Here is a 115,343-nt window from a genome sequence, read left to right on the forward strand (position 1 = left end):
AGGCATTAGTGCTCATGCCGCCGCGGCTCCTCATCTGGGACGAAGTGCTCTTGATGCTGTGGAACTGATGAACATTGGTTCAAATTATATGCGGGAGCACATGATTGATCAGGCGAGAATCCATTACGCGATTACCAATTCAGGCGGTTTTGCCCCTAATGTCGTTCAGGCTGAAGCGGAGGTCACCTATCTTGTTCGTGCTCCCAAAACTGCACAGGTCCGCAGTTTGTTTGAACGTCTGGTGAAAGTGGCCGAAGGGGCCGCCCTAATGACAGAAACAGCAATGGACTTTAAATATGAAGGGGCATGCGCCAATCTGATTCCGAATAGTACGCTTGAGAAAGTAATGCATCGGCATCTCGTTGCCTGCGGCGCACCCGAATATGAAGAGAAAGAATACAGCTATGCCAAAGCCATCTATGACACGCTGCCCCTGCAAAATCAGCAGGAAGCCGGAGCAATGGTGGGACCTGAGCTTGCCCCTCTTCTGGCTGAGCGGCCACTGCCTAACTTTATCGCTCCCTATTCAGATGAAAAGGAGACATTCATGGGTGGCTCAACAGATGTAGCGGATGTAAGCTGGAATGTACCGACTGCGCAGTGCATCACGTCCACGATGGCCTTTGGCACGCCGCTACACGCCTGGCAGACCGTAGCTCAAGGTAAGAGCACTTATGCACATAAAGGTATGCTTCTAGCGGCGAAAGCAATGGCAGCTACGGCCATCGAATCCATTCTTCACCCGGAGATCGTGAAAGAGGCGAAACAGGAGTTGCAGGACAGACTCGGTGGTGAAGTCTACGACTGTCTTGTTCCGGCAGATGTACATCCTCCGCAGCGAGGAGAATGAGCAGGTGAGGTTCAAAGACGTTTTTTCCATTATCGGTCCAGCCATGGTTGGACCTTCAAGCTCCCACACCGCAGGAGCAGCTCGCATCGGACGCACGGCGCGACAATTATTCGGAGAATGTCCCTCCCATGCGGAGATTATCATGTTCGGTTCCTTTGCCGCTACCTATAAAGGACATGGAACAGACACCGCGATTGTTGGCGGCCTTCTCGATATGGACACCGATGATCCCGGATTGCCTGAAGCATTCGCTCACGCAGAAACCGCTGGGATGGAAATCATCATTCGTCCGGGTAAAGGTCTGTATCCACATCCGAACACAGCCGAGCTTGTTCTGACTAATGCCGCAGGAGAACGCACATTGGATATCGTGGGTACCTCCATTGGTGGAGGAAATATTGAGATTGTGCGCATCAACGGGTACAACCTGAAGCTGACTGCCCTCTATCCCACACTCATCATTCGTCACAGCGACGAGCCGGGTGTAATTGCAGTCGTCACAAGATTACTGGTGGACAATCACATCAATATTGGTCATATGTCGGTTGATCGAAAAAACCGGCGCGGCGAAGCGATGATGGTAATGGAGTGTGATGGCAGAATAGATCCTGCCGTGATCAAGGGGATTGAGTCCATCCCTGAAGTACAGGAGGTTAACCTGCTCTGTCTGTAGCTTCAGTTACAGATAACCAAGTACGAATTCGTCTGTACTGAATTTTAATAAAAGGAGCACACATCGATGAACTTCCGAACGTTAAAACAACTTGCCGAATTGGCAGAGAGCCGCGAGCTTTCCCTCGGCCAGCTTATGCTGGAGGAACAGTGTCAGGAGTCGGGCGAAGATATGGGCGTCGTGTTCGAGCAGATGCAGGAATACTATACTATTATGAAAAGCGCCGTCCATCAGGGGCTGCACACCGATACGACATCCAAAAGTGGACTCACCGGAGGCGATGCCCGGAAGTTGATGACATACCGTTCGGATGGACAGTCCTTGCTTGGTGATCATGCCAGCCTATCCATGAATTACGCGCTGGCGGTGTCGGAGGTAAATGCTTCGATGGGACGGATCATAGCTACACCGACAGCGGGCTCCTGCGGTATTATCCCCGGCGTATTCATCAGCAGTCAGGAACGCTTCGGCTGGACGGATGAGCAGATGGTCTATGGTTTGTTTGCAGCCGGAGCGATCGGTTACGTCATAGCCAACAATTCGTTTATTTCCGGTGCGGAAGGGGGTTGTCAGGCCGAAGTGGGATCTGCGATAGGCATGGCAGCCGGGGCCTTGGTGGATATTCGGGGTGGCTCCCCTTCCCAAGCGATCCATGCCGTGGGGCTAGCCCTGAAAAATACGCTTGGCCTGATCTGTGACCCGGTAGCGGGACTTGTCGAGATTCCATGTATCGTTCGCAACGGCTTCGGCGCAATTACCGCTCTGGGAGCAGCAGATATGGCTCTAGCCGGAGTCCGCAGTATTATTCCTTCGGATGAAGTCGTTCAAGTCATGCTGGAAGTTGGATCGGCGATGCCGGAATCCTTACGAGAAACGGCAGGTGGCGGTCTCGCCCAAACCCCGACAGGACGCAAAATTACTAGAGATTTGCAGCATAAATAAAAAACAGGCATGTGGTTTACATGGAGGTAGAAGGAAGGCCCTCAAGGTAAATGCATGCCTGTTTATGTTTATAATTTCTCATTTTAATGTATAGCCCCCGAGATAGGTTTCCATCAGTTCATTAGAGAGCTGAATAGCTTCGGAACGATTCGTTGCGGGCATGGAGAGCATAAGCCCATCTTCGGAGCTCCAGCTTCTACTGCGCTGCTCTCCGCTTGAATCCTCCTCCGAAATGGCGATGGTGAGTTTGGTGAATGCACGATCTACGAATAGTGTTCCGTACACGAAGATATCCGTTTTCTCATTTTCATCAATGATGTATTCCATCAATCCGTATCCTTTATGAAAACGAATTTCGAGCCCCTTTTGATCTTCGGGTACAGGGAAAGACTCACCTTCAATATCAATAGTTCCTCTGAATATGTAATCACCCGAGGTCGTTAGATAACGCTTGCCATCCATGTTGATATGAACCTTTTGCTCCGGTTCCCTGTTGTCTTCTCCCAGCCGATATTTTACAGCCACACCATCAAGATGGATCGTTCTGGGCAGAAACAGAAGAACCACACTGATCACAATCATCAATACCCAGATGGCAAGCACGATCGAAATGATTTTTTTCTTCATGGCCCATCTCCTCAATTTATCGGTCTACAACTCTTGAAGATATACAGTCTCTTCCTGAACTTCATTCCAATGAATATGGACAGGGATGGGAAAGTCTTCATTTTCTCCCCTCCCTATCAAAGATGGCACATGAATTAATTACAAATTATAACATATAAACTACTCGCATAACTTTTTCAAAGTATTCCGTTTGTTCTTTATTCCGGCACTGAATCAGGCCTATGCTTACAGATGTTTCAAAACTCTCGACTGGAATTTGTACTACATATTGCCTAACAAAAAAAACCGGCCACCTCGTGACCGATTCAATTCGCTCCTGGGGGAGCGTTGGATATATGTGCGAATGAAAGAAATTATGATTGCTACTCCTTAATGATAGTCCAGAAGGCTCCTTCGGCTGTAACTGCTGATCGAACACAAAAAGCCAGCTTTTGCTTCATGTACCTATGAAATTGTCCGGTTACAACTTGTCCACCTGTAATAATGTTACTGGCTTCACCGTACAAGCTGGACTAATCTGCTCCTCAGTCAGTATGTTCAGTTTGATCAGGCTTTTCAGCTTATGACTGTCCACCTTGGACAGCAGTCGCCAGATGTCCGGATCGGGAAGGGATGCGTACAGCTTCTGATCATCATATTCCTTGCGGTGCTGAAGCACCGCTTTCACAGCGTATCCGCCAACTTGCGTCTCATAGACGCCCTGCTCTTCACAATATCCGACAATCTCATCTCGTAACACAGATAGTCTTTGTTCAATTTCTTTTTGCTGCTGCTTTAATTCAAAATAGGTTTGCACCTTCTGTTCCATACCCATCACGCTCCTCTATACCATAGGTATGCAGTGAAGGACAGTTTAGGACAATACTACAGCAGTTCATCATTTAAATATGAATTATTGCCAATAATCTTTTTGATCCGCTGCATCACACCCGGGCCCATTGGAACATTAGACACTCGCTTTAATAGAATCCAGCGCAAACAAGCCATCGCTTCAAAAATCTCCGCATCGTCTGGTGTGTATTCCGTCAGACCCTTGAATAGAGCACTGTACATCTTACCGTTTCGTTCCCCTGTATAGACCGTCATCAAAAAAATGGACCACGCCATATCGTACCTCGGATCACCGCGCTGCCCATTTGTCCAATCGATGATCGTATATTGATCACCTGCCTCCAGAACATTTCCCAGGTTATAATCACCATGGATCAAATGATCCTGCCTAAACTCAGTCCGTTGAAGAAGACTCGTCAGAATCTGATGCATATCCTCATGCAGTTCAATGGAGGGAAAAAAATATCCAACGAAATCATATTGGTGTATGAAATTTGCATCCGCGTTACCCGTATCATTTACATCATAACCATGGACTTGAATTAACTTTTGAGCCAATTGCTCCAGCTTGGTTTTGCTTAACTTGGCTATAGGCTCCCCGTCATAACTCGTTAACAGGACTTGATTAGAATCCACATCCATGCCCCAACCGTACGGTTTGGAGACTTGTATTCCCCTCTGGTATAGTTCAGATAATAGTCCATACTGGTTGCAAATATTGGGTTTGGAGTCCTTGTTCCATATCTTTAACACATAAGAGTGATCAACGCATTCTATCTTCACAACGTCCGCTTCCAAGCCTGGTGAGAGGGGAAGCATCTTGTATGGTTTTTCAAGCAGGCAGCGAATTTCTTCGCTCAACTCGACCCAGCGGATACTTTCCAGCGTTAACCTCATTTTGCCCAACCCTTCTCTGTGAAATTAGAATTTGGATCTTTCTGTCTCCTTTTCACTCTAGTTGTCAGGTGTAATAAGTCCTTTACCAATGAAATTCGCAGACACGGGCTTCTTGTCCAGTTCTCTGGACCATACCGATAATTGCCCCATATGGTGAATCTCATGAGCAATCACGTGACGCATCACTTCTCCCCACGATTCCTCGGCGACGGAGCTATCCAATTCGGGATCGATGTAAGGTCTCTTTTCCATGCTAGGATCCCAGGATAGAACAAATGCCTCCACATCAGGTCGCAGCTTGCGGTCGAATTGTCGTACGGCTTCCAGTGTTTTATAGTTATCAAAATTCTCCATACCATCCGGTTTGCCCTGCAATAATTGAAGCCAGCTCCACTCTACATCAATAATATGAAAAAACGTTTGCAATATATTGCCTACCCCGCCTGTTCGAGGCCGAAGCAGCTCTTCCAGCGGTACATCCTCACACCACTGAAACCATTGCTCACGCACGATCCAGTTATAACGAAAGAAAGATTCCATTTAACCATTCTCCTTTTCTATATAAATTGAACTAAAGATATTTACACTTGCCACTTCGTTGACAGAACAACCTTCCAATCGCTGTTATCCCCAGATTTTTTGAAATTCCTTTTTCAAAGGGTAAAATCCGGGGATAAAGGCGAACGCTCCGCTTTTTCAGGTTATTTCTGTCCTCTACGTTCTCGTGTAAATGTTTAGTTCAATTTATACATCATGCTTTTTAAGTGTTTTGATCAGTTCCATATTGGCAAAAGTTTTGTCTGTATGTTCACGGTCTCCGTAAATCCCGCTAATCTGATCAAATCCCGATTTGGTCCAAAATCGTAATGCAGGCCAATTTTTGAGCGCCACATTGATTCTGATTTCCTTATAACCAAGTTCGGAAAACAATCGGGTTAACGCATGCATCATTTCTTGTCCATAACCCTGCTTCTGGATTTCACTATGGATATACAAAAATTCGAGATAAACCGAATCCTCCATGGGGTAGCCATGGTACAGGCTCAACACACCTATACTTTTGTTTTCCTCATTCGTACGAATAGTCTGAATTCGGTAGTTCTCCAGCTTTCCCCCAGGAGGCAGATTGCCTTCTTCAAAGCACGTTCTCACATAATCCGGCTCATGATCTCGTCCGTCCCATTCCTGTACATAGTTACTCGTATCAACAATGGATTGGATATCGAAAATCTCAGCTTCTTTCAAATCGGAAATGAAAAGTCGCTCTGAATTCCATGCCGTTGGAATCTGTTTCATATCATCATCCCCAATCTCTTCGTGCCTTCTATCATAACCCATGATATGGTAAAAATAAAAGAGCCGCGATTGTCGCAGCTCCCTACTCTTTTGGCTTCGTCATCCTCTTCTTTACATAGAGTAAAACGTGAATTCCAGCGTATATAAACAGGACATTAAACAGATAAAGAAGAGCATTCACATTTATAGTGGAAAGAAACCAGATTGTATCATCCGGTTTCTTATAATGATAATCAGTAAAGAACCGCAAAGGAAAACCATACTCTGTTCGTAAAGTCCCCTCCGTATAGGCTGTTCCTGGAATACAGATCACAGCTAACACGGCAATCCAAGCCGAAAGATTAAATATTCTTTTATTAAACGTCAATTCATCTCATCCATTCAGTATATTTTCGGTATCCACCACATTCGCAAACATGCTCAGAACCGAATTGTGATGTTCTATAATCTGTTCAGCCTGAAGAATGTTGGAATTCCATGTGCTGTGAGCATCACGAACCAAGGTTAGTGCATAGCCAAGGCTACTTGCTCTACGACAAGTCGTATCCACGCATATCTCCGTCTGCATGCCAGTCAGAATAAGATCCGTCACTCCGTTTTCTTGCAATTTCAGATTAAGATCTGTTTCGTGAAACGAATCCGGTGTTTGCTTTTCAATAACAAGGTCACCCGTGATCGGCGCAATGGACGGATGAATCGCCCAACCTGCCGTTCCACGCTCAAGGGGACTGCCTGCTCCTTCACTATGCTGAATGTAGATAACGGAGTGACCTTTTCCCCGAGCCTTGGAAATGACGTGTTGTATTTTCTGAAGCAATACGTCCCCCTGATATACGGGATCTGATTCATCGAACATGGCTACCTGAACATCGATAACAAGAATTGCACAGTGGGTTGGCATCTTATATTCCTCCTGAAAAATAATATTAAATCAGCAATTGTATGACTACGTCTTGCGTTTTCGCACCGTTAACAAACCTTCCAATCCCAGATCGATCAACACAAATAGTATAGCAGCTAGAACGCCAAATAAGGTCAATACTATCGACTCTTTAAAATTTATAATTTCTTCTCCCGCGCCCATGAGCAAATAATAGATATACATACCTAAGACTCCAGCACATGCGTAACCCAGTATTCTCAAACTTAGATAAATGACATAATTTCCGAAACGAGATCTGCTCAACAGATAATCCACCAATAAGGATAACGGTAGCCCGATCAATGTGATCAGGGGAGTCGCATATACAAGATAAACAAGAATATAAAAATCAAAGCTGTAAGATTGATTCATGGATATTATACTTGCAATTAAAGTAAAACTAATGATGGTTAGAACGGTCGTCAGCAGCTTTCTTCCAATGTTCATCTCACCACTCCCGTAAGGTTATCCATATACAATGAATGTTCCTATGCGTCAGATTCTCCCGGTTGCCACCCGATTTCTTGGGACCATAGATGAGCTTTCTCTAATATGCTCCACACCATCGGTCCTTTGCCTTCCACGTATTTTGGCCGCTGGTCCTTGTATAATGCCATAAGCCTGTGCTTCTCTTCCGCATATTTCAATCGATCCGCTGGATGTTCCCTCAAATAATCTCTAAAAAGCAAGTTCATCTGCTCAGAGAAACTCCCAGCTTTCCTTACGTGTATATGTGTTCTCCTGCTTCCGGGTACTTCACGAAAATATCGCTTGGTTTTATCCGAATTTTCTTCTCTGAATATGAAACCGACCGCTTCAATTTCGTTTTTGTAGTTAAGCAAACCATCATAATCAGATACGGAAATTTGTATATCTATGATTGGCTTGGCATCCATGCCGAAGACGGAAGTTGATCCAACATGGTCAATCCGCACAACCTTTTCACCCAACGCCTCTCTTAATTTTATCCCGGTATCAAGGAACATGTGCCTCCAAGAAGGATCATACGTTGCAATTCTCCATTGATCTTCCATGCAGTCCTCCCTTAATTATCTAATCCAGCTATATAAGGAACAACAAGTCTTTCAATACTTTTGTCGCAATTTAAATTATTAAATCCACTAGACTACACCTGTCATCCGAAAACTAAAAATCATCATCATATATTTCTAGTTTTATTTGTTTCTTTAACTCAGTAATGTATTCGTATACATCATCAATATTTACTATACCTTTGACATTCCTCCTTAATAGATCATTGATAAAATTACTATCATTCTCTCTCAACCTTATATCTTTTAAGTAGTTATCATTATAGTCATTAATAAAATCTAATTTGTTCTTATAAAATCGAAATCGTTCCAAAACATAAATTTCCTTGAGATTAATGAATACAGCTAAAAAATCCTTGAGATTTCTGGCTACTAAAGTTACTTGATTACCCGATGCCATTGGCTGAATAAAAATAATAGGAGCTTTTTCCAGATCGCTAATTGATCCGTTAAACGTTAAAAAAGCAAAGTGATCACCATCTACCCCTGTTTTTCCAAATACGATGGCATCATCTGGGGTACAGTAGTACCTATCATCATCATTATTAAAACAAATATAAAAACCCACATAATCCTGTAAGGTTCTATCATGTCGTTCACGTAGTTCCTTATCTATTCGGACGATGTCTACTAATGATTCAGGCATTTCATATTTTATTTTCACGTTTAAACACCTCTTCCTGATATCATAACGATGTGCGAGTCTATCGAAGATTCTTTGATTATATTTAGGCAAGACCCACATCGCTATCATTACGCTTCTCTTTTTACAACTAATACCTTTCCTATTCTATATATTAACGCAAGTAAAAAAAGAGAAGGAACAAAAGTCCCTCCCCTTACCTTTTCAAAGATAATCACACTTAAATTTAGAAAACTCAGCCACAGAACCTTCGCCACTCGCGTATAGACCAATTAGCACCCCTGTAAATCCCCCGGCAACTTCTGAGGAAAGGTATTTCGTCTGCGCTGTCCCTAGGAGGTTGTCCTTGCCATCCGCATGAATCAGGAAGCTGTAGCGCTCATGGCTTGCCTGTATCATTAATGTGGCGTGGTGATCATTTCCCAATTCCACTTCATTTTCGACTGATTTGATATCCCCAATATTCAGACGCTCAATTACCTTATACACGCCCTGTTCTTTGCGAATGGCCAAGTCATAATGGTGCTGTTCATCCATGTAGATGGTGATGCCTGCCTCGCCATTCGTAAGCCTAACGTCAACAGAGATAGTCGCGTCAAAGTCTTTTTGACGTAGCCCAATGAATGTCGGGGATGCTGGAACATCCAATGTCACTTCGGTTCCTTTTAACTTTATGTTGCCTTGCTCTAACAAATAATTTTCTGTATTGGGATGACGAAGAAAACACCAGTCCAGATTCCAATCCGTGTTCTCAAACGTATAGCTTTTCTTCTCTTGTTGAATGACTATGTCGGAAATACGATCAGTGTCAAAACTCATAAGCGTTGTACCTTTATGTCCTGCCGTAAACCAGCCTTCCTCGTCAAAGGTAACTGGCGTAAGGAATACTTCCCGGCCCAGATGATGATAGGTTAGCCACTGTCCACTCTGACGGAATCCCAAATGGAAAATCCACCAGTTGCCTGCCTCGTCCTGAATCAGGTCGCCATGGCCAACCCCCTGCAGTTCATAACCACCTAGATTACGGTTGGTCAGAACAGGATTCTTGGCATAAGGCTCGAAAGGACCGGAAGGAGAATCTCCCCGCGCATATGTGACCATATGACCGTATTCGGTTCCGCCTTCAGATGCCATGAGGTAATAGTAACCATTCATTTTATACAAATGTGGGCTTTCCAGATAACGTCCGCCTGATCCTTGCCATACTGAGCGACTTGGGGTCTTTTTGTGACCTGTTTCAATGTCAATTTCACACTGAATGATTCCCCCAATTCCTTCATCGTCGGTTCCGTTGCTCATAAAGAAGGCCTTACCGTCTTCAAAATACAAATCCGGATCGATTCCCCCTTGATCCACCATAATCGGTTCTGACCACTCCCCGTATATATCATCAGTCCATATATAGAAATTCTGACGCGTGGTGTCGTTCGTCGTGGTCATATAGAATCGCCCGTTGTTGTATCGAATTGTAGGGGCGAAGACACCTCCCGAGCTGCTCACCGTTTCCAGATGAATCTGGCTTTTTCGGGTTAAACAGTGACCGATTTGCGTCCAGTTCAATAAATCTTTGCTTTCAAAAAGCGGGACACCCGGAAAATACTGAAAAGAACTGCACACCAGATAATAAGTGTCATTCACCTTGCAGATGCTTGGATCTGGATAAAACCCTTTAATGACCGGATTATTGTATTTCATTTGAGGCACCTCTTTTTCTCTAATTCACATATTTAAGAATCCAACTTCATAAGCAGATAAAAAAATTAAACACTATCGCAATCATTCTTTCAATGCGTTAGAGTTGAAGGGTCAAGTTAATTTCGTTAAATTAATATATATATGATTTCAATAGATCGGGTTAGGAGATGGTTAAGGATGATCAAAGCGAACGGAGATCCAAAATTCATACCGTTATACGAAGCGCTGGCAAGCGAGGTTAGATGGAGAATCATGGATATGATTGCAGATAGCGAAATGAATGTGAAGGATATTGCGGCTGCGTTAGAACTTAGCCCCTCCATCGTCACGATGCACATACGAAAGCTTGAGCAAGCTGGACTGATCGATAGCCGTAGGATACGCCTGAATGGAGGCACGCACAAATTATGTTTCCTCAAACAAAATAACATCGAGATCGAACTGCCCTCCGCCAGTCGGACAGCAAGAATTAGAGAACAGACCATTTCAGTGGGGCACTATACTGCATTTGAAGTTCATCCTACCTGTGGTCTTGGGACGCACGAGAAAGAAATTGGAGTCTGGGACGACCCACGCTACTTTCTTGATCCTGAGCGGGTTCACGCTGCCATCCTCTGGTTCGGAAGAGGTTATGTCGAATACAAAACGCCTAACTATATGCTTCCTGATGAGACTGCTAGCGCCATTGAGATTTCAGTGGAACTGGCTTCTGAAGCCCCGGGTTTAAGAGATCATTGGCCATCCGATATCCGATTTACGTTTAACGGTATTTCGCTAGGAACGTGGACAAGCCCAGCTGACTTCGGAAGAGCTGCTCGAGGCAAATATACGCCAACATGGTGGCATCGTAATGTGAATCAATATGGATTATTAAAGACAATTCGTGTTGATAGCTCGGGTACGTATATGGATGGAGAGTGGATGTCAGACGTGAAGATTGAGGATACCCAACTGGAGCAACCCTGCTGGACACTTCGTTTCACGGTTGACGAGGAGGGGACTAACGTCGGGGGATTAACACTCTATGGTTCCGGGTTCGGCAATCATGACCAAGATATTGTCATACGCGTACAACGCTAATCTTTCTTTATGTAGTAAAGATTAATCCCGTTCTTCTCTTCAAACGCATTCCCTTGAATGAACGGGATACTGCTGTACGCAGTTAAAGAAGCTTTCTATATTCAACACCATGAACATGAATCAACACGTTCTGGGCTGCCAACCTTTCAAAAAAATCCAACATATCCCCAAAGGGATTTTCGAAATAGGCAATCAGGTGTTCATAATTTGCAGTGGATTTCAAATAGTTATAAAAAAAATAAGGGTCCATGTTACCCACATCATCTATACTGCCGAGGGAAACCTCCAACGTTTGCCCTGTTTCTGCATTCTCGAACATGCAATGCTCTCCATGAACATCGAAATGCCATTTTCCACTCAAATATTCTTCACCGTTTACTACTTCTTCATTGGATAGCAAGTAGTACGCTCCATTGATGATCTCTTCCTTTTCAGCCTGGCTGGTTTCCGAGATCAATTTGTCGATCAGTTCTTGTGCAATTCTTTTGTACGTGTCCATCGCTTCCAATAATGCATCTGTTATTTCTTTGGTTAAAGCGTGCATCTCTTGCCTCCTGCCTTCTTCTCACCCTTACTTGGTTCTTATATGCCTTACCATAGACCCATTTTCCAGTTCTTTTTCCAATAACAAATCCAGCAATCCATCAGGTACCAGCTTTACATCATCCATTGTTGTTGAAAAATAAGTGATCGGTTTCCAACATGCCTTATAGCGAATAGAACCTTCTAATCCAACAAATTCTTCCTGATTATATTGAGATTTATCTATAAATGATGCTTCATAGATAAAATCAATTTCATGACCTAATTCATCTTCTATTCCAAAAATATTTTCAATAACGGAAATTAATCGAGGCTCTTCGATCTCTTGATCCAACTCTTCTTTGAGCTCCCTGATCAGAGTTTTCTTACTGTTCTCACCGAACTCTATCGTTCCACCAATAGGCCTGTAGAAAGTAGTTGAAATATCCGGGAAGTTAATTTCCTGAACCAAAATGCGGTCTTCTTTCCTCAAAATAGCTAGTGAGACAGAACGAATATTCATTTTTTTCTCCTTAACCTATGTTTGTTTTTATTCCTTCGTACTAAATGTCTGAATATACTTTCTGGCATCGTCTCTGAATGTTTCCGTATAATGATCATTTGTATAATCTTTTAACACCTTTTGCCAGAACGCTATTGCAGGAGTATTACTCTCCATCTGAGCAAGTGCCCAATTGGCTTTGTATAACTCAAATATCTGCATCGCAGCAGCATATCCAACCCCACTTCTTCTAAACTTCTTCAGGATCATAAAGTCATAGATTACATGTGTAGGATCTGGATCGGTATCTAAATTTTCAAGTAGTACAATCACAAAGCCGGCTATAGTGCCAGAAATCATAATGAAATATGGCCTCCACCTTTTATCCCCTTCCCAAATGAAGTCAATATTCACATCGTATTTACCTTCTTGATTGATATCCTCGCTTGTATATTCGCTGAAATCATAATGGTACAGTTGATACAGATTCGATAACATACTTTTCTCTGCCAATGTTACTGGAGTGAGGTCTACTATCATACTGCCTCCCTATAGTTCTCTTTTAAATTCTGACTGCTTAGCATTGGTGCTCCAACAAATAGAGCTATTGACGGCTCGAACGCATCGCCTTTACATGTTTTAAACTACTATCGTTTAAGAACTCTTTATATGCTTCGGATTCAACGGCGTAGATCGCCACTTTTCCTTGTGAATTATGATGAATGCCCCAACCGTAACGTTTACCCAACGAAGAAGTACGAAGACAGGGTTGTCCCTTAGAGAAAAACTTGGTTCTCTCTATGGATCTTTTTTCGTCGGGTATATCATTGCGCTGTGCGAACACTTCAAACATGACATCCTCTTGCGTATATTGATAAGGGTGGTTTGCTATCATTTCATATTGTATAACTGGAACGGTTTTACTGCCGTTTTTGGCTTTGGGGATCTCTGCCACTTTAACAGGGCAATCTTCTGCTACTGCAATAAAAGTTTCATAGTAGTTCATGTCTTTCATCTATATATCCTCCCATCAATTCAGAAAATTAAAGGATACGAATATACGATCAAGCTTGAGCTGTTTTATAAATATTTCTTAAAAGCCTTGCTGGATTCCCCATCATATCCTAACTTCGTGTAAAAGCCATGTGCCTCGTATCTGGATGAACCGCTGGTTAGAAACACTTTTATACAATTTTTCTGTATGCATACATCCTCTATATACTTCATAAGTTCAGATCCATATCCCTTGCTCTGCACATGCTCCGTAATGATAACCCGCTCAACCACGCCAAACGGTCTATTCTCCACCAATGCATCCAGACAAATATGTAAATGCGCAGTCCCAATAACCTGATCACCAACTTCGTAAACGAATAAGAAACTGTTGGGATTATTCCTTACTTCTTCTATCCGCTCTGCCAGTACCTTCGTATTCAGGTTGTTCGGTAATAATTCTTTGTACAACCTTTCAATAACCTCGACATCCCTTGCTTCGGCCTCTCTGATCATCAGGTTCCACTCCTCAACTTATATAATAACTTAATATGATGTCACCATTTTCCTCGAATTCACCCGTCTCCTGAAACCCGGATTTCTTATATAAAGCGTTTGCCACCTTGTTGTGCGGCACATGAGATACCCTGATTTGCTTGCAATCGGTTCTCTCTTTTAACTTATGAATGACTTCCTTGATCGCCAGTTTGGCGTATCCTTTCCCCTGGTATTTCTCATCAATCATGAATCGAAGTATCCAATAATATCCATCATTATATATCTCATTATCAAATAAAATAAAGCCTACCATACGGTCCTCTGCAAAAATTCCATATGGCTTCGAGGTGATCTCCTTCGTCGCATGTATTAAGGAATCTGCATTGCTTGCTACCAAATTTAGTTGGTCTTCGCGCGGTTGAAGCTGAATGCACGCTAATTTGTTTTCCTTGGTTATACGTTGTAGTGTTACTTGCTTTTCATTCATATTCACATATTTCCCCTTGAATTAAATGACTAGATTTTTTTGATCAAAATAATCTCCAAAGGCTGCGTTTCCAGCAATAGAGAGCCTGCATCAGCATACCCCAATTTTCTATAAAAGTGTTGTGCATGTTCATCTGACTGTGTAGAAGTCATTACCGTATCAAACCCTTTTTGCTTCATCAGGTGCTCCCAGTGCTGTACGACGGCTCTGCCAATCCCTCCACTCCGATAGGGCTCGTCGATCCAGATCATATTCATGAAAGGAATGTTATCCCAAAAATACCCGTACCTCATCCATCCAATTCTTGATTCTTGCTCCCATATCATCAGGATTTCGTTCTCTTTGATCTTTGTCTCCACAAGCGAAGGATGGATATGTCGATCTCGTTCAAGAATATAACTGTAATCGGTTTCATCAGCATGTATAATTTTCATTGTCATTGCTCCTCCCATTAAACTACGTCCATCATAACCCAAAATGTGGAATACGCAACACAAAAAACCACGAATATTCGTGGTTTCATATGTCGGTACCATTTCCCTATGACCTACAAAGATCCGCTCACCAACTGCCCTCTGTACCATACCGCCTGTCGTGCAGATCTTCTGGCAACAGCTTCCGCAGAACAACTTGCGTGAACTAATATAAAGCTAGCCGTGTCCCCTACCTTCGGCCACACCTGTTGTCCCTTAGAATCTAACGTTGTCATCCCACCTGTGACAAATGCAAGCGACTGAGACAAGGACAGCTCATCGTTAAACCCGTACAGTTCGGCGAAACGTCCCGCTTTCTCCAGTTGATCTCCATTGCCAAACGGAGACCAATGATCCGTCAAGCTATCTGTCGCCAGCTTCACGTTCACCCCATGTCGATGGAGCATCGGAAGGGGCATCATCATTTTACCGATAGGCACGGTCGAAGCAACGCTCATACCAAGGGAGGCCATTCGTTTGGCCATATCTTCCGTTTCCTGCTGTTCCGCGCGGGCGAACCAGAACGCATGGCTTACGGTAACTTTGCCCTGAAGTCCCGCTTCTTCAGTCAAATCAGCCAACCGCAGCAATGTTTGTTTACCCGGTTCTCCGGATTCATGCAAATGAATATCGATGCCTGCCTGATACTGAACAGCCAGTTCGACCATTGCATTTAGCGATTTCTCGATATGCTCGTCCACAGTGTGAGGATCAAGTCCACCTACATGAGTGGCCCCTTCCGCCATGGCTTGACGCATGAGTTCAACCGATTTAGAGCGGAGAAGTCCATGCTGCGGGAAAGCGACGATTTCAGCGGATATTTTGCCCGAAAATGTCTCCAATGCCTGCTTCGTCGCTTCCAGCCGTTTCAACCCGCTAACCGGTTCAATATTGCAATGACTGCGCACATGAGTCGACCCATACCCTTGAATCAGGCTCAGAATGCTCTCCGCCTGACGTTTGGCATGGGGTAACAGCTTGGGCAGCAATACTTCCTCTTCTTCGATCCGTTCGAAAATGCTGGAGATGCGTCGCACCGCTTTCCATGGTCCGTCGTAATACGTTTTATCCAAATGAATATGTCCTTCCTCGAACGAAGGCAACAGCAGCAGTCCTTTACCATCAACCTGTGGCAACTCGCTTGTTAATTCCATATCCCCATCCACAATAGCTGCAATGACTCCATCTTCAATCCGCAGATGACCAAGGCTTGTCCGGGTGCCCGTTACCTGCCCGTCTTCCATTACATAACTTTGCTCCAATAATACGTTGGTTAACCAGTATTCCTGCTTCAACATGGTCACTCCCTCTTTCCACTCGGTCTATCGTGCATCGAGTACCGATTCATCTGTGGTCAATGGTACCATAGGACTTCATTCAGCAAAAATAGTTAAAACGTTGGTGTTCCATACGATTATCGTTTAGATATTATTGGACCTCCCCGTTAGTATATGAAGTGTGATATATCCCAAAGCTTGAATCACAAATACCAAAGCCACAAACTCAACCAGAATGCTGTTGCCTGCACTTAAATCATTCATGATATCCTTCAAAATGAGTCCAGGCTGCTTCAAGACATCCCAACTATTCCACCGATTAAATCTCCCGATGTATACTCCTAGACTGCTCAGGAGTAAAATAACGCCTACAACTACCATGCTGCTAAATGGGTTTAAACGTTTATTTAACAATCTGTGGATTTGATGTATCGAGCAAATGGACAGAATTAAACCCAGTATAGCTACGACAAACGTTAGGCTGAGGCTATACCAAAAATCAATATTAACCCAGAATTTAGTTTCCTCTTGAGAATCAAAGTATCTGAATGCATGCAGAATTTCTGTGAAAAGATATGCCGAATTCGGTAGCAAGAACAACCAGCCTGCACACATCACCCCGACCAATGCGATACTCGTTTTTGTAAGTTTCAGATGGTATACATAACTAATTGTTGATGAAATGATGAATGGAACCCATGCTAAGAAAATGTCCCACGTCAAAAATTGATACATGTTTGTGTCTGATTTGGTACGCAAGTAGACAGCAACAAGCAGGCAGCCTATGGTAGCAATGATTAAAACACTACTCAATTTTAAATAAAATGTATTTTTATGATTGTTCATTTCTTCGCTTCCATTTTCCTTTCCTTGGTGGTATGCGTGTGTAATCCCGATCACCTGATCATCGATTCATAAACGAATCGTGACTACGTCTCCTAGTAATCCACGTCCATCATAACCCAAAATGTGGTATATACGAAAATCTTAGGATCGTTTAAGCCATTTACAGTGACAGCTCTCAGACAATCATTATTATTTTAACGAATCCAGAACACCCTATTTAGCGAAATTCCACGGATCAATCATCGTAATGAACCATAGACAGCTTATTCCCTTGCTTTGTGAGTCTTACCACATCAATATGCTGGTTTTTAATGGAATAAGGCGCCTGACGTTCGTTAGCTTTTGCATATCACGCTATTGCTCACAATAAGGTGTAGGAGATTCGGTAGCGTCGTGACTCAGGTTGTGACCCAGAAGGAAAAGAAAACTTCCGCGATAGTTCCGTTCAGCATCCTTTCTTCTAACCGTTAACCGTAGAGAATGCAAAAAAACAGGCACTAGGGAGTGCCTGTACATATGAGAACCGAGCGAAGCACTTAGCGATAGTTCACTGCTTCTTTTTTATATGAAAATATGATGATCAGAAATTAAACCGCGCATGCCCGCCATTGGTCACGCCTTCGATCTGTTCAATGTCCAGCAGTCTTCGCTTCATCTCCAGTCCTCCGCGAAAACCGGTCAGCTTGCGGTTGGCACCGATTATGCGATGACACGGCAGCAGTACCGGAACGGGGTTGGCTCCATTGGCTGCCCCAACAGCTCGCACCGCTGAAGGTCTTCCCACCGCAGCCGCAATGTCGCCATAGGTTCTTGTCTCACCATAAGGAACATTCCCCAACTCCGTCCATACCTGCTGTTGGAATGCCGTTCCAATCAGATCGAGCGGGATTGTATCTGTAAAAGCCACTTTGTCTCCGGCAAAATAGGATTGCAGCCAATCCATCATGCCTGTCTGCTTCAACGCTGATTCGTTCTCTTCGAGCTCCACTCCAGGAGCAATTCGTCCAATCCAGCTGCTCCAATCTTCCAGCGTTTCATTGGGCATAATGACCCGGCATAACCCTTTTTCGGTGGCAAGCAATACCCACGGACGACCGTCTAATTCCATTTTGGTCCACATGATGCTCTTTCTCATACGTTTATCGTCCTTTCCCCTGCAGGTTTATATCTGGTTTCTTTTTTTCGTTATGCACACATACTACACACGAACCGTTTTTTTCACTTTTCGCTTCATGCTGCGGATGATCTGCTTCGTCTCCGGATCAACACGATAGGACTCCGTTATTTTCTGAAGAGCCTTATTATACGTAAAATCGTCCAAGGTGTTGTCCTGCAAATAACGCATCGTGGCTGCTGGCTGTTTCACATAAGCGATGGAAATTGCCCAGGCCACTGCCATTTTCACATAGTACCCTTCGTGATGAATGGTATCTAATGAAGCAAGCACTCTGCTGATATATTTTTCTTCCATATAAAAGTTCAACAGCATCACAACCCCGAAGCGAATGTCATACTCCTGGTTGGATACCAGATAGGGCTGCAAGAAATGCCATACCTCATCCAGATGTGTCTTTGTATATTTCAAACCACCGCAGAAGCTGTCACATACCGACCAGTTATCTATTTTGGGAACAAACCAGGCAATATGCTGCAGAAGTTCCTCAATATCCGCTTGGGCATGACCGATAACCATCGCTTGCAGCATCACTTCTTCAAAATAATCATCATCAGCTGTTTTCAGATAGGCACGCCAGTCCTCTTTGACGATTTGTTTCGCCATCTTGCGTATTTCAGGCAGTCTCACACCTAGCAGATTCGTGATATTCGGAATGAGCGCAGCCGAGAATTTCTGATATTCCGGTTCGACCAGAGATAATAATTGTGTTCTTACAACCGATTCCACATGTCTCCTCCTCATCGGGTTTTCTAGATCAAGTATATCCCGGCAGCATCCATTTGTAAGCCCATATCGAATGTTTTAGCAAGATTACAATATCCTTTTCCGGTGGTCGTTGTTTAACTGCCATTCCTTTTCGTTTAAGAATACGGAGTTGAATCCATTTGAAATATGTTCAACCAAACATTTACACAATAACGGAGAGGACAGAAATAACCTGAAGAAGCGAAGCGTTCGCCTTTATCCCCGGATTTTCCCTTTTCAGAAAGGAATCAAAGAAATCTGGGGATAACAGCGATCGGAAGGTTGTTCTGTCATCGGAGTGCCAGTGTAAATATTCATTTGTTGAACCCATCTAGAAAGGAGACTACATATGAATCGATCCCATCCCAAAAAAGATTTTTCGGTTGAAGAGATTACGGAGCTCCTTGTGCAATTCGTGCAAACCCAAAACTTGACCGAGTTTTACAAATGGGCCAAAGAACTGCATCCCTACGACCTTTCTCTCGTATATAAAAAGTTCCCTGAACAAGAGACAAAACGATTCTTACTCTTATTCAAACCGGACGTTCTCGCCGACATGGCAGAAGCGCTCACGCTTCACGAACAGGTACATCTATTCGAACAGTTAGGCCCGGAACGCACCCTTGAAGTCATGCAGCAAATGGACAAAAGTGATCTGATTCGCTTCATGCATGATCTGCCTCTCAAACGCAGAGAAGAACTGCTATCTACGATGAATCTGGATCACTCTTCAATTATCCGCTCCGTGCTGAACTATCCACCGGAGACGGCAGGACGAATTATGACCGATCGTTATCGTACCCTGTTATCGCATGAAACTGCAAAGGAAGCGCTGAGAGAACCACAGGCTACGCTGATTCCTGCAACCAGTTATCTGTATGTCACCGACGATGAAGGTAAACTGGTTGGAGTCGTGAGCTATCAAACCCTTGCCCAGGCAGATGACAAGACCAAAGTAGAAGAGCTGATGACCCGGCGTGTCATCCATGCAACAGTTGATATGGACCAGGAAGAAGCTGCACAGCTGCTGCAGCGTTATGAGTTTATGGCTCTACCTGTCGTGGATGAGAACCGTAGACTATGCGGTGTTATCCAAATGGATGATGTCATTGATATTATTATGGACGAAGCCAGTGAAGACATCGCCAAGATGGGTGGCGGCAGTAAAGACATTGATTTTGATACCAAACCGTTAGTTGCCGTCAGACGTCGCCTTCCATGGCTGATTTTATTGTTATTTATCGGACTGATCTCGGGCAGTATCGTGGATTTTTTTGAGGACACGCTGAATCAGGTTGTGGCACTGGCGTTCTTCATGCCCATGATAGCCGGTATGACGGGGAATACGGGTACACAATCCCTTGCAGTGGTTGTACGTGGCTTGATTGGACGCAAGCTGGACAAGGCCACAGTGCTCGCGCTTATTGGCCGGGAGATTAAAGTAGGCACAATGATTGGACTTGTATGCGGTTTGCTGATCACGGTCATCGCCTATTTCTGGCAAGGTGACTGGCTGCTCGGAGCCATTATTGGCGTATCCCTTTTCTTCACTCTCGTAATTGGAACACTGACCGGTACTTGCATTCCTCTTCTGCTCAGTCGTTTCAAAGTAGACCCTGCGGTTGCCTCCGGCCCATTAATCACAACGCTGAATGATATTTTGTCGTTGTTTATCTATTTCGGTATCGCCACTCGTTTTCTGGATGCCTTAATGTAAATATTCTGTTTCATACACGAAGAAGTGCACAGAGAAAACAGACCACGATCCAGCGGATCACGGTCTGTTTCTGTATTTCGATATACCTTTCCATCTATCCTAGAGGCTAGAGGCGTCCGCTTCAAAACAGCATTTCAACACAGAACTACGCAGATCGTTTGTTTTTATTATAAATATCGAAGGCTACCGCCAGCAACAGTACCAAACCCTTGATGCCCTGCTGCCAGTCTATACCCAACCCGATCAGGGACATCCCGTTGTTCAGAACCCCCATGACCAAACCACCGATGATCGCACCGAATACGGTCCCAATACCTCCGGAAGCGGAAGCTCCGCCGATAAAGCAGGCTGCAATGGCATCCAGCTCAAAGTTGGTACCGGCTCTTGGCGTAGCCGCATTCAGCCGCGCCGCGAAGATCAGGCCGGAAATGGCGGCCATTACACCCATGTTGACAAATACCCAGAAGGTCACTTTTTTCGTTTTGACCCCGGACAGACCGGCAGCCTTTTCATTGCCTCCCAGTGCATATACATGGCGCCCCATCACGGTGCGGTTCATGATGAAGGAGTAGACTACAATTAATACAAACAGCAGAATCAGAATATTCGGAATGCCTGCATAGCTCGCAAGCATGAAAGTGAACAAATTCGTCACTACAGCCACGACCAGCAGCTTGAGCAGGAAGAGCCCCTGAGATACAACCTCGAAACCGTATTTTCGCTGGGAACGGCGCTCCCGCAGTTCATTTACGATATACCAGACCGTGAGAACAAGACCAACAATGATCGACACCAGACCGAGGCCAGATATTTGAATATCAGGCAGGAAGCCTGAGCTTATTTTCTGAAACCCTGCTGGAAAAGGAGAGATTGACTGGCCCTCCAGCACAATCATCGTCAAACCACGGAAGAGCAGCATGCCGGCCAGGGTAACGATAAATGCCGGAATCCGTACATATGCAATCCAGAAGCCCTGCCACGCTCCAATTAATGCACCGACCACCAAAGCAGCAATGACCGCCAGCCAGGCCGGAAGCTGCCAATCGACCATCATAATGGCGGCAACCGCCCCTACAAAAGCAGCAATCGAACCTACCGAGAGATCAATATGTCCGGTAATGATGACAAGCACCATACCGATGGCAAGTACAAGAATGTAACTGTTTTGCAAGATCAGATTCGTAATGTTGATCGGCTTGAGCAGCAGCCCCCCGGTCAGTACCTCAAACAGCAGCATAATGACAACCAGCGCGATAATCATGCCGTATTGCCGTATATTGTTTTTGAACAGTCTAGTTAACATTTCCATGCTTCCCGCCTCCTGACTTGGTCATATATCTCATCAACGTTTCCTGCGATGCTTCTTCCCGGCTGACTTCTCCCGTGATTCGTCCGGCATTCATCACATAGATTCGGTCACACAGGCCCAGTACCTCCGGAAGCTCGGATGAGATCACCAGCACACCCTTGCCCTCAGCGGCCAGCCGATGAATAATGGTATAGATTTCGAATTTGGCTCCGACATCGATGCCGCGTGTCGGTTCATCCAGAATGAGAATATCCGGTCCGGCAAAAATCCATTTGCTCAGCACCACCTTCTGCTGGTTCCCGCCGCTCAGATTGCCGGTTTTCTGCAAAATGCTAGGTGCCTTGATATTCATGCTTTTTTTCATATCCTCGGCTACCAGCACTTCCTCCCGTTCATTCACCACCGCATTTTTGGTCAGCTTGCCAAGACCCGTCAGGGAAATGTTCCGCTTGATATCGTCCATCAGAATCAGACCATATTCCTTGCGGTCCTCTGTCACGTAAGCGAAACCGTTCTGAATCGCCTCCGTGACGCTGTTGTTCTGAATGGGCTTGCCCTCTTTGATGAGCTGGCCCGATATGCTGCGACCATAGGATTTGCCAAATATGCTCATCGCAAGCTCCGTGCGCCCTGCTCCCATCAGACCAGCAATGCCTACAATCTCGCCTCGTCTGATGTTCATATTGATCTGATCCAGCACCTTCCTGTCGGCATGATGCTCGTGATATACGGTCCAATCCTTTACTTCCAGGATGACTTCACCGATGCTCGCATGACGCTCTGGATAACGGCTGGTCAGGTCACGCCCTACCATCCCGCTAATAATCCGGTCTTCAGTCACTTTGTCCTTCTTCATATCCAGTGTCTCGATTGTCTTGCCGTCCCGCAGTATGGTCACCGAATCCGACACCTTCGACACCTCGTTCAGCTTGTGCGAAATGAGAATACAGGCGATGCCCTGCTTCTTGAATTCCAGCATCAGCTGAAGCAGATTTTCACTGTCATCCTCGTTCAACGCCGCGGTAGGCTCATCCAGAATGAGCAGTCGCACTTTTTTAGAGAGCGCTTTCGCAATTTCAACCAGCTGCTGCTTACCCACACCGATGCTGGAAACCAGGGTGTTCGGATTTTCATTCAGGCCCACCTTGCCGAGCAATTCCCTTGTACCTACAAACGTTTCTTTCCAGTTGATAATGCCTTTGCTAGTACGCTCGTTGCCCAGATAGATATTTTCCGCAATTGAAAGGTAGGGAATGAGCGCCAGCTCCTGATGGATGATGACAATCCCCAGATCCTCGCTTTGCTTGATGTCCTTGAACTCACACGTTTTGCCCTGAAATAAAATATCCCCTTCATACGTTCCGTGCGGATATACACCGCTAAGCACCTTCATCAGCGTGGATTTGCCTGCGCCATTCTCACCGCATAACGCATGAATCTCGCCTTCTCTGACCTTGAGATTGACATTTTCCAGCGCTTTTACACCGGGAAATGTTTTGGTGATGCCCTTCATTTCCAGAATTATTCCGGCCATGGGATGTGCTCCTTTCACTTTTTATTTCAGTCCGATTTCTTCTTTCGTGTAATATTGACTGCCCACAATATCCTTCTCCACGTTGGTGCGATCCACAGAAATGGGGTCAAGCAAAAAGGCAGGAATCACCTTTATCCCGTTGTTATATGACTTTTCATCATTCACTTCTGCCGTTTTTCCTTGTAATATGCTGTTGGCCATCTCTACCGTCTTCTCCGCCAGCTTGCGGGTGTCCTTGAATATGGTCTGAGTCTGTTCCCCGGCCACAATGGACTTGATCGAAGCCAGTTCGGCATCCTGACCGGTAATCACCGGCAGAGGCTTGTTCGCTTTCCCGTAGCCAACCCCTTTTAACGATGAAATGATCCCGATACTGATCCCGTCATACGGGGATAACACCGCATCCAGGTTATCTGCCGAATAATAGGCACTGAGCAAATTATCCATTCGCGATTGGGCCAAGGCGCCATCCCAGCGCAGCGTCGCAATCTGGGCCATCGTGGTCTGCTTGCTTCGTACAATCAGCTTGCCGGAATCCATGTATGGCTTCAGGACCGACATCGCGCCGTCGAAAAAGAAGTAGGCGTTGTTGTCATCTGGAGAACCGCCAAACAGCTCAATGTTATAAGGACCTTTACCCTCTTTAAGCCCCAGCTTTTGTTCAATGTAGGATGCCTGGAGCACGCCGACCTTGAAATTGTCAAAGGTCGCGTAATACGTCAAATAGGGAGTGTTGCGTATCAGGCGGTCATACGAAATGACCTGTATGCCCTGGTCATGCGCCTTCTTGATGACATCCGTCAGCGTATTGCCGTCAACAGACGCAATCACCATCACGTCCACACCCTTGGTGATCATGTTCTCAATCTGTGAGATTTGATTCTCCACCACGTCCTCTGCGTACTGCAAATCGGTTTTATACCCCTGCTCCTGGAAAAGACGAACCATGTTCTCCCCGTCGCCAACCCAGCGTTCGGAGGATTTCGTTGGCATCGAGATGCCGACATACCCTTTTTCCTTGCTGCCAGTTTCACTCTCAGCCAGGTTGCAGGCAGAGAGCATCAAGGTCATCACCAGCAGCCAGATGATCAGTGCTCCTTTTTTCATATGAACTTCCCCTTTCCTCAAATCATACGGACTTGAATGAATGATAAGATAACGCTTACAATGCATCCGATACATACAAGCTGTTGTTCCTGTCTGAGACCCATCTTATCATCACGGAACAGGAAGGTCTTTGCTGCATTTGAACCTTTTTTATAAATTTTTAACTTTTGTAACCAACGGGTTCAAGGATCAGGTGAAGAACAGGCCTGTTGTACGGAATAAATCATTCAGACATCGGCTAACAACAAAAAAGGACCCGCTCCGCTTGATACAAGCAGAACAAATCCCTTGATGAGAAACCCTTTTTAAACCAGCCTATTCACACTCCGATGAGACGCCCTCTCTTGTACCACCGCCTTTGCGATACTGTACAGGCGAGATGCCCATCGTTTTTTTGAACGCGGTACTAAAATAATGCTGCGTATCGTACCCTACATGCTCTGCAATCCGGTGGACAGGCAATGACGTAGAGTCCAGCAGCTGCACAGCCTTACGGATGCGGGCATGCGTGACAAGTGTCACGAAGGAGTCGTTCAGCTCTTTCTTGAGCACCCGGCTCAAATACACAGCAGATACTTGCAGGCGGGAAGCGAGCGACTCCAGCGTCAGATTCCGATCCGTATAGTCCTCTTGAATAAGCTGGCGTGCCCGGCGAACCAGCGGGGACAAACGGGCTTGTCCATATATAACTTCACGACACTCGCGATAGGTATCCGGCGCTTCCTTCAACGTACCCATGTGCGTCTCCATATGGACGTGAACGGCAATGTTCAGAGCGGAACTGACGGACTGTTCAATCGTGGACTCCATATCTGCCGAAGCCGCCTGCCACAGACATATGCCAATTAACCCGTTCGGTTCCCTGAACAGTACATGAGACAGGTCCGTCAGCAGCTCACTGATAATATTTTCCACAGCGAAAAGGAACAATTGACGATCATTTTCCCGCATTATGGTCTGTCTTGCTTCTGCCGCAGGCCAACGCACGATTCCGATCTGCACTGGCGGCGCAGAGGGCAGACGCAAAAACGAGAGCTGCTCGGTCAGCTTCTTTTCCTCCGCCTGTCCTTCCAGCCACTCCAGACAAAAGCGTTGGCGCAGCAGTGGGATATTGCGTTCAATCTGATCCGCAGCCTGTCTCACATACGCCGTACGCTTCCGTTCTTCATCCAACCGCTGACGCAGACGTGCAAGCGCCGAATACAGCTGTTCTGCCTGTACAGGCTTCAAAATATAATCCTCTACCCCTAGCCGAACCGCCTCCTGGGCATAAGCAAATTCATCATGTCCGGACACGATCACACAGCGGCAATTCGGACAGTCGACCTGAAGGCGGCGAATCAGATCGATCCCGTTCAGAAAGGGCATGTTCATATCAACCAAGATGATATCCACACCCAGACCTGTAGCCAGTTCCAGCGCTTCCTCGCCATCCTCTGCTTCTCCGGCAACCTCCATGCCCAGTGCTGTCCAGTCGGTTGAATCCCGAATCCCCTCCCGAATAATGGGCTCATCATCGGCAATCAGCACTCGGTAACGCTTCTCCAAATTCCCTGTCTCTGTCGTAGCCAAAGCTGTCATCTCATCCGCTGACGTCCATGTTGTCTGTGTATTGAACTTTTTCATTCGATCTCCTCCCCCTCTTCCCTGTCCAGTGAACCCGCTGGCGGAAGCTGCCGCAGCAGCGGGTGAATGATCGTCACACTGGTGCCTTCTCCTTCTCTACTGCCCAGCATAATGCCATATTCTTCACCAAAGGAAAGCCGCAGACGGGCCTGTACGTTCAACATGCCATAGCTCTTGCCAGCCTTCCCGGACGACGACGCGGTTTCCATACTTTCCAAAGGCGCTGCTAGCAGCTGCTCCATCTCCGCAAGCCGTTCACCGGACATGCCCGCTCCATCGTCCTGAACCAATAGCACCAGTTTTCCGTTTTCTGTTTTGGCCTCCACCCGGATTTTGCCTGGCCCTCGTCTGCCTTTGATTCCATGATAGATGGCATTTTCCACGAGGGGTTGGAGCAGCAGCTTGAGCACAAACAACTCACGCATATCCTCCGGTACGATCAATTCGTACTGTAGACGATCACGGTATCGGGTCTGTTGAATTTGCAAGTAACTGGTTATATGCTCAAGCTCGGCATGCAAAGGGATGAAGTCATTGCCTTTGCTAAGGCCGATGCGAAACAGTCTGGAGAGAGCGCCAACCATCTCGGATACATCGTCCGCGCCTTCTTTGCGAGCCATCCAATGGATCGTATCCAATGTATTGTATAAAAAATGAGGTTTGATATGCTCCTGCAGGCTGCGCATTTCGGCCTCCCTTTTCTGCCGTTCCTTCAGTTCATTCAGGGATATAAGCTGCCGGATCTGAACCAGCATTCGGTTAAAGCTTCTGCCCAGCATACCGATCTCATCGGCGCGGTCGCTCCAGCGGCCCGCCATGAGATTGCCCGTCTCCGCTCTGCGCATGTAAGACATAAGCCGGAAAATGGGCTGCGCAATGGAACGCGAGAACCACAAGGAGGCGCTCAGACCGAATAAACACACCACAAACACAAAGCTGACCACATAAAACTGAATCTGACGCACCTCCGTGGTCGATTCCCGTGCAGGAAATACGCCTACCGTTCTCCACCCCGTAAACGCGGAGGACTGATAGAGGAATAACAGCTCCCTCCCGTCCGCTTCAGCATTAAACGTCCCGCTGTCACCGGATGGAAACCATTCTGCGGGAATCTGTTCCACCAACGGATGCTCCGGCATATAGACGCTCCGTCCTTCTGCATCCGTCACCATCACATAACCGGATTTCCCCAAAGTGACATTCCTTGCAGCCTGAGAGACGGTTCTCAGCTTGAGGTCAATCATAATGACGCCCAGTACACGTCCCGAGGCTTCATCCGTTATGGAACGGGCAACGGATACGATCTCATTATCCTTATACTGTACGTGTGTTGTAATATTGCGATCCAGCGGCTGACCCAGCACTGTAAAAATGCCCGGATTCGCCGCAGCCCTCCTGTACCAGTCCTCCCGGGTCAGGCTTTGCCTCCCACGGGGGTACATCTCATTACTGATATAGTCACCGCGTCCATTAGCAAGAACGATTCCGGCAATCTCAGGATACAACGTCGTGAAGCCCTGCAAGGTTTGCTTAATTCCATACAGCTGATCCTGATCCGACACATTTCGTTCCTTCTTGGAAGCAATTGTGTCGGTGCCGGTGCCGGTACCTGGATCGTTATCCGATGTTGTTTTTCCTTGCATAAAAGCGATAATATCCGGATCAAAGGCAATCAGATACGTCATGTTTTGCAGGTTCTCCATCTTGCTGTCGAGTGCTTCATTCACTTTGCCAATGAGCTGCATTGTATGACCCTCCACCTGTCGCTCAACAATCCGTTCCACCGTCCAGTTCACTAACAATCCCAGACCTACGGAAGGTACGATGGCAAATAACAAAAAGAGCAGCATCAGCTGATAACGCAGCTGCATATTGCGTAAGCGCAAACGGTACAGGCTCCTCTTCATCCAGAGGCGAATGGGTGCCCGTATCAAGGAACTATTCTGTTGATTCTGTTTATTTGGCATAATAATCATCCACATTCACGCTTGTCACCACGGAAATTCCGGTGTCCACCGTCACTGGCAGCGGTGCATTCTCACCGGAGGAGGATGGCGCAGGTACGGTTAGCTGATGATGCAGATGGAACAAATATTGAAGCGACCAGTATCCCATGTTCCAGGTTCCCTGCGCAATTGTAGCCGAAATCGTGCCGCTCTTAATCATATCCAGTGTAGCCTTGTTGGTATCAAAGGATATAATTTTGAGCGAACGGCCTTCGCTTGAATTTTGGACAGCTTCACCTGCACCTGCCCCTCCGGTCGCCTCGGTCACAAAAATCCCTGCCAGCTTCGGATGAGCCTTCATCATTCTAAGCGTCTCGTCTCTCGATACGATCGTATCTCCGTGTCCATCCGCGACTTCAACCACCTTCATTGAGGGATACCGCTGCTCAATCGTATCGCGGAACCCCTTGGTCCGTTCCTCATGATTCTGCTGCCCCGGCAGGGTCAGCACGGCGACTTCACCTTCACGGGCCATCAGCTCGGCCATTTTATCAGCAGCCGTCACACCCGCCCTGTAATTGTCCGTCCCGAGAAAAGAATACGCCCGGCTTCCCGGTGCATCGGCATCAAACAGCACCACCGGTATATCCGCGTCCAGTGCTTTATTAATGGCCGGGATCAGCGATTGCGGGTCGATGGCAGATATGGCGATTCCCGCGGGCTTGCGTGCAATAGCCTGCTCAATCACCGTTGTCTGCTCCTTCGCATCATACCGGGTCGCTCCACGGTATTCTACGGTTACGCCAAGCGCATCCCCGGCATCCTCGAAACCTTTCAAGGGACTCTTCCAATATTCCAGGCCGGACTGGAATGTAATCATGATGTACGTTTCGCCGATATCCCCGCGCAGCCCCCGGTCTTCCCAGGAGCCATTCACCTGACTGGAATATTCGAACCGAAGTACATACAATACAAACGCCGAGATTAGCAAAATATAAACCAGCAGCATTTTTTTCATTCCATTCACTTCCTCAAGTGGTGTCGCAGTCAACATTCTGCTTAAATTGTAAACGCAATCATGTAAAAAGGAAACAGCCCTCCCTATTCGGAATTCATCTTTCTTTTCCTGCTCATGTGCACTCTGCTGCAATAATGTACTATAAGCCAATGCCTCCCCGCAGTATGATCATGTAACTACAACTTGGGGAGGCCCTATGAATCTTACATCTTTTTTCATCTATTGTATTGTCGTTACGTTTACACCTGGCCCCAGCAATATTGTGATTCTCACTTCCGTCGGGCAGGTGGGTCCCCGGAAAACGATGGAGTATGTGTGGGGAGCCACCGTTGCATTTGGCGGGTTACTTGCTGCTTCTGCTCTTCTCAATCACCTTCTCGCTGAGATATTGCCTGGCATTCTCCAAGTGATGCAGATCGTGGGTAGTGTTTATATGATATATCTGGCTTATCAAGTCTATAAAATGGGTTCCACCGAGACGGCATCGAAGCAAGTTACGGGGTTTCTGAACGGTTTAATCATGCAGTTTGTGAATCCAAAAGTAGTTCTGTTCACGTTCACAGTTATTCCCAGCTATGTGCTGCCGTACTACGACAGCACCATGTCCACGTTTTTGTTCGTAATCATCATTACCATCATCGGCTTCTTCGCCTATTCCAGTTGGGTCGTATTTGGCTCCGTCTTCAGAACGTTACTCAATCGTCATCAAAAAGCAGTGAGTATCCTTATGGCTCTTTTTTTGATATACTCAGCCATTATGGTCTCGGGAATCATCTAACGCGCGGGAGGTGTGTACAGCATGGAATTGTTTAACTATAAGAAATCACAGGACGTCTTGGCTCTATCCGCCAGCTTTACGGATTTCACCTATAAAAAACATTGTCACGAGGAATATGCGGTTGGAGTAACGCTTCGCGGTATTCAGCAATACCATCTGGACGGACACTATCAGGCCTCCCACAAAAACGGCGTGATGTTATTCAACCGGGAACAGTCCCATGATGGAAGCTCCTATGACAAGGCTGGCATAGACTATGTCATGCTTTATCTGAAGCCCGATTTGGTCGAAGAGGTTCTAGGGAAAAAGGAATTGCGTTTTAATAGCCCGATTGTCTATGACCCTGTGCTTGCACGAAGCATCCTGATGCTGAATGATGCCGTTCAAAACGGACAGGATGAAGCCAAGTGCAGTGAACTGCTCTTTGACCTGTTGCAACTGCTGTCCCAGTCGGAAATGGACACCAAGCTATGGCGGCCTCAGGACAATCTGGTGCGAAAAGCGAAAGAAATGATGTTTTGCAGTATAGAAGATGTGCTGAAGCTGGACGACCTGTGTTCAGAATTCAACATGTCCAAGTTTCAATTTATCCGCGAGTTCAAGTCCCATGCCGGCATTTCGCCTTACCAGTTTTTTCTGAATTGCAAAGTGGAGCGTGCCAGACAGTCCATTGAAACGCACAAGGATGTTTACTCCGCTGTAGCCGAATGTGGTTTTGTTGATCTGACTCATCTGAACAGACACTTTAAACGAGTATTCGGGATCACGGCTTATGAATATATGCTGCAGTTAAACTAATTGAATCGGTACGATTATCCGACCAAATGTATAAAATCCCCGCATGGAACGCGAGCTTATCTCAAACGTTCCACACGGGGATTTATTTTTTCGTTCGTTCCCGTTATACCATTTCCCCTTGAATCAGATCTTAACATCAGGCGCGCTTCTTCCTTCTCCAGATCCAGCCACTTACCAATATAAGCAATAGAATAACCCCACCATATATTATGAAATAAAATGACCAACTTCTTCCATGATCCGCTTCTCCAAAATCATCCTGACTCACTGCTTTTCCTGCTCCCAGCAGCTTCAACGCGTCTCCAGCTTGATCAACGGAAACATTGCCACTGCAAAGATTCGTATGCAGTTTATTGTCCATTTTATTCTGATAAGCAAAGATCAGATAGGACTGGTCTTTCTCCAATTGAATCCCACAAGATTCCGAACCGGCATCATTTCCCATGACGGTCATTCGTTTAGAAGAAACACCCTTCCATGCAGTGTCCACGTCAAAGGTATATGCTCTCAACCTGTCAGGGCTGAATATTTGTGTTCCGCCCTTCTTTACCACTTTACCTGTAAAAACCGCCGTGGACGTCTTCAGTTTCTCTTGGGCATTCGCTTCTACACAGCTGCAGGCATAAGCTCGGCCATCCGGTACCAACGCCAATCCGGCTGTAATAAACAGCAGAACGAACGCTACGATCATTATACGCTTCATTACTTTTCCCCTTCTGTTTTTGAATTGAACGCCACTCGCTATCATTATGGAATAGTATAACACACCAAAAAATCCCCTTTATGGGGATTTTTTCGATCTATCGCTTGGTTGGTGATCCACCAGCCTTTTCATTATTTCAGAAATGACTGAGAAATCTGTTTTGCCGTTTCTGTCATAACCGAGTCACCGGACATCACGGTTAAAATACTCGCTCGCGTATTTACATCCATTTTCTTCAAAATATCTATCGTTTTGACGGTATCGGTCTGGAATAATTTTTGAATCAGCTTGGCAGCACGTGGGGAAGGCATTTTTGAGAAGGTATGTACTAGTTCCTGGACTGATTGACTGGCGATGTCGCTGTTTTGCTTATTGATTTTACGCTGAATGAGCGCAAGCTCATGATCCGTAACCACCGAACGAGGTTTCATTTGCACCGAAAGGATGCCAACTCGATCCGGGTCCATTTTACTCCATATTTTAGCTCGCTGTTCTGTGGACATCTCGGTCATGGCATACACAATCTCCAGATCGGTCAATGGTGCAAGTGCCGCTGCAGCCTTGCTTGGAGGCATATCGGCATAAGTTCTGGCGATGTCCTTAGCTGCCGCAATATGATCTGTTGAAGGTACAGTTGGCAGCGTCGAGGTTATGGAAGCTGTAGCCTGTGACTGAACGGATTGCTGTGCTTTCGACGAAGCTCCGGGTAGCGTTTTCTGAGCTTGACTGACTGGTTTGGCAGATACAGCAGGCAATGTGGCATGGACTCCAGCTGCATTCTCTACGGTATGCAGCACAGTGTCCTTGACCGAAGGAATCAGGAAAAATGCCGCTGCTCCTGCAGCGCCAATGCAGATCAGGGCAATAAGCCACCCCATCCCGGATGATTTTTTCTTTCTTGAAGTTTTGGATGCACTCTTAGCTTGTTCAGGCTTGATATTGGACTGGCTCATTATGACCACTTCTCTCTCGTACTGGGGTTAAGTCCAGTCTAGACATTTTTCATTAAAATTTGATAAGAAAACTACATTACTTTTTTTAATGTTTTCCAATTTGAATGTTGTACACTGGACTTGGTAAGCTTAACCTGTAAGCTCGATCTGATGCTTCCAAATTTAAGGAAGGACCGATTCTGATGAGAAATATATTGCTGATTGAAGATGAGAAAAATCTGGCTCGTTTTATAGAACTGGAATTGCAACATGAAGCCTACACGGTCAGTGTAGCCTACGATGGAAGAAGCGGACTTGAACTGGCACTGGAACAGGAGTGGGATCTGATCCTGCTCGATCTGATGCTGCCCGGCCTTAACGGCGTAGAGGTGTGCAGAAGAATACGCAATATCAAACAAACACCCATTATTATGATTACGGCTCGGGATGGTGTCATGGATCGGGTCATGGGACTCGACAGCGGAGCCGATGATTATATTCCTAAGCCCTTTGCCATTGAAGAGCTTCTGGCACGGATGAGGTCCTTGTTTCGCCGTTCCAACAGCGGCAGCGAGCATTCCGTACTGATTCATCATGGATTGCATCTGGACCTGGAGGCGCGCATGTTCAAGAAAGACGGAGAGGCTGTTGAATTAACCCGGCGTGAATTCGACCTGCTCGTCATCCTCATGCAAAATATAGGCCGAGTCATGACCCGGGAGATGCTTCTGGATCTGGTGTGGGGATACGATGCTGACGTGGAGACCAATGTGGTAGATGTCTATATCAGTTATTTGCGCAGTAAAATCGATGGTGTGGGCTCCAACAGCTTTGTGCAAACGATACGAGGCTTGGGTTATGGAATTCAGAAATGATGCGCTGGATTCGAACATTCCTTCCCCGCTCCCATTGGTCTATCCGCTGGAAATTGACGATCTGGATTTCACTGCTGCTGATCACGCTGTTTATTGTGTATAACATCGTTCAATACTTTGTAATTAATAAATGGCTCATTGATCAGGAACAGAAAAGTATGGAAAAAAGCATGAATGAGATGGAAATCTACCTGCTAGAAAAAGATGTGTCAGCAGCAGAAATTGCAGATTACCGTTCTTTTATGACAAAGTTCAATCAAGAGAATCAGATGATCCGCATTCTGGATCAGGAAGGAACGGTGCTTCTTAAAGTAACCGATCGTCTTCCTGAACAGTGGGTGGAGCCGCAAGCAGTGCAAAAACGCGTTCTGATTAATGCCTGGCATTACGAAGATCATCTGCTCATTATGAGATCACCACTCATCACCACGAATTTTAGCGGAACGATTGAGATGGTAACCAATCTGGAAAATACCGATAAACTAAGCGATATGCTGCTGCTGGTCATGTTTGGCGGGGGAATTGCTGCTGTCGGTTTAAGCATTCTGGGCGCAAGTGTCCTTTCACGACAGTTCGTGAAGCCTATTACGACCATGAATGCAACGATGATCCAGATTCAGCAGAAGGGACTTCATAAACGCGTGGATGTGCCGGATCAGCATGATGAGTTGACCAACCTCGCTCGAATGTTTAACCGCCTAATGGATGAGCTGGAGCTTTCGTTTCAGCAACAAAAGCAGTTTGTGGAAGATGCCTCGCACGAGTTGCGTACACCAGTGGCCATCATTGAAGGACATATTAACCTGTTGAAACGTTGGGGCAAGCATGACCCGGATATTTTGAATGAATCCCTGGATGTTTCGGCTCAGGAGCTTACCCGGTTAAAAACGATAGTGAATGAACTGTTATTACTTAGTCAGGCCGAGTCTGGACACATTGCAATGGAAGCTGCTGTCGATCTTCGCCAGACGGTACAGCATGCGCTTGCCAATGTTGTGCAGCTGCACCCGGATGCTGCCTTTGACATTCATATGGAATTCATATCCGGTATTGAAGTGAAGATACTTCCTCAGCACATGGAGCAGATTCTAAGGATTTTGGTTGATAATGCCGTTAAATATTCACCGGTTACCAAAGAGATTCGGGTTCAAGGAATACGACGTGACAACGATGTATGTATTCAGGTTACTGATAAAGGCATGGGCATTCCGGCAGAGGATTTGCCGTATGTTTTTGACCGCTTCTACCGTGTTGATAAGGCACGTATTCGCGAACAAGGGGGGACCGGCTTGGGACTCGCCATTGCAGAACGCCTCGTTAAACGATACAACGGGCTAATATTCATCGATAGCCGTGTGGATGAAGGAACGACCGTAACTGTCCTGCTTCCCACATCTGCATTCTGAAAGTCGGACACCAACACCAGACAATAATAAAGAGGGTAGCACTACAGCCCTCTTTATTCACCAGTGTGGCGTCCTTACTTCCGGCAGAATAGCGGATTCACAGCTTCGGGTGAACAACCGCTCACTTGCTGTCTTCAGAATGAAGTGTTCTGGCCTGATGAGGGATGAACAGGGCTGGAAGTTTCATACGGATGAAAATACGCCCGATTCCCCAGGCGCTTGCCATACCAATGAGAGCCCCGGCAGCTACATCGGAGGGATAGTGTACGCCAGACCATACACGGCCAATCATAATGAAGGTGGCGATGAGAACCCAACCCCACCGATACCTGACGCGACCCAGCCAAAATGCAGCGGCACATGCAAAGGCAACCGTCGCATGGTCACTTGGAAAGGATGCATCAGCGCTATGGCTGATTAATTGAATCACCGAATGGGTCACAAAGGGCCGGTCTCTGTGCAGCAAGTGACCTATAACAAAGCTGATAGCAGTCCCCGCACATGCTGCCAATATGGCTTGCAGCACAATCATGCGTTTTTTTTGACTCTTCGATATCCAATACACAAACATTCCCGCAGGATACATAAAAAGGGCATATTTCGCAAAAAATATCATGATGCCATCCAAATACGAGAGGTGCATCGCCTGTTGATTAATCCAATGAAAAAGCTGGTAATCCAATCGTATAAAAGACATAAGTAATCCCCTTTTCCCAATTTAATGAACCTAGATCTAATCATAGCCCATTATTCTGGGAGCAGCTTTAAGGGTAAATTAGAAAACGATAAGAAAAAAGACACCCTGGAGGAACATAACCATTGAAACAAAATTTAAAAAAAAATATTTCCATTCCGCTGCTCACCGCAGCGCTAAGCCTTGCTATATTTGCAATCATCGCTCTGTCCATCAGTGATAATCAGATTCACCGATTTGACGACACCCTAATAACCTGGATTCAGGGCATGGAATCCCCTAGCATGACCCGGTGGATGGAGCTGTTCACCTGGATTGGCAGCGGCTTGCCCGTCGTCGCTATTACCCTTATTTCGATGATCGTTTTGTATGTCTTTTTAGGACACCGACGGGAGCTTCTTTTTTTTGGCTGTGTCATCGCAGGCTCTGCAATACTAAACACCCTGCTGAAGCTCGTGTTTCAGCGTGCGCGCCCCACCATACACCGGATCATTGAAGCGACCGGGTACAGCTTCCCCAGCGGACACTCCATGGCAGCGTTCAGCCTGTACGGCGGACTGGCCTTCCTGATCTGGAAGCATGTACCTACAACAGTCGGACGAATAGCGATAATAGTTGTAAGCGCAGCCTTCATCCTTACCATTGGCATGAGCCGCATCTATCTGGGCGTGCATTATCCCAGTGATGTAGTTGGAGGTTACTTTTTGAGCGGATGCTGGCTGGCAACATGCATATGGTTCTACCAACGCTATCTGGAGCGAATCTCCCTTCTACAGTCTAAACCTCTGACTTGAGCAAGCTGTAAGATTTACCAGAATGTGCATTCACAACTTCACATCATGCGCATAGCACATTGCGATGACCAGCCGTACGAACAAGCCTGCTTAGTCCTGCCGGAGCCATCGCTGAATACATGAAAGAACCTCACGTGCGCCATCCTGCGCCAGTGAGGTTCTTTTACGTCATTAGGAATCTATTTTACAGTGGAAACTTAGAGATCTTCACCATTGGATTCAATGACTTTTTTGTACCAGTGGAAGCTCTTCTTCGGTGTTCTGCTCAGATCACCATTGCCATCATTGTCCTTGTTCACATGAATGAAGCCATAACGTTTCTTCATCTCGCCCGTGGATGCGCTGACCAAGTCGATACATCCCCACATCGTGTAAGCGATAAGATCTACACCGTCGGCGACGGCTTCTTTCATTTGTTCAATGTGACCTCTCAAATAATCAATCCGATAGTCATCCTGAATGGAGCCATCTTCCTCCACAACATCCACTGCACCCAATCCGTTCTCCACAACCATCAATGGAATCTGGTAACGATCATACAGGTGGTTCAGGGTGTAACGCAATCCTTTCGGATCGATCTGCCAGCCCCAGTCGGAAGCTTCCAGATACGGATTTTTGATGCCGCCCAGCAGATTTCCCTCTGCTCTATCCAACGACTCATCCGCACTCTCGACCAAGGACATGTAATAGCTGAAGGAATAGAAGTCTACGCAGCCTTCACGCAAAGTCTGTGCATCTTCCGGCTGCATCTCGATCTGGATGCCTTCTTCGGCGAAGAAACGTTTGGCGAATCCAGGGTATGCTCCACGTACCTGTACGTCTCCACAGATCATGTTGGACAGCTGGTCCTTCTTCTGCGCGAGCAGAATATCGTCCGGGTTGCATGTATTCGGATATGTTGTCATGAATGCGACCATACAGCCGATTTGGAAATCAGGATTGATTTCATGTCCCAGCTTCACCGCTTTTGCGCTTGCAACAAATTGGTGATGCAGCGCCTGGAAGCGGGTCTGTGGATCATCAACGCCATCGATCAGTGTCTCTTTACCTTCAAACAGGATACCTGCAGCCATATAAGCCCCCATTGGCATCGTCAAACAGTTAATCTCATTGAAGGTCAGCCAGTATTTCACCTGATCTTTGTATCGGGTAAAGAGGGTTGTACAATATCGGATATAACAATCAATCACTTCGCGGGAAGCCCAGCCGTTATATTTCTGGGTCAGACCAAATGGCGTCTCGTAGTGAGAAATGGTCACGAGCGGTTCAATGTTGTACTTTTTCAACTCGGCAAAGACGTTGTCATAGAACTGCAATCCCTCTTCGTTTGGCTCCAGATCATACCCGTTCGGGTAGATTCGGGACCAGTTGATGGACATGCGGAACATTTTGAAGCCCATTTCGGCCATCAGGGCAATATCCTCTTTGTAATGACCATAAAAATCAACCGCTTCATGGCTCGGATAATACGTGCCCTCTTCCAGTACAGGCGTAATCCGCCGCGGTGTCGTGTGCGTTCCACCTGTCATCATATCGGAAGTACTTGGGCCTTTCCCTCCCTTGTCCCATCCACCTTCAAACTGATTGGCAGCCGTTGCGCCACCCCAGAAAAATCCTTCTTTCATCGCCATCATTAATTCCTCCTTCATGCTCTTCGTAACACTGTACATCCAGTGTACCACCCATACCCTGACACCTATTGTCATGGTATAATACAGGCATGGAAAATAACCGATTATTCAGAATGCTATTGCTGTTATTGGAGAAAAAGAAAGCTACCGCCCCCGAGCTTGCGCGTTTGTTCGAGATATCCGTACGCACCGTGTATCGTGATATCGACAGACTGAGTGCGGCAGGTATTCCTGTGTACACGACAACCGGAAAGCATGGCGGAATCCATCTCATGGACAACTTTGTCATGGACAAATCCCTGTTGTCCGAAGATGATCAGAATGAAATTTTGCTTGGATTATATAGCGTCAGCGCCATCCCTCACCTTAACACTGCCCATATGCTCAAACGTTTAACCGCTCTGTTTGATCATAAGCTGGATTGGATCGAGTTCGACTTTTCACCATGGGGCAGCATTCCACAGCAGGAGAGGGAACTGTTCAACCAGGTCAAACAAGCGATCTTCACCAATCAATGGATTACGTTTCACTATGTCAATTCGGATGGAGAGAAGAGTGTGCCGACGGTTGAGCCGCTCAAACTTTTGTTTAAGAACAGTACCTGGTATTTCAAAGGATACATTCACGACGAGCCCGACCGAAACGAATTTCAGACGTTCAAAATGAAACGAATTACCCAGTTGAAATTTCTACCCAAGGTTTCCAGGAACAACATAAACATCGGATCACCGGAAAATGAGCCTCACGTCACAATCAACCAAATCGCTCTGGAACTGTCGTTCTCCAACTCTATTGCGTATAGGGTGTATGATTTTTTTGAACCTTCCCGCATCGAAAAAGAGCCCGATGGCAGGCTGCGCGTTGCCCTAGAACTGAATGAGGGAGAATGGCTGTACTCCTTCCTGATGTCGTTTGGATCTGACCTGACCGTAATCAAACCTCCACACATCGGACAGGAACTGCTCAGACGACATATCAAAGCGGTAGAGCATTTGCAACAGGACGTTAACAATAGGTTGAAGAATGAATGATATAATTGAGCTCTGATCATCTGTTGATTCTTTTGCTTGGCTATCGATCCATTTCCTGAAGGAGGTTTGTCCATGCAAGACATTAGACGTAACAATGTGGAACGATTCAAGGGTTTCGGTACGTTATATGACCAGAACCGGCCTGCTGCGCCCACCGAGGTCGTAGATATTCTGACGAATTATTTGGGCAGCAAACCTCGCATGGTTGCGGATGTTGGCTGTGGTACCGGCTTATCATCATGGATCTGGCTAAATGAGGCAGAACGTGTTATTGGCTTCGAGCCAAGCGATGATATGAGAGCTGTCGCAGAGTCCAAATGGGAAGCGGCAGGCAAACCGGACCATCTTCGCTTTGTCTCCGGCCTGTCGCACGAACTGGGACTGCCTGATGGCAGTGTGGATGTTGTGACCTGCTCACAGTCGTTCCACTGGATGGAGCCCCAGTCCACACTGCTCGAATTTGCGCGTGTACTGCGTCCAGGCGGCATATTTGCTGCCTACGACTGTGACTGGCCACCCGTGGTCGATTGGCAGCTGGAACAAGCCTATCTGCAGTTGAATACGGAGGCAGATCATCGAGCTGCCAGTCTGGCTCCCCAGGAAAATCAGGCACATAAATGGAATAAAGACGGTCATTTGCAGCAGATTCAGCAGTCCGGCTTGTTCCGTTATTCGCGTGAAATTGTGTTTCACCACTGGGAAACATTCGATGCGGACCGATACGTCAATCTGGCACTGAGCCAAGGCGGCCTGCAAACGGCAGTGAAACTCGGTGCCACTGATCTGCTTGAGGTAGCTGACGAATTCAGACAGCTGGCTGCTCGCATTTTTGCCGGAGAATCGAGACAAGTTCTATTCTCATATCGGATGCGCCTGGGCATCGTCTGATTTTAAGCTAAGCTCATCCAGATTCCCCCTAAAATAAAATACACAAAAGAAACCTGCCCATCACTTGAATCGTGATGGTACAGGTTTTTTGTTCAAACAGCATCAGGATGAGAACAAATTGCTTAGTTGTTCTTCCTGTACACTCAGTGCCAGCATCAACTTTGACGGGTCCTGCTTCGAATAGATCACGTTAATAATATGACCTTGCTGAACCTGAGGTAGGACAGATGGATAAATTTCCTTCGGTATCGTCACCTTAAACGTCTCTCCATTTGACTTCGTTACACTAAGCGTTAGCTGAAGTTTTATTTTGCCATTACCTCCGCTTCCAAGTGGAGTAACATCCAAAATTTTGGCCATCGCTTTCTCGCCCGTTCGTGCAATATCCATCATCTCAGGTGCCACGCCATGCTGCACCATCTTCTCATCCAGCAATTGCTGTATATCTTCCTGCGATAGCCTCCCCTTCAGATCAAGCCCTACCTTGTGTTCATCCTTCACAGAGACCACTAAGGGAATTAAGCTGCCCGGCTGAAACTGAGACATTGAAGTCAACGGTATGATCGTTCTCAACTCGGTATCGTATTTCTCACGTCCTTTACGCGAGACGGTCAGGCCCAGTCGAACTTCCGGCTGCTCATTAATATACGTACCCGTCTGCTGGATGCTTTTAATGACACCAACCGCTGGTAATCCTGACTTCACTCTCCCAACACCGAAGATATTAGCCAAAATGGAGGGAATAAAGATCAGCCCAAATCCGGCAAAAATCGCTGGTGTATACCACCATGCCTGCATCATGATAAAAGGATCATTCCACAGCTGCTGTGCCAGAAATGGGGAGAATCCCACCCCAAACACAGTCAACACACCGACCAATCTCAGGAAACCTACCATCTTCCCCACCCTCTCTATATCTCTATTGTTCGTTGTTAGTTGTATTCAATACATAATAACCTGCCCTTTTGCAGTTCGAACACCTTCTAGACGGACAACAGCCCCATGTAGATCAACTCTGTCGGATTGGCTGGATTTTGCCCCAGACCCACCCGATCTCCCACGCGCGGAATCTGCATCTTGGACACCAGTGTTTCCAATGTTCGCTGATACTGACTGCCATTCGTCTCTGTTACATCCAGCACAAGCACAACAATCGGATCAAAATTGATCAGCTTGCCCGTATCGGTGATCGTGATTACCGTGGCTGTTGCGGTTAAGGGAAGGGAACCACTTGCCGCCAGTTGTGCCTGCTTCGCTGAATCCAGACTCTGGTTGATGGCTTCCCGATGCTCCTTCGATACAAAACCTTTCATCATCATGCCCGTAAGTCCTTTATTCATCATTTTATCTGCCTTTGCAATCACATCTTCCTGCTTGTTCTTTTTACCAAACCATCCCATAATGAACACCTCGTTTTTTTTGTTTTTGGTTATAGTTAAAGTATAAACAGGACGGCTTGTCCTTGAATACCCTTCTGGCCGCATACAAAAGAAACGAAACTTCCGGCAATTGAACCGCTTGATTTTCGTTTCTATAACACGTTTTTTGGCTGATTTCGCAAAAAAAGAGCCGTAAAACGACTCTTAAATGAAAGGTTGTGATGCATATTTTGTGCCTATCGCACTGATATTGAACAAAATCTTGCAAAAAAACGGCGGTTCCACGCCGATTTTTGATCTATTTTTTGCGTAACAGGTAGACCAGCTTCCGATAATACATGGCGGCTTCCTTATATTTTCGCTGATCCTCGGACACCACGGCCATTCCCTCATATAGAGGTTCAAGACGCATGACATGCTGCACGGACTCAAAATAAGGCAGACACGCGAGCGCACGCTCCATGAACACTTCACGATCTCCATGTGCAAGGGCCAGATGGCTTTGGTAGAAGGTTGCACTCATCTGCTGATCCTGAGTCGTTGCACTATTCAGCAGTTGATCCACACTCTGCGCGAGTACCCCCCAGTTCTTTCGAGCCAGTGCCACTTCACAGCGATACACACTCACTAAAGGCTTCATGGCCTGCTGGGTTTCTTCGGGTTCCTGCTGCAACAGGGATTCGAATCGCTCGATCTCCGACTGCGCCTGATCCAGTTCACCCGTCATGGTTAACATAACAATCCGATTATTCGCAATGGCGGTGACCAGATCGCCCTGATTACCGGCATACACCAGATTCGCCTCTGCCATGGTCAATGCCGAGAGCGCCTCCTGTACCAGTCCCATCGCAAAGCAATATCCGCTATACGCCACATATAAACCGGACAACCGATGAAACAGCCGCTGATCATAGACATGCCGCATCGTAAGCTCGAACACCTGCTTGGCCTCTTCGTACTGTTTGACCTGAATGTAGCCTTCCATCTTGATATTTTGCACAGACAGCCAGAATTCACTGCCAGGAAGGGCCAATTCACTTAGCCTGGTTGCGTGCGTTAACACATCCACATAAGCAAGCTTGGAACGATAGTACTGCACTTTGTAAAATAATAATGCCTTCGCTAACGGACGTGGCAGATCTACATCGTCAGGACGACCGTATTTCTCCAGATAAAAATTCAGATAGGACATATGTATATATTCATGAGCCGATGCATCATTTAATTGTTGGTAATAGACCGCCTTCATCAAGGCCGTGGTCAGCTCAACTGTCAGCGCATCATCCCGATCTTCAAGTGCATGGACCGTTTCTTCGGAGATGGCGGAAGCTGGAACTGACATTTGTTCAAAAACAGCCTCTGCCCGCGCCAGGGTTTCTTTGTCCTGTGCAGCAGCATTTAACAGATAGGAAGTCGTAACGCCAAGACGTGACGCAATAGCCTCTGCCAGATCTTCAGGGAGTGGATACCGATCGGCCAGAATATTGGCAAAGTGAGCCTGCGTAACCAGACCTTCCACGAGGTCTTTGCGAGAAATTTGCTTTCTTTTGCTCAGAAATTCAATCCGTTCCTTCAGCATGACTAGTCTTCCTTTCGTTTGGATCCTGGAATCTACTATATAATATCATCCAGGGTACGAAGCCGGATACCGTCTTTTAGCCAAATCCATCGAAACGGTTTCCGTTTCGGAGGCAATTGTTTTACAATAAGGTGGTATGTACAAGAGCATTATCCAACAATGAAGAACAAGAGTTGAATATGAAAGGATGCAAATGAATGATTATTAAACCAAGAACACGTGGTTTTATTTGTACAACTTCCCATCCTGTAGGCTGTGCTGCACAAGTGCAGGAGCAAATTGATTATGTAAAATCCCAACCGCAATTGAACGGACCGCGGAACGTACTCGTTATCGGAGCTTCCACTGGATATGGACTTGCATCGCGCGTCGTATCCGCATTCGGTGCCGGAGCCAACACCATCGGCATTTACCGCCCAAGCAGCGCCACTGATAAACGTACGGCTTCAGCTGGCTGGTACAACTCCGCTGCATTTGAAAAAGCTGCGGAAGAAGCAGGACTGAAATCATACAGCATCACAGGCGATGCCTTTGCCAACGAAACAAGAGAAAAGACCGTTGAACTGATTCGCAGTGAACTCGGTCAGGTTGATCTGGTGGTCTACAGCGTAGCGTCGGCACGCCGTACCGATCCGAATACTGGTGAAGTATTCAACTCCGTGCTCAAACCGATTGGACAATCGTACACCAACAAAACCGTCAATTTCCATACGGGTGAAGTGACTTCCGTTACGATTGATCCGGCATCCGATGAAGAAATCCGTCAGACGGTAGCCGTGATGGGCGGAGATGATTGGGAACTGTGGATGGATGCCTTGCAACAGGGTGGCGTACTCGCAGACAACGCAACAACCATTGCCTTTTCTTACATCGGTCCTGAACTTACGCATGCGATCTATCGTGATGGTTCCATCGGTCAGGCCAAAAACCATCTGGAAGCGACAGCCCATAAGTTGAATGATCGTCTGAGTGCAAAGGGCGGACGTGCTTACCTGACCGTAGCCAAAGCGCTGGTCACCCAATCAAGCTCCGCAATTCCAGTGGTGCCGTTGTATATCTCCGCATTGTACAAAGTCATGAAGGAAAAAGGCTTGCATGAAGGCTGCATCGAGCAATTGCAACGTTTGTTCGCTGATCGCCTGTATGCGGGAGGAGAAGTTCCGACCGATGAAGCAGGGCGTATTCGTATTGATGATTGGGAGATGAGAGCAGACGTTCAGGAAGAAGTGGCGAAGCTCTGGAACGAGCTGACCACTGAAAACATCTACGATCTGTCCGATTTGGCAGGATACCGTCAGGAGTTCTTCCAACTGTTTGGTTTCGAAACCGACGGCGTGGATTATGAAGCAGATGTTGATCCAAATGTTGAAGTCCCACATCTGCGTTAATTGAAAACTAAATTTGCTGTGAGACTGGAGTAACAAGCTTATTACAGGTCCAGATTCAGCCTTAGGGGAGCGAGCTTTCGCTCCCTTTATTGACGTCTACCGATTCTATAAAATCGACTTAAGCTGTTTTTTCAACCCCTTTGGTACGGTCTTCTCTACCGTGATGGATCGCGCTCCATGCATCGTTGCAAAGAAACGAAGTCCCTCCCGAAAATCCGCAATCCATTCCTCCACAGGCGGAGCAGTCTCTTCCATCGATAACAACCGAACCGTTAGCACGCCCGTTTTACGATCGAGTCGCGGGTCCATGCGTCCAATCAGCCGATCGCCGTGGAGAATGGGCATGGCGTAATAGCCGTAAGTTCGTTTCACCTCTGGTGTGTATATCTCCCACTTATAATGGAAATCAAATAAATCCACAATCCGTTCCCGTCTCCACAGCAGGTTGTCCAGCGGGGGCAGGAATCGTACCGGACCTGATGGATCATAATGCGGCTCTTCCCTTTCCAACTCACGCAACAAACCCTCATCTTCTGCACGGATGTAATAAGGCGTCGCTACGTCCTCAACCTCCAGCGGGATCATGCGACCATCTGCGACTCGTGCTGCCATCTCATTCCGACGTTCAGCAGCGGTGGATTTCATCCAGCCCAATCGTGGATCTCGCACGTCCACGACCCGATAAGCATATATGTACTTGTCCATGAGAGCATGCCTTTGAGTCAAAAGATCGATCTCCGCTGTCATGGATTGGCCCTGCTCCAGCAGTCCGGATTCCGTAATATGAAAATAACGCTCATTGCCCTGCCTTGCCACGACACGAATGGCAGCCGAATCCAGCAGCAAGTTCAACGCTAACGAGGTGTCCTTCGTTTTAGGCACATCTGCACTGTCCCAATATCCACTCACCCGTTCCACCGCACGAAAAGCTCTTGACGGGAGTGGTCCCTCTTCTTCCAAACGCTTCAGCACATGCTGCACCGTATTCTCCAGCCCTTGCAGGGAAGGAGCCAGACGCTCCCGTAATCGGGCACGTACAGGTTCGAACAGAGCATAATCCTCCATCGGAATGACACAGGCGGCATTGGCAAAATATTCGAACACTCTATGATCACTTAGCAAGGTATGTAAATATTCGGAAGTATAGCCCGGATCACGAGCGCCCAGCACCAAATGCTGATTTCCGGTTACAGCAGCGACAGGATCAATCTGTACGCAGCCAAGGGTGCGAATCAGCTGCATCACCTGTTCAGGACCCGAAGGCAAGGTAGCTGCAGGCCAACGTCCCAATAAAGATTGTGTTTGCAGCAAAAAACGCCGAACGATTTTCTTATTCATGCGAAGCGCTGTTGTCATATGTACAATTCTTCCCTTCATCGAAGATAGGAGGATGTATAGCTATAATGATCCAATTCAAAAGAGATACTTGATTTTAACAGTCTAAGGGATGTCATTCCAATCGAAGGAAGAGCTTTTTTTATAAAAATGTTGATGCCTCACACAGCTCTCCGCACACCATAAACAAAATAAAAAGAAGCACCACCATCCTGGGTCCGCTTCTTGTGTTTGACCTTTTGCAATTTTTCCTGTTTGGTAGGCATGAGCCGAACGTGCTGGGATAACGCTCCATAATCTCCGTTTACTCTCCGACTTTGCTCCGGACACCATTGTCCTGACCGCTCTGCTTTGCGCAATGCTTTTTGCGTTTGTGTACGTGCCATGATAATTGAACACACTCCCTTGATTGGTATGCACTCAATATATCATGTGCAGGCAGACAAGTGAAGGTGATTAACGTGGAACTCTTTTCCGCCGTGATTGCCAAGTTTCCACAGGCTCCTGATCATCCTCCTCAATCAATTCCAGTGCCTCTTCCATTCTTCTGGATTTAAACAGCGTGATCAGGTCCAATAGATCTTCCCGGTCCAGCAGCTTCACCCCGTTGACCGCGGCCAGCGTCCGGCATGCTTCCGTATATCTGGCTGAGGTGAGCACGATGGATCGATCTGCTTCATAATAACGCATGGACGTGTAAATCTCCTGTACTGCGCTGAGCCCAACCGGATGATTCGCTCCGTAACGCTTGGCCTGAATGACATTACGTCTGCCTGCTCTATCCACAAATACAAGGTCCGCACCAAAATCTCGGCTGCTTGTCGTCTTATGTACTTCGGCATAACCGAGTTGTTGGAATAAATGATACAGGTACAGTTCAAATTCCGACCCATCCTGCATTTTATCGATATCCTTAATCGTAATCTTACGCGGATTGGCCTCACTTCGTATGCGCTGTCCTCGCCGAATTACACGGCGAATGATCCAGGCAATGAGCAGTAGAAGGACAATAATGCCTATACCCACAGTGGTCATATTTTCATTCCAATTCATGTCTGTTCTCCTTGTCGTTCCTCTAATCTGGCAGAGTTGTACCTTATTAGCCCTCGTCACCCGACTAAATATAGCAGACTTCTCTCGTAACAGAAAGAAGATGAATTCCCTGTAACCCTCGAACTTCTCCAAACAACAATAATATTATACCTCTATTATAAAAGGTTACAGACACTCAGGTTGAATTTCATAGGTATGAAATGGTAGAATTCAACAATCGGTTCTATTTTGAATCGAAGAAAGGTGGTTTATAACTTGCATACATCCAACAAACGAAAGTCCAAAACATGGGCTGCGCTTCTTCTCAGTGGCACGCTCCTCTTCAGCCTGCATACACCAAGCTACGCGGCCGCAGAACAAAATGCACCATTGCCTAAGCCTTCATGGACCTCATCTTCTCTGTCACTCACACAAGTGAATACGGAGAAAGACGTTATCGTCAACGAAGTGAACGCTGTACCTGCGAAAAATCTGGTGTATGTGCATTCTTCCCAGCCCGTGACCAAAACAAGCAGCAATACGAAGCTGGATTGGCAGCTGGATTCGCTTCAGGCGCTGGATGCCACAACCGGACAATTGAAATGGAACGTTATTTTCCATGAGAAAAGTGGGCCTTATACAACCTACTCCAATTCACTATATACCAGCAACGGCACAGCTTATGTATATATGGAATATTCGGATGGAACCAAAAAGGTATACTCGTTCAACACTTCCGGCAAAACCAACTGGGTCAAAAACGTGAGTAATTCATCTTCCATGTACCTTCTGGACGACGATACGGTATTAATCGCTTCAAGCCCTGGTGTTCAATCGAACGGTTCCGTCCGTTCAGCCATCTCGCTGTATGACAAAAAGGGAAAACTGATTACAGAAAAAACAATCAATGGTTCTGTGCTCAAAGCAGGCAGTGATCGAATTGTAGTCGATGCCAGCAAACAAACAAAAGTCGGCAGCTTCTGGCAGCCGGCCGCTAATCCCAAAGTCGAGATTTACGATCGTACGCTGAATCGTCTTTCCTTCTATCAGTTCCCGAGCAATGCCAACACTCTGGGAGACGGTGGCGGTGAATCGCTGGCCATTCTGAAAGATGGCTCCGTGATTATGCGTGCCAATTTTGCGAACACGGGCAACAAGCTTATGGGCTTTGGCACCGACGGCAAACTCGCCTGGGGCCGTGCTATTGCCGGTGATGCCTATGTTCAGACCGCAGGCAACAGTTACACTCTGTTTACAGGCCAAAAGCTGGAGCTGTACACCATGAAAGGCCAAGTGACTGAACGTACATTTAAGGAAGAGCAGCCTATTCTCATGCAGGTTGATCGTACACAGGACGGACAGTACAAACTTGATTTCGCCAAAAAAGGTTATATTCTTGATCCGCAAACATTGGATACGGTACATGAATATGAGTTCGCATCCTCTCCTGGATTGCTCGATGGATATTCAACGTACAATAATCATATTATTTATCAGATCAATGACGATGCCTTATCCAAGTATGTATTGAAGACAGCCTCAGCAAAATAATAAATCGAGCGCTCTGGTTGACCGACTGACGGTTAACAGGGCGCTCTGTTATTTCACACAACGATGAGAATACCCTCCCTTTTATCCTCTCTGCGCAAACTGGTATAATAGTACCGTTCACTTTTTCACCCTACTCTTGATTGGCAAGGAGCGTAGCCCTCCCATGATTATTCAATTCATTCGATACAGATAACTTAGGGCATAACATAAACCTCTTTTTTCAAAAGGTTCGATAGAGGTTTATTTGTTATGCCCTTTTCTTCAGTTATCCAGATCTGAATGAATGGGGTGCTATTCCATGTCAATCCAACGCAGAGAATGTAGTGCTGCGCTTATTTATCCATACATCCATATGCTTAAATGTCCCATCTGTCATCACACAATGACAACGATTAGTCGGGACAATATTCAATGTAGTTCCAGACATACCTTTGATTTGGCACGACAAGGCTATATCAATTTCATGACACGTTTTTTCAAAGGCAGCTATGACAAACGTTTATTTACGGCCAAAAGGAATATTTTATCTCAAACTGCAATCTATACACCTCTGATCGATATCATTCGCTATTGTATTGAAGATTACTCCAGTGGCAGCAGTCAGCCCTTGCATATTCTAGATGCAGGTGCAGGAGAAGGATCTCTTTTGCAGCAGATTACACAGAATACTCCAGCTGTGGGCTGGGGGATCGACATCGCCAAAGAGGGTATTGCCATGGCTTCTTCTACCTACGACCAGCAAATCTGGTTTGTTGGTGATCTTGCTTATAGTCCCTTTGCAGAGGGGCAGCTAGACGTGATCCTGAATATCCTTTCCCCTTCGAATTATGAAGAGTTCGGGCGAGTGATGAAAAAGGATGGCTGGATCATCAAAGTGATTCCCCGTGACCGATATCTAATGGAAATGAGAGAGCTTTTGTTTCCGGACCAATCTCATCAACTAGACGGCAGAGAGTATGTATTGGACCGATTTACCAAGCATCATCATCTCATAGAGAGCATTCCGGTGACATACACTCTGCCCGTTACGGAAGTCAGGAAAAATTCACTCATTCATATGACACCACTCTCCTGGCATGGGACAGAATCAGCTATAGCCAGAGTTCAAGAATCCTTATCCCAGATTACGATTGATTTAGAAATACTGGTGGGAAAACGGAGATAAGTTATGTAGCCATTGAGATAACATCCTCTTGATCATTGAACAATCAAAAAAAGCCGGTGAAGTTCCTGTTGGAACTCTCCCGGCTTTTTCAATAAGTTCTGATACAAATTGGTCTAATATAAATGGAATTAATTATTCCAGTTTTCTTCAATAAATTCATCCCGTCCGGATATCGCACGGTCTTCTTTATAATGTTTCTCATTTTTCTTGTGGTAATCCTGATGGTAATCTTCTGCTGGATAGAACACAACTGCATCCCGAATCTCCGTCACAATCGGTTGATTGAATCGCCCGCTTGCTGCAAGCTCCTGCTTGGACTGTTCTGCGAGCTCACGCTGACGCTCATTATGGACAAAGATCGCTGTCCGGTACTGACTTCCACGATCCTGAAATTGCCCTCCGTCATCGGTTGGGTCCGTCTGGGGCCAATACAGCTCCAGCAGACGTTCATACGGAAATACCTCTGGATCAAATGTAATTTCAACGACCTCAACATGACCGGTTTCCCCGGTTTTGACCTGCTCATATGTTGGATTATCGACGTGACCGCCGGTATAGCCAGATACAATACCATGAATACCTGGTTGCTCTTCAAATGGTGTAACCATACACCAGAAGCATCCGCCGGCAAATGTAGCCTTTTCCATGCGCACTCATCCCTTTCTGTTGTACCTATATCTTAAAACAAAAAGAGGTTGATGGAAAGCCACCGCAGTGGACTTCCATCAACCTCTTCAGAAGCATCTGTTATATCAACAGTTATTCAAACTGCTTGTTGCCAACTCGCTGTAATTCAAGAGATCTTGAATTCGTTACCCGCGGCTGCGACCCATAGAACGGAAGATCAAGCTCACGATCGCTACAAGTACAATGGCACCTATTAATGCCGGTACGATATAGAATCCGCCCATTTCTGGACCCATGTCTCCCAGGATTACTCCACCTAACCATCCGCCGATAAAACCGGCAATGATGTTACCGATAACGCCGCCGGGAATGTCACGACCAACAATCAGACCTGCCAACCATCCAATGATACCACCGATAATTAATGACCATAACCAACCCATATCATTCACCTCTAATTAAAGTTTTTGTTGTTGTCTGTCTACTATTAACCGCTACAGAAGCATTTAAACAACTGGCATGAAAATTGTTGTATATTACCTTTTGTTCATATGCTCTTTTCTCTGGTTAACATCATCTAACACGGCTTTTTGAACATATCGACTTACTGTCCGGCATTTTACACAGTTCAGGACTGTGTTATGTACCTCCCGAAAGTCATTGTATGTTGGTTCAGACAGCCTTAGTATAACCAATTGAGGTAAGAATATTTTTGGTCTATTTTAAAAAGTTAGCGTACAGATTAGCAGCCGTTCCGGTTACGAATCGTTCTTCCGATCGCTGTTATCCCCGGATTTTTTGCATTCCCTTTATAGAAGGGAAGATCCGTTGATAAAGGCAAGATCATGCTTACGAAGTAGCTTTCTTGCAGAAATCTTTTAGCTTCGCTTCTTCAGAAGATTTCGTAACCTCCACTACATCGTCCTCATCTGTACAAGAATTTTTAAGATCTCCAAAATATTTAGATATTAATAAAATCCTGCGCGGCCTTTACCTGGCTGGGTTAGCCAGTTATGCTTATGACTCTTGTCCAGCTCTCCTCGCATCGACTGAATGATCTGCACAATGTCCGTCCGGCCGTTCTGGTGCCATTCCAGCGCTGCGCTGACATACATCTCTCCAAGCTGGGCAAGAGAAAAGGTATCCGTCAATCGTGCAGCTTCCAGCGTACCTTCTTCCCCTGCAAAGACCGCAAAGCCACGTTGATTCAAATATTGCAGGCGCAGCCCTTCGTCCGGTAGTGGTATTTCATATGCCCGATCGAACCGTCCGGCACGGTTCATGAGCCCCGGGTCTATTTTCTCCGGGTAATTCGTGGTACCAATCAGAAAGATACCCTCTTTGGACGTTGCCCCATCCAGTGTATTCAGGAAAAAGGAACGAACTTCATCCGGCATGGAATCGATATCTTCAATAATTAATACCATGGGTGCCAAACGTTTGGCTGCTTCGAAGACTTCACGTACCGATTCACTGTTTGTGTATTCGGTAATTTGCCAGTATGCCGCAGGCCCCGGAATGCTACCTGCAATGGATTTGACGAGAGTCGTCTTGCCGTTTCCAGGATGACCATACAGCAGGATGCCGCGTTTGTACGGAATATCATAGTCTCTATAAAAAGAGCGATCCGCCTCGAAAAACTGGTCCAGCGAACGGAAAATATCCTGTTTAATTTGCGGAGAAAGCACGACCTCATCTCTCCCCACAGCGCGGGTAATGGATTCCACATGACGGTCACTGCCATTGCGGGCATCTGTGTACACCGTGACCTTTTTCATATTTTGCTGCCGTTCCCGTTCCCTTACACTGCCCAGAAATTGCTTCAATTCCTCTTCTCCTGTAGCAAAAACAAAATCCTCATTGTATATCCCATTCTCCCGGAAGAAAGGAATGCGGACGAGAGCTACGCCCCACTGGGGATAGGCAAATACATTGTTGCGAATCGAATCATGCACCCCATAAGTTGGTGCATCTCCATCATCCTCATAATGCAGAGTACGTAGCTCCAGATCTTCGAAAATCCGGGCAACCAATTCCACTTCCGTGCTGTTGCTTTGCAGATCTTCTTTTAGCAAATCCCAGTATTCACTGTTTGGATCATCGCTGGCATAGAGTTCATAACGAACGCCGTATCGATTGCCAAGCGCTTCAATGATGCCGCGAATCAAGCGAGCATATATGGCATAACCTTCGTTTCGGATTTGACTGTCTTGTTGCTCTTCATAGGAATAAATAACTGTATTATGATTCAATTGTTCTTTCTCTATCGTCATTACTTAGCTCCCTTCACAGCGGCAAGTGGTTTACATTTGGCTACAACTTGAGCCAGACCTGCGCCGGTAACACTATCTATAATTTCATCGACATTTTTATACGCTTGCGGTGATTCATCAATAATGGATTCAAGTGAACGCTGATTCACCACAATCTCATCTTCAGTTCCCACGCCCAGCGCCGAGGCAAAATCCTCCACGGTAACCAGGCGCTTCGTTGCTGTACGCGAACGTATGCGACCTGCCCCATGACAAATCGAATAATAGTTATTCTTCCCCTCGGGTTGACCTACCATGATATACGAAGCAGTCCCCATTGAACCGGGTATAAGCGCGGGATGACCTGTTGCCAGATATGGCTTCGGATTATCCGGATGACCGGCAGGTAATGCACGTGTAGCTCCTTTGCGGTGTACAAAAACGGAACCTTGATCCGAGTGCGATTCCTCCCATGCATAGTTGTGCATCAGATCATAGAGGGTACGGAACTCGCATTTTGGACCAAATACATCCCGAAAAGCTTCGCGAATAGCATAAGCAATCAGATGGCGATTCACAACGGCATAATTCAGCGCAGAATACATCATATTGACATAATGACGCCCTTCCGCATGTTCAAGCGGAGCAAAAACCAGTCTTGGATCGGATGTTCCCAAACCATTCCGCTGCATCACTTTCGCAATCGCCGACGAACTGGTTTGGCTTACATACCCGCCCCAGGCACGGGAGCCGGAATGAATCATAACAACAATTTGTCCATCGTACAGACCCCAGGCTTCCGCAATCTCCCGATTTTCCTCGGCAATCTCAATCGCTTGAATCTCGGCAAAATGATTGCCTCCACCCAAAGTTCCCAACTGGCGATGAGCCCGATGCCAGGTCATATCCGGTACCAGATTCAACACGTCCTCATTAAAGGCAAATTTGCTGCTCTCCACATGAGTAATCGATGTTGATTTTTTCGGTGTATAGCTGTCCGGGATATATTTTTTGGGTAAGCCATGCAGACCCTTGCGCACAATATGTTCCAAACGAATGTCCGAGTAATGACCGCGCTGATTTGCCTCCATCGGCAGCACTTTCTCAATGGCCTTCACGAGTTTACGGCGCAGCTTTACATCTTTGAGATCGTCCTTATGCAAATTGGTCATATGCACCCGCATGCCACAACCGATATCACTGCCTACAATGGATGGAGATACATAACCACTCTTGGCATCCCATACCGCCGTTGTGCCGATGCAGGTACCTACACCGACATGTACGTCAGGCGTATAGCTCATATAGGAAATACCCGGGATTTGAAGATTGTTGTTCGCCATCTCGAAAACCTTATAGTCCAATGACGAGAATAGTTGTTGTGCCGCATATACCGTTAAGTCCCCGGCTGGCAATTTGACTTCATGTCGGTAGCCACCTGTGAGTTCATTTTGACTTGTAATTAAATGAGGTTGTGTATTCATAAATGTTTATTATTCCTTCCTGTACGTTCCGTTAATTCGGTTCATTTCAAAAATTGAACCTAATGTTATTCCGAATTCATATCCATATCCATATTCAGTACAACAAAAAAAGAAGCCACGGACAGTTCGCCCGTGACTTCTTTATGACAATAACAGATAACAAAAGCAGCATGAACATGCCGCATCTGTTCTCCATTGCAATATACGCCGAGAGTAGCATATCGATTAATAACGTTCCCAGGATAAACGATATGCATCTTCCCCTATGTCGCCCGTATGAGGCCAAAGAGACGATGAACTGGATATACAATTGTGTCTGTGCTTCGTAGTGTCTTCGTGAATTTCAAATCATAACCAACCATCATCTCTCTCGGCCTCCTTTCATCAATAATATGTTTATATTAAGCGGACTCGTTTCAATGTGTCAACCCTTTTCTTGGAAAATCCCCTATTTTGCATATGCATTAGCTTTAACTTTGTGCGAATAATTCACATAAAAAAAAGCAGGGTCTGTAAGGAACAGACCTTGCTTACTCAAGCATATCATGAGATTAGATATCGATTATTGCTGGTACATGTTTTGACAGATTCGACTTTGACTCTTATCATTTCCCAGCTTGTTTTTCCAGTTCTTCCACAGGATTTTCATCTTCTTTTTCAGGAACTTTGGAAGAAAGGAACCAGCCGCATACGGCAATCGTAATCAGGACAATGTAGAATCCAAATTTCCAAATTTTATTTTCCGGGAAATGTTCATCCAAAACCCCTAGTGAAGGGTGAGCAAGTGTTATAACAGCCAACTTAACCCCTACCCAACCAACGATAACGAAGGCTGCAACTTCAAGCCCTGGACGCGAATGAAGCAGCTTAACGAAGAAGGAAGCCGCAAATCTCATGATGACAAGACCAATAAATCCGCCGAGGAAGATAACGATAAACTGTCCACCGTCAAGTCCACCGATCGGAGGCAGACCACTTGGCGGCAAGGCAACAGCCAGCGCCACAGCTGCGAGAATGGAATCGACCGCGAACGCAATATCCGCCACTTCTACCTTGAATACAGTCATCCAGAAACCAGATTGTTTTTTTGGTTTTTTGGGAGTGGAGTCTGCCGCTTCATCTGTTTTGTTTCGGCTACCCATAACCTTCTTGATAATGTGGTTAATCGAGATGTACAAGAGGTACAGGGCACCAATCGCTTGAACCTGCCACACGTCCACCAGGAATGAGATCAGGAACAATGAACCCAATCGGAAAATGAACGCTCCCATTAAACCATAAAACAACGCCTTTTTGCGTTTATCATCAGGTAAATGCTTAACCATAATGGCAAGAACCAATGCATTATCCGCTGCAAGTAATCCCTCCAGGACTACTAATACGACGAGAACCCACCCATACTCCAATAATAATGACAAATCCAAAATTGACTCCTCCTTAGTATCCTTATGATGTACAAAAAAAAGGACCTTTACCATTGCTGGTAAGGTCCTTTTTATTCACAAAAAGAGACCTTTACCCAGTATGAAAACTTGGTAAAGGTCTCGCTAACAACAAAATTGCTGCCAATAAAGCCGGGGATATGATCCCGAACTGACGACTTTACTGTGAAAGCTACTCCCCTTTAACATCAGGAATATTTAGTTTTAAGTTGAAACAGGTTCAATAATCTGTTCTCATCATATTCATAACGATAAGCAAAGTCAAGCTTTATTTGACTGACTGCGGTCCAGCTTGCGAAACACCAGCAAATCATAGATGAAATTGCCCAGCGGGATAAACGAGACAAAAAATAAAGCAATTGGACGACGCAAACGCCATTTTTGCGTGGTATAAAGACTCACCATAAATAATAAATACATCAGAAATAAAAAGCCATAGATGTTGCCAAACCACGTGACTGCCTGAGGCATAATCCCCGATTCCCGCAATGGAAAAGCAACAAATAACAACAGCACATAAGAAAGCCCCTGCAACCACAATAGCAGTCGAAAGCGGCTGAGTGTTGAATGTAACATTTTTTTCCTCCTGCTTCTAAATACGCGCAACGAATTCATTGCATCCTGTTCAGTATATCACAAAAACGAAATTTCCCCTCACGCACAGTTCCACAGGAGCCAAATCCATCCAATGCACATAGGATATATGACCAAGATAGATTGTTGTGAATATGGACAAGGAGGAGCCTGTTGATGAAAATAGCCCTGATCGCACCGGAAAAATTGCCAGTCCCAGGTAACGGATCAGTCGAAATCTGCATCCTCGGCATTGCTCGCGAACTTGCTCTCCGTCACCAGGTGACGATCATAAGCCGTCAGATGCCCGGTCTTGCCATCACAGAGCAAATAGATGGCATTACGATCCGTCGTGTGCCAGCAGCCAGTCCCAGCGAGTACACAAGGGCAGTAATCCGTTTTCTAAAAATTCAACCCTTCGATCTGATCCAGGTAGACAACAGACCACATAGTATGGCAGCAATTAAACGTGCCTTCCCTTCGTTGCCTGTGGTGCTCTATCTTCACTCATTAACCTTTGCACAACCAGGGCCCGCAAGATTAGCGCTGTTAAAAAAAGCGAACTGGATTGCCGTCAACAGTCAATCCCTCAGACAAAGGCTCGGTCGTCGATTCCCATCCTTGAAACGACGGATGGGTGTTGTGCCACTTGGTGTGGACCTAAGCCGTTTTTTGCCTGCAACTAAAGGAGAACAGCAGCTTCTTCGGAAGCAGTTCGGTATTTCAGGGCCATTCTCCATTCTGTATGTAGGCCGACTGATCCCCGGCAAAGGTGTGGATGTGCTAATTCGTGCCGTATCTCTTATTCAGCAGCAGGTATCGGTGCAACTGATCATTGCAGGTAAAGGACCTCCTGTTTACGTCCGCAAGCTGCGACAGCTTGCCCGAAAATTAAAGGTTGATGCTGCCTTCCGAGGTCAAATCCCCCATGAACGCATTGACCTTTTGTACAGGGCTGTAGACTGCCTGGTATGCCCTTCCCAACAGCATGAGGCCTTCGGGCTGGTTAATGTTGAAGCTATGGCTTCAGGACTACCCGTCATTGCTTCAGACAATGGAGGCATTCGTGAAATCATTGTATCGGGGAGTAGCGGCTACCTTGTGAGACAGTATCAGAACCCCCGAAGTTTCGCTGCTTGCCTGTATAAACTGGCAGACAATCCTTCTCTCGCTCGTTCGCTTGGAGAAGCTGGTCGTGCCAGTGCAGTTGAAAAGTTCAGTTGGGCCCGAACAGCCATGCATCTTGAAGCAGCCTATACAAGACTCATCCGTGGATAAATCTTATCCCAACCTAGCTTTCGTCAGGCTTTTTCACGTGACTGCCAGTCTGCAATAAAGCGATCCATATACGGAACAGGAACATACATCATTTCAATTAACTCCACAATAATCATATCCTTCATGGCAAATCTCACCTTAGCACAGGTCTGTTGGCGGAAAGCATCATAAATTCCCGAGCCTGTCCAGCAGCCGTGAGGAGCGAGCAGCGGATTATTAACAATATATCCAACCGTCCCAATGGGGGGAACCACTACCTTAATGGCTCGGGGGTCCACCCGATTGTCAGGGTCTTTGACCAGAAACAGGATATCACCTACGTTTAAAGCTTCTACACCATGATAATGTTCCATTCCATACATGGCTGCAAATAATTTGGTACTCATCGAAAAAGCTCCTTTTACATTTTTTTAAATTTAGATGGGTTGAATTATTGATCTTCCTCATAATGCTTCATCCACTCTATGAGTTGTTTACGAATTTCTTTACGATATTCGCGGGGTTCAAGGACCTCCGCTTCGGGGCCAAATTGATATAACCATTTCAGGAATTCACGACTACTGTTCAGCGTTACTTCAAATAACAATCCGCCATCAGGCAAATCCGTCATTCGTGGGCGAACAAACATCTCTTCTTCTTTTATGTAGGGGGCCACTTTCTCAGTGAATCTTACTTTGAAATGGATAAGTTGATCCCCACGATCAATGGACCATGTGTTTTTCATGAATTGCGTTATGTTGAAATCACCCATAACAAAACGGGTATTGGTCTGTATAACGTCCAGAAAGCGACTGATCCGAAACAAACGGACTTTCTTCAGCAAGTGGCAATAACCAATCAAGTAGAAACGCTGATCGCGCGGAATGAGGTAATAGGGGTCAATGTCCCGAACCGTTATTTCATTTTTCGTAAGCGTGTGATATTGAGTTCTAATCGTTTGTTGATCCAGAATGGCTTCAATCACTGGAATAAGCAAATTGGGATACTTCCCTTCTTCCCGGTATGCAGGTGTGCCCATACGAATAATACCTGCGATATTTTCTACAATGTCACTGTTTCTCGATTTCATTTTGGTATGGGCTGTCATTACCTTGTCAAAGGCTGAATCGAATTCAGCCGGGAGCTGCGAAGTATCCACCACGGATGGAAGCATGGAGAACACCATCGCTTCCTGTTCGGTAAAATCCAGAGGATACATGGCAAATTCACCAATGAATCGATACCCTTTGCCATAACCTTCATTCATGATAGGGGCAACCCTGTCCAAAATTCGGAGATCGCGATAAATCGTGCGCACAGTTGTACCGCATTTCAACGCCAATTCTTTGGCGGAAATTCCGGGATTCGCTTGTATAGCCTGAAGTATACGCAGAAGACGAATTAATTTCTCTGTCATGTAGTTTCTCCCCTTCGATATTTTATCGGCAAGGAAAACTAGTTCCTTTAGTCCGGTACTAAATCTTTAGTCCCAAACTTTTTTTCGCAATTTCACCTTATGTATATAGTTCAATCGCACTTATTCAGCTTATTAAATATACATTCTCTTACTTGCTTGCGTAAAATATTAACCTCAAGTCCTTATACCTACGCCTGATAGCCTATTAGGAATTCAAAAAAAAATAAAAAAGTCTTGCCTCTTTGACCAGAGACAAGACTTTTTCGCTTGTTTATTTGTGCAATTGCAATAATTTAGTCAGCACATTGACCATATGGTCGCACAGATCAGGGATATCTCCCATCTGATCTTCATTCACAGTGCGGTCAAAATGTACTTCAGCGGTGGCAGCGTAAGTTGCTGGCTGATCTTCAAATATATAATGAATATGCTGCAACTTTCGTTGTTCTGGCCAGCTCTGTTGTAATATGGTGCTAATCGCCGGACATTGAGTCTCAGGCTCCTTAATAACCATCCTGAAACGCAATCGCAAACGGCAACCTGATGGACTACCTGGCGTCTCCAGAATCTCAGCCGCGAGATCCTCAAGCGATGTACTCAGTACCACTTCACCTGTTACTTCAGGGCAAGCTCTCAGACAGAATTGCAGCACGAACTCTCTGGACATACGTGCCATCTCAAGCTGATCCTTCCGATCTGTTATGGAAATAAGTTCATCCAAATTATCGAGATCATACAGGTGATTTTCGAAGCCTACTTTCAAATTGTCATAAATCGTCGGATCAAACATGTTGCGAAACCTGCTTTCTTGTGCAAATTATGCCGATTACTTCGCTTTTCCATGGCAAATCATGCTGCCATTTCTGCCGAGTAGAATTGTTGCTGCTCCGAATCATAGTATACTGTAATGCTGTTTCACGCAAACAGATGCCCGCCATCATACCGAATAACGAGACTATACGGCAATCTACACCAGTCTGGACGGCATTCGATACAACGCCTCTTCCGAAACTCCACTTGGGTCCTTCCCAACATCAAAAAGCCCGGTCATTACGACCGGGCTTGGTTGAGGTACAGAATAATACATATTCTGCCTGCTTATTCTTCTTTAGCTGATTCTTCTGGTGCTGCCGGTGCTGCTTCATCAGCAGAAGCCGTAGGCTCTTCCTCAGCCGCTTGTGGCGGCATCACGGAAGCGATGATGGAATCACCTGACGTCACCAGAGTCAGACCTTTATCAAGCTTAACATCTGCAGCTGTCAAACGATCGCCAATTTCCAGTCCGCTGACATCCACCTCAATAGAGGTTGGCAGATCAGCCGGAAGTCCTTCGACCTCCAGTTGAGTTTCCTGTGTCTGGAACACACCGCCTGCCTTGGAGCCGGCTGCGGTACCTTGGAAGTCGATGGAAACACTAACGCTGATCGGCTTGTTCTTCGAAATTTGCAGGAAGTCCACGTGCAGCAGACGCCCGTTGCGCTCCTGCTGATCCTTGATCAGCACTGGAACCGTTTTGCCACCCTCAAGATTGAGGTTGAACATTTCGGAGCGACCTGTACGTGCTACTTTCAGCATTTCTTTTTCATCTACATGTATCGCGGCACCTTCTAATCCCGGACCATAAACGACAGCCGGAACACGTCCGCCTTGTCTTAACAGGCGCAATGCTGCACCTTTCTTTTCAGTTCTTGGTGTTGCCGTAAGTTGAGCCATTTTTCCGTTGGATTTCATGATTGAACATCCTCCTTCAAGGGATCCTTACTTCATATTTGTTAGGAAGCCATAAAGCTTCTCTCTTAGACCAGAATGGCCTTTTCAAGCGTGGCCGAATCTGGGGCCATATCTATATTTACCCCAATGAAAGACCATCTCAAACACTGACATGTACCTTTTTTTTATTTTTCGGGTGAAAATGGTTCTTTCTGATGAACAAAAAAGCAGCCGGAATCCCTTCCGACCGCTTGTTAAGCCTACATATTTTATGAAGTTATAACCTGGCCAGCTATGCGCTGTTACGATCATCCTCGTCATCACTTTCACGGATAACCTGCATCTGATCCGTCCCACTGTGAACGATAATGTGCACATCTCCGTCTTCAGGACCGATATCAACATAACGATCTCCGCAGGTATCTTTCGCTTCCCATTCATTCAGCCGAATGATGAAACCCAGATGATGCAGTCCTGCAGCCACCCGAAAACGGGCTTCAGCTGCATTGCCCACTCGCTCAAAGGGGACAGCTCCATCCTCCATGCCTGTGCCCCATACCCAGACATCCCATCCCTCATAATGCTGATCTTCCCGTTCATATCGGAGAGTCACAGTTCGCGAAATAGGTTTGTGGATTTTGATATTCAGCGATGCCTGAATCCCTCCAGCCTCCGCGATAATCTGGGTGGACCCTGGCGCCAGAGCACGTACGATTCCTGCTGTACTGACCGCTGCATGCTCCAGATGAGACGAACTCCACCGTATATTCATACCTTGCATAGGCTGGCCGAATTGATCCAGAACCAAGGCGCGGAATCGACTGACACGTGTCGTGTACATCACGGTTTCTCCGATAATTTCAATACGCTCCGGATGGAGGTGATCAACCTGCAGCGTACACTCTGCGGTAATTATGCCACATTGGACACTGATCTTTGCTTCTCCGGTCTGCCCCGTATGAATTGTTCCATCGGATTGAATGGCAATAATATGTGGGTTCGAAGAGCTCCAGGTCACAGGTGCGTTCTCCACCACATTACCAAAACGGTCTCTGACCGATGCTCGCAAACTGGCAATCTCTCCGGCACTGTACACAAGACGCGGCGAATGAATCTCAATCACAGCCGGTTCAGCACCGCCAGCATACTCTGTGTCGTACAGTACCATCAATGACCATCGTTCTACCACTGCGGTTCCGCTCACCGTCTCAATGACATCTGTACCTGCCTGGTGATCATTCACAACAATATGCCAGTCACCCTCCGGCAGACCCACTTGCTGCTGCTGACTCGTTCCGTTGTAGATCACCACGATCTGATTCCAGGTATCCTGATTTGCTCCGTGATCCAGTGTAAATGCAACCACATTGCCTTCTGCACGCATCATGCGAAGATGATTCCGTACCTGCTCGGCGTTAATCATGCGAAAGGCCGGATGTGTGCGGCGCATATGAATCAGGCCGCGATAATAATCAAACACAGGTCTGAATCGAGCTTTGTTAGCCCAAGTGATCGTATTCACGGCGTCCCCGCTGCGATAACTATTGTGATCTCCTGCTTTGGATCTCAGCATCTCATCCCCTGCATGGAGAAATGGAATTCCCTGTGAGGTAAGCAAAATTCCTGTTGAGAGCAAGGAACGACGAACCATCTCATGATCAAGTACATCATCCGCATCGACATACCGATAAGGGTCCGCCGCTTTAACCGCTGACTCCGCACTGCCTCCTTCCACAGGCTGTCCGTCCCTCCATACCGCGTAACCGAGATCATGCCTGAGGTACATCGTTGTTGCGATTTTGTCCCACAGGTTGAGATTATCATGTGCCGTCACATAATTGACGGATTCCACAGGTGAAGATGTGAAATCATCCAGCGCTCCGGCTACACCCATGGCAATTTCGTACTCCCTACCGTCTGCTCCGGTAACAAAACCTTTCCCGATGCCATCACTATCCCCTTTGATGGCACTGCGGAAATGATCGTTGAATACGGCAAATCCCTGACCACGTTGTGTCCCTTTTAACGTTTTCCGCTCCAGAGGTGATTCTCCACCTGTCCACGGCTCCCCGTAGATCAGAAAAGCCGGATCAATCTGTTCTCTTAGCTCGCGAGTCACTTCGTTCATCGTGTCCGTATCAATCAGACCCATGAGGTCGAAGCGAAATCCGTCCACATGATATTCCTCTGCCCAGTACAGGAGAGAGTCCAAAATATATTTCCGCACCATCGGGCGTTCTGTAGCCAGTTCATTGCCCACACCCGAGCCATTGCTTAATGTGCCGTCTTCACGGTAACGATAATAGTAACCCGGTACAATCCGTTCAAAAGGTCCATCATCCACGCTATACGTATGGTTATACACCACATCAAGCACGACACGAATGCCTTGTCGGTGCAAGGAATGAACGAGAGCCTTGAACTCCCGGATTCGAACCGCAGGATCACGTGGATTGGTGGCATAGGAACCTTCCGGCACGTTATAGTGCTGCGGATCATATCCCCAGTTGTATGGCAGTTTGGCATTTGAGCCAACGTCCGTTGTCACTGCCAATTCATCCACCGTCTGATAATCCGCTACAGGCAGAAGGTGCACATGCGTGATGCCAAGTTCGACAAGATGATCTACTCCGATAGAATTGCCACCTCTGTCCGTCAACCCGGAAGCTGTAAATGCCAAATATTTGCCCTTATACGGAATATCGGCATGGGGGTCAGAGGAGAAGTCGCGCACATGTAATTCGTATAGAACTGCATCTGCCGGACGCAAAAATACGGGCTTCACATCCTCTTCCCAATCCACTGGATTGGTTGTATCCAGGTCAATAATGGCTGTTCGCTGTCCATTCACCGATACAGCACGAGCGTAAGGATCGGGTGCCACCGCAATATGCTGATCATCATGCGTAATGTGATACATATAATAATGTCCGGCCCAATCCCCTTCAAGCTGTATACTCCATATTCCATCCGGGTCACGGGTCATCGACCGTTTCTGTCCGTCATCATGTTCGGTTACTCTACCATTTGCATCGTAATGTCCCTCATTATCAAAAATGAGTAGGGAAACCTGCTGTGCTGTAGGTGCCCACAGCTTGAATGTGCTTGCTGTATGCGTATATGTTAAGCCAAGATCGTTGCCTTCATAACGAAAAGATGTCCATTCCGGCATCGTTCCCACCGCCTTTATATCCATTGATTTCGTGTTGTCCCGATGTTACGGAGCGAGACGTCATTTGTCAACCCGGGGTTGTCTGTACTCAACATATCGGTTGAGCAGAGGCTTTCAATTAGCATATTGAATGTGATGCAAATCTACACAGCAATCGCTTTCAAGATACAGCATATGTAAACAAGCGCCATAGATTGACAGCATTTGTACCTGTCCTGATGAAAAAAAGATGGAGAAAAGCAAAACACCCTCACTCCAGAATGGAGAAGGGTGCAACATTACTGTTTTTAAACAACTAATTTGGGTTAGGTCGGCAAGGTACCTTGATGCCTGTTGAGGTTTAGCAAGTGGTGTGAACGTCATTCACCTGAATACATCACCGTCATGGATATAGCGGGAACGCTGACCTGACCGTCTTTGGCTGTACGCAGCGTCTCGGTGCCAGCCTGCCCCTGCTCTACAACCACATTCCATGTACCTGAAGGAACGGAGGTTGTACGGGGTTCTTTGGAAGCATTGTAGATAATGATCATCCGTCCCCATGAATCTCCCACAGCCGTTCCTGACAGTTCATAGGCCAACAGCCCTTTTCCTTTTTCAAGCAATCGAACATACTTCTCAATCTCTTCCCGGGTGCGAAGACGAAAAGCAGGATGCTCGCGCCGAAGACGGATCAGGCCACGATAATAATCATAAACCGGCTTAAACTGCTGCTTTTGCTCCCACCGAATGGCATTAACCGAATCTCCACTCTCATGACTGTTGGCATCACCATATTTACTTCGCAGAAATTCATCCCCAGCCGCAAGCAAGGGAACCCCCTGGGAAGTCAACACGATACCATTAGCAAGCAGACAGCGCCGGACCGTTTCGTTCTCCAGTATGCGATTCGGGTCAACGAGCAAATAGGGCTTCGCCTGCTGTACAGCCTCTTCCACGTTGGCGCTGCCTTTCACACGACCATCCTCGCTATAGGTGATAAATCCCAGTGTATCGTGCAATCCTTGTGTCTGGGCGACTTTGTCCCACAGGTTGAGATTATCATGTACAGTTACATAATTAATCGTTTCAGATGGGCCAGCGGTAAAATCGGTAATGGCTCCCAGTACACCTGTCCAAATATCGTCTTCTTTTTCCTCCGCTCCTGTAGCAAATCCGGTTCCCGTTCCATCACTATCGCCTTTAATCGTTCCACGGAGGTTATCGTTAAATACAGCAAATCCGGCTTCACGTTGTGCTCCCTTAAGGGTCATTTGATCCCCAAGTGGTGATTCCAGCGCTCCCCAGGGTTCACCGTATAAGAGGATGGACGGAGAAACTTTGTCATGCAGTTCTGCTGCGAGTTCTTTCATCGTTGCCGTGTCAATCAGCCCCATCAGGTCAAATCGAAACCCGTCCATATGGTATTCCTCTGCCCAGTACCGTACGGAGTCGATAATGAACTTGCGCACCATCGGGCGCTCCGTAGCCACTTCATTGCCTGTACCTGAGCCATTGCTGTACGTGCCATCCGGATTCTGACGGTAGTAATATCCTGGAACAAGCTTTTCAAATGAACTGGCTGCCGTGTCAAACGTATGATTGTACACCACATCCATAATGACTCCGATTCCCTTCTTATGAAGAGCGAGTACCATAGATTTGAACTCACGAATTCTTGTCTCCGGCTCATCTGCACGGGATGCATAGGAACCTTCTGGAACGTTGTAGTGGAGCGGATCATAACCCCAGTTATAACGTGAGCAATCGGAGGTCCCGTCATCTGTCTTCGATTCGTCCACTGTCGCAAAATCAAAAACCGGTAGCAGATGTACATGAGTGATTCCCAGCTCAGTCAAATGATCGATTCCCAGTGTATTCCCGTTTGAATCACGCAGACCTGTCTCGGTAAAAGCCAGATACTTTCCTTTGTGCCTCATGCCGGATGACTCATGGATCGAGAAATCGCGCACATGCAGCTCATATAAGACCGCATCTACGGGGCTCGTCAGTTCTGGACGAATATCCTCATTCCAGCCATTCGGGTGGGTCTGTTCCAGCCTGACGATGACTCCCATTTCTCCATTCATGGTCACAGCATGTGCATAGGGATCAACCGCAATCTCCTGTCGTCCGTCCTCAAAGGTGGCTCTGTACATATAACGATAACCGTTCCACTCGCCTTCGAGCTTCAGGGACCAGATGCCCTGGTCCTGTTGGTTCATAGGTATTTCTTTCTGTACATCCTGATTCTTCTGTTCATTGGGACTTCCCCCTGTTGAAGGCGGGTATAACAGCACATCCACCTGCGTTGCAGCAGGCGCCCACACTTTGAAACTACAGGCTTGTGGTTCCATCGTGACACCCAGATCTCTTCCTTGGTATGTATCCACTACATTCAATACGTCCAGCTTGTGATGGTCATCAATCATGCTGTATATTCCCCTCTCGATGAGCAATAAAATGGATGTGAACAAATGCTCCTTACCTTTTATACCCCTTCTGTCACCTAACCATAATCTCGGGAATGAAAAAGACCATAAAAAACAAGCCATGCTTCACGTCATTTCACGTAAAACATAGCTTGTTCTTCAAATTACTTTCCGTTTAGCTGGGCATAAGACGCTTCAAATTCGGAAATGAGCTGGTCGCCACCGGATTTTCTCCAGTTCGCCACTTCCTGCTCCCATCCAGCATCATCGATTTTGCCCATAATATATTTGGTCTGTGCATCCCAGATCATCTGGTCCAGCTCCTGGCCACGCTCAGTATAAATGGCAGAAGACAAGGTCAGCGCCGGATTTGGAATGGCATACTGCTCATTCTCACGTGCCATCTTCGTGCCCTTCATACCGATTGGTACATCGACAAGCTCAGGCACATTATAACCTTCAACGCTTAGAAGATTGTCACGATAAGGCTTCACTTCACGCTGGTATCCATCGAAGTCCTTGAACTCGGTTTTGCCATCCGCAGTCTTCGTATAGTGCACATCTTCCAGACCACGCAGCTGAAGCGTACTCAGTGGTTCGTCCATCAGTTGATCCAGGAACGTCAGCACCTGTTTTAACTGTTCTTCGTCCGGTACGGAAGCTTTAGGAATAACAAGCATGCCGTAGTTTCCCGGTTCCCCGGCAATTCGAATGCCATCCGGTCCTTGGAACGGGGCCACATCAATCTCGCCATCAGGCACATTTGGTGTCAGCCGCTGCTGGAACGACTTTCCGTTCTGAGCAACACCGTTCAGCTTCATGGCTACGAGACCAGAGTCGATTTTTTTGTCCGCATCGGAAGGGTCCAGCGCTGGGAAGTCACTGTTGATCAATCCCTCACTGAACAGACGCTTGAACAGCTTCATCGTATCCACATATTCTGTGGTCAGGAATTCAGGGGTAAGTTTACCCGCATCGTTCACACCCCACTTGTTCACCCCACCAATACTTACGGCGATTCGTGTCAGCGGAGAGGATACGCCTTCATTGTACTTTTTGAACAGTACCGTTCCATACGTATCTTCCTTACCGTTACCATCAGGATCATCCTTGCGAATGGAGCGCATCACTTCGTACCAGTCATCCAGCGTTTTTGGTACATCCAGCTTCAGCTTGTCGAACCAGTCCTTGCGGTACACGATGGCTGTACGCCCGATATCGCGAAAGTTGGGTACCCCGTAGACCTTTCCTTCGATCTTGATGTTGTCAAAATAAGCCTCGGATTGAGCAGACAGGTTTTTATAATCCTTCAGGTAGGGTCCAATTTCCCAGAACAGCCCTGTTTTGGCTGCGTTGAATGTTGTGGGTACATAATTCACGCGCATAATGGTCGGCATCTCGCCCGAAGCAACCATGACATTCACTTTATCATCAAAAGCAGACTGCGGAATCCACTGTACACTGACATCCGTATTCGTATATTCCTCAATCTTTTGTTCAATTCCGTTCTCCTTGGCTGGCACATCACCAACCTGCATCAAAGAAATCGAAATAGGAAGCTTGCCCTCCCCTGCCGCAGGTGCTTTCTCTCCCCCACAGCCTGCAAGCAGTCCGGCGGACATTGCACCAACCACGACCAATCCGCCTAAACGAGACATCCGACCTTTTGGACTCATGAACCATCTCTCCTTTGGATAAAGGTTATGTACATAAGCACTCCGATGACAGAACAACCTTCTGATCGCTGTTATCCCCAGATTTTTTTGATTCCCTTCTTCAGAAGGGAAAATCCGGTGATAAGCGTATGCTTCCGATGCAGCTTTCTTTCAGAAAGCTTTTAGGCGAACGCTTCGCTTCCTCAGGTTATTTCTGTCCTCTCCGTTCTCATGTACATGTTAGTTGGGCTTGTAAAGTTCCATCTCCACTCCTGCCAAAATAAATGGAGCTACCGATTTCGGATCATTGATCCGAATGGATTCCGTCACATAATACTCGTATGACCCGTCACGATACGGGGTACCGCCCAACCCTGCCCCGCCGTTACACTGCGTCAGGGACAATACACCTTCACGGTCCGTTTGCAGCAGATGCAGCAGCAAACCCTGATAACCCTTTTCTGCGATCGCTTTGAACTTGCCACTCAGATACCCCTTACGTACGCCCTTCGCCAGTGCATATACAAACATTGAGGTTCCCGAAGCCTCCAAATAATTACGCTCACGCCCTGGCTGATCGAGCAAATGAGGCCATAACCCGGACTGTTGGTCCTGTACATGTACAAGCGCATTCGCTACACGTTCGAAAATCCCTACGATCTGACCCCGCTGCTCATGATCTACAGGCAGATGATCCAGTGTATCCACTACTGCCATCACATACCAGCCCATCGCCCGGCTCCATACATGCGGAGAACACCCGGTTTCTCCCGAGCTCCAGCGCTGTTCCTTGCTCTCATCCCAGGCATGGTACAGCAGACCGCTGCGTGAATCACGTGTACGTTTCTCCACCAGCAGCAGCTGTAATGCCGCCTTGTCAAACCACTTCTCCTCGCCAGTAACCGCACCATACTGCGTTAGAAACGGCGTGGCCATATACAGCCCATCCAGCCACATCTGGAACGGATAGATTTTCTTGTGCCAGAATCCGCCTTCACTCGTCCGGGGCTGTCCCTTAAGCTGTACCATGAGCAAATCCGCGGCTTTACGGTATTTCTCTTCACCCGTTTTGTCCAGCAACAGGAACAGCGATTTCCCCTGGTTAATCTGGTCCAGGTTATATTCCTCGACCGCATACAAGCGAATCGAGCCATCTTCCTGAATGAAGTTATCCATCAGTTCACGGATGTAGTCGAAATATTTCTGTTCTCCAGTATGGATGTACAGCTCTTCCAGCGCTTTCAGCAGACAACCATTTTCATAATGCCAGGTCGGATACAACTCATGATTGCGATAACTTTCCATGAACTGTTCGGCCATCCGTACCGGTGTGAATTGCAGTGTTTCTTTCATGATGTTCCTCCGCTTCCGGCTTTTTATTCAGCCTGTTTTTTGTAGTCTTCGGCATATTCCTCACGAATTTTGGTACCGCCCGCATTGCCCCAATTCTCGATCTCCTGTTTCCAGCCATTTTCATCGATCTTGCCCATAATATATTTGGTCTGCGCATCTGCAATCATCTGATCCAGATCTGCCCCACGATCGCCATAAGTAGGCGAATACAAAGTTAATGCAGGGTTTGGCACAGCATGTTCCGCCAATTCTTTGGCAAGTTCCGTCCCCTTCTCACCCAGTTCGGTATCTTTCAATTTCGGCACATTGTATCCTTCCACGTAAGGCAAGTTATCACGATATGGCTTCACTTCCCGCTGGAATGCATCGAAGTCGCTCATCTCTACCTGGTCTTCGCCAGCCTTCTTGTAATGTTTGTCTTCAATACCACGCATTAGCAGCGTCGCCATCTCCGGGTCCATCAATTTATCCAGGAAAGACAACAGGTTTTTCAACTCGTCTTCCGATTTTACCGTCGCTTTCGGAAAGGCCAGAATACCGGAGTTACCCGTCTGCCCCGCTACACGGTCACCACTCACGCCAAGCAAACCGGCAATGTCTACTACGCCATCCGGGTCATTCTTGGACAAACGCTCTTGCTGGCTCTTTCCGTTCTGGGCGACACCGATACGCATGCCGACAACCCCTGTATCATATTTCTTCTCCGCTTCTGTGGAGTCAAATACAGCAAAGTCCTGATTCAGCAGTTTCTCGCTATACAAACGTTTCAGTAAATCCAGCACCTGCATATATTCCGGTGTCATGAATTCCGGCGTAAAACTGCCGTCATCTTCTACCTTCCACTTGTTTGGTGCACCAAAACTTACACCAAGGCGTGTAGTGAAGGAATATTGATCCTCGTTATACTTTTTGAAAAGCATTAGTCCAAACGTATTATCCTGACCGTCTCCATCCGGATCGGAGGTCGCCAGCGTTTTGATCGTTTCATACCATTCATCCGGTGTCGTTGGTACTTTGAGATTCAGCTTATCAAACCAGTCTTTACGGTAAATCACCGTTGCACGAGCAATATCAGAGAATACGGGTACCCCGTAGATTTTGCCTTCCACCTTGATATTGTCAAAGAAACGCTCGTTCTGTGCAGACAGATTTTTATAATCCTTCAGCAAAGGTCCAACTTCCCAGAATACATCGTTACGCATCGCACTGGTTACGGTCGGGTTATACTGCACTTTCACAATTTTGGGCATATCGCTGGATGCAATCATGACATTAATTTTGTCATTGTAAGCCGAAGCCGGAATCCACTGAATGTCCAGCTTGGTGTTCGTATACGCCTCGATCTTTTGCTGGACCTCATTGCCTTTGCTCGGTACGTCGCCCACCTGTGCTATTGCAATGGACACATTCTGCACGCCGCCCTCGGCAGCCTGACCTTCATCCGATCCGCATCCTGCCAGCAGGCCTGTTACCAATGCCAGTGTGCTCAAGACAGCTACGGCTTTCTTTTTTGTTGCTTTCATTAAACGAAAACCTCCCCTTTTTATACAGTCGATAACCCGTTCTGATGTTCAACCTGGTGCAATTTCAACCTTTTACCGATCCCAGCATCACTCCTTTGGCAAAGTGCTTTTGCAGGAACGGATACACCAGCATGATTGGAATCGTGGAGAACACAATAACGGCCATGCGAATAGTGAGCGGCTGAATCTCAGTCTCTTCGATACTGGTGTCCCCGATGCGGCTCTGAGCCAGGATGACAATTTCCCGCAACCATACCTGTACGGGCCACTTTTCACTATCGTTGATATAAATGACAGCGTTGAAGAAGCTGTTCCAATGAGCCACCGCGTAAAAGAGAGAGAATGTAGCCATTGCTGGCATCGACAAAGGCAGAACAATACGGAACAATACGCCCACATCGTTACATCCATCGATTTTGGCAGCATCCTCCAGTTCGTCCGGAATGGCTTGGAAGAAGTTCTTAAGTACGATCAGGTTGAACGCACTAATGGCGGTAGGCAGCATCAAAGACCATAATGTATCCGTCAGGTGCAATGATTTTACGACAAAGTAGGTTGGGATCATCCCGCCGCTGAACAACATGGTGAACAGTACACCCAGCAAGATCGGCTGACGTCCACGCAAGTATCTTCTGGAGAGCGGATACGCCATCAGCGACGTGAACAACAGGTTAAGCAGTGTTCCTATTACGGTGATATAAATGGATACACCCAGACTGCGAATCAATGTGTCTGTAGAGAAGATGTAACGGTAAGCAGCGAGGGAGAATTCTTTTGGGAAAAGAATGAATCCTCCCTTGGCCACTTCATGAGGACTAGTAAACGAGACGGCCAAAATATAAATGAACGGGATAACGGTCACGATTCCGATCAATAACAGCAAGCCATGATTGAGGATATCAAAGATCCGATTGCCCCACGTTTTATCCTGTTGCATCTTAATGTTCACTCCTGTCTGGTGAAGAACGTCTGCTGTCAAGTGTTAGTAGACGCCTTCCTCCCCGAATTTTTTGGCCATCGTGTTGGCACCCAATACAAGCGCCAGTCCGACCACCGACTTGAACAAACCGACAGCAGCACTATAACTGTACTGTGCTTGTGTGAGACCTTTGGTGTAGACGTAGGTATCGAATACCTCACCCACATCCCGGTTCGTCGGCGTGAGCATCAGGAAGATCTGTTCAAAGCCTGTATCCAGGAAGTTACCTAGACGCAGAATGAGCAAAATAATGATTGTACTGCGTATGGCAGGCAGCGTAATATGCCATGTCTGACGCCAGCGATTGGCACCATCCATCCGTGCAGCTTCATAGAGCTGTGTATCTACACCGGAGAGTGCCGCCAGGAAAATAATCGTGCCCCAGCCTACCTCTTTCCAGATGGATTGTCCAACAATCATGGTTCGAAACCAGCCGGGCTCAAGCAGAAAAGCTACTTTTTGTCCCGTCAGGTTATAAAGTAATTCGTTAATAGCTCCACCCTCGGTTGTGAAGAGCATGTAGAACACACCAACCACAACAACCCAGGAAACAAAGTGCGGAACATATACCAGCGTCTGAACAAAGCGTTTGAACCTTTCACGGCGAACTTCATTCATCATGAGTGCCAATACAATTGGCAGCGGGAAGAAGAACACCATATTATAAATCGCTAACAAAAACGTATTCCGGAATAAAGTCCAGAACTGCGGTTCCCCGAAGAAACGCTGGAAGTGCTTGAACCCTACCCAGTCGCTGCCCAGAATGCCCTTGTAAGGCGTGTAATCCTGAAAAGCCATCGTAATGCCGTACATGGGTATGTATTTGAAAATAACAAAGTAAAGCACGCCCGGTATCAACATAATATAGAGCCACCGGTTTTTGATGATGTCCCTCCACAGCAGGTTTTTGTCACTGCGGGTAGCGGGTCGTGTCCGAGCCGCCGTTTCGGCTTTCATAGTGTCTTCCTCCCCACATTGGAAACGATTACAAAATATCACTTCCTGAATTCATGTCTTCATTGTGGAGGATAAACGGGTAACTGGCTATCGTCTCGTTTTAGCTTCTTGTTTTCCCTTATGCAGCAAGGGTTTAAGGCATTTGTAATTCTGGGCTGCTCCCCTGAATGAACCACTTTTAACCTCCGATATTCCTGTCTTAACTCTGCTGCAAACGCAGAATAAAGGCTGACCCTGAAACAAAGAAAAACCTGCCTGCCATGGCAGGCAGAGCAGGTTTCTTTTATCGCTGCTGCTCCCGGTATTTTCCGGGGGTGGTTCCCGTAATTTTACGAAATGTACGGATAAAAGCGGTAGGGTTGGTGTAATTGAGTTTCTCGGCAATTTCCGATATTTTCAGATTGGTCGTCTGCAGCCAGGTTTTGGCTTTTTCCATCCGGTATTCGGCAAGGTATTCCGTAAAGTTCACACCAGCCTCCTTCTTGAACACACGGCTCAAATAAACCGGATGAAAATTCAGTTCTTCTGCGCAAGCTTCCAGCGACAATTCGCGATCATATCGCTCTTCGATCAGCCGAATCATGCGCCGGGCAATATTCAAATATTGAGACTCTTCCTGTTCGCGCCAGAATCGAATGACGGGTTGAAATAAACATTTGCGGAACCAGTTCGTCATTTCATCCAATGTGGACAACTTCAGCAGTCGAGCCATAGAGGCCTTTTCGCCCAACACTTCCGCAACATTCCCACCCTGCTCCTGAACAAGCTGATACACACGGGACAACAGCTGAACCATGATAACGGGGTATTCGCTGAAGTGCAGCTTCTTGTCTGCGAGCAGACCGAGGTATTGCTTAAAGTACACATCGGTTTTCTCCTCGTCCCCTTGCTTGAGTGCAGAAGCCAACTGGTCTTCAATCATCCTGAGCTGTGTATATAACGCTGCCTCCGTCTGACCGCGCGGCTGAATATCCTCATAATGCAAAATAATACGGCTGCCCAGACTTACCCTGCCTTGCAGCGCCTCACGACTCTCCTGGTAAGCCCTTGGTGAATCACCTATTGCAGAATAGGAGCGACTAATACCGATACTTACAGGCAGATTCAGATAGGTCACGACCCGCTCACGAATCAATTCCGCTTGAGTGTGCATCCACTCTTTTAGTTGTACTTCATCATCCAACACGGATGCCAATACCGTAACCTGGGCGTCATCAATCATGACAGGTGCGAAACGAATCTCAGAGGGCAGCAGCTCACCGACCATATTGTTTAACGCGAACAGCAGCAGATCCCGGTCCTGCTCTTCATATCTTGTCCCTTCAAGAGTATCAATCTGAAGTGTAAGTACCCCAAGTCTAGACCATGAGGTTGGAAAATCGTATAACTGACCCTGATATCTGAAGTCATCTTCCGATATTTTGCCTGTAAGCAGTTTGGTCATAAAAAATTCCTGCAAATGAACATGTTGGCCCTTCATCTGCTCACGCATCGTTTTCTCCGAGCTGAACAAGGTCGATAATCGCTCTTCAATGTATATAAATTCATCCTGGCGGCGTCCCGACGGAGCCATAGGAGAATCCAGTCCTTTCGTAAACTGCAGAAGTCTGGAAATGGGAGAGTACATCTTGCGACTGCCATAAAAGGCTACTAGTCCCGTTAAACATAACATGACCAGCGTAGCCACACCTGTAACCAATGCAATTTTCTGCGACTGGGCGGTTATCTGACTCAGCGATACAACAGATACATACAACCAGCCATTAAGTGGGGACTGCCTGTAGCTAACCGCCACCTGGCTTCCTTCCACCTCTGCGCTGAAGAAACCCTCCGACTGTCCCGTCGTTTGTACCTTTTCGTGGATTTCCTGATTCAGCGTGTCGTATTTCCCATCTTGTTCTGTATCGTTGAGAAAATATTTCTGCTCCCGATCAAGGACGTACATATCCCCTGAATTCGGATTTCGGCTTAGAAATGTACTTAGCTCTGTATCGGCTATGTCTATAACCAGAAATCCCTTGGGTTTCACATTCGTTGGTATCATCGGAATCTTGAATACCATGCTGACCACGTTGTCGGATGAAATAAGGGTAGGCGAGTGTTCTGGTGTCGCTTCACCAACTTCCGCCGATCCCGACACACTTTCTTTGGTTGAACTCACATTTTGCGTTACCCAGAACAGGCTGTTTGTATATTTCAAATAAGAGCCTATCCGGTCCCGAATACTGAAATCATCCAATTTTCCAAAGGATCGCATCGAAACAACCCAGTCTTCATCCAGATTCACAAGGTAGGCCTGATCGATATTTGTAACCGATTGCAGATTATTAAATCCGGAAGTCAGATCACGAATTTCCTGAAATTCGCTGCTGTCCAGCGGTTTTTTCATCGCTTGTAATACCAAGGGAGAATTCACATATTGGATGGACGATAATTGCAGGCTGCGCAATACTTGTTCTACCCGCATTTGGGTCTGATGCAGAATCTGCAAATTACTCTCCCGCACCTTCTGCTCAATGTCACGTGAAGCAATCGAATAGGAGACTGAACCAATAACAATGACCGGAAGGGCTCCGAGAATCATCGTAAAACAGAGCAAACGCAGCAGGTATTTAGGCAAATAGAGCATCCTCCTTTGTGCATTTTGCGTGATTTGAACGAGAACGATTTCGAAATCACTTCCCGATCGAATGCAAAACGTATGTATAATATCGCTTTCATTGGATTAATTTACTATTGTTATTTTAAAACCCATTGTTATTCAAGTCCACTATTTATTCTTGAAGGTTGACTTCAAGGCAATTTCCAGTTTATATTGAATGCATATTCCTCAATCAAAGGAGAGATTTTGATGTCGGTGAGCGTTCTTAACTAACAAGTTTCATATTCAGGAGTTTGGCCTTCGATTCACTTGTGCCTTGTGGCATACGTGTGTTTCATGATGCGCCATTACCCTGTACTTAGTTAAGAACAGCGGATATCATAAATCGCCTCCGGGATTGTACTTGTCCGGGTCTATTTCCGCGCTGTGTTCAGCGTGGATTTTTTTGTATAGACCTATAACGGGCCCTACTTTCCCGTACGTTAAGGGCGGAGAATGACGTTTGTTCATTCTCCGCCCTTTTTGCGTTTTCCAGGAATATGTTCCATCGCTTTAACCGAAATTCCATTTTATATCCAAGGAGAGATCAAGCATGAATGAAAAAACGTTAACCAGTCTGGGTTATCCCCAAATTCAAAAAAACGTTGCCGCCTGTGCCCTATCCTATTTAGGCAAACGTTACGCAAGAGACATGAAGCCAATGGTGGACGCTCCTCAGATTCAAATGCGTCTGGAAGAGACCGCTGAAGCGGCTGCTTTGATTCGTAACGGCGCCAGTGTGCCCATTCCATCACTGGATGGCATGGAGACCATTATGGATCTGCTAGGTACCGGTTATTTATTTACGGAACGTGATTTCAGCCATCTTGCCCAGTTTCTGCGCAGCTGTGCACAGCTGATGAAATACATGGAAGGCAAATCCGAAGTGGCACCCACAGTAAGTCGCTACGCTTCATCCATGATATGGATGGAATCCCTGCTGAGCGAGATTGAACGCTGTATCCATAGTGGACGCATTCAGGATCAGGCGAGCAAGGAGCTGATACGTATTCGTAAAAAAATGACGGTGAACGAGGAACGAATGAAGCGCAAGCTGGATTCGCTAATAAGCAAACACCGCTCCATCATGCAGGAAAATGTGATTAGTCAGCGTGGTGGAAGAACAGTGCTGCCCATTAAGAAAGAATTCCGCAAACACGTTAAAGGCAGTGTGCTGGATGAATCGGGAAGTGGCCAAACCGTATATATTGAACCTGCTGAATTAGTAGGTCTGCAAATGGAGCTGGCTTCACTGCAAGCCGAGGAATCACGGGAGGAGATGAAAATACTCGGTGACTTAACCTCTCTTGCAGAGTCTTATAATCGAGAAATCTCACTAAACACGGAAACGGTAGGAATTCTGGATTTCCTGTTCGCCAAAGCGAAATATGCGGCGACCATGGACGGACGGACTGTACGTGTCAATGCCAATGGACGGGTTCGGCTTCATCATGCCCGCCATCCGTTTATGGGCGCATCCATGGTTCCGCTTGATTTTGCAATTGGTCAGACGTATTCCTCACTAATCATTACAGGGCCGAATACGGGTGGCAAAACGGTTGCACTCAAAACATTGGGTCTGCTGACATTGATGATGCAATCCGGTCTGCTTGTGCCTGTCGCTGAAGATGGCGAGATGGCCGTGTATCATGAAATTGCTGTGGATATCGGTGATGGACAGAGCCTGGAGCAAGCACTTAGTACCTTTTCTGCACATATTCGCAACATGATTGGCATCCTGGAGCAAGCCGATTCATCGACGCTTGTGCTTATTGACGAGATGGCCTCCGGTACCGATCCCGGTGAGGGAGTGGGACTCTCGATCGCCATGCTGGAGGAGCTGCACAGCCGTGGAGCTACCGTTATCGCTACAACCCATTTTGGGGAAATCAAACATTTTGCTGCAGCCACGCCTGGATTTGAGAATGCAAGAATGGAATTCGATACGGTCTCTCTTCAACCTCTTTATCGATTGCGGATCGGAGAAGCCGGGGACAGCTATGCCTACTCCATTGCACTGAAATTGGGTATGCCACAGCGCATTATTGAGCGATCCAAGCTCATCTCAGATCAGGGTGTCCCGCAAAGTGTCTCTTCCATCTCCTCTCCATCCGTGCCTAATGTAAGTTCAACGTCATCACAAACAAACAGCACGGTTGAACAAGAACGATTGAATGAAACAAGGAACATGATGAAACCTGTCAGTCCGCCCGTACAGACTGGAACAAAAAAGAAATTTGCTGATCGGCCTGAAACATTAGAACCCACCGCCCCTGTTAAAGCATTCCGAAAAGGGGATCGCGTCTATGCAGCTTATCTGAACCAGTCAGGCATCGTCTGTGATGTGGAGGACAGTCGCGGAAATATCGGAGTCATGCTGCGTGGACGTAAAGTCAAAATTCACAAGAAACGCCTGACTTTGCATATTTCTGCACAGGAACTTTATCCGGGCGACGACTATGACCTCGACATCGTGCTGGAGACCAAAGAGAACCGCAAAAAACGCAAACTGATGAGTCGCAAGCATGTGGAAGGATTGAAGATTGAATTGCCCCCTGAAGAATAACCACAGGATTGATATAATGGATTGAGTTGCTATACTTGAATAAACCTGTCGATCGTTCGTGGTTAGAAATTTATCGGGGAAGGAAGACTCGTATGTCTGTTGAGCAGGATACAAAGAAAGTCACTCCAGAAGTTCTTGTATGTCCTTTATGCGGTGAGGCCAATGGTTGCTCCTATGCCGCTGGTCGTCCTCATTCAGAATGCTGGTGTAACCGGGCTGTGTTCCCAGAAGGGGTATTTGACCCCATTCCGGCAGAACAGCGCAGGAAGTCCTGCATCTGCGAGGCATGTCTGGATACGTATAAAAAGAAGAAAGAGCAAAATAAAGAGCCCCACAGTTAACCCTGTGAGGCTCTTCTTCTATCGATATGATTTTGTATTGAAATACAGACCGTTACTTCTGCATTTGTTGATAATGCGCTACAGCCTGCTTCAGTACAGGATGACTCTCATCCATGGACGTATACTGGCTGAGTGCTGCTTCAATCCCTTTTTGCTGGATCGTAGTCTGGAGTTCCACTGCTTCTGGGTCTTCGGAAATGTCAAACTTGCAAGCAGCCGCCATACCCATTGCCAAATGTGTTGTCTCCGTTCCATACTCGTAAGCCTGGAGAGCCGGGCGAACCAGACGATCATTCGGGGACAGTTTCCGCAGCGGCGAACGTCCTACACGAGTTACTTCGTCCGTCAGATGCGGGTTAACGAACCGTTCCAATATTTTGGCAATGTACAACTGATGATCGTCGGCATTGAATCCAAAACGCTTCACCAAAACAGCTCCGGTTTCCTGCAAGGCACCATATACGATGGATTTGACTTTTTCATCGGCAATAGCCTTCTGAATCGTATCATACCCGTTCACATATCCAATATAGGCAGCAATACAGTGTCCGGTGTTTACGGTAAACAGCTTCCGTTCGATATAAGGCTCCAGATCATCCACATACATTACACCCTCAACCGGTTTGAATGCAGGGGCCATTTGTGAACGGTCAACAACCCATTCATAGAAAGGCTCTACCTGTACATGCAATGGATCTTCATGATGCTGAATCGGCACAATCCGATCCACGGCAGAGTCCGGGAAATACACGTACTGATCCGCAAGCTGGCGAGTACGCTCATCAAGTAGACCATATACATGTTCTTTCAACTGCGTGCTGGCTCCAATTGCATTTTCACAGGCAATAATGTGAAGCGGCTGGAAGACATCACCCGTTCCCAGTCTGGACGTAAGTCCTTTTGCAATACCCGGAGCAATATGTTTCAGAATGTTCACACCCACAGCGGTTGTGATCAGTTCAGCTTCTGCAACGTTCTGAGCAACGGTATCCAGATTGGTTCCATCGATTGCACTCACACCGGTAACTGTCTCCAGATCCTTGGCCTCGTTAGCCAGTTCAACCGTATACTCTCCACGCTGCTCTAGAGCCTTAACCAGCTCCTGGTTAACGTCCGAGAAAACGACATTGTAGCCTGCACGGGACAGAATCAACCCGATAAAGCCACGTCCAATATTACCTGCTCCAAAGTGAAGGGCCTTCATAGTTCCATTTCGCTTTCCAAAATAGTGATGACTTCTTCAGCGGTTTGAGCATGACGCAAAGCTTCCATGTTCTCTTCCTCGGCACAGATGACTGCGATGCTGGTCAGGATCTCCATATGTTCTCCACCTTGAGCGGCGATACCAATGACCATATACGCTTTCTCTTCCCCAAAATCAACACCTTGCGGGAACTGAATCACCGATATACCTGTGGACAAAATGAATGATTTGGATTCCTTCGTGCCATGTGGAATTGCAAGTCCGTTGCCGACATACGTGGAGACAATCTCTTCACGCTCCAGCATTTTGTCAATGTATTCAGCGGTGATATGTCCCGCATCTTTCAAAATTTGACCTGCCATACGAATCGCTTCGTATTTGTCCTGAGCCGTTGCATTCATGATGACTTTATCTTTAGTTAACACACTCATGTTTGAATACCTCCAATTTCGGTTTTGCTGCGGTAAAATCCCGCAAGTTCTTGGGACAAGTAATGAATAAGATCATCCCGGTTGCCTTTTTCAAGTAAAGTGATCATTTCTTCCTGCAACAATAGTGCACTGATCTCACTCAGTACCTCCAAGCTTTCCTTCGATAACTGTCTGGGTCCTAGCATCAAGAGCACATGGCTGACACCTGTCGGGTCTTCCGTCGTGCGTAGAAGCGGCTCTGTCAGTTGGAACAGTGTAATGGATGGACTGTGAATGCCATCACTGCGTGTATGAAACAAAGCGAGGGAAGTCCCGGGAATTTTCTGGCTTCCAATCGCTTCACGCTCCTCCAGCAGCCTGGCAATCTCTTCTGGATTATTTAACACACCGGATTGATGTAAAACACTGCACATCGCGTAGGCCGTGTCAAAAAATCCGATCTCCTGATTATCCAACGGGAACACCTGAAACTTGCCGATAATCTGTACGATTTCAATCAGGGTTGCTTCCAGTCCAACTGGATCGGCAATTCGTCCTATTGTCCTTAACTCAGCTTCAGGTGGGGGGCTATGTTCCCGCTGAAGCGTCGTTGTCCTGATGAAGTGCCTTAAACGTTCACTTTCTTCTGCCGTCAGCAGTGGACTCACCTTGTAGTATTGATGTTTATCCATCGGCAGATCCACAGTAGAGAGAACCAGATCATATTCCGTCTTCGGTATACGTGCGGCTTCATACCAGGACACACTGTCCACAATCCGAATCTCGGGAATTTCCTTGGACAGACGGCTCGATAACATCCGTGAAGATCCGATCCCACTCGTACAGACGACGACTGCTCTGATCTCACGTTTCAGCACACGCAGCCGTTCAATGGAAGCACCGAAGTGCATCACCAAAAATCCGATCTCCTCGTCCGGCACATCCGTATGGGGCCAAGCCTCTCGCACCGCTAACTTTACATCCTCAAACAGTGATTCATAATCCTTGCGGATCTGTTGAAGCAGCGGATTACGGATGAGCTGCCGCCCATCCATTCGTTCCAGCACCGGCTCCATATGGGCAATCAGACCTTCACGGAGCATACGATCCTCATGGAACGAATAATGAGTTTTCTGCTGCATCCGATCTGTGAGGGAACGAACCATGTCAAGTAAGACCAGATCGTCTACGGGCAGCAGACGCGAGGAATGAATCGATTGCGCGATTTCAATCAGCAGCCTGTGAAAATAAGCCTGCTCCTCGCTCACAAACTCCAGCCCAAGTTGGGCAGATAGAATACCGCACAGTCTGGAAGCTAAATATTCCGGCACCTTCTGCTCACCATGTAGAGGCATTCCAACGTCTTTTTTGTCCTGTTGAGTACCCCGACCTATGCCAAAGCCTTTGCGAATCCGCACAACCGCTACAGACAATTGGATCAGCAGCTTCATGTATTGACGCTCCGGTATATTTTCCAACCACTCAATATCCGGCTGCCATAATGCATTTTCGACCGTAAGTACATCCTCATGCCCTATCATTTCCAGAAGCTTGCTGTTTACTTTGGAAACTCCATGCTCCGCTTGTCTACCGAACAAATCGGATTCATCCAGATATTCAAGAGCAAGCGCGGAAATAGCCATGCGATGAGCCAGCTCGCTTCCATTGATTTTGACCCCGTATCCACGCCTGCGAACCAACTTCAAGCCAGCCAGCTGAATGCGCGGCTCCAGATCGTCCAGATCATTGCTTGCCGTCGACACGGTTACCTTCAGATCTGAGGCCAGCGCAAGCAGCTTCACAGGCTCGGCTTCATCCAGCAAAATACAAAGCATGAAGAGTTTACGCTCTTCGGGCGTAAACTCCACATATTCGTTAAGCTCAAGTTGTTGACGCAATACGGCCAAATCATCGGAACCGGGATCAATTCGAACCCCGGTTCCCGATTTTTTTTCCAATCTCATACCAAGGGGCTCAAGCCATTGTTCAATCATCTGCAACTCCCGATGTACGGTACGAGTGCTTACTTTGACCGCAACAGCTATATCGCCAGCAGTTACCTCATGCGGATGCTCCAGCAGGAACTCCACGATTTCACGCTGTCTCCTTGTAATATTACTCATCAGGAGTCGGATTTGAGGCGCTCCACCAGTGCCTCATATTCAGGACTCTTCAGGAAGTTATCGATGGAAATATGCTCTGCATTTGGAGCCACGGATTTGGCCCGGTCAGTCAATGTTTTCTGTGTGATGACGATGTCGGCATCTTGTGGAATCTCACTGATCGCCGTATTGGTTACAGCAACATCCACACCGGCTGCCTTCATTTTCTTGCGCAGAATGGAGGCCCCCATGGCACTCGAACCCATCCCTGCATCACAGGAGAATACAATTTTATTGATATCCGTTTTTACTGCCGAAGAAGCAATATCGGCTGCACGGTCAGCTTCCCGATTGTCTTTATCAACAGTGAGGTTGCCTGTTTTGCCCTGATTTTTCATATCCTTCATGCGGTTGGACGCACTGTCCAGATCTTCGTCGTCCTTCTGTTTACCTGTTTTGAGCAGTATAGATGCTACGAGGAACGAGATGATTGCAGCTACGGCTACCCCTGCAAACATGCCAAGATATCCACCCTTAGGTGTTAACAACGAGTATGCAATGATGCTTCCCGGTGACGGTGCTGACACCAAACCAGCTCCAGTCAGCATGAAGGTCAATGTACCCGCTACACCACCAGCCATTGCAGCCAGAATCAGTATCGGTCTCATCAGAATGTAAGGGAAATAAATCTCGTGAATCCCGCCAAAGAAATGGATAATTACAGCACCTGGAGCGGAAGATTTGGCTGATCCGCGACCGAAGAAGCAGTATGCCAGCAAAATGCCGAGTCCAGGTCCTGGATTGGATTCAAGCATGAATAATACGGATTGACCCAGTTCTCTTGCTTGATCCGTACCAATTGGCGTCAAAATCCCATGGTTGATCGCATTGTTCAGGAATAATACTTTTCCTGGCTCAATGATCAAATTGACCAGCGGGAGAAGTCCAGCATTCATCAAAGCTTCTACCCCGGCCGATAACACCTTGCTAATTGCTTCAACAAAAGGCCCGATGCCTTTAAGGGCTAGAAGGGCCAAAATCCCACCAATAATACCAGCGGAGAAGTTGTTAACCAGCATCTCAAACCCTGATTTGATTTTGCCATCAACAGCCTTGTCAAATTTTTTAATGACCCAGGCTCCCAATGGTCCGGCTATCATGGCTCCAAGGAACATTGGAATGTCACTGCCGACAATAACCCCGATGGTCATAATTGCACCGACTACACCACCACGTTGGCCGTGTACCATGGTACCGCCTGTGTAACCGATAAGCAAAGGCAGCAAATATTTGATCATTGGATCAACCAGCAATGCAAAATCTGCGTTAGGGAACCATCCTTTTGGAATGAACAATGCCGTAATTAGACCCCAGGCGATAAATGCACCCATGTTTGGCATAACCATACCACTCAGGAAACGTCCAAACTTCTGAACGCCGACCCGTATTCCTCCGCTTTTCTCGGACTTTGCGTCCACTGAACTCATACTGAAAACCTCCTCAACATATTAAACCTTAATTCCACTGAATTTTGACAACGATGATCCAGACGAACAAAGGTACAAATCTGCAATAAATCTTAATTTACAACCATATCGTAAATGAAAACGGTATCTTCTACAACGAAATGAAAACCTACTTCCGTCATGAACGTTGATGACAAGATTTAAATTTAAAGGATTTTCTAACGTTTGACCTTGTATATGGAATGGAACCTGTTATTCCCTTTCATGTATCATACCCACGAATTAGCCCATTTTAATGACAAATAAAATGGTAAATATATTCTATTTAAACGAGCCATTTCTATTTAATTTAGAAATGATATTGGAACACATTAGAGTGATAAACATTCCATCCCATTCATCATTTAACAACGGCAAAAAAGCGCAATCACCTCACCCTGTCTCAGGTGAGGCCATTGCGCCCAAGTATTCTCCGAATAAGCAGTGTCACTATCCGGATCTATAAACAATCATTTCATTTTTTTCAAGCTAAACGGACTTTTACATCAAGCTATAGCTCTCGATCCAACCAATGAATTATACCTTCATATTATTCCGTATGTTTACGATACGCACCCGCATTCATCAATGTGGATAGCGCTGCTGTCAGGTCGCCTTCAACACGAATCTCGATCATCCAGCCTTCCTCATAAGGAGAGTTGTTAACCAGCTCCGGGGAATCCTGCAATGCATCATTCACAGCAATAATCGTTCCACTGACAGGAGAAAACAAATCTGAAACGGTTTTGACGGATTCAATCGTTCCAATACTGTCTTCCGCTTTTACATCCGATTCCAGGTCAGGCAATTCTACAAACACAATGTCACCCAGCTGATGCTGCGCGAACTCGGTAATGCCAATACGTACGGTATCCTCCCCAACGGTCTGCACCCATTCGTGCTCTTCACTGTACAGGAAATCACTTTTCAATTCGCTCATCGATATCCGCCTCGCTTTTCATTAATGAGTGCATGCGTTTCTTTGACCTTAACCTTTTTCCCAGAACATAGCGTATGATATTTTCGATTCAAATGTCAAGATACCTCACAATTTATTTGATTTTCTTCCTTATATACCTGTAACTCAAATGGGCCCTCCCTGCATATAATGGTGAATATTAGAAAAGTAAGCGCGATCTTTATAAATAGACGAACATTAAGAAATAAAATAAAAATATCATTCGGTTTTTTTATTCATTTCTATGATATCGTTCTTGACATCAATAGACGATTCAGGCTTTAATGAGAGTAGTCAATGTGTTTAATTGGTCTATGCAATACCCGCGGATGAATGTAAAGGGAGAGATTACCCTTGACACCCGAATCAGGGTGTACATGCGGTAACGCCGAAGGAGTAAACCACCGACAAGCGGAGGTGAATCTCTCAGGCAAAAGGACTTTTACGGGACGCAACTCTGGAGAGCATCTATTCGCCCTGTGCGGGCGTTATGATCACCCAAGGGGAAACCTGCTGCATCAGGCGGCGGGGTAACTCTCAGGTACCAAGGACAGAGCCTAAGAATACAGCGTGCTTCTGGCATGCCGGTTCTTTGGCCTGTCCTTTTCCTTTTTCCCAAAAAAACGAAAACAGGTTATAGAGCGGCGCTGCCTATAGCGTCCTTGCCTTACTTTTATAATAAAATGTGATGCCAGATTCATTGATCCACGGTTATACACTCGGCCGGTTGACGGCCCATGACGAGGTGATTGGATGTCCGATTTGCTTAGAACCCCACTCTTTCCACTCTATCAGCAATATGAAGGCGTACGATGCATTGATTTTGGCGGTTGGGAGCTCCCGGTACAATTCAGTGGAATTCAGAAAGAGCATGAAGCGGTGCGAGAACGTGCCGGATTATTTGATGTATCCCACATGGGCGAATTCACCGTCCAAGGTGAACACGCGGAAGCTTTTTTACAGCACATGACCACCAATGATGTAACAACACTCGTTCCCGGTCAGGCCCAATACACGTTAATGTGTTATCCGGATGGCGGCGTGGTCGATGATCTGCTGATCTATAAACTGAAAGACCAGCATTATATGCTGGTCGTTAACGCCTCCAACATCGACAAGGACTGGGCATGGCTGCAACAGCACATGACGCCAGGCGTAACGATGACCAATGATTCGGATCAAACGGCGCTGCTTGCTCTGCAAGGTCCGCTGGCAGTGGATATTCTCAGAACGGTGACAGACACCGATGTGTCATCGATTGAGCCTTTCCGCTTTGTGGCAAATGCGAAGGTATGTGGCGTTACATTGCTGTTATCCCGCACCGGATACACGGGTGAAGATGGCTTTGAGCTATACGTTCCTGCAGAACAAGCCGCTGAGGTCTGGAACGGATTGATGCAAGCCGGAGAAGGTCACGGACTCGTTCCGACTGGACTAGGAGCTCGGGATACGCTGCGCTTTGAAGCCAAGCTTCCTCTGTATGGACAGGAATTGTCTGCAACCATCTCACCGCTGGAGGCTGGCGTTGGCATGTTTGTGAAGCTAAATGCAGGCCCGTTTATCGGACATGAAGCCTTGTTGCAGCAAAAAAATGATGGGCCTGCGCGCAAGCTGGTCGGCATCGAAGTACTGGAGCGCGGCATCCCTCGCCCTCATTATCCCATTTACGCCGAAGGCGTGCAGATTGGTGAAGTGACCACAGGCACCCAGTCGCCTACGTTGAAACGTAATCTGGGGCTGGCCTTGATTGACAGCAAATATGCTGCATTGGGTACCCCGCTGGAGATTGAGATTCGTGGCAAGAAACTAAAAGCCGAGGTCGTGAAGACCCCTTTTCATAAACGGACACGTGAATCAAAGACACCTACTCAAGGAGCTGATCAAGCATGAGCAAGCATCGCTACATTCCCATGACCGAGCAGGATCAGAGTGCCATGTTGGCAACCATCGGTGTGGAAACGATTGAGGATCTGTTCCATGACATTCCACAGGAGATTCGCTATCAGGGTGAACTGCCCGTTTCCTCCAAACTGGATGAATATGCACTGACACGTCATATGTCGAAGCAGGCGGGAGCCAATGCCAACTTCGAGACACACGCCAGCTTCCTGGGCGCAGGCATTTACGATCACCACGTTCCCTCTGTCATTAATCATGTCATCTCCCGTTCCGAGTTCTACACTGCCTATACACCCTATCAACCCGAGATCAGCCAAGGAGAATTGCAGGCGATTTTCGAGTTTCAATCTTACATTTGTGAGTTAACAGGCATGGCCGTAGCCAATGCCAGCATGTACGATGGTGCAACTGCATTTGCGGAAGCAGGCAATCTGGCCGCAGCAGCAACCCGCCGCAAACAGCTGATTGTGTCACGTACCGTGCACCCTGAGTCCCGTCAGGTATTGCAAGCTTACGCACACGGCCTCAATCTGGAGATTGTTGAGATTGGATATCAAAATGGAGTAACAGACTGGGATGCCCTGCAAGCCGCCGTTTCCGATGACACCGCAGCCGTCATGATCCAGAGCCCGAACTTCTTCGGCGCCGTGGAAAATGTAAAACAGGCCGCAGACCTTGCGCATGCGCACAAGAGCCTGCTCGTGGTCAGCGCCAACCCGCTATCGCTGGGTCTGCTGGAAGCCCCAGGCAAGCTGGGTGCTGACATCGTTGTTGGCGATGCACAGCCCCTTGGTATCGCCGCTTCACTCGGCGGCCCAACATGCGGATACTTCGCCGTATCCCAGGCTCATATGCGTCGGATTCCTGGCCGAATTGTAGGCCAGACAACGGACCGCAACGGCAAGCGTGGTTTTGTACTCACGCTGCAAGCACGGGAACAGCATATCCGCCGGGAAAAGGCGACGTCCAACATCTGTTCCAACCAGGCGTTACTCGCGCTGAGCGCCTCTGTCTATATGTCTATTATGGGTAAACAAGGCATGATCGACGTCGCTGATCTGAATTTGCAAAAGAGCCATTATGCCCTTAACACGCTTACCGCAATTCCAGGCGTCTCTCTTACATTTACCGCCCCTACATTCAATGAGTTTGTGATCCAACTGCCTCAAGGAACAAACGTGGAACCACTGCAACTGAAATTGCTCGATGCAGGTTTCATTGGCGGGTATGAACTTGGACGTGATTATCCAGAGCTCGCCGGACATATGCTGATTGCGGTTACGGAACGACGCAGTAAGGAAGAGATCGATGAATTCGCACGTGTATTGGAGGGATCGCTGTGACTCAGGAAACGACAACAAAGACAACGACAACATCGGCACAAGGACAATCTGAAACGGTAACCTCTATCTCCACTTCGGGCCAACCTGAAACTATCACAACAGTCACTAATCAGACTGCCTCTCCAGCACCGGAGCAATCGTTGATTTTCGAACTCAGCAGTCCGGGTCGGGTCGCTTATTCCTTGCCTGAATGCGACGTTCCCCGTCAAGCTGTGGATTCCCTGATTCCCCGGGAATTGCTCCGGTCTGAAGCAGCAGCATTGCCTGAGGTTTTTGAAGTTGACGTCATTCGCCACTACACTGCCCTGTCTCGTCGTAATTTCGGGGTAGATAACGGATTCTATCCACTGGGTTCTTGTACGATGAAATATAATCCGAAGATTAATGAGGATGTGGCCCGTTACAACGGGTTCGCCAAAATTCACCCCTATCAGCACGAATCCAGCATTCAAGGTGCACTTGAGCTGCTCTACACGTTGCAAAATGACCTTGCCGGACTAACCGGTATGGACGCCGTTACGCTGCAACCTGCCGCTGGTGCACATGGCGAATGGACCGGGCTCATGATGATCCGCGCCTACCACGAAGGCCGTGGTGAACAGCGTACAAAAGTTATCGTACCGGACTCTTCTCACGGGACCAACCCGGCAAGTGCAACCGTAGCAGGTTTCGAAACGGTAACGATCCCTTCCCGCGCAGACGGGCTGGTGGATCTGGACGCACTTCGCGCAGCTGTTGGTTCGGACACCGCAGCGCTCATGCTGACTAACCCGAACACACTCGGCCTTTTTGAAAAAGACATTCAGGAGATTGCCTCCATTGTGCACCAGGCAGGTGGCCTGCTGTACTACGATGGAGCCAACTCCAATGCCATTATGGGCATCACTCGGCCTGGCGATATGGGCTTCGATGTGGTGCATCTGAATTTGCACAAAACAATGAGTACTCCGCACGGCGGAGGTGGACCTGGTGCCGGCCCGGTTGGCGTGAAGAGCCGCTTGATTCCATTTCTGCCGAAACCGATGGTCATCAAAAATGATGAGGGTATATATGCATTGGATCGTGAAGGTGATCAATCCATTGGCCGGGTCAAAGCGTACTATGGTAACTTCGGTATTCTGGTCCGCGCCTATGCCTACATTCGTACTTATGGACCTGAAGGCTTACGTCGGGTATCTGAATGTGCGGTGCTCAATGCCAACTACATGATGGCTCGTCTCGCACCTTACTACGAGATTCCGTATCCAGGCGTGTGCAAACATGAATTTGTTATGTCTGGCCGGGGGTTGAAGCAGTACGGTGTGCGGACACTGGATGTTGCCAAACGATTGCTTGATTTTGGGTATCACCCGCCAACCGTGTACTTCCCACTGAACGTGGAGGAATGCATCATGATCGAGCCAACGGAAACCGAGAGCAAAGAAACCCTTGATGGGTTCATCGATACGATGATTCGTATTGCCAAGGAAGCAGAAGAGACACCTGAACTGGTACTCAATGCCCCTTATAGCACACCGGTTACCCGTCTGGATGAAACAACAGCCGCCCGTAAACCTGTATTGAACTGTGCTTGCAGTTAGACCAGTCTGACAAAAATCGCAATTCCGATATCGGCACATATAGACACAGTAACAGCCTAGCTCTAAGCCGCTGTTGCTGTGTCTTCTTTTATTGAATTTGTCTGCTTAAGACAAACCTTACAATAGAAATAACCGGCTCAAAACAAAAAAAGCCGGTATCTGCTGTAGCAACAGATACCGGCAAAATCGCTGCACGACTGCAGCTTTTTTATCGGAAAAAGAAACCCTTAAAATCGGGTGGAAACCCCTTAAAATTACATTACGCTTGAATGCTTTGAACCAATTCAACGACTTGTTCAGCCGTTTGCATATCCAGTGCTTTGGCAGCAAGTTCTTGCATGTCTGCACGGGACAGCTTGGTGATCTGACTGCGAGCTGGCAGAATGGATGTTGCGCTCATGCTGAACTCATCCAGTCCGAGACCGAGCAGCAATGGAATTGCTGTTTCGTCTCCGGCCATCTCTCCACACATGCCAACCCATTTGCCTTCACGGTGCGCTGCATCGATAACCATTTTAACCAAACGCAAGATAGCAGGGTTATATGGTTGATACAGATACGATACACGCTCGTTCATACGGTCAGCAGCCATGGTGTATTGAATCAGATCGTTCGTTCCGATACTGAAGAAATCCACTTCTTTGGCAAATTGATCTGCCAGAACTGCAGTCGAAGGAATTTCGACCATGATTCCCAGTTGGATGCTGTCTGAAACAGCAATACCTTCAGCAACCAGCTTTTCCTTCTCTTCGAGCAGGACAGCTTTGGCTTCACGGAATTCACCCAGTGTTGCGATCATTGGGAACATAACACGCAGGTTACCATGTACACTTGCACGCAGCAATGCACGCAATTGAGTACGGAAAATGTCCAAACGGTCCAGACACAGACGAACTGCGCGGAAACCGAGGAATGGATTCATTTCTTTTGGCAGATCCAGATATGGAAGCTCTTTGTCTCCACCGATGTCGAGTGTACGAACAACAACAGGTTTGCCTTCCATTTTTTCCAGTACAGCCTTATAAGCATTATACTGAATGTCCTCAGAAGGAAGCTTGTCTCTGCCCATGTACAGGAACTCGGTACGGTACAGGCCTACAGCCTCGCCGCCATTCTCCAGAACACCGGCAACATCATTCGGTGTACCAATGTTGGCTGCCAGTTCCACATGAACGTTGTCCACCGTTACCGTTGGCTCATCACGCAGTTTTCTCCACTCGGCACGTTGTGCATCGTACTGTTCCTGTTTGGAGCGATACTCAGCAATCACATCATCCGTTGGATTAACCAGTACGTGACCGTCCAAACCGTCAACGATAATCATATCACCTTGTTTCGCTTGAGCCAGAATGTCCTTGGTTCCAACGACAGCCGGAATTTCAAGTGAACGAGCCATGATCGCGGAGTGAGAAGTACGTCCACCAATATTGGTTGCAAAACCTTTAACATATTGACGGTTCAGTTGAGCCGTGTCGGAAGGCGTAAGATCCTCCGCAAGCACGATCACTTCTTCACTGATCTCCGCCGGACTCATGAATTCGATACCAAGCAAGTGATTTAGCACACGTTTGGTTACATCACGCATATCCGCAGCACGTTCCTGCAGGTAAGCACTCTTCATGTTTTCGAACATTTCGATAAATTGCGTTGCTGTTTCGTTCAATGCGAATTCTGCATTAACCTTATCATCTGCAATTTTCGCTTTAACCGGATCAATCAGTTCCGGGTCATTCAGAATGAGCAAATGCGAAGCAAAAATCTCAGCTTTTTTCTCGCCAAGCTCTTGTAAAGTACGCTCTTTGATCGCCTCAAGCTCAGCCTGGGACTTGCCCAGTGCTGAGTCGAGTTTCGCGATCTCTGCGTCAACGTCGTTGATTTCGCGTTTTTCTACAGAGTAATTGGGATGCTCCAAGATAAACGCCTTGGCGATAGCAATACCCGCCGAAGCCGCGATCCCAGAAACATTAAGCATTAATTTCGCCCAGCCCTTCGTTAACCATAACGTCTGTCAGAGCTTGAAGAGCTTCAGCTTCTCCTTCGCCTTCAACGATGATGCTGATAGTGTCGCCTTGTTCCAGACCAAGGGAAAGTACGCCCAGGATGGATTTCAACGTTACTTTTTTACCGTTAGCTTCTGCAAAGGATTCTGCACCTTTGAATTTGTTTGCTGTATTAACCAGGGCTGTCGCCGGACGTGCGTGGATACCATCTTCATCTGTAATTCTGAATGTTTGTTGCATTACAATCATCTCACTTTCAATAATTTAGTTTTAGGCATTGCATATATTTACACTTGCTTGCCATTGTTGTAACACTTCTTATTTTATCTCAATAATCGGCTGATCGCCAATTTTCAGTAACCCACTTTTCGTTAGCGTTACTGTCGAGCCTTCTGGCAGGTTGGTGAAAATGATCGGAGAGATGATTGACGGAGCATTAGCTTTCACATACTCCAGATCCACTTCCATAATCGGCTGTCCTGCAGATACCAGGTCGCCTTCCTGCACGAGCACGTTGAAGCCCTGTCCTTTCAGCTTCACCGTGTTGACACCTATATGAACAAGCACTTCCTTGCCTCCGTCAGACATAATGCCCACGGCATGTTTGCTTGGAAATACGTTAAACACCTTACCATATACAGGAGAAGTGATCTTGCCATCATGAGGCAGAACAGCAAAGCCATCACCTGTCATTTTCTCAGCAAAGACCGGATCAGGAACGTTTGTGATATCCATCAATTCGCCGTTAACTGGCATAACGATGTCTTCCGCAATAATACGTTCGCCTTCTTCACCTTGCGCCTTTTCCTGTTCAGGAGCTGGCTTAGCCACAGCTGCTGGTGCCGGTGTCCGTCCTGCAATGATATCCTGCATTTGGGATTTAATCGTATCTGAACGTGTACCGAAGATGGCCTGTACATTATTACCCACTTCAAGTACGCCAGATGCACCCAATTGTTTCAAACGATCTTTATTTACACTGGATTTCTCATTTACTTCAATCCGCAAACGAGTAATGCAGGCATCCAGATGTTTGATATTCTCTTGTCCGCCGAATGCAGCAAGAATGTTGTGAGGCAGATCATCTGTTGAACCTGAGCCTCCACCGCCCGAAGTTGTTTCAGGTGTCGCCTCTTCACGACCTGGTGTTTTGAGGTTGAATTTGCGAATGATCAAGCGGAATCCGAAATAGTAGATCACTGCAAGAATCAAACCTACGATGATAACATCCCACCAAGGCGTGCGGTTCGGGATAATCCCGAAGATCAGGAAGTCAATGAATCCACCGGAGAATGTCATCCCGATTTTGACTCCAAGAATTTGCATTGTCATGAAAGACAAACCTGCAAAGATACAGTGTACTGCAAACAGGATTGGCGCTACAAACAGGAATGAGAACTCAAGCGGTTCTGTAATCCCTGTGAGGAACGAAGTCAGCGCAGCTGATCCCATGATCCCTGCAACATACTTTTTGTGCTCCGGTCTTGCTTCATGGTACATCGCAAGCGCCGCAGCTGGCAAACCGAACATCATGAACGGGAATTTACCAACTTGGAACGTTCCCGCTGTAAGGTTCACGCCATCACGCAGTTGATTGAAGAAGATTTGCTGGTCACCACGAATGACATCTCCAGCTTTGTTCACATATTCACCGAACTCAAACCAGAATGGTGAATAGAAAATGTGATGCAGTCCGAACGGAATAAGTGACCGTTCTACCACTCCAAATATGAATGCCGATAATGTCGGACTTGTATCTACCATGAAGTGAGATACAGCATTCAGCCCATTTTGAATTGGAGGCCAGATGATCACCAGAAGCAACCCGATTAAGAGGGAAACGACTGAAGTGACAATGGGAACAAATCGTTTACCTGCAAAGAAACCGAGGTAAGACGGCAGTTCGATTTTGAAAAATCGATTGTAACATAGCGCGGCGGTAATACCAATGATGATACCCCCGAACACGCCTGTACTCAATGTAGGAATACCCAAGATGCTCGCATAACCTGGTACTTCACCGATCATGGCTGGTGTAACACCAACAGCCGTACCTAGAGTCACGTTCATGACCAAGTAACCGATGATGGCCGCAAGACCTGCGACACCTTCGCCTCCGGCCAGCCCGACGGCTACACCGACAGCGAACAGCAATGCCAGATTATCAAATACGATCTGACCCGCATTCATCATAATGGTCGCGATTGAGCTTACCCATGGGGTATCTAGCACTGTTGCATACTGCAAGAAATCCGGATTCACAAGCATGTTACCGATCCCTAGCAATAAACCTGCCGCTGGCAAGATTGCTACAGGTAGCATAAGAGCTTTACCTACTCTTTGCAATACACCAAAAAGCTTTTTAAACATTGCGTCGTATCCACCTTTCTCTTAAATTTTTATGTTGTGATGCAAGCAAGGGAAAACAAAAAAGGCACGAGTTAACAAAGCTAAATTGGTCCAACCTTCGGGTATAGCATACCCGGTATAAGGTAAGAACAATCATGCTCTAGATAACTCATGCCTGATCGAATCAGTAACACGTCGTTTGTGTTTATTCAGTTGCTTGATTACGGAGACCATTGTAGCATCACTTCAAAAACGATGCAAGCCTTTACAAGAAATTTCTCAAACTGCAATTCCACTTGTGGAAAAAATTCACTGGTTGTCTTCTTCTTTCCTTTGATTCAGTCGCTGCAAATGGATGGTCAGATACCCTACTTCAGCAGGATAGACTGGAAGATTCAACCTTTTTTCCATCACCTTCGTCAGCTTCCATGCAAGCGAGTACATTTCAGGATATTCTAACTTCAATAGGGAATCCAATTTGTGGATTTCTTCCACTTTATCTCCCCGACGGACTCGTTCCAAGGCAAACCGAAGATGAGTCAGTAACCGGGAGTAATCCAGTGACTGCGTCTCAAACGAATAATCCAGTTGGGTGGACACCAGGCTCACCAAATCGGTAATCAGTTGGGAATGCTCGCGAACTTGAGAAATATTTTGGTTGGTCATCGCACTGTAGATGTGGAGCGCAATAAAACCGATTTCATCCATTCCCAGATCTACGCCCAGTTTTTCTTTAATCAAACGAACTGCATATTCGCCCATGCGATATTCGTCAGGATAGATTTCACGGGTCTCATATAGAAAAGGATTCTGAATGACAATCCCTTGTTCTTTTCGTTTTAATGCAAAAGAAATATGGTCGGTCAATGCGATATGAATATGTTCATTTAAAGGAACGTCTGTATGTTCTGCAATATACGTAATGACTTCGTTAATAATTTCGATCAATGCTTCATCCACTTGTGGAAGAAGCTGTTTATACTGCTCCTGCTCCTGCTGGTTTCTCAAAATGAACATCTTCTCCACAGCCATCAGTGGAATAATGTCTTTCGTCTTCCGATTGAAGCCGATGCCTTTACCAATCACGACAACTTCTCCATGCTCAGGATGCTGTGCAATAATTACATTATTATTTAGCGCTTTGGCTACTTGCAGGCTACTCAATGTTTGCACCTCTTTTTTCACACCATCTTAGGTGTGATTCAGTCACACCCTATTAAGTAAGAAAAGACATCCGGAAGCGGGCAAACCGCGCCGGACGTCTCGCTTAAAAAGTAACAAAAATTTGCCTTAAGGTCAATAGAGCATGAGTGCGTTATGATTCGTTGTCTTAATCTTCAACTCCAGCTTTTTCCACAATCTTATCGATTATCGATGGGGTTGTAACAGGTTCACTCTGTTGAATAGCAACCGGTGCTGTTGTTTTAGGTTTGGTGAGACCTTTAATTAACTGCTCCACATCAATGCCGGAGACACTTTTGAGCATCTCAGGAGCCGTCGCCATGAGCTCAGTTACATAATTACTTACACGAGTGGCGCCTTCACCTTTACCTGTGTCCACAACAGTCAGCTTATCAATCGAGGAGATCGGCTCCGCAATTTTACCAGCAAGTTCAGGCAGCATTTTGACGATGATATCGAGCACGGCAGCTTCGCCGAACTTTTGGAACGCCTCGGCCAGTTTTTCCTTCGCTTCTGCTTCCGCCAGACCCCGGAGGCGAATAACCTCTGCATCTGCTGTACCTTTAGCGCGTTCAGCATCTGCCATCGCCTGACCTTCGAGACGCTTCTGCTCGGCAGTAGCTTTTGCATGCGTTTCAATGGAGTACTGTACCGCATCGGCTTCACGCATTCTTTTGGCTTTATCCGCTTCGGCAGCCTGCTCCACCGCATAACGGTCTGCTTCTGCCTTTTTCTTCACTTCAGCATCATATTGCTTCTCACGTACGATAATTTCTTTCTCTTGCAGATCGATCTCACGTTCTTTACGAACGAGCTCAACCTTCATCTCTTCTTCCACCACGGTTTGTCTCGCACGTGCTTCGTGGATATGGTACGCCTGATCTGCTTCGGCTTTAGCTGTATCCTGATCCCGCTTAAATGTCGCTACTTTCAGTTCCTTCTCTTTTGCAGCTTCAGCGATATTCGTATCACGCAGCAACTCGGCTTTTTGCCCTTGCTCTTCCGCATTAGCCTTCTGAATACGTGCATCCCGCATCGCTTCTGCTTCCGCAATTTCAGCATCCCGCTTGACGGCTGCTATCCTCGGTTTACCGAGGGCATCCAGATAACCTTGTTTGTCACGAACATCTTTGATGGTAAAAGAGACAATTTGCAGTCCCATTTTTTTCAGATCCCTGGCAGCTACACCTTGAACCTCTTGCGCGAAGCGATCGCGGTTACGATATACTTCTTCCACCGTCATCGTTCCGAGGATGGCCCGCAAATGCCCTTCCAGAACTTCCTGCGCTTCACCTCTTAACGATTCTACCGGCTTACCGATAAATTGCTCGGCTGCAGTAGCCACGTCTTCTACAGAGCTTCCGACCTTGATAATGGCGACACCATCGGCAATGACCGGTACCCCTTGTTCCGTGTATACTTCCGGCGTGGAAACGTCCAGCTTGTGGGACAACAGCGAGATAAACTCTGACTGCTGGAACACTGGCAAGATAAATGCGCCGCCTCCACGAACAATTTTAATTTTTCGTCCGGAGTCATCGTCGGATATATTTTTACTTCCCAGGAATGAACCCGTAACGATCATGGCTTCATCCGGCCCAACCGTTTTGTACCTCGCCCAGAACGCCAAACCAAGAATCAGAATAACACCTACCACAACTGCAGGAATCAACAATACATCCCAATCCAAATTCAAATCCATTCCACATCTCTCCCCTTATTCATACATGACTGCTTACACTGCTAACGGTTAAACTACCTTAAACATTTTTAAGTACATCTTCATCCCATTCCGATACTCGCAGGACACCTTCGGTTACATCCACAACTACAACACGCGCTCCCGCCGCAATGGGACGATGTTCAAAGCTGGATGCCGTGTGCACCGTATTACCGGCAGCAATTTTGATCATAACCTCACCAAAACCTTTTTCCGGTACCGGAATGGTAATTTCTCCAATTTTCCCAGATAGCTCTTTCATGGAAAACGCTATGGAGACGTCACTGTTACGCATCGGCTTGATATATGCGAAGAATACCAGCATGGCTGCAGCAATACCTATAAGCAGGGATAGTATCAATGCCGAAATTGCACTTAACGAGCTATAACGTGTCAGCATAATACCGGCTCCGCCAAAGGTTGTTATGGAACCGGCCAGCACAACAGGTTTGAAAAAATCAAGGCCTGGCAATTCAAAGGCCCCGTCCAGCAAGCCATCAATCAAGTCACCTAGTACAAGGCTGACAACTGCAAATATGGCTCCTCCAATTAGACACCCCCAATAGATTGACTCCATTCCCCGTTCCTCCTCTCTTCTGCCGCAATTCCATCCAACTGGGCATTCCTCATGTAAATAAATACGTAGCAAGGTGCCGTTATGTTTCAAAATCTTTCCTCATTTGGTTTCCAGACCCGATAATGGTTATTCTCCTCGCAATATGGCCCCGTTGCTGGAACAATCTCCGATTGGCTCTTATTCACAACAAAAAACCGCAAATCTCCGTTAAAGGAGACGTGCGGTTCCAGAACACATTGCTGTGCCTTTTGCGTTTTGTTTTTACAGAGAAGCCTTGTAGATGGATACAACATCTTCACGTTGCAATTTTTTGAAGTTACCAAATGGGCCGAAGAGCATGGCTTTATCAGCCATAACTTCGATTTGGCTGTCATCGATATCATAATCAGCCAGACGGTTAGGCGCACCAATGGATGTCCAGAATTTGCTCAACGCTTCAATTCCTTCTTCAGCAATCTGTTTGTCCGATTTACCTTCAGGGTTAACTTCAAACACATTGATCGCGAGACGTTTGAACCGATCCACATTGACGTCCACATTATGCTTCATCCAGTGCGGGAACAGAATCGCGAGCCCTCCGCCATGCGGAATGTCATACACTGCGGATACCGCGTGTTCGATATTGTGAGTAGCCCAGTCACCCGCGAGACCCATGTTCAGTACGCCGTTCAATGCCATCGTTCCGCAGTACAGAATCGTTTCACGCAGTTCATAGTTCTCCAGGTCTTCAACCAGACGAGGGGCTGCATCCATAACTGTGCGCAGAATCGTCTCACAGAATCCGAGCTGAACCGGTGTGTTGGCATCCAGATGGAAGTAATGCTCCAGTACGTGGGACATCATATCAACCATGCCATAAACCGTTTGGTCCAAAGGAACGGTATATGTATTTACCGGATCAAGGATCGAGAACGCAGGGAACGAATACGCGCTGCCCCAGCCCAACTTCTCCTGTGTATCCTGATTGGTGATAACCGATCCAGAGTTCATTTCCGAGCCCGTTGCAGCCATTGTCAGCACGGTTCCGAGCGGAAGAGCATCCTGTGCAACGGCTTTACGCTGAGCAAAATCCCACATATCGCCATCATACTTGGCACCTACGGCAATCGCTTTGGCACAATCCAGTACACTGCCGCCGCCTACAGCGAGGACCAGGTCAATGTTGTTCGTTTTGCAGAGGTCTACGCCTTTGTGAACAGTCGAAAGACGCGGGTTCGGTTCTACACCAGCCAGCTCTGTAACCTCAGCTCCAACTTCCTTCAGCAGTCCGATCACCTGCTCGTACAAACCGCTGCGTTTGATACTGCCGCCACCATATACAAGCAGAACCCGTTTACCGTATTTCGGTACTTCGGTTTTCAGTGCTTCCAGCTGACCTTTACCGAAAATCAATCGGGTTGGATTATAAAATTGAAAAGATCTCATATCTATGTCGCCTCCAATGGAGTTTAGAATTTTTAGTGCAACTCCAATTATAGTACCCCGATTATACAAAAACAAATCGATAGCCACTCACTTTATAGCAATCCATTAATTTGCAAGTGTGCACGGAACATTTCACTGGTTGAAGGCAGACTTTCCTTATCCACCCATGTCTCAGAAGACCATATTCCCGCCTGTTTAAACGCTCTTGGACAATGAATGAAACATTCTTCCACATCCACAATGACAGCAGCCCCGATGGTTTTGCCGCTCCACCCCATGCTCGCGATAAATTCCTCATCCTTCGTAATTGAGGCCCTCCCATTGATCCGCAGCACTTCATTCATACCCGGAATTAGAAAAATCATGCCAACTCCAGGGTTGGACAGGATGTTCAGCAACGAATCGATACGGCGATTACCCGGACGTTCGGGATAGACAAGCCGATATTGATCCAACACTTTCACAAAGCCTGCCTCATCGCCGCGAGGGGATACATCCCTTTTACTTAAACTGTCTGAAGTGGACAGGAAGAATAATGGCGACATGGACAGAAAGTGCTGTACATGTGTGTCCACAAAGGAAATCACCTTGTTGAGTACTTGTTCGCTTGGTTCTCCTACCATGGTCTGCAATTCCTCTGCATCGGTAACTAATGGTAAATTCAAAACCTTTTTTTCCATTTTCGTATCCCCTTTTCTTCAAATGATAAGGAGTGTCCATGACTTTTCTTCTAAGATTATACATGTGTGCATAGAAAAGAAGTACCAAAAACACCAGCCCTTGTATGGGCTGGTGTTCCTCGTTATCATGTTTATTCGGTGTATCCCATGCTGCTTACAAAACGACGGAATGCTTTACGTCCTGCCTCATCATATTTGTAAACACCCGCATGCTCCAGAATCTCGGCGAATTTCAAGCCGACTTCCTGTTGCACAAGCGCAACAGCTTGCTCCTTGTTCAGGTTGGGACCGAAACGTTCGATCAATTCTTCTGCCCAGCCCAGATGTTTATTCAACACATGTTCGGAGGCTTTGGCCGCCTCAGCAAGTTGGGTATCCCCAGCAAGAATATCCGCGATGCTGTCCAGCTCTTCTTTCAAACGACCTGGCAGAATTGCAAGCCCCATCACTTCGATGAGTCCAATGTTCTCTTTTTTCAGATGATGCATTTCGCGATGCGGGTGGAAAATCCCTTCGGGATGTTCATCATTCGTGCGATTGTTCCGCAGAACGAGGTCCATCTCATATCCACCGTCCGCACTGCGACGAACGATTGGCGTAACCGTATTGTGCGGAATCCGCTCTCCATCAACCTCACTGAATGCTTCGATCTCCACCGTAGAATCACTGTACACCTTCCACGCTTCATAAACGGCATTCCCCGCTTCGAGCAACTCAGTCGGATCCTGTGAGGCCAGCCGCAGTACGGACATTGGCCATTTCACAAGACTGAGCGTAAGGCCCGGTGAACCAGCGTGGCGGAATACAGCCTCTGGCTTCGCATTTTGAATGGCAAAGGTATGACGTCCACCCTGGAAATGGTCATGAGTCAGGATGGAACCGCCAACGATGGGCAGATCGGCATTGGAACCGATAAAGTAATGCGGATACTCTCCCACAAAAGCCAGCAGCCTGCGCAGCGTATCTTTGGTCAATTTCATCGGCACATGATCGTGATGGAAAATAATGCAGTGCTCGTTGTAGTACACATATGGCGAGTATTGGAAAAACCAAGGTTCGCCGTTCAATTCCAATGGAATGACACGCAGGTTTTGACGTGCCGGGTGGTTGACCCGACCGGCATAGCCCACATTTTCACGACAGAGTTGGCATTTCGGATATACCGGAGGCGGAAGCAGCTTGGCCATCGCGATTTCCTTCGGACTTTTCTCCGGCTTGGAGAGGTTGATCGTAATCTCCATATCTCCATAAGCTGTATGCTGTGTCCAATACACATTCTTGGAAATGCGGTCCATCCGAATGTAGTTGGAATGAATCGAAAGCTCATAGAATTGCGAGGTAGCCGCTTCGATGCCTTCGGTCTGCTCGGTATAACGGAATGCGCGCACCACCTCGGATGGACGGGCCATCAATTGACCCATAATTTTCGCATCGAGCAAATCACGGTACGTGTCGGTATTTTCAGGTATAAGTCCAATTTCGAATCCATAATCAATCAGCGTGTCCAGCAATGGTTGGGGTCCATCCAACACCGTCTCGTTCAATACTCCAGCATACGGCTCGGAGAACCCGAACTGTTCCAGCAGAAGATTACGGCTGTAATCCCGATCCGCTTCTTCAATCAATTTGTTCTGCAAGGCAAATGCTACCAGACGTTCAATGGCATGCAGTGCTTCCTGCTGCTCCGGTGTCCGCTCTGTGGCGCCTGTTGCAATATGAGTCTGTGACATATCGATGTTCGCCTCCTAGTTTTTTCCGTAGCCGTCAGGGTGAGACTGATGCCAGCTCCATGCGCTTTGAATAACATCTTCGAGATTCGTCCATTTCGGATTCCAGCCCAGTACGGATCTTGCTTTGGCAGATGAAGCCACCAGTACAGCCGGATCACCCGCACGACGTGGTTCCTGTACAACTGGAATGTCCAGTCCGGTTACTTTCTTAGCCGTCTCAATAACCTGTTTAACAGAGAAGCCTTGACCGTTGCCCAGGTTGAACACGTTGCTGTTCTCCCCTTTACGAAGATAATCTACGGCCCGCAGATGCGCATCCGCCAGATCACTTACGTGGATGTAATCACGTACACAGGTTCCATCTTCTGTTGCGTAGTCGTCACCGAACACGGCGATGTGCGGACGTTGTTTCAGTGCGGTTTGCAGTACGAGTGGAATGAGATGGCTCTCAGGCTGGTGATCTTCACCGATTTTGCCGCTCTCATGGGCTCCGGCTGCGTTAAAGTAACGAAGGGAGACGTATTTGATTTCCTGTACTTTATCGAACCAGGACATCATGCGTTCCATCATCAGCTTGGTTTCACCATATACATTCGTAGGCTCTGTGCGGTCGCTCTCTTCAATCGGCACTTTCTCCGGCTCGCCGTAAGTCGCAGCTGTGGAGGAGAAGACGATGCGACGTACATTCGCTGCATTCATCGCTTCCAACAGACAGAGTGTGCCAAATACGTTGTTGTCATAGTATTTAACAGGATCTTTCATGCTCTCGCCAACCAGTGAGTTAGCTGCAAAGTGGATGACTGCATCAATGGAGTTCTCAGCGAACAGCTTCGCCAGAAGTTCCTTGTCACGCAGATCACCTTCATACAATTTTCCGCCCAGCAGAGCTTCACGATGCCCTGTCTGCAAGTTATCCAGTACAACGACCTCTTCGCCTCGCTCCAACAAAGCCGCCACCGTATGAGAACCAATATATCCTGCTCCACCTGTCACCAAAATCGCCATCTTACTTCGCCTCCTTCAATTCTTTAACGCCGTCGCCTACTCCGCATACATAGAACTCGCCTTTGAGACTGGTACGTGCTTCATATGCCGCTCCAACTTCACTTACAAAACGCTCTACATCGTCTTCATGCACAAGAGATACCGTACATCCACCAAATCCCGCACCAGTCATCCGAGCACCCAGAGTGCCTGGAATACGTTGAGCCTCTTCAACCATCACGTCCAGTTCTTCGCAGCTCACTTCATATAGATAACGAAGGGATTCATGAGAAGCATTCATCAGCTTGCCGAAAGTTTCCAGATCGTTATCACGCAGTGCATCCACTGATGCAAGTACACGTGCATTCTCTTCCACGACGTGCTGGGCACGCTGTCTTACCTTCTCATCCTTGATGTGATCCTGCAGTGTAACGAATTGTTCAGGTGTAAGTTGCGCCAGATAGTTCAGTGCAGGCAGTTGTTCTTTCAAAATGGCAAGTGCCTGCTCACATTGGGAGCGACGTTCGTTGTAAGCCGAGTCCACCAACCCCCGACGTTTGTTCGTGTTACCAATAACCAGCTTGTAGGCGCCGGTACGGAATGGCACTTTTTCATATTCAAGAGTGTCACACATCAGCAGGATCGCGTGATCCTCTGCTCCATTGGCTACAGCGAACTGATCCATGATGCCGCAGTTGACGCCGACGAATTCGTTCTCTGCCTTTTGGGACAGCAGCGCCAGTTGAACCGTGTCAATATCCTTCACACCTTCAAGCGACTGGATGGCAAACCCGGTAAGAACCTCCAGCGATGCGGAAGAGGAAAGTCCTGCGCCGTTCGGAATTTCTCCATGATAGAGGAAGTCACAACCTTTGGTTACTTTTACGCCTTTGCCTTGCAGTTCAACCATGACGCCAACCGGGTAATCCGTCCATTCCCCTGTTTTTTCCTTGCCAATCGTGGATGTATCCAGCGTTCCTTCATAGGACATATTCGTGGAAGCCAACTGCAACTTGTTGTCCTCACGCTCACGGATAATCAAAGTGGTACCGAATTCAAGCGCTGCCGGAAGCACGTATCCACCGTTATAGTCAATGTGCTCACCGATCAGATTCACCCGCCCAGGGGCATGGAACACACGGATGTCCGCTCCACTCTCTCCGTACTTGTCAATAAACTTTTGTTTCAATTCATTTATGTTCATTGCTGCTGCACCCCATCTCAATGTTGTTGGTTTTCTTAATGTTATTATACAAGAAGGCGGTTCCCCTTGAAATGAAACCATGTGTGTTCCATATGGATAAATGTGACCTTTCGACGTATAATGAATGGAACATCCAGGAAGGAAAGGAATGTCATCATGACTGAACAACGTAAGGAAGGTCCAATGGGGGCTTCGGTAGATCCGATAAAACATATTCCGGAAACCTCTGGAAAAAGTGGAGCACTCAGCTACTCGGTTGCCTCCAATCCTGTTTATTATGAAAAAGGGGCATTGCATGTCCTCTTTGCAGGCGCAAGCCAGACCCTTCCCGGTCACGCCCTTGGACCGAAGCTATACGATTATTATCTATTGCACTATGTAGAAAAAGGAGCCGGTACATTCCGTACTGAACTACATACCTACGAACTATCCGCAGGAGATTGTTTCCTTATTCAACCAGGGCAGCTTGTAAGCTACCAATCCCATACCCGGAACCCCTGGCAATACCGCTGGATGGCCTTTACTGGCAGCCAGGCTGCGAAGCATATAGAGGAAGCAGGCTTCCGTCCGGAGAAATCCGTCTTTCATGCCGGTCCTTCGTGCGGTATTTCCGACTGGTTATCCGTGATGCAGACGGCTTTTGCCGAGCGGAAAGAAAGCTCTCATTTTACATCATTGGGTACGTTATATATGATTCTAGCCGAGGCACAAAATCACCTTTCTCAGGGGCAAACCTTAATACCAGGTGAATCTTCAATACGACGAACTGTGAAACAGATGATTCAATACATGTCTACCCAATATGCCTACCCTGTCTCAATTGAGCAAATGTCGGCCAGTCTTGGCTATAACCGCGCGTACCTGTCCCGCATTTTCAAACAGGAAACCGGGCTATCCCCAGTTACCTACCTGCTGAAACTAAGGATCGACAAATCGCGCCAGCTGCTGCGTGAACGTCCGAATCTGTCCATTGAACAGGTATCGGCCTCCGTGGGGTTGCCAGATGCGCTGTATTTCTCCAAACAGTTCAAGCGATTCCATGGGGAAGCTCCTAGTCTGTACCGGGAGAACATTCTTAACAGGGCCATGCATCAAACGACACGCCAAGTACCACCGAACCAGCGATAACCTGTAATCAAAAGCAGGATCTTCTATCCCGTAGATCAGCTTAAATAATAAGAGACAAAAAAGGTGCATCCAGCCATTATGGCTAAGATGCACCTTTTGAACTTTATTTATGATCCGGTTCCGGACGGAGAATCGATTCAATGCGCTCCAATTCCTCTGAGGAGAATTCCAACTGGCTGAGAGCAGCCACATTCTCTTCAATCTGCGAAGGGCGACTTGCACCAATCAGTGCAGAAGTTACCTTGCCATCACGCAATACCCAAGCGAGCGCAAATTGGGCCAGACTCTGACCACGCGATGCTGCAATCTGGTTCAAAGCACGTACTTTGCGTAATGTCTCTGGTGAGATGTTGTTTTCATTCAAGAATACAGACGGGCCCTTGGCACGTGAATCTTCTGGAATACCATTCAGATATTTGTTGGTGAGCACGCCTTGTGCCAATGGACAAAAGGCAATGCTGCCTGTTCCATACTCATCAAGTACATCCTGCAACCCACCTTCAATCCAGCGATCCAGCATGGAATATTTGGGTTGATGAATCAACAGAGGTGTACCCAGCCCTTTGAGAATCTCTGCCGCCTGCTTCGTCTGTTCAGCAGGATAGTTGGAGATGCCGACGTACAATGCTTTGCCGGAACGAACAATATGGTCCAGCGCCATCATCGTTTCTTCCAGAGGTGTTTCGGGATCATAACGATGAGAATAAAAGATGTCTACGTAATCGAGACCCATGCGCTTCAAGCTCTGATTGAGACTGGAAACCAGGTTTTTACGAGAACCCCACTCACCGTAAGGTCCAGGCCACATATAGTACCCGGCTTTGGTGGAGATGACAAGTTCATCTCGATATGGCTTCAGATCCTGCGCCAACACCTGACCGAATAACTGCTCAGCAGAACCTGCTGGCGGACCATAATTGTTGGCAAGGTCAAAATGCGTAATGCCCAGATCAAACGAACGGGTGATCATATTTCGGCCGTTCTCCGCATTATTAATGCCACCAAAATTATGCCATAACCCAAGTGAAATCGCTGGCAGTTTCAATCCTGAACGTCCAACGCGGTTGTATTTCATTGTTTCGTAGCGTGCATCGCTGGCTACGTAGACCATCATGAATCCCTTCTTTCCCCAGGTTCCGCCTCTAGTACCCGGTCCGTATGCCGGAGAATGCGGTTATTCGGACAATGTTGACTTACATTTAACCAAGAAGCTGGTCCATCTTATTCATTACCTCACCAATAGGGTCTGTAATCAGCAAATCAGCCTGCCTGTCGTAAGCCGTAGGTGTAGCATTCAGCAAGACCGTGTGTTTCCCTTGAAAATACGTAATCAATTGAGCGGCAGGATACACCGTTAATGAAGTTCCACCTACCAGCAGCAAATCCGCCGAGGACAGTGCATCAACCGAACGATATAAAATCGTCTGGTCCAGCTCCTCTTCATACAGTACGACATCCGGCTTGATCACGCCACCACACGCAGTGCAGCGAGGAACCGTATCTTTTGCCGTAATAATGTCATCCAACCCGTAAAACCTCTTGCAATCCATACAGGCGTTTCGATGGATCGAACCATGAAGCTCCAGGACATTGCTGCTGCCAGCCTTCTGGTGCAACCCGTCGATATTTTGTGTGATAACCGCCTGAAGTTTTCCTTCCTGCTCCAATCTGGCGAGCAGTCGATGGCAGCCGTTGGGCATCGCATCGGGATGAAGCATTTTGCCTCGATAAAAATCATAAAAAATATCAGCATGCTGGTCAAAAAAATGTCGGCTCAGCAGCTCTTCGGGTGGATAAGGTGAATGCTGCTCTGTCTGGTATAAGCCAGCGGCAGAGCGGAAGTCGGGAATCCCGCTTTCCGTTGAAGTTCCGGCCCCTCCGAAAAAAACAATATTTGAACTTTCCTTAATCCAGGCAGCCAGTTGTTCTGTTGCGTTCATCCTCTCTCCTCCTTTACGAGATCACCCCTGTGAGGAACGTTCAGAGATGATTTTTAACTCATCATAATTTTGGATAATGGCATCGGCGTCATATAAATAGTGGCTTCCCTCGACTTCTGGACAGAAACCAATCCTATAGGACACCCCTGCGTTGCGTCCCATCTGCATATCCCCATTGCTGTCACCGATCACAACAGCCTCCTCAGGAAGAATATGTAATTCCCGGCAAGCCAGAACCGCAGCCTCTCCATCCGGTTTGCCCCGAGTCACCCGGTCACTGCCAACAATCGATGTAAAATACGACCGGATTCCCATCCACTCCATATGCTCCTCGGCAGCAGCTGTGTTGTCCGAAGTGACGACTGCCATGGGAATCGATGCTTCCTTGCAGCTCTGCAAGAATGCATTTAGTCCAGGCAGCGATTCTGCCATTTTTCTCTGCCTTACCTCACCCATGGCGACACTGGAAAAATGGCGGATCGTAGTGATTGCTTCATTCCAAGGCATGCCTGCTGCATACAACTGCCCAGCAAGCAAACCATTGCTCTCGTCCACCGTGGCAATAGCCAATGGCCCTTGAAGATCATATCCGATCAGATGACCTTCGCGATTGCGAACCGTACCGAGAACTTGCTCACGCTCCACCGTGAACGAGGCCCCAAGCTCTGACAGTTGTGACTCCAGCTGATTCAGCAAAGACTCCGCCCACGGCCCCCATAGCTGTAAGAAATCCAGCAGCGTACCATCCTTATCAAATAGAATGCCTCGGCACGTAACTTGCTTACCACGGATTTGAAGCATGGACATACGTATCACCTCCACTTCCCGTCTGCTATGGATTGGTGACATTCACCAATGAACTTGCAGCTTACTTAATGGTATCCAGCCAACCTACAGTCGTTTTAACCGTTTGGGACAGCTGCTCCTCTTCACTGACCCCAGCTTCGCCGTCACCGCTCTGGTGGCCATAGTCACCGAACTGCGAATGGTTACCACCTTCGATGGTGTAATACACCGTATCTTCTGGCAAATATGCCCGACCATTCTGATACTTCGTGGCATTCACAACTTCATCATTAGTCCCCAGGATGGATAACGCGGGTATTCCCAGTGACTTCACACTGCCTTTTTCATCCGGATAGGATGCGAGGAAAAAGATGCCCTGAAGTGCATCTGGATGGGAAGCCGCATAACGTGCCGCCATCGATCCACCAAGAGAATGCCCTCCCATAACAAATGGTTCATCCGGATAGGCTTTAATAATGTCATCTGCGAGATTCTGCTTGAGTACCGCCAGATTTACCGGCATTTTCGCAATAATGGTATGATGTCCTGCTGCCGCAAGTTCATGGGCAAGAGGTGCATAACTTTCCGGTTTAACCAATCCGCCTGGATAAAAAATAACACTCACCCCAGCAGATTTGTCCGGCACAAAATCAATCCAGCTGTCTTTTTCAGTTACTGTCACCTGATTTGCAGTTTCCATAGCTGTCTGAGCCATCTCCTGTGGTCCATAAGGCGTAAACAGCTTCCAGGCCACAAACCCACACCCAATGACAATGAGCGCCAGAAGAACGAGCAGGAATTTCCCTATGCCCCTCTTCTTGCGCCCTGTATTATATCGGTTTCTCAACGTTCATCACCTTTCTGCACTTCCGCAGGTTCCGCGGCTTGCAGAACGGGAGCCTTCATTCCTGAGGCTCCCCTTCTCCATCATTCATTGCTATTCGGCCTTGGCCTTGCGGTAAGCATCCATATATTGTTCTGCTTTGCGGCGAACATGACTCAAGTCCCCCGTCTTCACTGCTTCCGTTGTAAGGTCAGAACCGATACCTACAGCAACGGCGCCTCCCTTGATCCAGTCACCCAGATTGGACAAGGAAACCCCACCAGTCGGCATGAAATTCGCTTGTGGCATAGGTCCCTTCATCGTTTTGATTATGGACGGATCGTAGAGATTACCCGGGAACAACTTCACAATATCCACGCCAAGTTCCAGTGCACGTTGTACATCCGCAATGGTCATCACACCTGGGAGAATCGGAATCCGGTATAGGTTGCAAATTTTCACAGTGTCCGGGTTCAGGGAAGGACCCACAACAAACTCCGCCCCTGACATAATTGCGGCACGCGCTGTCTGGGGTTCGAGCACTGTTCCAGCTCCAATAATGGCAAATTTCTCTGGATCTTGTGTGTTCCAATGGTATACACGGCTTAATTTCTCGATAGCTTTGAGGGCACTAGGCACCGTCATCGTAATCTCGATAATCTTGATGCCACCCGCGATGGCTTGCTCGGCCATGGCGATAACCTGATCAGCAGAATCTGCACGCAGAACCGCTACAACCCCACTGTCCGTTATTTTTTGCAGCAGCTGAAGCTTCTTCATTTCATTCTCTCCCTTGTCAATGTGGTTGTGTATTACAAGCCTTACATTAATGAACGAAGATGAGACATTATGATATCAGCAGCGACTAGCGCTCAACATGAGCTACATTGTTCAGCTTGGCCTCGACCTGCTCCCACGTCGGAAGCGCCTCCCAATCGCCAACAGCCTGTATAACCATGGAACCGGTCAAATTCCCCAGGCGGGTCGCCTCCTGCGGGGAATATCCTTTAAGAAGGCCGGACAGAAAGCCCGCACAGAATCCATCTCCTGCCCCAACCGTATCCAGGACATGATCTGCCTTGAAGTACGGAACTTCCGTTAGGGTACCATTCACCAATACGTAGGTCAAATCAGGGCCGCCCTTCACGATACAGACTGCATTCATGGCGGACAAACGCTCAAGTACTTTTTGATCATCTTCTTCGTTATACAGAAGTTTCATCTCGTCCAGACCCGGCAAGAAATAATCGGCTTGCTCAGCCAGACGAAGCAGAACAGGACGCGCTTCTTCAGCCGACCACAGCTTAAGACGCAGATTCGGATCAAAACTCACTTTCACACCAGCCTGCTTGGCTATATGTATAGCAGCTTCAACAGTAGCAAGTCCCGACGCGCTTATTGCTGCGGTGATGCCTGTAACGTGAAGGATCTGCGCACCCGCGATATAATCTGTGTCCAGATCCTCAGGAGTAATCGCACTTGCAGCGGACAGCTTCCTATAATAATGCACCGAGGCTTTCCCGGAAGCGTTCTCACGAATCATCAAACCGGTAGGTTCTTTGTCGCTCATCCTTGCTCTGGATACATCTACACCTTCACCACGAATAGCCTTCAAGATCATGTTACCGATCGGATCATTACCCAGACGGCCAAACCAGCCGCTGGTATGTCCAAGCCGGGATACACCAATCGCCAGATTACTCTCTGCGCCACCAAATGATTTGTCTAATGTCGCGGCATATTCGAGACCTCTTGTATCCTTTGCTGTCAGCAAACCCATGCTTTCGCCAAACGTAACAATTTCAGGGCTTCGGCGGGTATTCGTCGACATGAATTCTCCCCTCCTTATATTTACAATTTCTCATCTTCTTTCCCCATTGTCAGCCTCTATGCAACCGTTGTCAATCCCGGAGCGTTCATTTTGTTGTCACAGCTTTGAGAAAGGATAGCGCTTTCTATTGTGAAATATATCACAATGAATGATACACATCCATATTACCCTTATTACAGAACCAGATTGCAATCGCCAAGGGTTATCAGGGGGGCTACAACATGACCAAACCGGCCATCATTCACGAAGATCAGGATTCCTTTTTTTACAACTTGCGCTTTATGCTCATTGTCTGTGTACTCGCGGGCAATGCTCTCGAACCAATCATTACACGTTTTGCAGGAGCAGAGGCTCTGTTTCTGTGGATATATACGTTTCACATGCCGCTGTTTGTATGGGTAACCGGCTACTTTGCCAGACATACACTCAAAGGTGCATCTGGCCGTAATGTGCTTATACAGATTGCACTACAGTACCTTCTGTTTCAGTCTTTGTATGCAATAATGGATTTCACCGTATTCCACACACCGCATATGCGTTTGTCTTTCTTTGCACCTTATTTATTGCTCTGGTTTCTGGCAAGTCATTTCTGCTGGCGGCTGCTGCTTCGTCTTACCCTCTCTTGGAAACCGCTATACAGACTACTCGTTGCCGTGATGCTGGGAGTATGTGCAGGATATTTACCTATGGATGGTTTCTGGCTGAGCTTCAGTCGAACATTTGTATTTCTACCTTTCTTTGTTATCGGGTATGACTACGGAGCATCTATCCGCTCCCGTTTACGATCCGGATGGGGCCGTAGAATTGCTGCTACGTTGTCTGCTGCTCTTCTTGGTTGGATTGGACTCGGAGCGTTCAACATTTCACCAGGCTGGTTACTGGGGAGCATGACTTACGCAGAGCTTGGACACCATGAGTGGTTTGCAGGAATATACAGACTCGGCATCTATGCGCTTGAAATCGGATCGGGAGCTTTATTTCTCGCCTGGGTCCCTTCATTAACATCCAGATTGACCGATCTGGGAAGACGTACTCTTTATGTATTCCTTTTACATGGATTTCTCGTTCGCCTGGCGGTCTGGTCCGGGGTTTACAATTATATAGAGACCAGCTTGTACATTCCGGTGATTGTTTCCATTGCATTACTGTTCGCTATAACGCTGGCCCACCCAGCCGTCCGTCATGCCTTTCGGCCGCTCATTGAGCCCGACATTTCCCGCGTTCACTTCAATCGTCAGGGGGGATTAAAACGTCCAGCCTCCTGGTTCAGATGAACTGAAATCCTGCTCCTTTCCATTAGAATTGCCTTGTTTCAGGCTGGAAATGTTGTGGTAAGTAGCATTACGCGCTACAACAATCTACTTATGATATAAGGAGTGATTTGTAATGGCACGTCCACAGACGTCTGAACACAAAATGAGTCGCGAGGAAGCGGGTAGATTAGGTGGCAAGGCCACATCCAAAAAGCATGATCGGAGCTTCTACCAAATGATAGGTAAAAAAGGTGGAGAAGCGACTTCAGATGCGCACGATTCTCAGTTCTATAAGGAAATTGGCCGCAAGGGTGGAGAAGCAACTTCCGAAACTCATAATAAAGAATTCTATCGGGAGATTGGCCGCAAAGGCGGGAGCAGTTAGCCTATCCCCATAGCAATGGTGAAAGATAGACTGATATTGTGCAGCAAATTAAGAAAGCTTCATTCCACTAATGGATTGAAGCTTCTTTCTATTGAATTGTAGAAATATGATGACGGTTGTGATAGACTCTATAGAAAAACCGGGTTGTTCACGGGTTTAAAGCAGCAAAGACTTTCACAAACTACGGGAAGCTCGAAACCAGTATCACTGGTCAATTTTTTTAGAGTACGGATGAAATTAAACGACAGATGCACTGCCATTTATATTTCCATTCATGTTGCTCAATATTATAAATTTGGGGGGAAATACACCATGTCAGCCAAGAAGATGCGTTCCGATATGATCAAAAAGGGTTTTGACCGTGCACCGCACCGCAGTTTGCTCCGCGCAGCGGGCGTTAAAGAAGAGGACTTTGGCAAACCATTTATTGCCGTATGTAACTCATACATTGATATCGTGCCCGGACATGTTCACCTGCAGGAATTCGGTAAAATTGTTAAGGAAGCTATTCGTGAAGCCGGTGGCGTTCCATTCGAATTCAACACCATCGGAGTTGACGACGGAATTGCCATGGGACACATTGGTATGCGTTACTCGCTGCCAAGCCGTGACATTATCGCGGATTCCGTGGAAACCGTTGTATCTGCACACTGGTTCGACGGCATGGTATGTATCCCGAACTGTGATAAAATTACACCCGGCATGATGATGGGTGCACTCCGCTGTAATATCCCTACTGTGTTTGTCAGCGGCGGTCCAATGAAGGCAGGTCGTGACAGCAATGGTAAAGCTCTGTCCCTGACTTCCGTATTTGAAGGCGTAGGTGCTTATCAAGCTGGTAAAATCGATGACAAGAGCTTGCTTGAACTTGAACAGTTCGGCTGTCCAACATGTGGATCATGCTCCGGTATGTTCACAGCGAACTCCATGAACTGTCTGGCTGAAGCGATGGGACTGGCTATGCCAGGTAACGGAACCATCCTGGCTGTTGCTCCTGAGCGTCGTGAGTTTGTTAAACAATCCGCTAAACAACTGATGGAACTCATCAAAATGGATCTGAAACCACGCGATATCGTTACTGTAGAAGCCATCGACAACGCTTTTGCACTGGATATGGCTATGGGTGGTTCCACGAATACGGTACTTCATACACTGGCACTGGCTCATGAAGCAGGCATCGAGTATCCAATCGAGCGAATCAATGAAGTTGCTAACCGCGTTCCTCACTTGGCAAAATTGGCACCTGCTTCCGATCTTCACATCGAAGACGTGCACAATGCAGGTGGCGTAAGTGCTGTTCTGAACGAATTGCTCAAGAAACCAGGTGCAATTCATGGCGACTGTATCACGGTAACAGGTAAAACGATCCGTGAGAACGTTGAAGGTCAGGAAATCCAAGATACAAATGTCATCCACCACCTGGATAACCCGCATTCCGAAAAAGGCGGCTTGGCTGTATTGTTTGGTAACCTTGCACCACAAGGCGCCATCATCAAGGTTGGTGCTGTTGACGCTTCGGTTGGTGGATATCACAAAGGTCCTGCTATTTGCTTCGATTCCCAGGAACAAGCGCTCGAAGGTATTGCGAACGGCAAAGTAAAAGAAGGACATGTTGTTGTTATCCGTTATGAAGGACCAAAAGGCGGACCAGGTATGCCTGAAATGCTCGCTCCTACTTCCCAGATCGTAGGTATGGGCCTTGGTGCCAAAGTAGGTCTGATCACCGACGGACGCTTCTCTGGCGCATCCCGCGGAATCAGTATCGGACATATCTCTCCGGAAGCCGCTGAAGGCGGTCCAATCGCTTTTGTTGAAGAAGGAGACATCATTGAACTTGATCTGAACAACCGCATCATCGAATTGCATATCAGTGACGAAGAATTCGAACGTCGTCGCGCAGGTTGGAAAGGCTTTGAACCGAAAGTAAAAACCGGTTACCTCGCTCGTTATTCCAAACTTGTAACGAATGCAAGCAACGGTGGCGTACTGAGTATCTAATTCATGTACAAGATATCCGATGAATTTCTTTTATCGGAAACATAAATAAAGGGTTGCTCTTCTGCCAAATGCGGCGGAGGGCAACCCTTTTCTTTATTCATTTCGTGATTAGTTTCGTTCAGGTACAAGATCCTGTTCGGAAACCAACAAATGCTCAGAGGAATGTTCCGCCGTCGCTGCTACCAGTGCGTGCTGACCATATCGATCCAACAGCACGTCAAGCGGCATAGCAATCATTTTTGGAACCAATTGTTCGGATCGTTGCTTCAGACGTTTCGTTCCTGCCGGATGAATGACGCTTAGCAGAAGTTTCAAATACACTTTGGATGCAGAACTGAACGGACCAGGAGCCAGTTCCCGAACCGTAAACCCGAATTTCTCCGGTCCCCGGTTAATCATGCTCACACCGTATAGAGCCTTAGCCGAACGGAGTTCAGGTTGAAGGGCGACCTGCCGAGCCAAATCAGGAAGTTGCTGTTCCATGGCCCGAATCATGCGAATGGCCAGATGCATACTTGAGCGTGAAGTCATACCTAGATCGAAAAGCTTTTTATTATCAAAATGAAGTTCAATAACTGGATCCCCGTTACGAATCACATGACCATCATCCATTTCGACCAATGCTCCATGATATACGCGGGAGCGGTAATGCAGCAATGGGTCCTCCGGTGACGCTGTATGCAAATGGTATACCCAATGAAACAACTTCTCCCAACCTAGCCATAACGCAACAACCATCCGTTTCCAGGGTGATAAATGTGTTTGTGGTTGACTTGTAGTTTTAGATTCGCTCACCGTAACGCCTCCCATCAACGTATCGATGCGTACACTGTGCAACTGCTGCCTGTTTGCTTCCTGCAATACGACTTCGAGCGCCTGGAGCATCTGCTCCGGCGCGTGTGCATCAGCGCCGAGGGTAGTCCCTCGATCATGCAGCAACATGACCTCTCCGCCCCTTAGCTCCTTCAACATTCGTTCCGTCAATTTTTCAACGCCCACACTGCTTCTCCAGTCCTCAAACATGGACGACCACAGGATAATCCGGCGATCTTTTTTACTGAAAAAATCAAACAGATTCATAATGCCCCATGGTGGACGATAATAACAAGTTCTTACCCCCGTAACCTCCTGAATAATCTGACCTGTTCGTTGAATCTGATCTCGAACCGTACGAGGCCGCATCAACCAATTGGTTTTATGAATATAATTATGAATTCCGAGAAGGTGACCTTCCTCATGTATGCGCTGGATGAGCTCAGGATGACGGGCTGCATGCTCCCCGACTACAAAAAACGTTGCCTTTGCTTCATACTGACGCAGTAAATCAAGCAATCTGGGTGTGTATTTCGGGTCCGGCCCATCATCAAAAGTTAAAGAAAACTCCGTCTCACTTCTCCCGCGCCTGAACACACGAAAACCGAAAAGTCTGCTAACTAAACTCGGAATAAAGGCGTAAAACGATGAAATGTACAATAACCACAGTAATATGCTCTGAAGTAAATTTGTCATGCTACAAACTCCCCGCTTCTCATGCTGAATTACCGTGCCATAATATAGCACTAACTAAAATAAACCGCCTTTAATTTTATCATAATTCAGCCTTTTCTTAAATCCTCTTTTCCCAAAAAGATAGCTATCGTGTACAATTAATGCATCCTAATTTTTACCTTAATGACGTACAAAGGAGCCCTGCCCATGCTGCCGCTTTACAAAAAATACGGGCGCACCGTCTTTGACATTGCGCTGCTCGTTTTAACCGTGTACTTTATCATGTACGGATTCAGCCGATTATATCAATTGGCTGCGCCAGTTTTTCTTTCATTTATAGTGTATTGGATGATCGAACCTCTGGCAAGATTTCTACATCGCAAAGGGTTGCCCAAAACCCTGGGCGCCGCCATTTCGGTGTTATTGTTTCTTGGGGTTATTGTCGCTGCCTTTTTTGGATTGGGATTAATTATCGTATCCCAAATTTCTAATTTGCAGGATAATTTTCCTTATTATATTGAGATGATTCAGCGTGAATTCACCAATCTGGTTTATTTCATTCAGGACAAGTCGGATGCTTTACCTGACGGAATAACCGAGAAGGTTAATGACTATTTTGCTACACTGACCGGATTCCTGTCCAAATGGGTGACCAGCGGTGCACAAATCGTCATCGGTTTTCTCAGTTCGTTTTCTTCCTTTATTACCAATTTTGGCATTGCCATTATTCTCGCATTCTTTCTCAGTATCGAGATTGAATCCTGGCGGAAATTTGCCCGGGCAAAAACACCAAAAACGTTGAAGCTGGCTCTTGAATTTATGCGTAATCATGTGTTCAAGACGATCCGTTCGTATTTGAAGGCCCAGATGATTATGATGCTGATCACTTTTGTATTGATTTATGCAGGCTTGTTGATTCTTGGAACTGCTAATGCCTTCACTATCGCAGCCATCTGCGCCGTTTTTGACCTTGTGCCTTTGCTGGGAGTTCCAGTTATTTTCATTCCGTGGATTGTGTATCTGTTCATAGTGGGCAATAGCAGCCTTGCGATTGGCTTAATTGTAGTCCTTGCTGTAACCATGCTGACACGCCAACTGCTGGAGCCGAAAATATCGGGTAATTCAATCGGGGTCTCTTCCGCTTACTTGATGCTTTCTTTTATGCTGATCTCGCTCTCCGTCTTTGGCCTGGCTGGTGTGGTATTGTCTCCGGTGCTGCTAATTCTGCTTAAAGAACTGCTGCAACAAGGATATCT

At 47.0% G+C, this 115,343-nt stretch carries 104 protein-coding genes and 1 riboswitch (2 of these 105 only partly in view); of the genes, 26 read left to right on the forward strand and 78 right to left on the reverse strand.

The window, feature by feature from the left end; all coding sequences use genetic code 11:
- The 3 genes from MKY42_RS25190 to sdaAA form a co-directional block, all read left to right on the forward strand.
- Window positions 1–850, forward strand: the 3' portion of a protein-coding gene (locus tag MKY42_RS25190; RefSeq protein ID WP_339845611.1) for a M20 family metallopeptidase. 593 nt of this gene lie to the left of the window's left edge; only the last 850 of its 1,443 coding nucleotides appear in the window; its start codon lies beyond the left edge, outside the window; the stop codon is at window positions 848–850.
- 4 nt (window positions 851–854) lie between these two features.
- The gene (gene sdaAB / locus MKY42_RS25195; protein ID WP_090903859.1) at window positions 855–1,523 is read left to right on the forward strand and encodes an L-serine ammonia-lyase, iron-sulfur-dependent subunit beta; all 669 of its coding nucleotides are present in this window, start codon (window positions 855–857) and stop codon (window positions 1,521–1,523) included.
- A gap of 66 nt (window positions 1,524–1,589) precedes the next feature.
- Window positions 1,590–2,465: an L-serine ammonia-lyase, iron-sulfur-dependent, subunit alpha gene (gene sdaAA / locus MKY42_RS25200; RefSeq protein WP_339845614.1), complete on the forward strand. Its 876-nt coding sequence runs from the start codon at window positions 1,590–1,592 to the stop codon at window positions 2,463–2,465.
- 78 nt (window positions 2,466–2,543) lie between these two features.
- Here sdaAA and MKY42_RS25205 read toward each other — a convergent pair whose 3' ends face one another.
- The 10 genes from MKY42_RS25205 to MKY42_RS25250 all read right to left on the reverse strand — a co-directional run bounded on the left by MKY42_RS25205 (window position 2,544) and on the right by MKY42_RS25250 (window position 10,428).
- On the reverse strand, window positions 2,544–3,092 hold the full coding sequence (locus MKY42_RS25205) for a hypothetical protein (protein ID WP_090903861.1): 549 nt from the start codon (window positions 3,090–3,092) through the stop codon (window positions 2,544–2,546).
- Between the two features lie 460 nt (window positions 3,093–3,552).
- Window positions 3,553–3,900, reverse strand: a complete 348-nt coding sequence (locus MKY42_RS25210; protein WP_339845618.1) for a hypothetical protein — start codon at window positions 3,898–3,900, stop codon at window positions 3,553–3,555.
- 56 nt (window positions 3,901–3,956) lie between these two features.
- Window positions 3,957–4,820: an aminoglycoside phosphotransferase family protein gene (locus MKY42_RS25215; protein ID WP_339845621.1), complete on the reverse strand. Its 864-nt coding sequence runs from the start codon at window positions 4,818–4,820 to the stop codon at window positions 3,957–3,959.
- 57 nt (window positions 4,821–4,877) lie between these two features.
- Complete coding sequence (locus MKY42_RS25220) at window positions 4,878–5,360, reverse strand: DinB family protein (protein ID WP_339845624.1); 483 nt, start codon at window positions 5,358–5,360, stop codon at window positions 4,878–4,880.
- Between the two features lie 204 nt (window positions 5,361–5,564).
- A complete protein-coding gene (locus tag MKY42_RS25225) occupies window positions 5,565–6,158 on the reverse strand; it encodes a GNAT family N-acetyltransferase (RefSeq protein WP_339845627.1) in 594 nt (197 codons plus the stop codon).
- 331 nt (window positions 6,159–6,489) lie between these two features.
- Window positions 6,490–7,017 (reverse strand): cysteine hydrolase family protein, encoded by a 528-nt coding sequence (locus tag MKY42_RS25230; RefSeq protein ID WP_090903866.1) that lies wholly within the window; start codon window positions 7,015–7,017, stop codon window positions 6,490–6,492.
- Between the two features lie 45 nt (window positions 7,018–7,062).
- Window positions 7,063–7,485: a hypothetical protein gene (locus MKY42_RS25235; RefSeq protein WP_090903867.1), complete on the reverse strand. Its 423-nt coding sequence runs from the start codon at window positions 7,483–7,485 to the stop codon at window positions 7,063–7,065.
- A 41-nt stretch (window positions 7,486–7,526) separates the two neighbouring features.
- The gene (locus MKY42_RS25240; protein WP_090903868.1) at window positions 7,527–8,072 is read right to left on the reverse strand and encodes a GrpB family protein; all 546 of its coding nucleotides are present in this window, start codon (window positions 8,070–8,072) and stop codon (window positions 7,527–7,529) included.
- 112 nt (window positions 8,073–8,184) lie between these two features.
- Window positions 8,185–8,754: a hypothetical protein gene (locus MKY42_RS25245; protein ID WP_339845634.1), complete on the reverse strand. Its 570-nt coding sequence runs from the start codon at window positions 8,752–8,754 to the stop codon at window positions 8,185–8,187.
- Window positions 8,755–8,937: 183 nt separating this feature from the next.
- Complete coding sequence (locus MKY42_RS25250; RefSeq protein WP_339845638.1) at window positions 8,938–10,428, reverse strand: glycoside hydrolase family 43 protein; 1,491 nt, start codon at window positions 10,426–10,428, stop codon at window positions 8,938–8,940.
- A 177-nt stretch (window positions 10,429–10,605) separates the two neighbouring features.
- Between MKY42_RS25250 and MKY42_RS25255 the strand changes: the two genes are divergently transcribed.
- Complete coding sequence (locus MKY42_RS25255; protein WP_090903871.1) at window positions 10,606–11,508, forward strand: ArsR family transcriptional regulator; 903 nt, start codon at window positions 10,606–10,608, stop codon at window positions 11,506–11,508.
- Window positions 11,509–11,590: 82 nt separating this feature from the next.
- Here the strand turns inward: MKY42_RS25255 and MKY42_RS25260 are convergent, their stop codons facing one another.
- From MKY42_RS25260 to MKY42_RS25310, 11 genes are all read right to left on the reverse strand, one after another.
- Window positions 11,591–12,052, reverse strand: coding sequence for a hypothetical protein (locus tag MKY42_RS25260; RefSeq protein ID WP_339845642.1), 462 nt, complete (start codon window positions 12,050–12,052; stop codon window positions 11,591–11,593).
- A gap of 27 nt (window positions 12,053–12,079) precedes the next feature.
- Window positions 12,080–12,553, reverse strand: coding sequence for an NUDIX domain-containing protein (locus tag MKY42_RS25265; protein WP_090903873.1), 474 nt, complete (start codon window positions 12,551–12,553; stop codon window positions 12,080–12,082).
- 27 nt (window positions 12,554–12,580) lie between these two features.
- A complete protein-coding gene (locus MKY42_RS25270; RefSeq protein WP_090903874.1) occupies window positions 12,581–13,072 on the reverse strand; it encodes a GNAT family N-acetyltransferase in 492 nt (163 codons plus the stop codon).
- Between the two features lie 64 nt (window positions 13,073–13,136).
- Window positions 13,137–13,547 (reverse strand): DUF6157 family protein, encoded by a 411-nt coding sequence (locus MKY42_RS25275; protein ID WP_179263348.1) that lies wholly within the window; start codon window positions 13,545–13,547, stop codon window positions 13,137–13,139.
- A gap of 65 nt (window positions 13,548–13,612) precedes the next feature.
- Complete coding sequence (locus MKY42_RS25280) at window positions 13,613–14,041, reverse strand: GNAT family N-acetyltransferase (protein WP_179263346.1); 429 nt, start codon at window positions 14,039–14,041, stop codon at window positions 13,613–13,615.
- 13 nt (window positions 14,042–14,054) lie between these two features.
- Window positions 14,055–14,510, reverse strand: a complete 456-nt coding sequence (locus MKY42_RS25285) for a GNAT family N-acetyltransferase (RefSeq protein ID WP_090903877.1) — start codon at window positions 14,508–14,510, stop codon at window positions 14,055–14,057.
- A gap of 29 nt (window positions 14,511–14,539) precedes the next feature.
- On the reverse strand, window positions 14,540–14,944 hold the full coding sequence (locus MKY42_RS25290) for a GNAT family N-acetyltransferase (RefSeq protein WP_339845649.1): 405 nt from the start codon (window positions 14,942–14,944) through the stop codon (window positions 14,540–14,542).
- Window positions 14,945–15,057: 113 nt separating this feature from the next.
- Entirely contained in the window at window positions 15,058–16,281 is a 1,224-nt protein-coding gene (locus MKY42_RS25295; RefSeq protein ID WP_090903879.1) for an amidohydrolase family protein, read from the reverse strand.
- Between the two features lie 123 nt (window positions 16,282–16,404).
- Window positions 16,405–17,160, reverse strand: coding sequence for a DUF1361 domain-containing protein (locus MKY42_RS25300; RefSeq protein WP_339845652.1), 756 nt, complete (start codon window positions 17,158–17,160; stop codon window positions 16,405–16,407).
- A gap of 526 nt (window positions 17,161–17,686) precedes the next feature.
- Window positions 17,687–18,241 (reverse strand): methylated-DNA--[protein]-cysteine S-methyltransferase, encoded by a 555-nt coding sequence (locus MKY42_RS25305; protein ID WP_090903881.1) that lies wholly within the window; start codon window positions 18,239–18,241, stop codon window positions 17,687–17,689.
- A 63-nt stretch (window positions 18,242–18,304) separates the two neighbouring features.
- Window positions 18,305–19,009 carry a DNA alkylation repair protein gene (locus MKY42_RS25310; protein ID WP_090903882.1) on the reverse strand — a complete coding sequence of 235 codons (705 nt, stop codon included), beginning with the start codon at window positions 19,007–19,009 and terminating at the stop codon, window positions 18,305–18,307.
- Window positions 19,010–19,376: 367 nt separating this feature from the next.
- Between MKY42_RS25310 and mgtE the strand changes: the two genes are divergently transcribed.
- The gene (gene mgtE, locus MKY42_RS25315) at window positions 19,377–20,744 is read left to right on the forward strand and encodes a magnesium transporter (RefSeq protein ID WP_090903883.1); all 1,368 of its coding nucleotides are present in this window, start codon (window positions 19,377–19,379) and stop codon (window positions 20,742–20,744) included.
- A gap of 145 nt (window positions 20,745–20,889) precedes the next feature.
- Here mgtE and mmsB read toward each other — a convergent pair whose 3' ends face one another.
- The 6 genes from mmsB to MKY42_RS25345 form a co-directional block, all read right to left on the reverse strand.
- Window positions 20,890–22,053, reverse strand: coding sequence for a multiple monosaccharide ABC transporter permease (mmsB, locus tag MKY42_RS25320; RefSeq protein ID WP_339845657.1), 1,164 nt, complete (start codon window positions 22,051–22,053; stop codon window positions 20,890–20,892).
- Window positions 22,037–23,587, reverse strand: a complete 1,551-nt coding sequence (gene mmsA / locus MKY42_RS25325) for a multiple monosaccharide ABC transporter ATP-binding protein (RefSeq protein ID WP_110001923.1) — start codon at window positions 23,585–23,587, stop codon at window positions 22,037–22,039. The genes mmsB and mmsA overlap by 17 nt, the downstream gene beginning before the upstream one ends.
- A 21-nt stretch (window positions 23,588–23,608) precedes the next feature.
- Window positions 23,609–24,694, reverse strand: coding sequence for a multiple monosaccharide ABC transporter substrate-binding protein (gene chvE / locus MKY42_RS25330; RefSeq protein WP_090903886.1), 1,086 nt, complete (start codon window positions 24,692–24,694; stop codon window positions 23,609–23,611).
- 315 nt (window positions 24,695–25,009) lie between these two features.
- Window positions 25,010–26,275, reverse strand: coding sequence for a response regulator (locus MKY42_RS25335; protein WP_339853077.1), 1,266 nt, complete (start codon window positions 26,273–26,275; stop codon window positions 25,010–25,012).
- Window positions 26,276–26,316: 41 nt separating this feature from the next.
- Window positions 26,317–28,227 (reverse strand): sensor histidine kinase, encoded by a 1,911-nt coding sequence (locus MKY42_RS25340; RefSeq protein WP_339845663.1) that lies wholly within the window; start codon window positions 28,225–28,227, stop codon window positions 26,317–26,319.
- 49 nt (window positions 28,228–28,276) lie between these two features.
- Window positions 28,277–29,284 carry a substrate-binding domain-containing protein gene (locus tag MKY42_RS25345; protein ID WP_110002013.1) on the reverse strand — a complete coding sequence of 336 codons (1,008 nt, stop codon included), beginning with the start codon at window positions 29,282–29,284 and terminating at the stop codon, window positions 28,277–28,279.
- Between the two features lie 196 nt (window positions 29,285–29,480).
- Between MKY42_RS25345 and MKY42_RS25350 the strand changes: the two genes are divergently transcribed.
- Both MKY42_RS25350 and MKY42_RS25355 read left to right on the forward strand, forming a co-directional pair.
- Window positions 29,481–30,062, forward strand: a complete 582-nt coding sequence (locus MKY42_RS25350; RefSeq protein WP_339845668.1) for a LysE family transporter — start codon at window positions 29,481–29,483, stop codon at window positions 30,060–30,062.
- Between the two features lie 21 nt (window positions 30,063–30,083).
- Window positions 30,084–30,860: an AraC family transcriptional regulator gene (locus MKY42_RS25355; RefSeq protein ID WP_090903890.1), complete on the forward strand. Its 777-nt coding sequence runs from the start codon at window positions 30,084–30,086 to the stop codon at window positions 30,858–30,860.
- 136 nt (window positions 30,861–30,996) lie between these two features.
- Here MKY42_RS25355 and MKY42_RS25360 read toward each other — a convergent pair whose 3' ends face one another.
- Both MKY42_RS25360 and MKY42_RS25365 read right to left on the reverse strand, forming a co-directional pair.
- Window positions 30,997–31,563, reverse strand: coding sequence for a hypothetical protein (locus MKY42_RS25360; protein WP_179263331.1), 567 nt, complete (start codon window positions 31,561–31,563; stop codon window positions 30,997–30,999).
- A 131-nt stretch (window positions 31,564–31,694) separates the two neighbouring features.
- Window positions 31,695–32,516, reverse strand: a complete 822-nt coding sequence (locus MKY42_RS25365) for a hypothetical protein (protein WP_339845674.1) — start codon at window positions 32,514–32,516, stop codon at window positions 31,695–31,697.
- Between the two features lie 182 nt (window positions 32,517–32,698).
- On the opposite strand from MKY42_RS25365, the gene MKY42_RS25370 reads away from it, so the two are divergent.
- Window positions 32,699–33,370, forward strand: coding sequence for a response regulator transcription factor (locus MKY42_RS25370; RefSeq protein ID WP_110001930.1), 672 nt, complete (start codon window positions 32,699–32,701; stop codon window positions 33,368–33,370).
- On the forward strand, window positions 33,367–34,776 hold the full coding sequence (locus MKY42_RS25375) for a HAMP domain-containing histidine kinase (RefSeq protein ID WP_256222357.1): 1,410 nt from the start codon (window positions 33,367–33,369) through the stop codon (window positions 34,774–34,776). The genes MKY42_RS25370 and MKY42_RS25375 overlap by 4 nt, the downstream gene beginning before the upstream one ends.
- Before the next feature lie 121 nt (window positions 34,777–34,897).
- Here the strand turns inward: MKY42_RS25375 and MKY42_RS25380 are convergent, their stop codons facing one another.
- Complete coding sequence (locus tag MKY42_RS25380; RefSeq protein WP_090903895.1) at window positions 34,898–35,473, reverse strand: undecaprenyl-diphosphatase; 576 nt, start codon at window positions 35,471–35,473, stop codon at window positions 34,898–34,900.
- 122 nt (window positions 35,474–35,595) lie between these two features.
- Between MKY42_RS25380 and MKY42_RS25385 the strand changes: the two genes are divergently transcribed.
- The gene (locus MKY42_RS25385; protein ID WP_090903896.1) at window positions 35,596–36,264 is read left to right on the forward strand and encodes a phosphatase PAP2 family protein; all 669 of its coding nucleotides are present in this window, start codon (window positions 35,596–35,598) and stop codon (window positions 36,262–36,264) included.
- A gap of 197 nt (window positions 36,265–36,461) precedes the next feature.
- Here MKY42_RS25385 and MKY42_RS25390 read toward each other — a convergent pair whose 3' ends face one another.
- Window positions 36,462–37,895, reverse strand: coding sequence for a glycoside hydrolase family 1 protein (locus tag MKY42_RS25390; RefSeq protein ID WP_090903897.1), 1,434 nt, complete (start codon window positions 37,893–37,895; stop codon window positions 36,462–36,464).
- Between the two features lie 113 nt (window positions 37,896–38,008).
- On the opposite strand from MKY42_RS25390, the gene MKY42_RS25395 reads away from it, so the two are divergent.
- A complete protein-coding gene (locus MKY42_RS25395; protein WP_339845678.1) occupies window positions 38,009–38,926 on the forward strand; it encodes a YafY family protein in 918 nt (305 codons plus the stop codon).
- 72 nt (window positions 38,927–38,998) lie between these two features.
- Complete coding sequence (locus MKY42_RS25400; RefSeq protein ID WP_179263325.1) at window positions 38,999–39,814, forward strand: class I SAM-dependent methyltransferase; 816 nt, start codon at window positions 38,999–39,001, stop codon at window positions 39,812–39,814.
- A gap of 102 nt (window positions 39,815–39,916) precedes the next feature.
- Here MKY42_RS25400 and MKY42_RS25405 read toward each other — a convergent pair whose 3' ends face one another.
- From MKY42_RS25405 to MKY42_RS25415, 3 genes are all read right to left on the reverse strand, one after another.
- On the reverse strand, window positions 39,917–40,711 hold the full coding sequence (locus MKY42_RS25405; RefSeq protein ID WP_179263323.1) for a hypothetical protein: 795 nt from the start codon (window positions 40,709–40,711) through the stop codon (window positions 39,917–39,919).
- A gap of 86 nt (window positions 40,712–40,797) precedes the next feature.
- On the reverse strand, window positions 40,798–41,214 hold the full coding sequence (locus tag MKY42_RS25410) for a hypothetical protein (protein WP_339845683.1): 417 nt from the start codon (window positions 41,212–41,214) through the stop codon (window positions 40,798–40,800).
- 277 nt (window positions 41,215–41,491) lie between these two features.
- Window positions 41,492–42,772, reverse strand: a complete 1,281-nt coding sequence (locus tag MKY42_RS25415) for an XRE family transcriptional regulator (RefSeq protein ID WP_339845686.1) — start codon at window positions 42,770–42,772, stop codon at window positions 41,492–41,494.
- Between the two features lie 197 nt (window positions 42,773–42,969).
- Between MKY42_RS25415 and fabV the strand changes: the two genes are divergently transcribed.
- A complete protein-coding gene (gene fabV, locus MKY42_RS25420; RefSeq protein WP_090903902.1) occupies window positions 42,970–44,160 on the forward strand; it encodes an enoyl-ACP reductase FabV in 1,191 nt (396 codons plus the stop codon).
- 105 nt (window positions 44,161–44,265) lie between these two features.
- On the opposite strand, the gene MKY42_RS25425 is transcribed toward fabV, so the two are convergent.
- The 3 genes from MKY42_RS25425 to MKY42_RS25435 form a co-directional block, all read right to left on the reverse strand.
- On the reverse strand, window positions 44,266–45,537 hold the full coding sequence (locus MKY42_RS25425) for a crosslink repair DNA glycosylase YcaQ family protein (RefSeq protein ID WP_339845692.1): 1,272 nt from the start codon (window positions 45,535–45,537) through the stop codon (window positions 44,266–44,268).
- 119 nt (window positions 45,538–45,656) lie between these two features.
- Window positions 45,657–45,881 (reverse strand): hypothetical protein, encoded by a 225-nt coding sequence (locus MKY42_RS25430; protein WP_090903904.1) that lies wholly within the window; start codon window positions 45,879–45,881, stop codon window positions 45,657–45,659.
- A 70-nt stretch (window positions 45,882–45,951) separates the two neighbouring features.
- A complete protein-coding gene (locus tag MKY42_RS25435; protein ID WP_090903905.1) occupies window positions 45,952–46,548 on the reverse strand; it encodes a restriction endonuclease in 597 nt (198 codons plus the stop codon).
- Between the two features lie 255 nt (window positions 46,549–46,803).
- On the opposite strand from MKY42_RS25435, the gene MKY42_RS25440 reads away from it, so the two are divergent.
- Complete coding sequence (locus MKY42_RS25440) at window positions 46,804–48,078, forward strand: hypothetical protein (RefSeq protein ID WP_339845697.1); 1,275 nt, start codon at window positions 46,804–46,806, stop codon at window positions 48,076–48,078.
- Between the two features lie 352 nt (window positions 48,079–48,430).
- Entirely contained in the window at window positions 48,431–49,243 is an 813-nt protein-coding gene (locus tag MKY42_RS25445) for a putative RNA methyltransferase (protein ID WP_339853082.1), read from the forward strand.
- Between the two features lie 128 nt (window positions 49,244–49,371).
- Here MKY42_RS25445 and msrA read toward each other — a convergent pair whose 3' ends face one another.
- The 6 genes from msrA to MKY42_RS25475 all read right to left on the reverse strand — a co-directional run bounded on the left by msrA (window position 49,372) and on the right by MKY42_RS25475 (window position 55,624).
- A complete protein-coding gene (msrA, locus tag MKY42_RS25450; RefSeq protein WP_090903908.1) occupies window positions 49,372–49,890 on the reverse strand; it encodes a peptide-methionine (S)-S-oxide reductase MsrA in 519 nt (172 codons plus the stop codon).
- 165 nt (window positions 49,891–50,055) lie between these two features.
- Window positions 50,056–50,313: a GlsB/YeaQ/YmgE family stress response membrane protein gene (locus MKY42_RS25455; RefSeq protein ID WP_017686880.1), complete on the reverse strand. Its 258-nt coding sequence runs from the start codon at window positions 50,311–50,313 to the stop codon at window positions 50,056–50,058.
- A 525-nt stretch (window positions 50,314–50,838) separates the two neighbouring features.
- Entirely contained in the window at window positions 50,839–52,143 is a 1,305-nt protein-coding gene (locus MKY42_RS25460) for an AAA family ATPase (protein ID WP_339845701.1), read from the reverse strand.
- Complete coding sequence (locus tag MKY42_RS25465; RefSeq protein ID WP_339845704.1) at window positions 52,143–53,606, reverse strand: RtcB family protein; 1,464 nt, start codon at window positions 53,604–53,606, stop codon at window positions 52,143–52,145. The genes MKY42_RS25460 and MKY42_RS25465 overlap by 1 nt, the downstream gene beginning before the upstream one ends.
- 605 nt (window positions 53,607–54,211) lie before the next feature.
- The gene (locus MKY42_RS25470) at window positions 54,212–55,030 is read right to left on the reverse strand and encodes a TerC family protein (RefSeq protein ID WP_090903911.1); all 819 of its coding nucleotides are present in this window, start codon (window positions 55,028–55,030) and stop codon (window positions 54,212–54,214) included.
- 279 nt (window positions 55,031–55,309) lie between these two features.
- The gene (locus MKY42_RS25475; RefSeq protein WP_064635903.1) at window positions 55,310–55,624 is read right to left on the reverse strand and encodes a DUF3817 domain-containing protein; all 315 of its coding nucleotides are present in this window, start codon (window positions 55,622–55,624) and stop codon (window positions 55,310–55,312) included.
- Window positions 55,625–55,798: 174 nt separating this feature from the next.
- On the opposite strand from MKY42_RS25475, the gene MKY42_RS25480 reads away from it, so the two are divergent.
- Entirely contained in the window at window positions 55,799–56,899 is a 1,101-nt protein-coding gene (locus MKY42_RS25480) for a glycosyltransferase family 4 protein (RefSeq protein ID WP_090903913.1), read from the forward strand.
- A gap of 23 nt (window positions 56,900–56,922) precedes the next feature.
- On the opposite strand, the gene MKY42_RS25485 is transcribed toward MKY42_RS25480, so the two are convergent.
- The 12 genes from MKY42_RS25485 to MKY42_RS25540 form a co-directional block, all read right to left on the reverse strand.
- Entirely contained in the window at window positions 56,923–57,285 is a 363-nt protein-coding gene (locus tag MKY42_RS25485) for an HIRAN domain-containing protein (protein WP_090903914.1), read from the reverse strand.
- 44 nt (window positions 57,286–57,329) lie between these two features.
- Window positions 57,330–58,295 carry a transcriptional regulator gene (locus tag MKY42_RS25490; RefSeq protein WP_090903915.1) on the reverse strand — a complete coding sequence of 322 codons (966 nt, stop codon included), beginning with the start codon at window positions 58,293–58,295 and terminating at the stop codon, window positions 57,330–57,332.
- 271 nt (window positions 58,296–58,566) lie between these two features.
- Window positions 58,567–59,085 (reverse strand): hypothetical protein, encoded by a 519-nt coding sequence (locus MKY42_RS25495; protein ID WP_090903916.1) that lies wholly within the window; start codon window positions 59,083–59,085, stop codon window positions 58,567–58,569.
- Between the two features lie 308 nt (window positions 59,086–59,393).
- Complete coding sequence (locus tag MKY42_RS25500) at window positions 59,394–60,026, reverse strand: 50S ribosomal protein L25 (protein ID WP_179263306.1); 633 nt, start codon at window positions 60,024–60,026, stop codon at window positions 59,394–59,396.
- Window positions 60,027–60,297: 271 nt separating this feature from the next.
- Complete coding sequence (gene pulA, locus MKY42_RS25505) at window positions 60,298–63,177, reverse strand: type I pullulanase (RefSeq protein WP_339845714.1); 2,880 nt, start codon at window positions 63,175–63,177, stop codon at window positions 60,298–60,300.
- 359 nt (window positions 63,178–63,536) lie between these two features.
- Complete coding sequence (gene pulA, locus MKY42_RS25510) at window positions 63,537–65,588, reverse strand: type I pullulanase (RefSeq protein WP_339845717.1); 2,052 nt, start codon at window positions 65,586–65,588, stop codon at window positions 63,537–63,539.
- Window positions 65,589–65,752: 164 nt separating this feature from the next.
- Entirely contained in the window at window positions 65,753–67,264 is a 1,512-nt protein-coding gene (locus tag MKY42_RS25515) for an extracellular solute-binding protein (RefSeq protein WP_090903920.1), read from the reverse strand.
- 219 nt (window positions 67,265–67,483) lie between these two features.
- Complete coding sequence (locus tag MKY42_RS25520; protein WP_339845720.1) at window positions 67,484–68,596, reverse strand: glycoside hydrolase family 88 protein; 1,113 nt, start codon at window positions 68,594–68,596, stop codon at window positions 67,484–67,486.
- Between the two features lie 23 nt (window positions 68,597–68,619).
- On the reverse strand, window positions 68,620–70,119 hold the full coding sequence (locus tag MKY42_RS25525) for an extracellular solute-binding protein (protein ID WP_179263296.1): 1,500 nt from the start codon (window positions 70,117–70,119) through the stop codon (window positions 68,620–68,622).
- Between the two features lie 64 nt (window positions 70,120–70,183).
- The gene (locus MKY42_RS25530; protein WP_090903923.1) at window positions 70,184–71,056 is read right to left on the reverse strand and encodes a carbohydrate ABC transporter permease; all 873 of its coding nucleotides are present in this window, start codon (window positions 71,054–71,056) and stop codon (window positions 70,184–70,186) included.
- Window positions 71,057–71,101: 45 nt separating this feature from the next.
- Window positions 71,102–72,055 (reverse strand): ABC transporter permease subunit, encoded by a 954-nt coding sequence (locus MKY42_RS25535; RefSeq protein ID WP_063566889.1) that lies wholly within the window; start codon window positions 72,053–72,055, stop codon window positions 71,102–71,104.
- A gap of 283 nt (window positions 72,056–72,338) precedes the next feature.
- The gene (locus MKY42_RS25540; protein WP_339845724.1) at window positions 72,339–74,675 is read right to left on the reverse strand and encodes a helix-turn-helix domain-containing protein; all 2,337 of its coding nucleotides are present in this window, start codon (window positions 74,673–74,675) and stop codon (window positions 72,339–72,341) included.
- A 574-nt stretch (window positions 74,676–75,249) separates the two neighbouring features.
- On the opposite strand from MKY42_RS25540, the gene MKY42_RS25545 reads away from it, so the two are divergent.
- The gene (locus MKY42_RS25545; RefSeq protein WP_339845726.1) at window positions 75,250–77,262 is read left to right on the forward strand and encodes a DNA mismatch repair protein MutS; all 2,013 of its coding nucleotides are present in this window, start codon (window positions 75,250–75,252) and stop codon (window positions 77,260–77,262) included.
- Between the two features lie 92 nt (window positions 77,263–77,354).
- Complete coding sequence (locus MKY42_RS25550) at window positions 77,355–77,603, forward strand: cysteine-rich CWC family protein (protein ID WP_090903926.1); 249 nt, start codon at window positions 77,355–77,357, stop codon at window positions 77,601–77,603.
- A 52-nt stretch (window positions 77,604–77,655) separates the two neighbouring features.
- Here MKY42_RS25550 and MKY42_RS25555 read toward each other — a convergent pair whose 3' ends face one another.
- The 5 genes from MKY42_RS25555 to gcvH form a co-directional block, all read right to left on the reverse strand.
- Window positions 77,656–78,807, reverse strand: coding sequence for a mannitol-1-phosphate 5-dehydrogenase (locus MKY42_RS25555; RefSeq protein WP_090903927.1), 1,152 nt, complete (start codon window positions 78,805–78,807; stop codon window positions 77,656–77,658).
- A complete protein-coding gene (locus MKY42_RS25560; protein ID WP_024633110.1) occupies window positions 78,804–79,238 on the reverse strand; it encodes a PTS sugar transporter subunit IIA in 435 nt (144 codons plus the stop codon). Before MKY42_RS25560 ends, MKY42_RS25555 begins: the two co-directional genes overlap by 4 nt.
- Entirely contained in the window at window positions 79,235–81,340 is a 2,106-nt protein-coding gene (locus MKY42_RS25565) for a BglG family transcription antiterminator (protein WP_339845734.1), read from the reverse strand. The genes MKY42_RS25560 and MKY42_RS25565 overlap by 4 nt, the downstream gene beginning before the upstream one ends.
- A complete protein-coding gene (locus MKY42_RS25570) occupies window positions 81,340–82,806 on the reverse strand; it encodes a PTS mannitol transporter subunit IICBA (RefSeq protein ID WP_090903929.1) in 1,467 nt (488 codons plus the stop codon). The genes MKY42_RS25565 and MKY42_RS25570 overlap by 1 nt, the downstream gene beginning before the upstream one ends.
- A 568-nt stretch (window positions 82,807–83,374) precedes the next feature.
- Window positions 83,375–83,764, reverse strand: coding sequence for a glycine cleavage system protein GcvH (gcvH, locus tag MKY42_RS25575; RefSeq protein ID WP_339845738.1), 390 nt, complete (start codon window positions 83,762–83,764; stop codon window positions 83,375–83,377).
- Window positions 83,765–84,111: 347 nt separating this feature from the next.
- Window positions 84,112–84,234, forward strand: a riboswitch (glycine riboswitch).
- Between the two features lie 301 nt (window positions 84,235–84,535).
- Between gcvH and gcvT the strand changes: the two genes are divergently transcribed.
- The 3 genes from gcvT to gcvPB all read left to right on the forward strand — a co-directional run bounded on the left by gcvT (window position 84,536) and on the right by gcvPB (window position 88,604).
- Window positions 84,536–85,672: a glycine cleavage system aminomethyltransferase GcvT gene (gene gcvT / locus MKY42_RS25580; RefSeq protein ID WP_339845741.1), complete on the forward strand. Its 1,137-nt coding sequence runs from the start codon at window positions 84,536–84,538 to the stop codon at window positions 85,670–85,672.
- Entirely contained in the window at window positions 85,669–87,024 is a 1,356-nt protein-coding gene (gcvPA, locus tag MKY42_RS25585; protein ID WP_090903931.1) for an aminomethyl-transferring glycine dehydrogenase subunit GcvPA, read from the forward strand. The genes gcvT and gcvPA overlap by 4 nt, the downstream gene beginning before the upstream one ends.
- Before the next feature lie 92 nt (window positions 87,025–87,116).
- Entirely contained in the window at window positions 87,117–88,604 is a 1,488-nt protein-coding gene (gene gcvPB, locus MKY42_RS25590) for an aminomethyl-transferring glycine dehydrogenase subunit GcvPB (protein ID WP_090904024.1), read from the forward strand.
- A gap of 259 nt (window positions 88,605–88,863) precedes the next feature.
- Here the strand turns inward: gcvPB and ptsP are convergent, their stop codons facing one another.
- The 11 genes from ptsP to MKY42_RS25645 form a co-directional block, all read right to left on the reverse strand.
- Entirely contained in the window at window positions 88,864–90,576 is a 1,713-nt protein-coding gene (ptsP, locus tag MKY42_RS25595) for a phosphoenolpyruvate--protein phosphotransferase (protein ID WP_090903932.1), read from the reverse strand.
- Complete coding sequence (locus MKY42_RS25600; protein WP_036617010.1) at window positions 90,569–90,844, reverse strand: HPr family phosphocarrier protein; 276 nt, start codon at window positions 90,842–90,844, stop codon at window positions 90,569–90,571. Before MKY42_RS25600 ends, ptsP begins: the two co-directional genes overlap by 8 nt.
- A 78-nt stretch (window positions 90,845–90,922) precedes the next feature.
- Window positions 90,923–92,974 (reverse strand): glucose-specific PTS transporter subunit IIBC, encoded by a 2,052-nt coding sequence (ptsG, locus tag MKY42_RS25605; RefSeq protein ID WP_090903933.1) that lies wholly within the window; start codon window positions 92,972–92,974, stop codon window positions 90,923–90,925.
- Between the two features lie 288 nt (window positions 92,975–93,262).
- Window positions 93,263–94,117: a PRD domain-containing protein gene (locus MKY42_RS25610; protein ID WP_090903934.1), complete on the reverse strand. Its 855-nt coding sequence runs from the start codon at window positions 94,115–94,117 to the stop codon at window positions 93,263–93,265.
- Window positions 94,118–94,283: 166 nt separating this feature from the next.
- Window positions 94,284–95,837 carry a flotillin family protein gene (locus MKY42_RS25615; RefSeq protein ID WP_090903935.1) on the reverse strand — a complete coding sequence of 518 codons (1,554 nt, stop codon included), beginning with the start codon at window positions 95,835–95,837 and terminating at the stop codon, window positions 94,284–94,286.
- Window positions 95,838–95,895: 58 nt separating this feature from the next.
- Window positions 95,896–96,432, reverse strand: a complete 537-nt coding sequence (locus tag MKY42_RS25620; protein ID WP_090903936.1) for a protease — start codon at window positions 96,430–96,432, stop codon at window positions 95,896–95,898.
- Between the two features lie 261 nt (window positions 96,433–96,693).
- Window positions 96,694–97,857: an iron-containing alcohol dehydrogenase gene (locus tag MKY42_RS25625; RefSeq protein ID WP_090903937.1), complete on the reverse strand. Its 1,164-nt coding sequence runs from the start codon at window positions 97,855–97,857 to the stop codon at window positions 96,694–96,696.
- A gap of 92 nt (window positions 97,858–97,949) precedes the next feature.
- Window positions 97,950–98,537: an MSMEG_1061 family FMN-dependent PPOX-type flavoprotein gene (locus MKY42_RS25630; protein WP_090903938.1), complete on the reverse strand. Its 588-nt coding sequence runs from the start codon at window positions 98,535–98,537 to the stop codon at window positions 97,950–97,952.
- A 131-nt stretch (window positions 98,538–98,668) separates the two neighbouring features.
- Window positions 98,669–100,267, reverse strand: coding sequence for a UDP-glucose--hexose-1-phosphate uridylyltransferase (locus MKY42_RS25635; RefSeq protein WP_339845748.1), 1,599 nt, complete (start codon window positions 100,265–100,267; stop codon window positions 98,669–98,671).
- 15 nt (window positions 100,268–100,282) lie between these two features.
- Window positions 100,283–101,272 carry a UDP-glucose 4-epimerase GalE gene (gene galE / locus MKY42_RS25640; RefSeq protein WP_090903940.1) on the reverse strand — a complete coding sequence of 330 codons (990 nt, stop codon included), beginning with the start codon at window positions 101,270–101,272 and terminating at the stop codon, window positions 100,283–100,285.
- A gap of 1 nt (window position 101,273) precedes the next feature.
- Window positions 101,274–102,455 carry a galactokinase gene (locus MKY42_RS25645; protein WP_179263284.1) on the reverse strand — a complete coding sequence of 394 codons (1,182 nt, stop codon included), beginning with the start codon at window positions 102,453–102,455 and terminating at the stop codon, window positions 101,274–101,276.
- Between the two features lie 183 nt (window positions 102,456–102,638).
- Between MKY42_RS25645 and MKY42_RS25650 the strand changes: the two genes are divergently transcribed.
- Window positions 102,639–103,583 (forward strand): AraC family transcriptional regulator, encoded by a 945-nt coding sequence (locus MKY42_RS25650; RefSeq protein ID WP_257032011.1) that lies wholly within the window; start codon window positions 102,639–102,641, stop codon window positions 103,581–103,583.
- Window positions 103,584–103,686: 103 nt separating this feature from the next.
- Here the strand turns inward: MKY42_RS25650 and mgrA are convergent, their stop codons facing one another.
- The 6 genes from mgrA to MKY42_RS25680 all read right to left on the reverse strand — a co-directional run bounded on the left by mgrA (window position 103,687) and on the right by MKY42_RS25680 (window position 108,963).
- Window positions 103,687–104,694, reverse strand: coding sequence for an L-glyceraldehyde 3-phosphate reductase (mgrA, locus tag MKY42_RS25655; RefSeq protein ID WP_179265793.1), 1,008 nt, complete (start codon window positions 104,692–104,694; stop codon window positions 103,687–103,689).
- A gap of 88 nt (window positions 104,695–104,782) precedes the next feature.
- Window positions 104,783–105,523: an NAD-dependent protein deacylase gene (locus tag MKY42_RS25660; RefSeq protein ID WP_090903944.1), complete on the reverse strand. Its 741-nt coding sequence runs from the start codon at window positions 105,521–105,523 to the stop codon at window positions 104,783–104,785.
- A gap of 21 nt (window positions 105,524–105,544) precedes the next feature.
- Window positions 105,545–106,330, reverse strand: coding sequence for an HAD-IA family hydrolase (locus MKY42_RS25665; RefSeq protein ID WP_090903945.1), 786 nt, complete (start codon window positions 106,328–106,330; stop codon window positions 105,545–105,547).
- A 61-nt stretch (window positions 106,331–106,391) separates the two neighbouring features.
- Window positions 106,392–107,156: an alpha/beta fold hydrolase gene (locus MKY42_RS25670; RefSeq protein WP_090903946.1), complete on the reverse strand. Its 765-nt coding sequence runs from the start codon at window positions 107,154–107,156 to the stop codon at window positions 106,392–106,394.
- Between the two features lie 90 nt (window positions 107,157–107,246).
- Complete coding sequence (locus MKY42_RS25675; protein WP_024633088.1) at window positions 107,247–107,912, reverse strand: bifunctional 2-keto-4-hydroxyglutarate aldolase/2-keto-3-deoxy-6-phosphogluconate aldolase; 666 nt, start codon at window positions 107,910–107,912, stop codon at window positions 107,247–107,249.
- 85 nt (window positions 107,913–107,997) lie between these two features.
- A complete protein-coding gene (locus tag MKY42_RS25680) occupies window positions 107,998–108,963 on the reverse strand; it encodes a sugar kinase (protein WP_090903947.1) in 966 nt (321 codons plus the stop codon).
- Between the two features lie 221 nt (window positions 108,964–109,184).
- On the opposite strand from MKY42_RS25680, the gene MKY42_RS25685 reads away from it, so the two are divergent.
- The 3 genes from MKY42_RS25685 to ilvD all read left to right on the forward strand — a co-directional run bounded on the left by MKY42_RS25685 (window position 109,185) and on the right by ilvD (window position 112,599).
- Entirely contained in the window at window positions 109,185–110,237 is a 1,053-nt protein-coding gene (locus MKY42_RS25685) for a fucose 4-O-acetylase (RefSeq protein WP_090903948.1), read from the forward strand.
- 112 nt (window positions 110,238–110,349) lie between these two features.
- On the forward strand, window positions 110,350–110,601 hold the full coding sequence (locus MKY42_RS25690) for a general stress protein (protein ID WP_053779136.1): 252 nt from the start codon (window positions 110,350–110,352) through the stop codon (window positions 110,599–110,601).
- Window positions 110,602–110,913: 312 nt separating this feature from the next.
- Complete coding sequence (gene ilvD / locus MKY42_RS25695; protein WP_090903949.1) at window positions 110,914–112,599, forward strand: dihydroxy-acid dehydratase; 1,686 nt, start codon at window positions 110,914–110,916, stop codon at window positions 112,597–112,599.
- 108 nt (window positions 112,600–112,707) lie between these two features.
- Here the strand turns inward: ilvD and MKY42_RS25700 are convergent, their stop codons facing one another.
- Window positions 112,708–114,108, reverse strand: a complete 1,401-nt coding sequence (locus MKY42_RS25700) for a polysaccharide deacetylase family protein (protein ID WP_090903950.1) — start codon at window positions 114,106–114,108, stop codon at window positions 112,708–112,710.
- Window positions 114,109–114,294: 186 nt separating this feature from the next.
- Between MKY42_RS25700 and MKY42_RS25705 the strand changes: the two genes are divergently transcribed.
- On the forward strand, window positions 114,295–115,343 hold the 5' portion of the coding sequence (locus MKY42_RS25705) for an AI-2E family transporter (RefSeq protein WP_339853089.1). The gene runs 148 nt beyond the window's last position; 1,049 of the gene's 1,197 nt are visible here — the first part of the coding sequence; the start codon lies at window positions 114,295–114,297; its stop codon lies beyond the right edge, outside the window.

This window comes from Paenibacillus sp. FSL W7-1088, from assembly GCF_037969855.1.
In the GTDB taxonomy this organism is placed as follows: Bacteria; Bacillota; Bacilli; order Paenibacillales; family Paenibacillaceae; genus Paenibacillus.

What these genes read in the sequence shown, in the direction of transcription:
- MKY42_RS25290 (WP_339845649.1), bottom strand. Translation starts at nt 14,944, where the DNA reads ATGAAAATTATACATGCTGATGAAACCGATTACAGTTATATTCTTGAA.
- MKY42_RS25625 (WP_090903937.1), bottom strand. Translation starts at nt 97,857, where the DNA reads ATGAGATCTTTTCAATTTTATAATCCAACCCGATTGATTTTCGGTAAA.
- MKY42_RS25690 (WP_053779136.1), top strand. Translation starts at nt 110,350, where the DNA reads ATGGCACGTCCACAGACGTCTGAACACAAAATGAGTCGCGAGGAAGCG.
- MKY42_RS25685 (WP_090903948.1), top strand. Translation starts at nt 109,185, where the DNA reads ATGACCAAACCGGCCATCATTCACGAAGATCAGGATTCCTTTTTTTAC.
- MKY42_RS25365 (WP_339845674.1), bottom strand. Translation starts at nt 32,516, where the DNA reads ATGAGCCAGTCCAATATCAAGCCTGAACAAGCTAAGAGTGCATCCAAA.
- MKY42_RS25355 (WP_090903890.1), top strand. Translation starts at nt 30,084, where the DNA reads ATGGAATTGTTTAACTATAAGAAATCACAGGACGTCTTGGCTCTATCC.
- MKY42_RS25210 (WP_339845618.1), bottom strand. Translation starts at nt 3,900, where the DNA reads ATGGAACAGAAGGTGCAAACCTATTTTGAATTAAAGCAGCAGCAAAAA.
- MKY42_RS25265 (WP_090903873.1), bottom strand. Translation starts at nt 12,553, where the DNA reads ATGAATATTCGTTCTGTCTCACTAGCTATTTTGAGGAAAGAAGACCGC.
- chvE (WP_090903886.1), bottom strand. Translation starts at nt 24,694, where the DNA reads ATGAAAAAAGGAGCACTGATCATCTGGCTGCTGGTGATGACCTTGATG.
- mgtE (WP_090903883.1), top strand. Translation starts at nt 19,377, where the DNA reads ATGAATCGATCCCATCCCAAAAAAGATTTTTCGGTTGAAGAGATTACG.
- MKY42_RS25545 (WP_339845726.1), top strand. Translation starts at nt 75,250, where the DNA reads ATGAATGAAAAAACGTTAACCAGTCTGGGTTATCCCCAAATTCAAAAA.
- MKY42_RS25525 (WP_179263296.1), bottom strand. Translation starts at nt 70,119, where the DNA reads ATGAAAGCAACAAAAAAGAAAGCCGTAGCTGTCTTGAGCACACTGGCA.
- MKY42_RS25660 (WP_090903944.1), bottom strand. Translation starts at nt 105,523, where the DNA reads ATGAACGCAACAGAACAACTGGCTGCCTGGATTAAGGAAAGTTCAAAT.
- gcvT (WP_339845741.1), top strand. Translation starts at nt 84,536, where the DNA reads ATGTCCGATTTGCTTAGAACCCCACTCTTTCCACTCTATCAGCAATAT.
- MKY42_RS25620 (WP_090903936.1), bottom strand. Translation starts at nt 96,432, where the DNA reads ATGGAGTCAATCTATTGGGGGTGTCTAATTGGAGGAGCCATATTTGCA.
- MKY42_RS25275 (WP_179263348.1), bottom strand. Translation starts at nt 13,547, where the DNA reads ATGAAAGACATGAACTACTATGAAACTTTTATTGCAGTAGCAGAAGAT.
- mgrA (WP_179265793.1), bottom strand. Translation starts at nt 104,694, where the DNA reads ATGGTCTACGTAGCCAGCGATGCACGCTACGAAACAATGAAATACAAC.
- MKY42_RS25390 (WP_090903897.1), bottom strand. Translation starts at nt 37,895, where the DNA reads ATGGCGATGAAAGAAGGATTTTTCTGGGGTGGCGCAACGGCTGCCAAT.
- fabV (WP_090903902.1), top strand. Translation starts at nt 42,970, where the DNA reads ATGATTATTAAACCAAGAACACGTGGTTTTATTTGTACAACTTCCCAT.
- MKY42_RS25515 (WP_090903920.1), bottom strand. Translation starts at nt 67,264, where the DNA reads ATGAGTCCAAAAGGTCGGATGTCTCGTTTAGGCGGATTGGTCGTGGTT.
- MKY42_RS25530 (WP_090903923.1), bottom strand. Translation starts at nt 71,056, where the DNA reads ATGCAACAGGATAAAACGTGGGGCAATCGGATCTTTGATATCCTCAAT.
- MKY42_RS25260 (WP_339845642.1), bottom strand. Translation starts at nt 12,052, where the DNA reads ATGCACGCTTTAACCAAAGAAATAACAGATGCATTATTGGAAGCGATG.
- MKY42_RS25430 (WP_090903904.1), bottom strand. Translation starts at nt 45,881, where the DNA reads ATGGCACGTACACAAACGCAAAAAGCATTGCGCAAAGCAGAGCGGTCA.
- MKY42_RS25550 (WP_090903926.1), top strand. Translation starts at nt 77,355, where the DNA reads ATGTCTGTTGAGCAGGATACAAAGAAAGTCACTCCAGAAGTTCTTGTA.
- ilvD (WP_090903949.1), top strand. Translation starts at nt 110,914, where the DNA reads ATGTCAGCCAAGAAGATGCGTTCCGATATGATCAAAAAGGGTTTTGAC.
- MKY42_RS25565 (WP_339845734.1), bottom strand. Translation starts at nt 81,340, where the DNA reads ATGAGTAATATTACAAGGAGACAGCGTGAAATCGTGGAGTTCCTGCTG.
- MKY42_RS25665 (WP_090903945.1), bottom strand. Translation starts at nt 106,330, where the DNA reads ATGTCCATGCTTCAAATCCGTGGTAAGCAAGTTACGTGCCGAGGCATT.
- MKY42_RS25280 (WP_179263346.1), bottom strand. Translation starts at nt 14,041, where the DNA reads ATGATCAGAGAGGCCGAAGCAAGGGATGTCGAGGTTATTGAAAGGTTG.
- mmsA (WP_110001923.1), bottom strand. Translation starts at nt 23,587, where the DNA reads ATGGCCGGAATAATTCTGGAAATGAAGGGCATCACCAAAACATTTCCC.
- MKY42_RS25215 (WP_339845621.1), bottom strand. Translation starts at nt 4,820, where the DNA reads ATGAGGTTAACGCTGGAAAGTATCCGCTGGGTCGAGTTGAGCGAAGAA.
- MKY42_RS25455 (WP_017686880.1), bottom strand. Translation starts at nt 50,313, where the DNA reads ATGGGTTGGTTATGGTCATTAATTATCGGTGGTATCATTGGATGGTTG.
- MKY42_RS25645 (WP_179263284.1), bottom strand. Translation starts at nt 102,455, where the DNA reads ATGAACATAAATGAATTGAAACAAAAGTTTATTGACAAGTACGGAGAG.
- MKY42_RS25225 (WP_339845627.1), bottom strand. Translation starts at nt 6,158, where the DNA reads ATGGGTTATGATAGAAGGCACGAAGAGATTGGGGATGATGATATGAAA.
- MKY42_RS25360 (WP_179263331.1), bottom strand. Translation starts at nt 31,563, where the DNA reads ATGAAGCGTATAATGATCGTAGCGTTCGTTCTGCTGTTTATTACAGCC.
- MKY42_RS25485 (WP_090903914.1), bottom strand. Translation starts at nt 57,285, where the DNA reads ATGAGTACCAAATTATTTGCAGCCATGTATGGAATGGAACATTATCAT.
- MKY42_RS25415 (WP_339845686.1), bottom strand. Translation starts at nt 42,772, where the DNA reads ATGCTGAAGGAACGGATTGAATTTCTGAGCAAAAGAAAGCAAATTTCT.
- MKY42_RS25335 (WP_339853077.1), bottom strand. Translation starts at nt 26,275, where the DNA reads ATGACAGCTTTGGCTACGACAGAGACAGGGAATTTGGAGAAGCGTTAC.
- ptsG (WP_090903933.1), bottom strand. Translation starts at nt 92,974, where the DNA reads ATGTTTAAAAAGCTTTTTGGTGTATTGCAAAGAGTAGGTAAAGCTCTT.
- MKY42_RS25680 (WP_090903947.1), bottom strand. Translation starts at nt 108,963, where the DNA reads ATGTCGACGAATACCCGCCGAAGCCCTGAAATTGTTACGTTTGGCGAA.
- MKY42_RS25255 (WP_090903871.1), top strand. Translation starts at nt 10,606, where the DNA reads ATGATCAAAGCGAACGGAGATCCAAAATTCATACCGTTATACGAAGCG.
- gcvPA (WP_090903931.1), top strand. Translation starts at nt 85,669, where the DNA reads ATGAGCAAGCATCGCTACATTCCCATGACCGAGCAGGATCAGAGTGCC.
- MKY42_RS25285 (WP_090903877.1), bottom strand. Translation starts at nt 14,510, where the DNA reads ATGAATGAAAAGCAAGTAACACTACAACGTATAACCAAGGAAAACAAA.
- galE (WP_090903940.1), bottom strand. Translation starts at nt 101,272, where the DNA reads ATGGCGATTTTGGTGACAGGTGGAGCAGGATATATTGGTTCTCATACG.
- gcvH (WP_339845738.1), bottom strand. Translation starts at nt 83,764, where the DNA reads ATGAGCGAATTGAAAAGTGATTTCCTGTACAGTGAAGAGCACGAATGG.
- MKY42_RS25475 (WP_064635903.1), bottom strand. Translation starts at nt 55,624, where the DNA reads ATGTTACATTCAACACTCAGCCGCTTTCGACTGCTATTGTGGTTGCAG.
- MKY42_RS25295 (WP_090903879.1), bottom strand. Translation starts at nt 16,281, where the DNA reads ATGTTGAAGCAGGAATACTGGTTAACCAACGTATTATTGGAGCAAAGT.
- MKY42_RS25490 (WP_090903915.1), bottom strand. Translation starts at nt 58,295, where the DNA reads ATGACAGAGAAATTAATTCGTCTTCTGCGTATACTTCAGGCTATACAA.
- MKY42_RS25675 (WP_024633088.1), bottom strand. Translation starts at nt 107,912, where the DNA reads ATGAAGAAGCTTCAGCTGCTGCAAAAAATAACGGACAGTGGGGTTGTA.
- MKY42_RS25350 (WP_339845668.1), top strand. Translation starts at nt 29,481, where the DNA reads ATGAATCTTACATCTTTTTTCATCTATTGTATTGTCGTTACGTTTACA.
- MKY42_RS25340 (WP_339845663.1), bottom strand. Translation starts at nt 28,227, where the DNA reads ATGAAGAGGAGCCTGTACCGTTTGCGCTTACGCAATATGCAGCTGCGT.
- MKY42_RS25435 (WP_090903905.1), bottom strand. Translation starts at nt 46,548, where the DNA reads ATGAATTGGAATGAAAATATGACCACTGTGGGTATAGGCATTATTGTC.
- MKY42_RS25570 (WP_090903929.1), bottom strand. Translation starts at nt 82,806, where the DNA reads ATGAGTTCAGTGGACGCAAAGTCCGAGAAAAGCGGAGGAATACGGGTC.
- MKY42_RS25270 (WP_090903874.1), bottom strand. Translation starts at nt 13,072, where the DNA reads ATGATAGTAGACCTCACTCCAGTAACATTGGCAGAGAAAAGTATGTTA.
- MKY42_RS25375 (WP_256222357.1), top strand. Translation starts at nt 33,367, where the DNA reads ATGATGCGCTGGATTCGAACATTCCTTCCCCGCTCCCATTGGTCTATC.
- MKY42_RS25650 (WP_257032011.1), top strand. Translation starts at nt 102,639, where the DNA reads ATGGGGGCTTCGGTAGATCCGATAAAACATATTCCGGAAACCTCTGGA.
- MKY42_RS25495 (WP_090903916.1), bottom strand. Translation starts at nt 59,085, where the DNA reads ATGTTTGATCCGACGATTTATGACAATTTGAAAGTAGGCTTCGAAAAT.
- MKY42_RS25405 (WP_179263323.1), bottom strand. Translation starts at nt 40,711, where the DNA reads ATGGTAGGTTTCCTGAGATTGGTCGGTGTGTTGACTGTGTTTGGGGTG.
- MKY42_RS25235 (WP_090903867.1), bottom strand. Translation starts at nt 7,485, where the DNA reads ATGAACATTGGAAGAAAGCTGCTGACGACCGTTCTAACCATCATTAGT.
- MKY42_RS25500 (WP_179263306.1), bottom strand. Translation starts at nt 60,026, where the DNA reads ATGAAATCCAACGGAAAAATGGCTCAACTTACGGCAACACCAAGAACT.
- MKY42_RS25345 (WP_110002013.1), bottom strand. Translation starts at nt 29,284, where the DNA reads ATGAAAAAAATGCTGCTGGTTTATATTTTGCTAATCTCGGCGTTTGTA.
- MKY42_RS25555 (WP_090903927.1), bottom strand. Translation starts at nt 78,807, where the DNA reads ATGAAGGCCCTTCACTTTGGAGCAGGTAATATTGGACGTGGCTTTATC.
- MKY42_RS25395 (WP_339845678.1), top strand. Translation starts at nt 38,009, where the DNA reads ATGCTATTGCTGTTATTGGAGAAAAAGAAAGCTACCGCCCCCGAGCTT.
- MKY42_RS25220 (WP_339845624.1), bottom strand. Translation starts at nt 5,360, where the DNA reads ATGGAATCTTTCTTTCGTTATAACTGGATCGTGCGTGAGCAATGGTTT.
- MKY42_RS25230 (WP_090903866.1), bottom strand. Translation starts at nt 7,017, where the DNA reads ATGCCAACCCACTGTGCAATTCTTGTTATCGATGTTCAGGTAGCCATG.
- MKY42_RS25520 (WP_339845720.1), bottom strand. Translation starts at nt 68,596, where the DNA reads ATGAAAGAAACACTGCAATTCACACCGGTACGGATGGCCGAACAGTTC.
- MKY42_RS25635 (WP_339845748.1), bottom strand. Translation starts at nt 100,267, where the DNA reads ATGTCACAGACTCATATTGCAACAGGCGCCACAGAGCGGACACCGGAG.
- MKY42_RS25410 (WP_339845683.1), bottom strand. Translation starts at nt 41,214, where the DNA reads ATGGGATGGTTTGGTAAAAAGAACAAGCAGGAAGATGTGATTGCAAAG.
- MKY42_RS25240 (WP_090903868.1), bottom strand. Translation starts at nt 8,072, where the DNA reads ATGGAAGATCAATGGAGAATTGCAACGTATGATCCTTCTTGGAGGCAC.
- pulA (WP_339845714.1), bottom strand. Translation starts at nt 63,177, where the DNA reads ATGCCGGAATGGACATCTTTTCGTTATGAAGGCAACGATCTTGGCTTA.
- MKY42_RS25205 (WP_090903861.1), bottom strand. Translation starts at nt 3,092, where the DNA reads ATGAAGAAAAAAATCATTTCGATCGTGCTTGCCATCTGGGTATTGATG.
- MKY42_RS25560 (WP_024633110.1), bottom strand. Translation starts at nt 79,238, where the DNA reads ATGAGTGTGTTAACTAAAGATAAAGTCATCATGAATGCAACGGCTCAG.
- MKY42_RS25370 (WP_110001930.1), top strand. Translation starts at nt 32,699, where the DNA reads ATGAGAAATATATTGCTGATTGAAGATGAGAAAAATCTGGCTCGTTTT.
- MKY42_RS25535 (WP_063566889.1), bottom strand. Translation starts at nt 72,055, where the DNA reads ATGAAAGCCGAAACGGCGGCTCGGACACGACCCGCTACCCGCAGTGAC.
- MKY42_RS25465 (WP_339845704.1), bottom strand. Translation starts at nt 53,606, where the DNA reads ATGAATACACAACCTCATTTAATTACAAGTCAAAATGAACTCACAGGT.
- MKY42_RS25600 (WP_036617010.1), bottom strand. Translation starts at nt 90,844, where the DNA reads ATGCAACAAACATTCAGAATTACAGATGAAGATGGTATCCACGCACGT.
- MKY42_RS25380 (WP_090903895.1), bottom strand. Translation starts at nt 35,473, where the DNA reads ATGTCTTTTATACGATTGGATTACCAGCTTTTTCATTGGATTAATCAA.
- MKY42_RS25615 (WP_090903935.1), bottom strand. Translation starts at nt 95,837, where the DNA reads ATGGATTTGAATTTGGATTGGGATGTATTGTTGATTCCTGCAGTTGTG.
- pulA (WP_339845717.1), bottom strand. Translation starts at nt 65,588, where the DNA reads ATGATTGATGACCATCACAAGCTGGACGTATTGAATGTAGTGGATACA.
- mmsB (WP_339845657.1), bottom strand. Translation starts at nt 22,053, where the DNA reads ATGGAAATGTTAACTAGACTGTTCAAAAACAATATACGGCAATACGGC.
- MKY42_RS25460 (WP_339845701.1), bottom strand. Translation starts at nt 52,143, where the DNA reads ATGACGATAGAGAAAGAACAATTGAATCATAATACAGTTATTTATTCC.
- MKY42_RS25445 (WP_339853082.1), top strand. Translation starts at nt 48,431, where the DNA reads ATGCTTAAATGTCCCATCTGTCATCACACAATGACAACGATTAGTCGG.
- MKY42_RS25425 (WP_339845692.1), bottom strand. Translation starts at nt 45,537, where the DNA reads ATGAAGGGAAGAATTGTACATATGACAACAGCGCTTCGCATGAATAAG.
- MKY42_RS25630 (WP_090903938.1), bottom strand. Translation starts at nt 98,537, where the DNA reads ATGGAAAAAAAGGTTTTGAATTTACCATTAGTTACCGATGCAGAGGAA.
- MKY42_RS25305 (WP_090903881.1), bottom strand. Translation starts at nt 18,241, where the DNA reads ATGAGAAAGAGCATCATGTGGACCAAAATGGAATTAGACGGTCGTCCG.
- MKY42_RS25700 (WP_090903950.1), bottom strand. Translation starts at nt 114,108, where the DNA reads ATGACAAATTTACTTCAGAGCATATTACTGTGGTTATTGTACATTTCA.
- msrA (WP_090903908.1), bottom strand. Translation starts at nt 49,890, where the DNA reads ATGGAAAAGGCTACATTTGCCGGCGGATGCTTCTGGTGTATGGTTACA.
- MKY42_RS25400 (WP_179263325.1), top strand. Translation starts at nt 38,999, where the DNA reads ATGCAAGACATTAGACGTAACAATGTGGAACGATTCAAGGGTTTCGGT.
- sdaAA (WP_339845614.1), top strand. Translation starts at nt 1,590, where the DNA reads ATGAACTTCCGAACGTTAAAACAACTTGCCGAATTGGCAGAGAGCCGC.
- MKY42_RS25480 (WP_090903913.1), top strand. Translation starts at nt 55,799, where the DNA reads ATGAAAATAGCCCTGATCGCACCGGAAAAATTGCCAGTCCCAGGTAAC.
- MKY42_RS25250 (WP_339845638.1), bottom strand. Translation starts at nt 10,428, where the DNA reads ATGAAATACAATAATCCGGTCATTAAAGGGTTTTATCCAGATCCAAGC.
- ptsP (WP_090903932.1), bottom strand. Translation starts at nt 90,576, where the DNA reads ATGCTTAATGTTTCTGGGATCGCGGCTTCGGCGGGTATTGCTATCGCC.